Source organism: Bradyrhizobium sp. S3.3.6, from assembly GCF_040546905.1.
In the GTDB taxonomy this organism is placed as follows: Bacteria; Pseudomonadota; Alphaproteobacteria; order Rhizobiales; family Xanthobacteraceae; genus Bradyrhizobium; species Bradyrhizobium cytisi.
In genome coordinates this window covers 110,796-223,428 of sequence record NZ_JBEPOT010000010.1, presented here as the reverse complement: position 1 = coordinate 223,428, position 112,633 = coordinate 110,796, and the positions used below count along the sequence as shown (strand labels likewise).

112 protein-coding genes and 1 tRNA gene (2 of these 113 only partly in view) are annotated in these 112,633 nt (G+C 62.9%); 77 read left to right on the top strand and 36 right to left on the bottom strand.

What is annotated here, in order from left to right:
- The 8 genes from ABID59_RS26615 to ABID59_RS26580 form a co-directional block, all read left to right on the top strand.
- A protein-coding gene (locus ABID59_RS26615; protein WP_354085356.1) for a 6-hydroxynicotinate reductase crosses the window boundary here: on the top strand, positions 1-247 show its 3' portion. It extends 1,211 nt beyond the left edge of the window; the window shows 247 of its 1,458 coding nt (coding positions 1,212-1,458); its start codon lies beyond the left edge, outside the window; it ends in the stop codon at positions 245-247.
- Positions 244-1,140, top strand: a complete 897-nt coding sequence (locus ABID59_RS26610; protein WP_354085355.1) for a UPF0280 family protein — start codon at positions 244-246, stop codon at positions 1,138-1,140. The genes ABID59_RS26615 and ABID59_RS26610 overlap by 4 nt, the downstream gene beginning before the upstream one ends.
- A gap of 15 nt (positions 1,141-1,155) precedes the next feature.
- On the top strand, positions 1,156-1,740 hold the full coding sequence (locus ABID59_RS26605) for an amino acid synthesis family protein (protein ID WP_354085354.1): 585 nt from the start codon (positions 1,156-1,158) through the stop codon (positions 1,738-1,740).
- Positions 1,741-1,817: 77 nt separating this feature from the next.
- A complete protein-coding gene (locus tag ABID59_RS26600) occupies positions 1,818-3,020 on the top strand; it encodes an ABC transporter substrate-binding protein (protein ID WP_354085353.1) in 1,203 nt (400 codons plus the stop codon).
- Positions 3,021-3,196: 176 nt separating this feature from the next.
- Positions 3,197-5,086, top strand: a complete 1,890-nt coding sequence (locus ABID59_RS26595; RefSeq protein WP_354085407.1) for an ABC transporter permease — start codon at positions 3,197-3,199, stop codon at positions 5,084-5,086.
- Complete coding sequence (locus tag ABID59_RS26590; RefSeq protein ID WP_354085352.1) at positions 5,083-5,874, top strand: ABC transporter ATP-binding protein; 792 nt, start codon at positions 5,083-5,085, stop codon at positions 5,872-5,874. Before ABID59_RS26595 ends, ABID59_RS26590 begins: the two co-directional genes overlap by 4 nt.
- Positions 5,871-6,575, top strand: coding sequence for an ABC transporter ATP-binding protein (locus tag ABID59_RS26585; protein ID WP_148771386.1), 705 nt, complete (start codon positions 5,871-5,873; stop codon positions 6,573-6,575). The genes ABID59_RS26590 and ABID59_RS26585 overlap by 4 nt, the downstream gene beginning before the upstream one ends.
- 14 nt (positions 6,576-6,589) lie before the next feature.
- Positions 6,590-7,045: a MarR family winged helix-turn-helix transcriptional regulator gene (locus tag ABID59_RS26580; RefSeq protein ID WP_354033903.1), complete on the top strand. Its 456-nt coding sequence runs from the start codon at positions 6,590-6,592 to the stop codon at positions 7,043-7,045.
- Between the two features lie 119 nt (positions 7,046-7,164).
- On the opposite strand, the gene ABID59_RS26575 is transcribed toward ABID59_RS26580, so the two are convergent.
- On the bottom strand, positions 7,165-8,361 hold the full coding sequence (locus ABID59_RS26575; protein WP_354085351.1) for an amidohydrolase family protein: 1,197 nt from the start codon (positions 8,359-8,361) through the stop codon (positions 7,165-7,167).
- Between the two features lie 160 nt (positions 8,362-8,521).
- Between ABID59_RS26575 and ABID59_RS26570 the strand changes: the two genes are divergently transcribed.
- From ABID59_RS26570 to ABID59_RS26530, 9 genes are all read left to right on the top strand, one after another.
- Positions 8,522-9,295 carry a ferredoxin--NADP reductase gene (locus ABID59_RS26570; protein ID WP_354085350.1) on the top strand — a complete coding sequence of 258 codons (774 nt, stop codon included), beginning with the start codon at positions 8,522-8,524 and terminating at the stop codon, positions 9,293-9,295.
- 106 nt (positions 9,296-9,401) lie between these two features.
- Positions 9,402-9,728: a hypothetical protein gene (locus ABID59_RS26565; protein ID WP_148749361.1), complete on the top strand. Its 327-nt coding sequence runs from the start codon at positions 9,402-9,404 to the stop codon at positions 9,726-9,728.
- A 124-nt stretch (positions 9,729-9,852) separates the two neighbouring features.
- Positions 9,853-11,121: a cytochrome P450 gene (locus ABID59_RS26560; RefSeq protein WP_354085349.1), complete on the top strand. Its 1,269-nt coding sequence runs from the start codon at positions 9,853-9,855 to the stop codon at positions 11,119-11,121.
- Positions 11,122-11,312: 191 nt separating this feature from the next.
- A complete protein-coding gene (locus tag ABID59_RS26555; protein ID WP_354085348.1) occupies positions 11,313-11,723 on the top strand; it encodes a CBS domain-containing protein in 411 nt (136 codons plus the stop codon).
- A 50-nt stretch (positions 11,724-11,773) separates the two neighbouring features.
- The gene (locus ABID59_RS26550; protein ID WP_354085347.1) at positions 11,774-11,959 is read left to right on the top strand and encodes a hypothetical protein; all 186 of its coding nucleotides are present in this window, start codon (positions 11,774-11,776) and stop codon (positions 11,957-11,959) included.
- Between the two features lie 15 nt (positions 11,960-11,974).
- A complete protein-coding gene (locus tag ABID59_RS26545) occupies positions 11,975-12,175 on the top strand; it encodes a hypothetical protein (RefSeq protein ID WP_354085346.1) in 201 nt (66 codons plus the stop codon).
- 3 nt (positions 12,176-12,178) lie between these two features.
- Positions 12,179-12,406 carry a hypothetical protein gene (locus tag ABID59_RS26540; RefSeq protein WP_148749366.1) on the top strand — a complete coding sequence of 76 codons (228 nt, stop codon included), beginning with the start codon at positions 12,179-12,181 and terminating at the stop codon, positions 12,404-12,406.
- An 18-nt stretch (positions 12,407-12,424) separates the two neighbouring features.
- Positions 12,425-12,688 (top strand): hypothetical protein, encoded by a 264-nt coding sequence (locus tag ABID59_RS26535; RefSeq protein WP_148749475.1) that lies wholly within the window; start codon positions 12,425-12,427, stop codon positions 12,686-12,688.
- A 34-nt stretch (positions 12,689-12,722) separates the two neighbouring features.
- Positions 12,723-12,977 carry a hypothetical protein gene (locus ABID59_RS26530; RefSeq protein WP_354085345.1) on the top strand — a complete coding sequence of 85 codons (255 nt, stop codon included), beginning with the start codon at positions 12,723-12,725 and terminating at the stop codon, positions 12,975-12,977.
- Between the two features lie 41 nt (positions 12,978-13,018).
- On the opposite strand, the gene ABID59_RS26525 is transcribed toward ABID59_RS26530, so the two are convergent.
- The 3 genes from ABID59_RS26525 to ABID59_RS26515 form a co-directional block, all read right to left on the bottom strand.
- On the bottom strand, positions 13,019-14,269 hold the full coding sequence (locus ABID59_RS26525; RefSeq protein WP_354033919.1) for a DUF763 domain-containing protein: 1,251 nt from the start codon (positions 14,267-14,269) through the stop codon (positions 13,019-13,021).
- Between the two features lie 163 nt (positions 14,270-14,432).
- Positions 14,433-15,227 (bottom strand): ABC transporter substrate-binding protein, encoded by a 795-nt coding sequence (locus ABID59_RS26520; RefSeq protein ID WP_354085344.1) that lies wholly within the window; start codon positions 15,225-15,227, stop codon positions 14,433-14,435.
- Positions 15,228-15,237: 10 nt separating this feature from the next.
- Entirely contained in the window at positions 15,238-16,221 is a 984-nt protein-coding gene (locus ABID59_RS26515; protein ID WP_354033922.1) for a tripartite tricarboxylate transporter substrate binding protein, read from the bottom strand.
- Between the two features lie 115 nt (positions 16,222-16,336).
- Between ABID59_RS26515 and ABID59_RS26510 the strand changes: the two genes are divergently transcribed.
- The 8 genes from ABID59_RS26510 (at position 16,337) to ABID59_RS26475 (ending at position 23,534) form a co-directional block, all read left to right on the top strand.
- Positions 16,337-17,047, top strand: coding sequence for a TetR/AcrR family transcriptional regulator (locus ABID59_RS26510; RefSeq protein ID WP_354085343.1), 711 nt, complete (start codon positions 16,337-16,339; stop codon positions 17,045-17,047).
- A 74-nt stretch (positions 17,048-17,121) separates the two neighbouring features.
- Positions 17,122-18,081, top strand: coding sequence for an amidohydrolase family protein (locus ABID59_RS26505; protein WP_354085342.1), 960 nt, complete (start codon positions 17,122-17,124; stop codon positions 18,079-18,081).
- Positions 18,081-18,965, top strand: coding sequence for an amidohydrolase family protein (locus tag ABID59_RS26500; protein WP_354085341.1), 885 nt, complete (start codon positions 18,081-18,083; stop codon positions 18,963-18,965). Before ABID59_RS26505 ends, ABID59_RS26500 begins: the two co-directional genes overlap by 1 nt.
- On the top strand, positions 18,962-20,263 hold the full coding sequence (dctA, locus tag ABID59_RS26495) for a C4-dicarboxylate transporter DctA (RefSeq protein ID WP_354033927.1): 1,302 nt from the start codon (positions 18,962-18,964) through the stop codon (positions 20,261-20,263). Before ABID59_RS26500 ends, dctA begins: the two co-directional genes overlap by 4 nt.
- Before the next feature lie 66 nt (positions 20,264-20,329).
- A complete protein-coding gene (locus ABID59_RS26490) occupies positions 20,330-21,043 on the top strand; it encodes a PIG-L deacetylase family protein (protein WP_354033929.1) in 714 nt (237 codons plus the stop codon).
- Complete coding sequence (locus ABID59_RS26485; RefSeq protein WP_354085340.1) at positions 21,040-21,723, top strand: 4-carboxy-4-hydroxy-2-oxoadipate aldolase/oxaloacetate decarboxylase; 684 nt, start codon at positions 21,040-21,042, stop codon at positions 21,721-21,723. Before ABID59_RS26490 ends, ABID59_RS26485 begins: the two co-directional genes overlap by 4 nt.
- Before the next feature lie 27 nt (positions 21,724-21,750).
- Complete coding sequence (locus ABID59_RS26480) at positions 21,751-22,620, top strand: substrate-binding domain-containing protein (protein WP_354085339.1); 870 nt, start codon at positions 21,751-21,753, stop codon at positions 22,618-22,620.
- Positions 22,617-23,534: a DUF1932 domain-containing protein gene (locus ABID59_RS26475; RefSeq protein WP_354085406.1), complete on the top strand. Its 918-nt coding sequence runs from the start codon at positions 22,617-22,619 to the stop codon at positions 23,532-23,534. The genes ABID59_RS26480 and ABID59_RS26475 overlap by 4 nt, the downstream gene beginning before the upstream one ends.
- 16 nt (positions 23,535-23,550) lie before the next feature.
- Here the strand turns inward: ABID59_RS26475 and ABID59_RS26470 are convergent, their stop codons facing one another.
- The 3 genes from ABID59_RS26470 to ABID59_RS26460 all read right to left on the bottom strand — a co-directional run bounded on the left by ABID59_RS26470 (position 23,551) and on the right by ABID59_RS26460 (position 26,508).
- The gene (locus ABID59_RS26470) at positions 23,551-23,868 is read right to left on the bottom strand and encodes a hypothetical protein (RefSeq protein WP_148749378.1); all 318 of its coding nucleotides are present in this window, start codon (positions 23,866-23,868) and stop codon (positions 23,551-23,553) included.
- A 152-nt stretch (positions 23,869-24,020) separates the two neighbouring features.
- Positions 24,021-25,226 carry an amidohydrolase family protein gene (locus ABID59_RS26465; RefSeq protein WP_354085338.1) on the bottom strand — a complete coding sequence of 402 codons (1,206 nt, stop codon included), beginning with the start codon at positions 25,224-25,226 and terminating at the stop codon, positions 24,021-24,023.
- Positions 25,227-25,272: 46 nt separating this feature from the next.
- Complete coding sequence (locus ABID59_RS26460; protein ID WP_354085337.1) at positions 25,273-26,508, bottom strand: amidohydrolase family protein; 1,236 nt, start codon at positions 26,506-26,508, stop codon at positions 25,273-25,275.
- A 236-nt stretch (positions 26,509-26,744) separates the two neighbouring features.
- On the opposite strand from ABID59_RS26460, the gene ABID59_RS26455 reads away from it, so the two are divergent.
- From ABID59_RS26455 to ABID59_RS26445, 3 genes are read left to right on the top strand one after another with little or no spacing between them, the layout of a single operon-like run.
- Positions 26,745-28,796, top strand: a complete 2,052-nt coding sequence (locus ABID59_RS26455; protein WP_354085336.1) for an FUSC family protein — start codon at positions 26,745-26,747, stop codon at positions 28,794-28,796.
- The gene (locus ABID59_RS26450) at positions 28,793-28,999 is read left to right on the top strand and encodes a DUF1656 domain-containing protein (protein WP_354085335.1); all 207 of its coding nucleotides are present in this window, start codon (positions 28,793-28,795) and stop codon (positions 28,997-28,999) included. Before ABID59_RS26455 ends, ABID59_RS26450 begins: the two co-directional genes overlap by 4 nt.
- On the top strand, positions 28,996-29,862 hold the full coding sequence (locus tag ABID59_RS26445) for an efflux RND transporter periplasmic adaptor subunit (RefSeq protein ID WP_354085334.1): 867 nt from the start codon (positions 28,996-28,998) through the stop codon (positions 29,860-29,862). The genes ABID59_RS26450 and ABID59_RS26445 overlap by 4 nt, the downstream gene beginning before the upstream one ends.
- A 27-nt stretch (positions 29,863-29,889) precedes the next feature.
- Here ABID59_RS26445 and ABID59_RS26440 read toward each other — a convergent pair whose 3' ends face one another.
- Both ABID59_RS26440 and ABID59_RS26435 read right to left on the bottom strand, forming a co-directional pair.
- Positions 29,890-31,008: a glycoside hydrolase family 172 protein gene (locus tag ABID59_RS26440; RefSeq protein ID WP_354085333.1), complete on the bottom strand. Its 1,119-nt coding sequence runs from the start codon at positions 31,006-31,008 to the stop codon at positions 29,890-29,892.
- Positions 31,009-31,101: 93 nt separating this feature from the next.
- Complete coding sequence (locus tag ABID59_RS26435) at positions 31,102-32,727, bottom strand: long-chain fatty acid--CoA ligase (protein WP_354085332.1); 1,626 nt, start codon at positions 32,725-32,727, stop codon at positions 31,102-31,104.
- 225 nt (positions 32,728-32,952) lie between these two features.
- Between ABID59_RS26435 and ABID59_RS26430 the strand changes: the two genes are divergently transcribed.
- The 11 genes from ABID59_RS26430 (at position 32,953) to ABID59_RS26380 (ending at position 41,915) form a co-directional block, all read left to right on the top strand.
- Complete coding sequence (locus ABID59_RS26430; RefSeq protein ID WP_354085331.1) at positions 32,953-34,845, top strand: flavin-containing monooxygenase; 1,893 nt, start codon at positions 32,953-32,955, stop codon at positions 34,843-34,845.
- A 141-nt stretch (positions 34,846-34,986) separates the two neighbouring features.
- Complete coding sequence (locus ABID59_RS26425; RefSeq protein WP_354085330.1) at positions 34,987-35,805, top strand: lytic murein transglycosylase; 819 nt, start codon at positions 34,987-34,989, stop codon at positions 35,803-35,805.
- 111 nt (positions 35,806-35,916) lie between these two features.
- The gene (locus ABID59_RS26420) at positions 35,917-36,138 is read left to right on the top strand and encodes a hypothetical protein (protein ID WP_148749388.1); all 222 of its coding nucleotides are present in this window, start codon (positions 35,917-35,919) and stop codon (positions 36,136-36,138) included.
- 12 nt (positions 36,139-36,150) lie between these two features.
- Positions 36,151-36,573, top strand: a complete 423-nt coding sequence (locus ABID59_RS26415; protein ID WP_354033948.1) for a hypothetical protein — start codon at positions 36,151-36,153, stop codon at positions 36,571-36,573.
- Positions 36,574-36,964: 391 nt separating this feature from the next.
- On the top strand, positions 36,965-37,411 hold the full coding sequence (locus ABID59_RS26410) for a MaoC family dehydratase (RefSeq protein ID WP_354085329.1): 447 nt from the start codon (positions 36,965-36,967) through the stop codon (positions 37,409-37,411).
- 101 nt (positions 37,412-37,512) lie between these two features.
- Complete coding sequence (locus ABID59_RS26405) at positions 37,513-38,010, top strand: hypothetical protein (protein WP_148749391.1); 498 nt, start codon at positions 37,513-37,515, stop codon at positions 38,008-38,010.
- A gap of 162 nt (positions 38,011-38,172) precedes the next feature.
- Positions 38,173-39,291 (top strand): helix-turn-helix transcriptional regulator, encoded by a 1,119-nt coding sequence (locus ABID59_RS26400; RefSeq protein ID WP_354085328.1) that lies wholly within the window; start codon positions 38,173-38,175, stop codon positions 39,289-39,291.
- Positions 39,292-39,401: 110 nt separating this feature from the next.
- The gene (locus ABID59_RS26395; RefSeq protein WP_354085327.1) at positions 39,402-40,523 is read left to right on the top strand and encodes a helix-turn-helix transcriptional regulator; all 1,122 of its coding nucleotides are present in this window, start codon (positions 39,402-39,404) and stop codon (positions 40,521-40,523) included.
- Between the two features lie 219 nt (positions 40,524-40,742).
- Positions 40,743-41,000 carry a hypothetical protein gene (locus tag ABID59_RS26390; RefSeq protein ID WP_354033951.1) on the top strand — a complete coding sequence of 86 codons (258 nt, stop codon included), beginning with the start codon at positions 40,743-40,745 and terminating at the stop codon, positions 40,998-41,000.
- A complete protein-coding gene (locus tag ABID59_RS26385) occupies positions 40,939-41,172 on the top strand; it encodes a hypothetical protein (protein WP_148749394.1) in 234 nt (77 codons plus the stop codon). Before ABID59_RS26390 ends, ABID59_RS26385 begins: the two co-directional genes overlap by 62 nt.
- Before the next feature lie 14 nt (positions 41,173-41,186).
- A complete protein-coding gene (locus tag ABID59_RS26380) occupies positions 41,187-41,915 on the top strand; it encodes a sulfite exporter TauE/SafE family protein (RefSeq protein ID WP_354085326.1) in 729 nt (242 codons plus the stop codon).
- Here the strand turns inward: ABID59_RS26380 and ABID59_RS26375 are convergent.
- Together ABID59_RS26375 and ABID59_RS26370 are read right to left on the bottom strand one after the other, a co-directional pair.
- Positions 41,912-45,112 carry an efflux RND transporter permease subunit gene (locus ABID59_RS26375; protein WP_354085325.1) on the bottom strand — a complete coding sequence of 1,067 codons (3,201 nt, stop codon included), beginning with the start codon at positions 45,110-45,112 and terminating at the stop codon, positions 41,912-41,914. The two genes, ABID59_RS26380 and ABID59_RS26375, sit on opposite strands and share 4 nt — an antisense overlap.
- Positions 45,113-45,296: 184 nt before the next feature.
- Positions 45,297-46,538, bottom strand: coding sequence for an efflux RND transporter periplasmic adaptor subunit (locus tag ABID59_RS26370; protein WP_354085324.1), 1,242 nt, complete (start codon positions 46,536-46,538; stop codon positions 45,297-45,299).
- Between the two features lie 201 nt (positions 46,539-46,739).
- Between ABID59_RS26370 and ABID59_RS26365 the strand changes: the two genes are divergently transcribed.
- Together ABID59_RS26365 and rnz are read left to right on the top strand one after the other, a co-directional pair.
- Positions 46,740-47,342 (top strand): TetR/AcrR family transcriptional regulator, encoded by a 603-nt coding sequence (locus ABID59_RS26365; protein WP_354033957.1) that lies wholly within the window; start codon positions 46,740-46,742, stop codon positions 47,340-47,342.
- A gap of 46 nt (positions 47,343-47,388) precedes the next feature.
- Positions 47,389-48,294 carry a ribonuclease Z gene (rnz, locus tag ABID59_RS26360; protein WP_354085323.1) on the top strand — a complete coding sequence of 302 codons (906 nt, stop codon included), beginning with the start codon at positions 47,389-47,391 and terminating at the stop codon, positions 48,292-48,294.
- 16 nt (positions 48,295-48,310) lie between these two features.
- Here rnz and ABID59_RS26355 read toward each other — a convergent pair whose 3' ends face one another.
- A complete protein-coding gene (locus ABID59_RS26355; RefSeq protein ID WP_354085322.1) occupies positions 48,311-49,159 on the bottom strand; it encodes an IclR family transcriptional regulator in 849 nt (282 codons plus the stop codon).
- 139 nt (positions 49,160-49,298) lie between these two features.
- Between ABID59_RS26355 and ABID59_RS26350 the strand changes: the two genes are divergently transcribed.
- The 7 genes from ABID59_RS26350 to ABID59_RS26320 all read left to right on the top strand — a co-directional run bounded on the left by ABID59_RS26350 (position 49,299) and on the right by ABID59_RS26320 (position 55,241).
- Entirely contained in the window at positions 49,299-50,219 is a 921-nt protein-coding gene (locus ABID59_RS26350; protein WP_354085405.1) for a dihydrodipicolinate synthase family protein, read from the top strand.
- 27 nt (positions 50,220-50,246) lie between these two features.
- Positions 50,247-51,386 carry a four-carbon acid sugar kinase family protein gene (locus ABID59_RS26345; RefSeq protein WP_354085321.1) on the top strand — a complete coding sequence of 380 codons (1,140 nt, stop codon included), beginning with the start codon at positions 50,247-50,249 and terminating at the stop codon, positions 51,384-51,386.
- Positions 51,383-52,420: a 4-hydroxythreonine-4-phosphate dehydrogenase PdxA gene (pdxA, locus tag ABID59_RS26340; protein ID WP_354085320.1), complete on the top strand. Its 1,038-nt coding sequence runs from the start codon at positions 51,383-51,385 to the stop codon at positions 52,418-52,420. Before ABID59_RS26345 ends, pdxA begins: the two co-directional genes overlap by 4 nt.
- A 13-nt stretch (positions 52,421-52,433) precedes the next feature.
- Complete coding sequence (locus tag ABID59_RS26335; RefSeq protein WP_354085319.1) at positions 52,434-53,564, top strand: iron-containing alcohol dehydrogenase; 1,131 nt, start codon at positions 52,434-52,436, stop codon at positions 53,562-53,564.
- 66 nt (positions 53,565-53,630) lie between these two features.
- A complete protein-coding gene (locus ABID59_RS26330; RefSeq protein WP_148749403.1) occupies positions 53,631-54,602 on the top strand; it encodes a Bug family tripartite tricarboxylate transporter substrate binding protein in 972 nt (323 codons plus the stop codon).
- Between the two features lie 179 nt (positions 54,603-54,781).
- Positions 54,782-54,855: transfer RNA gene (locus tag ABID59_RS26325), tRNA-Gln, on the top strand.
- Between the two features lie 113 nt (positions 54,856-54,968).
- A complete protein-coding gene (locus tag ABID59_RS26320) occupies positions 54,969-55,241 on the top strand; it encodes a hypothetical protein (protein ID WP_354085318.1) in 273 nt (90 codons plus the stop codon).
- Positions 55,242-56,216: 975 nt separating this feature from the next.
- On the opposite strand, the gene ABID59_RS26315 is transcribed toward ABID59_RS26320, so the two are convergent.
- From ABID59_RS26315 to ABID59_RS26290, 6 genes are all read right to left on the bottom strand, one after another.
- On the bottom strand, positions 56,217-56,780 hold the full coding sequence (locus ABID59_RS26315; RefSeq protein WP_354085317.1) for a M48 family metalloprotease: 564 nt from the start codon (positions 56,778-56,780) through the stop codon (positions 56,217-56,219).
- Between the two features lie 169 nt (positions 56,781-56,949).
- Entirely contained in the window at positions 56,950-57,849 is a 900-nt protein-coding gene (locus ABID59_RS26310; protein ID WP_354085316.1) for a peptidoglycan-binding domain-containing protein, read from the bottom strand.
- A 285-nt stretch (positions 57,850-58,134) separates the two neighbouring features.
- The gene (locus tag ABID59_RS26305; protein ID WP_354085315.1) at positions 58,135-59,304 is read right to left on the bottom strand and encodes a hypothetical protein; all 1,170 of its coding nucleotides are present in this window, start codon (positions 59,302-59,304) and stop codon (positions 58,135-58,137) included.
- A 242-nt stretch (positions 59,305-59,546) separates the two neighbouring features.
- Positions 59,547-60,173: a hypothetical protein gene (locus ABID59_RS26300; RefSeq protein ID WP_354085314.1), complete on the bottom strand. Its 627-nt coding sequence runs from the start codon at positions 60,171-60,173 to the stop codon at positions 59,547-59,549.
- Positions 60,174-60,472: 299 nt separating this feature from the next.
- Positions 60,473-60,868: a hypothetical protein gene (locus ABID59_RS26295; RefSeq protein WP_354085313.1), complete on the bottom strand. Its 396-nt coding sequence runs from the start codon at positions 60,866-60,868 to the stop codon at positions 60,473-60,475.
- 493 nt (positions 60,869-61,361) lie between these two features.
- Positions 61,362-62,120, bottom strand: coding sequence for a recombinase family protein (locus ABID59_RS26290; protein WP_354085312.1), 759 nt, complete (start codon positions 62,118-62,120; stop codon positions 61,362-61,364).
- A gap of 806 nt (positions 62,121-62,926) precedes the next feature.
- On the opposite strand from ABID59_RS26290, the gene ABID59_RS26285 reads away from it, so the two are divergent.
- Entirely contained in the window at positions 62,927-63,133 is a 207-nt protein-coding gene (locus ABID59_RS26285) for a hypothetical protein (protein WP_354085311.1), read from the top strand.
- 4 nt (positions 63,134-63,137) lie between these two features.
- A complete protein-coding gene (locus ABID59_RS26280) occupies positions 63,138-63,701 on the top strand; it encodes a transcriptional regulator (RefSeq protein WP_354085310.1) in 564 nt (187 codons plus the stop codon).
- Positions 63,702-63,960: 259 nt separating this feature from the next.
- On the opposite strand, the gene ABID59_RS26275 is transcribed toward ABID59_RS26280, so the two are convergent.
- The 4 genes from ABID59_RS26275 to ABID59_RS26260 form a co-directional block, all read right to left on the bottom strand.
- Entirely contained in the window at positions 63,961-64,575 is a 615-nt protein-coding gene (locus tag ABID59_RS26275; protein ID WP_354085309.1) for a hypothetical protein, read from the bottom strand.
- Between the two features lie 67 nt (positions 64,576-64,642).
- A complete protein-coding gene (locus ABID59_RS26270; protein WP_354085308.1) occupies positions 64,643-65,341 on the bottom strand; it encodes a primase 1D-like protein in 699 nt (232 codons plus the stop codon).
- Complete coding sequence (locus ABID59_RS26265) at positions 65,338-67,254, bottom strand: patatin-like phospholipase family protein (RefSeq protein ID WP_354085307.1); 1,917 nt, start codon at positions 67,252-67,254, stop codon at positions 65,338-65,340. The genes ABID59_RS26270 and ABID59_RS26265 overlap by 4 nt, the downstream gene beginning before the upstream one ends.
- A 157-nt stretch (positions 67,255-67,411) precedes the next feature.
- A complete protein-coding gene (locus tag ABID59_RS26260; protein ID WP_354085306.1) occupies positions 67,412-68,797 on the bottom strand; it encodes a site-specific integrase in 1,386 nt (461 codons plus the stop codon).
- A gap of 277 nt (positions 68,798-69,074) precedes the next feature.
- Here ABID59_RS26260 and ABID59_RS26255 point away from each other — a divergent pair, with 277 nt between their 5' ends.
- The 6 genes from ABID59_RS26255 to ABID59_RS26230 all read left to right on the top strand — a co-directional run bounded on the left by ABID59_RS26255 (position 69,075) and on the right by ABID59_RS26230 (position 74,493).
- Positions 69,075-69,440: a DUF1428 domain-containing protein gene (locus ABID59_RS26255; RefSeq protein ID WP_354085305.1), complete on the top strand. Its 366-nt coding sequence runs from the start codon at positions 69,075-69,077 to the stop codon at positions 69,438-69,440.
- Positions 69,441-69,836: 396 nt separating this feature from the next.
- Positions 69,837-71,090, top strand: coding sequence for an ABC transporter substrate-binding protein (locus tag ABID59_RS26250; protein WP_354085304.1), 1,254 nt, complete (start codon positions 69,837-69,839; stop codon positions 71,088-71,090).
- 67 nt (positions 71,091-71,157) lie between these two features.
- On the top strand, positions 71,158-72,021 hold the full coding sequence (locus tag ABID59_RS26245) for a branched-chain amino acid ABC transporter permease (RefSeq protein WP_354085303.1): 864 nt from the start codon (positions 71,158-71,160) through the stop codon (positions 72,019-72,021).
- Between the two features lie 27 nt (positions 72,022-72,048).
- A complete protein-coding gene (locus ABID59_RS26240; RefSeq protein WP_354085302.1) occupies positions 72,049-73,020 on the top strand; it encodes a branched-chain amino acid ABC transporter permease in 972 nt (323 codons plus the stop codon).
- Complete coding sequence (locus ABID59_RS26235; RefSeq protein WP_354085301.1) at positions 73,010-73,777, top strand: ABC transporter ATP-binding protein; 768 nt, start codon at positions 73,010-73,012, stop codon at positions 73,775-73,777. The genes ABID59_RS26240 and ABID59_RS26235 overlap by 11 nt, the downstream gene beginning before the upstream one ends.
- Positions 73,774-74,493, top strand: coding sequence for an ABC transporter ATP-binding protein (locus ABID59_RS26230; protein WP_354033974.1), 720 nt, complete (start codon positions 73,774-73,776; stop codon positions 74,491-74,493). Before ABID59_RS26235 ends, ABID59_RS26230 begins: the two co-directional genes overlap by 4 nt.
- A 45-nt stretch (positions 74,494-74,538) precedes the next feature.
- On the opposite strand, the gene ABID59_RS26225 is transcribed toward ABID59_RS26230, so the two are convergent.
- The 3 genes from ABID59_RS26225 to ABID59_RS26215 form a co-directional block, all read right to left on the bottom strand.
- Positions 74,539-75,111 carry an invasion associated locus B family protein gene (locus ABID59_RS26225; protein WP_354085300.1) on the bottom strand — a complete coding sequence of 191 codons (573 nt, stop codon included), beginning with the start codon at positions 75,109-75,111 and terminating at the stop codon, positions 74,539-74,541.
- A gap of 64 nt (positions 75,112-75,175) precedes the next feature.
- On the bottom strand, positions 75,176-78,313 hold the full coding sequence (locus ABID59_RS26220) for a multidrug efflux RND transporter permease subunit (RefSeq protein ID WP_354085299.1): 3,138 nt from the start codon (positions 78,311-78,313) through the stop codon (positions 75,176-75,178).
- Positions 78,310-79,485, bottom strand: a complete 1,176-nt coding sequence (locus tag ABID59_RS26215) for an efflux RND transporter periplasmic adaptor subunit (RefSeq protein ID WP_148749411.1) — start codon at positions 79,483-79,485, stop codon at positions 78,310-78,312. Before ABID59_RS26215 ends, ABID59_RS26220 begins: the two co-directional genes overlap by 4 nt.
- A 400-nt stretch (positions 79,486-79,885) precedes the next feature.
- Between ABID59_RS26215 and ABID59_RS26210 the strand changes: the two genes are divergently transcribed.
- The 7 genes from ABID59_RS26210 (at position 79,886) to ABID59_RS26180 (ending at position 88,623) form a co-directional block, all read left to right on the top strand.
- Positions 79,886-80,125, top strand: coding sequence for a hypothetical protein (locus ABID59_RS26210; protein ID WP_148749412.1), 240 nt, complete (start codon positions 79,886-79,888; stop codon positions 80,123-80,125).
- Positions 80,126-80,359: 234 nt separating this feature from the next.
- Entirely contained in the window at positions 80,360-82,768 is a 2,409-nt protein-coding gene (locus ABID59_RS26205; RefSeq protein WP_354085298.1) for a TonB-dependent receptor, read from the top strand.
- A gap of 312 nt (positions 82,769-83,080) precedes the next feature.
- A complete protein-coding gene (locus ABID59_RS26200; RefSeq protein WP_354085297.1) occupies positions 83,081-85,645 on the top strand; it encodes a TonB-dependent receptor in 2,565 nt (854 codons plus the stop codon).
- Positions 85,646-85,665: 20 nt separating this feature from the next.
- On the top strand, positions 85,666-86,355 hold the full coding sequence (locus ABID59_RS26195) for a Fe2+-dependent dioxygenase (RefSeq protein ID WP_354085296.1): 690 nt from the start codon (positions 85,666-85,668) through the stop codon (positions 86,353-86,355).
- Positions 86,352-87,356 carry a tonB-system energizer ExbB gene (gene exbB / locus ABID59_RS26190; protein ID WP_354085295.1) on the top strand — a complete coding sequence of 335 codons (1,005 nt, stop codon included), beginning with the start codon at positions 86,352-86,354 and terminating at the stop codon, positions 87,354-87,356. Before ABID59_RS26195 ends, exbB begins: the two co-directional genes overlap by 4 nt.
- A gap of 3 nt (positions 87,357-87,359) precedes the next feature.
- Positions 87,360-87,821, top strand: a complete 462-nt coding sequence (gene exbD / locus ABID59_RS26185; protein WP_354033984.1) for a TonB system transport protein ExbD — start codon at positions 87,360-87,362, stop codon at positions 87,819-87,821.
- 10 nt (positions 87,822-87,831) lie between these two features.
- Complete coding sequence (locus tag ABID59_RS26180; RefSeq protein WP_148749417.1) at positions 87,832-88,623, top strand: TonB family protein; 792 nt, start codon at positions 87,832-87,834, stop codon at positions 88,621-88,623.
- A gap of 99 nt (positions 88,624-88,722) precedes the next feature.
- Here the strand turns inward: ABID59_RS26180 and ABID59_RS26175 are convergent, their stop codons facing one another.
- The 8 genes from ABID59_RS26175 to gntR form a co-directional block, all read right to left on the bottom strand.
- Complete coding sequence (locus ABID59_RS26175) at positions 88,723-89,145, bottom strand: hypothetical protein (protein ID WP_354085404.1); 423 nt, start codon at positions 89,143-89,145, stop codon at positions 88,723-88,725.
- 107 nt (positions 89,146-89,252) lie between these two features.
- Positions 89,253-89,933, bottom strand: coding sequence for a site-2 protease family protein (locus ABID59_RS26170; RefSeq protein ID WP_148749418.1), 681 nt, complete (start codon positions 89,931-89,933; stop codon positions 89,253-89,255).
- 181 nt (positions 89,934-90,114) lie between these two features.
- Positions 90,115-90,507 carry a GFA family protein gene (locus ABID59_RS26165; RefSeq protein WP_148749419.1) on the bottom strand — a complete coding sequence of 131 codons (393 nt, stop codon included), beginning with the start codon at positions 90,505-90,507 and terminating at the stop codon, positions 90,115-90,117.
- 3 nt (positions 90,508-90,510) lie between these two features.
- Entirely contained in the window at positions 90,511-91,668 is a 1,158-nt protein-coding gene (locus tag ABID59_RS26160) for a serine hydrolase domain-containing protein (protein WP_354085294.1), read from the bottom strand.
- 28 nt (positions 91,669-91,696) lie between these two features.
- Positions 91,697-92,443 (bottom strand): SDR family NAD(P)-dependent oxidoreductase, encoded by a 747-nt coding sequence (locus tag ABID59_RS26155; RefSeq protein ID WP_354085293.1) that lies wholly within the window; start codon positions 92,441-92,443, stop codon positions 91,697-91,699.
- 21 nt (positions 92,444-92,464) lie between these two features.
- Positions 92,465-93,196, bottom strand: a complete 732-nt coding sequence (locus tag ABID59_RS26150; protein WP_354085292.1) for an SDR family oxidoreductase — start codon at positions 93,194-93,196, stop codon at positions 92,465-92,467.
- A 165-nt stretch (positions 93,197-93,361) separates the two neighbouring features.
- Positions 93,362-95,191, bottom strand: a complete 1,830-nt coding sequence (locus ABID59_RS26145; RefSeq protein WP_148749423.1) for an IlvD/Edd family dehydratase — start codon at positions 95,189-95,191, stop codon at positions 93,362-93,364.
- Between the two features lie 127 nt (positions 95,192-95,318).
- On the bottom strand, positions 95,319-96,416 hold the full coding sequence (gntR, locus tag ABID59_RS26140) for an HTH-type transcriptional regulator GntR (protein ID WP_187434636.1): 1,098 nt from the start codon (positions 96,414-96,416) through the stop codon (positions 95,319-95,321).
- A gap of 205 nt (positions 96,417-96,621) precedes the next feature.
- Here gntR and ABID59_RS26135 point away from each other — a divergent pair, with 205 nt between their 5' ends.
- From ABID59_RS26135 to ABID59_RS26085, 11 genes are all read left to right on the top strand, one after another.
- On the top strand, positions 96,622-97,683 hold the full coding sequence (locus ABID59_RS26135; RefSeq protein ID WP_354085291.1) for an ABC transporter ATP-binding protein: 1,062 nt from the start codon (positions 96,622-96,624) through the stop codon (positions 97,681-97,683).
- A 56-nt stretch (positions 97,684-97,739) separates the two neighbouring features.
- Positions 97,740-99,053, top strand: a complete 1,314-nt coding sequence (locus ABID59_RS26130; RefSeq protein WP_354085290.1) for an ABC transporter substrate-binding protein — start codon at positions 97,740-97,742, stop codon at positions 99,051-99,053.
- 68 nt (positions 99,054-99,121) lie between these two features.
- Positions 99,122-100,069 carry a carbohydrate ABC transporter permease gene (locus tag ABID59_RS26125; protein ID WP_148749426.1) on the top strand — a complete coding sequence of 316 codons (948 nt, stop codon included), beginning with the start codon at positions 99,122-99,124 and terminating at the stop codon, positions 100,067-100,069.
- A gap of 2 nt (positions 100,070-100,071) precedes the next feature.
- The gene (locus ABID59_RS26120; protein ID WP_148749427.1) at positions 100,072-100,947 is read left to right on the top strand and encodes a carbohydrate ABC transporter permease; all 876 of its coding nucleotides are present in this window, start codon (positions 100,072-100,074) and stop codon (positions 100,945-100,947) included.
- An 89-nt stretch (positions 100,948-101,036) separates the two neighbouring features.
- Complete coding sequence (denD, locus tag ABID59_RS26115) at positions 101,037-102,023, top strand: D-erythronate dehydrogenase (protein WP_354085289.1); 987 nt, start codon at positions 101,037-101,039, stop codon at positions 102,021-102,023.
- A gap of 30 nt (positions 102,024-102,053) precedes the next feature.
- A complete protein-coding gene (locus ABID59_RS26110; protein WP_354085288.1) occupies positions 102,054-103,019 on the top strand; it encodes a sugar kinase in 966 nt (321 codons plus the stop codon).
- Positions 103,020-103,032: 13 nt separating this feature from the next.
- Entirely contained in the window at positions 103,033-103,683 is a 651-nt protein-coding gene (eda, locus tag ABID59_RS26105; RefSeq protein ID WP_354033998.1) for a bifunctional 4-hydroxy-2-oxoglutarate aldolase/2-dehydro-3-deoxy-phosphogluconate aldolase, read from the top strand.
- Between the two features lie 60 nt (positions 103,684-103,743).
- Positions 103,744-104,913, top strand: coding sequence for an acetyl-CoA acetyltransferase (locus tag ABID59_RS26100; RefSeq protein WP_354085287.1), 1,170 nt, complete (start codon positions 103,744-103,746; stop codon positions 104,911-104,913).
- A 127-nt stretch (positions 104,914-105,040) separates the two neighbouring features.
- On the top strand, positions 105,041-105,244 hold the full coding sequence (locus ABID59_RS26095; RefSeq protein ID WP_354085286.1) for a hypothetical protein: 204 nt from the start codon (positions 105,041-105,043) through the stop codon (positions 105,242-105,244).
- Between the two features lie 574 nt (positions 105,245-105,818).
- Positions 105,819-106,346: a carboxymuconolactone decarboxylase family protein gene (locus ABID59_RS26090; protein ID WP_354085285.1), complete on the top strand. Its 528-nt coding sequence runs from the start codon at positions 105,819-105,821 to the stop codon at positions 106,344-106,346.
- A 28-nt stretch (positions 106,347-106,374) separates the two neighbouring features.
- Positions 106,375-106,677, top strand: coding sequence for a nucleoside triphosphate pyrophosphohydrolase family protein (locus tag ABID59_RS26085; protein WP_187434639.1), 303 nt, complete (start codon positions 106,375-106,377; stop codon positions 106,675-106,677).
- Positions 106,678-106,684: 7 nt separating this feature from the next.
- On the opposite strand, the gene glsA is transcribed toward ABID59_RS26085, so the two are convergent.
- Both glsA and ABID59_RS26075 read right to left on the bottom strand, forming a co-directional pair.
- Entirely contained in the window at positions 106,685-108,529 is a 1,845-nt protein-coding gene (gene glsA / locus ABID59_RS26080) for a glutaminase A (protein ID WP_354085284.1), read from the bottom strand.
- 146 nt (positions 108,530-108,675) lie between these two features.
- Entirely contained in the window at positions 108,676-108,897 is a 222-nt protein-coding gene (locus tag ABID59_RS26075; protein ID WP_354085283.1) for a biotin/lipoyl-containing protein, read from the bottom strand.
- Between the two features lie 94 nt (positions 108,898-108,991).
- Between ABID59_RS26075 and ABID59_RS26070 the strand changes: the two genes are divergently transcribed.
- Both ABID59_RS26070 and ABID59_RS26065 read left to right on the top strand, forming a co-directional pair.
- Complete coding sequence (locus tag ABID59_RS26070) at positions 108,992-109,966, top strand: IclR family transcriptional regulator (RefSeq protein WP_354085282.1); 975 nt, start codon at positions 108,992-108,994, stop codon at positions 109,964-109,966.
- A complete protein-coding gene (locus ABID59_RS26065) occupies positions 109,896-111,455 on the top strand; it encodes an acyl-CoA carboxylase subunit beta (protein WP_354085281.1) in 1,560 nt (519 codons plus the stop codon). The genes ABID59_RS26070 and ABID59_RS26065 overlap by 71 nt, the downstream gene beginning before the upstream one ends.
- A 491-nt stretch (positions 111,456-111,946) precedes the next feature.
- On the opposite strand, the gene ABID59_RS26060 is transcribed toward ABID59_RS26065, so the two are convergent.
- Positions 111,947-112,222 carry a DUF3303 domain-containing protein gene (locus ABID59_RS26060; protein ID WP_018319867.1) on the bottom strand — a complete coding sequence of 92 codons (276 nt, stop codon included), beginning with the start codon at positions 112,220-112,222 and terminating at the stop codon, positions 111,947-111,949.
- A gap of 379 nt (positions 112,223-112,601) precedes the next feature.
- Between ABID59_RS26060 and ABID59_RS26055 the strand changes: the two genes are divergently transcribed.
- Positions 112,602-112,633, top strand: partial view of a hypothetical protein gene (locus tag ABID59_RS26055; protein ID WP_187434642.1) — the start only. 505 nt of this gene lie beyond the right edge of the window; only the first 32 of its 537 coding nucleotides appear in the window; it begins with the start codon at positions 112,602-112,604; its stop codon lies off the right edge, out of view.

The following is a 112,633-nucleotide window of genomic DNA, read 5'->3' as shown; positions in this document are numbered from 1 at the left end:
GGCGGTCTATGTCTGGCCGGGCGGCGGCATCACCTACATGGTCGATGTGACGCAAATGCCGTCAGGCGCGTTCGGCTATGTGCCGACGCCGGCGGTGGTGGCGCCGATCGAGTTCACGATGAAATTGACCGACTATGCCGCGCTCGGCGGGCACATGGACTATGTGAAGCCGCTGTCCGAGGTGAGGGGCGGTGAGGATGTCCGTCAGCTGGCCTGGCAGAACCCGATCCCGGGACGGCGGGCATGACACGGCTCCCGCAAATCGCATTGCTGTCTGATGGCCGGCGGCTGCATTTGCAGGATGGACCGATTGATCTGATCGTCGAAGCGAGGGGGCGCGAGCACGAGGTGCGCGCGGCTTATGAGGCCGCAGTGCGCCGCCTCACCGGTCTGCTCGACGAGCTCTGTGCGGAATTGCCGGAACTGAGGGCTGGCGCCGAGAAGCTGACCTCGCTGAAGGGCGTGGTGGCGCGTCGGATGCACGCCGCTGTCGCGCCTCATGCCGCCGATTGTTTCATCACGCCGATGGCTGCGGTGGCAGGCAGCGTGGCCGAAGAGATTCTCGGCGCGATGCTGGACGCTGCGTCGCTCGACCGGGTCTACGTCAACAATGGCGGCGATATCGCGCTGCATCTCGGGCGGGGCGAGCATTTTTCGGTCGGGCTGATGGATCGGCCGGACCGCGACGGGGTGATGCGCACCATCAGGGTTGATGCGGATGATCCGGTGCGCGGTATCGCGACCAGCGGCCGCCACGGCCGCAGCTTTTCACTCGGCATCGCCGATGCGGTGACGGTGCTGGCGGCGACGGCGTCGCAAGCCGACGCGGCTGCGACGGTTATCGCAAATGCCGTCGATCTGCCGGGGCACCCCGCCATCGTCCGGCAACCCGCAAACGAGCTTCAGCCCGACAGCGATCTCGGTGCGCGTCTCGTTAGCCGTGCGGTCGGTGAATTGTCGCAGAGCGAGATCGTAACCGCGCTCGAATCTGGCGCGGAATGTGCACGGCAGTTATTCGATCGCGGACTGATCGAGGGTGCCGTGCTGCGGCTTTGTGGTGATATGCTTGTCATCGGAACCAGGGATATAGAAGAGCAGCGACCGCGTCCGCTTGCGCTGGAGAACGCGGACTGTGCCTGAACAGGGAAGCGAAGCATGAGCGCGATCATCCGCAAGATCGTCACCGTCGTCGAAGAGACGCAGATGGAGATGGGCCGCCAGGTTTCGCCGCCGACCCGGCGCGCCGCGGCGATTGCCGTGATCGAAAATCCCTTTGCCGGAAAATATGTCGAGGACCTGTCGCCGCTGATCGCGATCGGCGAGGAGCTCGGCGAGCTCCTGGCGAAACGCGCGGTCGCCGCACTCGGCATCGATGGTGCGAACGCGCAGAGCTACGGCAAGGCCGCGGCTGTCGGCGAAAACGGCGAGCTGGAGCACGCCGCCGCGATTCTCCACCCCAAGATGGGCGCGCCGGTGCGCAAAGTGCTGAGCAAGGGCGCGGCGCTGATTCCGTCGTCGAAGAAGCGCAGCGGTCCCGGCACGACGCTCGATATTCCGCTCGGCCACAAGGATGCGGCCTTCGTGCGCAGTCATTTCGACGGCATGGAAGTGCAGATCAACGACGCGCCGCGCGCCAACGAGATCATGGTCGCGGTCGCCGTCACCGACAGCGGCCGTCCGCTGCCGCGCGTCGGCGGGCTGACCGTTGCGGAGATCAAGGGCGAAGACGGTTTGAAATGAGGACGGTTCGGAGTGGCGGGCACAGCTTCTCCGGCATGATCGTGGTCGAGAGATAAAGTTCAAAACTGGAGGTTGGGATGCGAGCAACAAATTATTTCGTCGGCGCGGCCTTTGCGCTTCTGGCTGCCGGCATGGGTCATTCGGCCCTGGCGCAGGACATCAAGATCGGCGAAATCAACAGCTACTCGCTGCTGCCGTCCTTCACCGAGCCCTATCGCAAGGGCTGGCAGCTCGCCGTCGAAGAGATCAACGCGGCCGGCGGCATCAACGGCAAGAAGCTTGTCGTCATCTCCAAGGACGACGGCGGCAAGCCGGCCGATGCGCAGACCGCGGCCAACGAGCTCGTCTCCAGCGAGGGCGTCGCGATGCTGACGGGCACGTTCCTGTCAAACATCGGCCTCGCGGTCAGCGACTTCGCCAACCAGAAGAAGGTGTTCTTCCTCGCGGCCGAGCCGCTGACGGACGCCGTGACCTGGGCAAAGGGCAACAAGTACACCTTCCGCCTGCGTCCCTCCAACTACATGCAGGCCGCGATGCTGGTGGAAGCCGCCAGCAAGCTGCCGGCCAAGCGCTGGGCGACGATCGCGCCGAACTACGAATACGGCCAGTCGGCGGTGGCGGTGTTTAAGAAGCTGATGTCGGAGAAGCGCCCCGATATCCAGTGGGTCGACGAGCAGTGGCCGCCGCAGGGCAAGATCGACGCCGGCCCGGTGGTGCAGGCGGTGGCGCAGGCCAATCCGGAAGCCATCCTCAACGTCACTTTCGGCCCCGACCTCGTCAAGCTCGTCCGTGAAGGCAACACCCGCGGGCTCTTCAAGGGACGCGAGGTCGTGTCGTTCCTGACCGGCGAGCCCGAATATCTCGACCCGCTGAAGGAGGAGACGCCCGAGGGCTGGATCGTCACCGGCTATCCTTGGTACTCGATCAAGACGCCCGAGCATGACGCGTTCCTGAAGGCCTACCAGACCAAGTACAACGACTATCCGCGCCTCGGCTCGATCGTGGGCTACCAGACCATCAAGGCGGCTGCCGCCATCCTGGCCAAGGCCGGCTCGACCGATACCGACAAGATGATCGCAGCGGCCGAAGGTCTTTCGATGCCGTCGCCGTTCGGTGAGATCATCTTCCGCAAGATCGACCACCAGTCGACCCTCGGCGCCTTCGTCGGCAAGACCGCGCAGAAGGACGGCAAGGGCGTGATGGTCGACTTCTCCTACAAGAAGGGCTCGGACTATCTGCCTGGTGATGCCGAAGTCGAGAAGCTGCGGCCGAAGGATTGATCCCCCTTCTCCCTCGCCCCGCTTGCGGGGAGAGGGTCGGGGTGAGGGGGAGCCTCCGCGAGGGAGGTGACCGTCGAGTTCGCGGAGACTCCCCCTCACCCGAATTTGCGCGTTGCGCAAATTCGACCTCTCCCCGCAAGCGGGGAGAGGTGATGCAACACCAACCCGGACCGCCGATGGCCTTTTATGTCGTACAGTTTCTGACCGGTCTCGCCAGCGCAGCGTCGCTGTTCCTGGTGGCCTCGGGCCTGTCGATCATTTTTGGCGTGACGCGGATCGTGAATTTCGCGCATGGCGCCTTTTACATGATCGGCGCCTACATCGCTTTCACGCTGACCGAGCGCTTCTCAGGCGCGTTCGGCTTCTGGGGCGGCGTGCTCGTGGCGGCGCTCGCCGTGGCGCTGATCGGCGTCCTCGTCGAGATGGTGCTGCTCCGGCGGATCTATCATGCGCCCGAACTGTTCCAGCTCCTCGGTACCTTTGGCCTGACCCTGATGGTCGAGGATCTCGTGGTGCTGATCTGGGGCCCCGACGATCTCGTCGGCCGCCGCGCGCCGGGCTTCAAGGGCGCGGTCGATTTCTTCGGCCAGAACATCCCGAGCTATGATCTGTTCCTGATCGCGCTCGGGCCGGTCGTGCTCGGCATCCTCTGGCTGCTGTTCCAGCGCACGCGCTGGGGCGTGCTGGTGCGCGCGGCGACGCAGGACCGCGACATGGTCGCAGCGCTCGGCGTCAACCAGAAATGGCTGTTCACCTCAGTGTTCGCGGTCGGCGTCTTCCTGGCTGCGTTGGGCGGCGCCCTCCAGATCCCGCGCGATGCCGTGCATCACGCCATGGATTTACGCATCATCGTCGAGGTCTTCGTCGTGGTCGTGATCGGTGGGCTCGGCAGCATCATCGGCGCCTTCGTTGCGGCCGTGCTCGTGTCCGAGCTGAACGCCTTCGGCATCCTCATCTTCCCGAAGATCTCGATCATCCTGGTCTTCCTGGTGATGGCGGTGGTGCTGATCGTCCGTCCGTGGGGCCTGTTCGGCAAGCCGGAGGCGGCTGCGCGCAAGACGCCGGGTCTCACCGTCAATCCCTGGCGGCCGCTGACGTCGAACGAGCGGTTGGCGGCGCTCGCAGCCCTCGTCATCGCGGCGACGTTGCCGCTGTTCGCCGGCAATTACGCACTCACCGTCGGCTCCGAGATCGCGATCTTCGTGATCTTCGCCGTCAGCCTGCACTTCCTGATGTCGGTCGGCGGGCTTGCGTCGTTTGGCCATGCGGCCTATTTCGGCCTCGGCGCCTATGGCGTCGCCTTCCTCGCCAAGATGGCGGGGCTGCCGATGATCGTCTGTCTCTTGCTCGGACCGCTGCTCGGCTGCATGGGCGCCGCGGTATTCGGCTTCTTCGCGGTGCAGCTCTCCGGCGTCTATTTCGCCATGCTGACACTCGCCTTTGCACAGATCGTGTGGTCGATCGCGTTCCAGTGGGTGAGTGTGACCGGCGGCGACAACGGTATTTTGAGCATCTGGCCGGAGAAATGGGCGGCGAGCCCGTCGCATTTCTACTGGCTGGCACTCGGTGTCGCGGCGCTCGTGACCATTGCGCTCCGGATCGCGGTGTTCTCGCCGTTCGGCTATGCGCTCCGCGCCACGCGCGACTCGGTGCTGCGCAGCGAGGCGGTCGGCATCAACGCCAAGCGCATCCAGTGGACCGCGTTCGTGATTGCGGGCACCACCGCCGGCATCGGCGGCGCGCTGTTCGCCTACCTCAAGGGCAGCGTCTTCCCGGATAATCTCGGCATCTCGCTCTCGGTCGATGCGCTGGTCATGGTGCTGCTCGGCGGCGTCGAGACGGTGTCGGGCGGGGTGATCGGCGCCATCGTCTACAAGGCGCTGAACATCTGGCTGGTGAGCCAGACCGATCTGTCAAAACTGGTGCTCGGCGGCTTCATTGTGCTGATCGTCGTCGTCTTCCCCAAGGGCATTGTCGGCATGCTGGAGCTGCTGGCGCAGCGGCGCAGGAAGTCATCGCCGCCGGGATCTTCCCTGTTGGCCAAGCCGATCGAGTCCACCGAATGAGCGCCGCACCCCCACTTCTCGCGGTCGAAGGCCTGACCAAATCCTACGGCGGCATCCACGCCGTGCGCGGCGTCTCGTTCTCTCTGCGTGCCGGCGAAATTCTGGCGTTGATCGGCCCGAACGGTGCGGGCAAGAGCACCTGCTTCGATATGCTCAACGGCCAGAACAAGCCTGATACCGGCCATGTCCGCCTGCTCGGCGAGGAAACCACCGGCAAGAGGCCGCGCGAGATCTGGCGCATGGGCGTTGGACGCACCTTCCAGATCACGGCCACTTTCGCCACCATGACCGTACGCGAGAACGTCCAGGTCGCGCTGATCTCGCACAGCAAGCAGCTGTTCAATCTCTGGGGCTCGGCGCCGAATCTCGATCGCGGCGAGGCCGGACGGCTGCTCGAGCTCGTCGGCATGAGTGGTTACGCGGATCGACCCTGCGGCGAGCTTGCCTATGGTGACCTCAAGCGGCTCGAGCTCGCGGTCGCGCTCGCCAACCAGCCGAAACTGCTCTTGATGGACGAGCCGACCGCCGGCATGGCGCCGCGCGAGCGCGTCGAGCTGATGCGGCTCACGGCTCAAATCGCGGGGGAAAAATCGATCGGCGTGCTCTTCACCGAGCACGACATGGACGTGGTGTTCGAGCATGCCGACCGCATCATCGTGCTGAATCGAGGGACGTTGATCGCCGAAGGCTCGCCGGCCGAGGTGCGGGGCAATCCGCAAGTGCAGGCGATCTATCTCGGCGAGGGCCTGCTTTACGAGAGCGGGCATCGCGAGGGAGCTTCCGCATGAAGCTCACGGTGCAGGATCTCAACAGCCATTACGGCCCGGCGCATATCCTGTTCGACATCGGTTTCGAGGTCGGCGAGGGCGAGGTGGTGGCGCTGCTCGGGCGCAACGGCGCCGGCAAGTCGACCACGTTCCGCTCGATCGTCGGCCTCGTCGCGCAACGAACCGGCCGAATCACGTTCGAGGGCAAGGACGTCTCGGCACGCCCGACGCATGAGATCGTGCGCGAAGGCCTCGGCTATGTGCCGGAAGAGCGGCGCATCTTCACCGATCTGACGGTGGAAGAGAATCTCGAAGTCGGTCGCCAGCCGAAGCGCCCGAATGCGCCGTACTGGACCCGCGAAAAGCTGTTCACGCTGTTTCCGAATCTCGGCGAGATGAAGGGGCGTCCCGGTGGCCGCATGAGCGGTGGCGAGCAGCAGATGCTGACGATCGCACGCACGCTGATGGGCAATCCGTCGCTGGTGCTGCTGGACGAGCCCTCGGAAGGCCTGTCGCCGAAAATCGTGGAGCAGATGGTCGATGCCATCCTGACCATGAAGAAGGAGGGCGTCAGCATCGTCGTCTCCGAGCAGAATTTGCACTTTGCGCGGTTGATTTCCGATCGCGCCTATATCATCGAGCGCGGCCGCATCTGCTTTGGCGGGACCATGGCCGAGCTCGATGCGCGTCCGGATATCCGCGACGCGCATCTGTCGTTGTGAGAGGCGGGGAGCGGATGGCGAGAAGCGTTACGGCAAAGAAGAGCCTGAAGCAGGGCAAGCCGCCTTACGTGCTCGACGAACAGGTCGGCTTCATCCTGCGCCAGGTCTGGCAGCGCCACAGCTCGATTTTCTCCCGCGACATCGGCACCAATCTGACGCCGACGCAATGGGCGGCGCTGTCAAAGCTCGCCGAGACCGGGCCGTGCTCGCAGAACCAGCTCGGACGGCTCACGGCGATGGACGTCGCGACCATCAAGGGCGTGATCGATCGCCTCACGGTCCGCGGCTTGACCGAGACGAGCCAGGATCCCGAGGATGGGCGGCGCCTGCTTGTGAGCCTGACGCGCGCCGGTCAGCAGCTTGCGGAAAAGCTAGCGCCGAATGCGATTGCGATCACCCGCGAGACGCTGGCGCCGCTGGACGCGAAAGAGCGCGAGCTGCTGATGGGGCTTCTCAATAAGCTGAGGTGAAGCCAGTCTCGTAGGGTGGGCAAAGGCGCAAAGCGCCGTGCCCACCATCCTTCATCGCTTTGCAGGCGCGGTGGTGGGCACGCTTCGCTTTGCCCACCCTACTGCACCGTCTCGCCAGCCTACTTCGCCACCACCTCCGGCACTCTCCCCGCCGGCGGCGTGTTGCGGCTGCGTTGCGTGCGCACGATGCCATCGATGATGGTCATGCCGATGCCGGGGAGGTCGCCGAGCTGGACGCTCTCCAGAATGGTCTTGCCGGGCGAGTGCTGCGCCTTGTCCATGATGACGAAATCGGCGGAGCGGCCGACCTCGATCAGGCCGCAATCGAGCTGCCGCATCCGCGCGGTGTTGCCGGTGGCCAGGCAAAACGCGATCTCGGCCGGCAGATCGCCGAGCGAGGACAGCATCGAGACCATGCGTAGAATGCCGAGCGGCTGCACGCCGGAGCCGGCCGGCGCGTCGGTGCCGAGGACGACGCGATGCAGATCGCCCATCTCGCGCGCAATGCGCAGCGTGAATAGCGCCGAGCGCTCGTTGCCGTTGTGCACGAGCTCGAGGCCGCGCTTGCAGCCTTCACAGATGCAGCGGATCTGATCGTCGGGGAGTGCGGTGTGGCCGCCGTTGATATGGCCGACCACGTCGGTGTCGGCCTCCAGCACCACGTCCTTGTCGATCAGGCCGGAGCCGGGGATCGAGGGGCCGCCGGTGTGGATGGTGCTCTGGATGCCGTATTTGCGCGCCCAGCCAACCATCTTTCGCGCGGTCGGACCGTCCTTGACGCCGCCAAGGCCAACTTCGCCGAGCAGCTTGACGCCGGCCGCGGCCAGCTCCTTGAAATCCTCCTCGACCATCTCGCATTCGATCACGGGGGCACCGGCGTGAACCTTCACGCCGCCGGGCCGCAGATTCCAGAATGCGCGCTGGGCGAAGATCGCCATCGCCTTCAGCCCGACGACGTCGCGCGGGCGACCGGGCATGTGAACCTCGCCGGCGGAAATCATCGTGGTGACGCCGCCATGCAGGTTGCTGTCGATCCAGCCGATCTGGTTCTGCCGCGGCGTCCAGTCGCCCGCGACGGGGTGGACGTGGCTGTCAATCAGGCCCGGCGCCACCGTGGTGCCGTTGGCCTCGACGATGGTGGTCGCATCGTCCGTGTTGAGGTCCTTGAAACGGCCGATCGCGGTGATCTTGCCGTTCTCGGCGACGATGGTGTCGCCGTCCAGGATCGGCTTTTCCATCGCGCCGGACAGGATCAGGCCGATATTTCGGATCACGAGCTTCGAGGGTCCGGTGGCCTGGGGTGCGTCATGCGCCATGGAAGGGGCTCCTTATTCCTAACTGCAACGCTTTCGATCTTGGGCAGCCTTGACCGCGGGATCAAGTCGGATTATTCATTTGTGTACGAATGATTGTGTACTAATGACGCATAGCTGACCGGCCTCGAAAAACCGCATTGGAAGCGACAGGGAAGGTGAGATGAGCAATTTCAATCAGGAAAGCGTTTTGAGCGTCCATCACTGGACCGACACGCTGTTCTCCTTCAAGACCACCCGCAGCCCGACCTTCCGTTTCCGCAACGGCGAGTTCACCATGATCGGGCTCAAGGTCGGCGAGAAGCCGCTGCTGCGGGCCTACAGCGTCGCCAGCGCCAATTACGAGGACACCCTCGAATTCTTCTCGATCAAGGTGGTGGACGGCCCGCTGACCTCGCGGCTCCAGCACTTGAAGGAAGGCGACGAGATCATCGTCAGCCGCAAGGCGACCGGCACGCTTGTCATCGACAATCTCGAAGAGGGCCGCAATCTCTATCTCATCGGCACAGGCACGGGTCTTGCGCCGTTCCTTAGCGTGATCAAGGATCCCGAGACCTACGAGCGGTTCGAGAAGGTCGTGCTGCTGCACGGCTGCCGCCACGTCAAGGAGCTCGCCTATGGCGAGATGATCACCGAGCACCTGCCGAAGGACGAGATGCTCGGCGAGTACATCCAGAACCAGCTTATCTACTACCCGACCGTGACGCGCGATCCCTTCCGCAACCGCGGCCGCATCACCGATCTTATCACCTCGGGCAAGCTGTTTGCCGATATCGGCCTGCCGGGGCTTGAGGCCGCCCATGACCGCGTCATGATCTGCGGCAGCCCGGCGCTGGTCGCCGACACCCGCATGCTGCTCGGCGAGCGCGGATTCGCCGAAGGTAACCACGGTGAGCCGGCCCAGTTCGTGGTCGAAAAGGCCTTCGCTGAGCGCTAGACGCGGAAGTTTCGCGCAATAAGACCGCATTTTCGCCGCCGCACGGGCGTTGCGGCGCCGATTCGGCGCGCGATACACTGTGGGAGCGAATCAGCGGAGTTCCCACATGGTTGCGGACAGCGACAGCAACATCGCCTGGCACCGGGTTCAGTTGAAGAAGAACCGCGCCGAGCTGAAGGCGCTCGAAACCGCGCGCTTCATGATGGGCGAGATCGCGTCCTCGAAGCGCGATGGCCAAACCCAGAAGTCGATCGCCGACCTCAAGCGCAAGATCGCGCAATCCGAACGCGCCATTGCCGACCACGACAAGCGCACGCGCCGTCCGCTCGGCACTGACGTGCAAAGCCTGAGCAATGGCAGCTGGAGCCATTGGGACGCCTATACCAACCAGCAGCAGCGCAAGGCCGGGCCGCGCTCGCCGGGGCGTGGTTAGTCCCGCTGCCCAAAAAGCCGGTTCCCGCCCTTGCGCCTGCGGCGTCGCTCACCATCTCGTTGACGCGCCACCAACCAGTTCGGTGATCCCATGTTCGGTGATCCCATATTCGTTCGGTGATCCCATGACACCGCGACTCGATTTCACCAGCGAGGCCTTCTTTCGCGATCCGCCCAAGGCCATCGCGGCCCTGCGGGCGTCCGGCCCTGTCGTCGCGACGCGCTTTCCGCTTGTCGGCGACGTCTGGATCACCACAACCCACGATGCGACCGCGCAGGTGCTGAAGGACAGCACGATCTTCACGCTGCGCAAGGAAGATGGCGACGTTGCCGGCTTGCGCTGGTGGATGCCGGGGCTGGTCAGGACCATCGCCAACAACATGCTGACGATGGACGAGCCGGATCACACACGGCTGCGCAGCATCGTGGACGAAGCCTTTCGCCGCCGCGCCATCGTTGCGATGGAGCCACGCATCCGTGCCATCGCGGATGGCCTGGCCGATGAGCTGTTTGCGAACGGCAGCCCTGCCGATCTCGTTCAGAGCTATGCGCGCATCCTGCCGCTCTCGGTGATCTCCGAGCTGCTCGGTCTGCCGATGGCCGATCGCCCGCGCTTCATCGCCTGGGCCAATGCGATGTCCTCGCTGACGAACGTCGTCAGCTTCTTTCGTCTGCTGCTCGCGTTCCGCAAGATGCGCTTCTATCTCGAACAGCAATTGCAGATCGCGCGCGAGCGGGGCGGCGAGGGCCTGATTGCCGAGCTGGTCCAGGTCGAGCGCGAGGGCGGTGAGATCACGCCGGACGAAATGGTCTCGATGGTGTTCCTGCTGCTCGCGGCGGGCTCGGAGACCACCACGCATCTCATCAGCGGCTCGGTTTACGAGCTGCTTAGGAATCTAGGATTGCGTGACTGGCTGGAAGAGGACTGGAGCCGCGTCGGGCTCGCGGTTGAGGAATTTTTGCGTTTCGTCTCGCCGGTGCAGTTTTCAAAACCGCGCTATGTGCGGCGGGACGTTGAGCTGGAAGGCGTCCGCCTGAGCAAAGGCGATCGCGTCATGGTCATGCTCGCGGCGGCGAACATGGACCCGGCGGTGCACGACAAGCCGGCGCGGCTCGATCTCGAACGCAAGCCCAACCGCCACATGTCCTTCGGCACGGGAATCCATTTCTGCCTCGGCCATCAGCTTGCGCGGATCGAGGCGGCTTGCGCGCTGGAGGCACTGTTCGTGCGATGGCCGAAATTGGGTCTGGCCGTCGATCCCGCGCAGGTCCGCTGGCGCAGGCGTCCGGGCCTTCGTGCCATTGCGCGACTTCCTGTCGCGGCAGACGGCCGCGGAACGCATGTGGCTGCCGCGCAAATGGTGCCTGAGCGTTCCCTCGCGCAAGCGGACTGACCCGAGTCTTTCGAGAAACCGCCAGACTGGCCAGTTCCACCGGTCGAGCGCGGAACCTGCGTACGACGATACAGGATTCGTCGGAGCCAAAGCGAACGTCGCACCAGGCCTGGAAACCTTCTGTACAACGGCCGCGTTATCCATGGAGCTCGCAAGATCATAGAGGTGCAATCATGCAAGTTCGGGAAATCATGACGCCGTCGGTGCATATTGCAGATCCCAACATGACCATCCGCGAAGCCGCACGTTGGATGCGGGCCGACAACGTCGGCGCGCTTCCGGTCGGCGAAAACGGTCGTCTGGTCGGCATGATCACAGATAGAGACATAGTCATGCGTGCGGTCGCTGAGGAGCGATCAGCCGGCAACACCTCGGTTCGTGAGGTGATGTCGGAGGGCGTTTGCTATTGCTTCGAGGACGACGACGTGGAAGGCGCCTCGCAACAGATGGCGACACATCAGGTCCGACGCCTGCCGGTGCTCAACCGGCAAAAGCGTCTGGTTGGCGTCGTCGCGCTGGCCGACATCAGCAGGACTGATGACGAATGCGCGCAGGATGCGTTGAAGGACATTTCCGCGCCCACCGACATGGCGCGACTTTGAAACCAGTGCGCGAAATCAGTTTCGCCGCACCATTTTCGCAAGAGGCCGACATGACCAGCAAAATGCCACCAGTGCCAAATGCCAATCAAAGCCGAAAGGGAACCGGGGACGACAAACGGACGCCCCCAGACCAGGTGCCGCTCGGTCAGCAGCGCGTGCAGAATCCGAACCAGCAGGGTCAGCAGGGCAACATCAAGCAGAACACGACCAATCAGGGCTACCAGCAGGACCGCTAAGGAGGCTGCATTCCCATGTCGACATCCACCAAGACACCAAACACCATTCGTCAGGGCGGGCCCGGCGCTTCGCACGAGAACGCGAAGGCGCCGCTAGAGATTAAGAAACCACCGGCGGACGACCCGCACCGGCAGCACAGCCGGGTGTCGGGCGGCGGCGGTGAGCATGATTCCCATCACCGGCATGATTCCGCCGGCAAGGGAGGAGGCAGGTGATCCATGAGCAGCAAGCAACCGAAACTGTACACTCCAACCAGCAAGGACATGCGCGAAAATCCCCTAATCGGTGGATCGAAGGGAACGAACATGGCCGGTACTTCGCCTGACGATCTGGAAGACGCGATGGGCGAGAACACGATCGAAGGCGACGTCGAGAATGATGTCACCATTGGCGGTGGTATCGACAAGGACGTCGCGCGCAGTGGCTCACCACGTAGAGGCCGGTGAGAGGAATTGGAGATCGAGATGCAAGGCAAGAAAACCCATGAACAACAGGTCCGCATCCTCGAGCGCAAGACCGATGCACCCGATCGGCGCCAGCTCGAGCAGGCCATTGGCCACAATCCGGAGGACACGAGGGTTCATCGTCCCAGACCGGAGGCGCGGCATAGCGAGTTTGCGGTGAGTCGCGGCGGCCTCAACCAGGAGAGCGATCACAACAAGCACAACAATCCGGGGCAGAGCGGCCATAAGCCGCCCAAGCCTTCACCGCAGCAGCAGAAACACTGAGCTTCGGGGGCGAGCATTTCAAGAGGGTAAGCCGATGCCAGGTGGACGTGGCAGCAAGACGCATTTCAGAGCGGGCATGCATGGCAAGGGCGACGGTACCGGTGCCCTCGCCGATATAGCGAAGGACAAGATCGGCGACAACGAGGTCCTGTCCAATCGCGACAAGGCGCAGCATTCCGACATCAGAGGCATGGATAGCAAATTCATCCAGACCGAGCAGTATCAGGATCACGCAGCCAATCGCCTTGGACATGACCTTGGACATGACGAGGAGCCTACGAACGATTGATCCACGTGGAGAAGCGTCCTCCCGTCCAACTGCGGACCCGATCACCCGGTCCGCTTTTTTGGTGTGGCGAGGTCGCGCTCCCAGCCGAATACTGAACGACCATCGAGCTCAGGCGAAGCCGCGCGCTCGCCGGCGATGAAGGCCTCAACCGACGGCCCCTGCGCGGTGCGCTCGAGCCGCCGCGCTTGGTCGTCGAGGCGCTTGATCGCCTGCATCTCCTCCTCGCGCCCGAGCTTGGCGTTTTCGATCGCGCCCTTCAGCACGCGGATGGTCTCGTCATAGACCTTGATCGGGACGGGGTAGGGATGCCGGTCCTTGCCGCCATGAGCGAGCGAGAAGCGCGCCGGGTCCTTGAAGCGATAGGGTGCGCCGTGCACGACTTCCGCGACCATCGCCAGCGACCGCACGGTGCGCGCGCCGACACCCGGCGTCAGCAACAGCTCGGGGAAGTCGACCGGGCCGCGCTCGGCGGCAGCTGCCAGCGTGCCATGCAGGCGGCGCGCGAACACGTCCTTCGGCCTGACATCATGGTGCGCGGGCATGATCAGATGCGGCAGCATCGCCTGCGCCGGCTCGGGCTGAGTCCCGGTGAGCCGCTCGAACTCCTTGAGAATGCGATCGGGGCCGAGGTCGGTCAGCAGCTCGAGCTGCGCATGGCGCGAGACGTCGGCGCGATGGTCGGTGAGATTGACGATCTCGCCTTGCTGCGGGCCGTCGATCGCGCTGTGCGGGGCCTCGACGAAACTCTTCAGCGCTTCCGAGTGCCAATGATAACGCCGGGCCTGGCGTTTGTCGCCGTTCATTCCCTGCTGCACGACGGTCCACTTGCCGTCGGCTGTGACGAAGAAGCCGTGGAGATAGAGATCAAAGCCGTCCTGCACGGCGGCGCTGTCGACTTTCGCCACCAGCCGGCTGGCGCGCGTGAGCTTTGCGCCGTCGAAGCCGATGCGGTCGCCGAGCTGCATCAGCTCGTCCGGTGTCTTGCGCGAATGCTGGCCGCGACCGCCGCAGACATAGATGCCGAGCTCGTCCTGAAGCGGGCCGAGCCCGCGCTTCAGTGCACCGATCACGGAGGTGGTTATCCCTGAGGAGTGCCAGTCCATCCCCATCACGGCGCCGAACGACTGGAACCAGAACGGATGCGACAGCCGCTGCAGGAATGCATCGCGGCCGTAATGATGCACCACCGCCTGCGTGACAATCGCGCCGAGCGAGGCCATGCGGCTCGCCAGCCATGGCGGAACCCGCCCGGTGTGGAGGGGAAGATCGGCGCTGCCGGTTCGTCTGGTCATGAGTGGCCCAAGCTAGCCCAGTTCGGCGACGGTTGCATCAGGGGAATGCTGTTGCATGGGACGGGGAAGCGGAGCGAGCTGGACAGCGTTGAGCGGGCTATCCGCGACGAGATGCCGGAAGCCCTGCTGCGCGAACGCGCGCAATTGAGCGGTGCGGTCCTGCCTATTGAGCCTTCGTCGCGCGGCGTAAGCCCGCCTGCTGCTGGATCGTATCCAAGGCGCCGGACGACTGCTCCTCTGCGACGAAGCTGTTGAGCAGCGGGAGCGCGCTCTCACGTCCCTTGGGGATCGCGATGGCCATGTGCTCGGCGCCCCAATTGCCGTCGAGGATCTTTGCGCCCGGCATCTGGTCGGACATCTCGAATAGCGTCGGCTTGTTGGTGGCGTAGAGATCGATCTCGCCGCGGCCGAACATGGCGATGGCGATCTTGACGCTCTCGGCAGGAACGATGGTTGCGTTCTTGAACTTTGCCGGCAACGTCCGCTCGGAGGTCGAGCCCTTGGTGACGCCGATCTTCACGCCCGGCTTGTCGATATCCTCGATCTTGCCGATCGGGGAATTCACTGGAACGAGATAGCCGAGCTCGATCGCCAGCACGGGCTGGCTGAAGCTGACCTCGTTGGCGCGGGCCGGGGTGGCGTTGGTCACGGTGAAATCGACCTGGCCGTCGTGGATCGCGGTGACGATGTCGGCGACACGCTGGAACCTGACATAGTCGATGGGAACGCCGAGCCGGTTCGCCAGCTCTCCGCCGAGATCGTAGGCGAGGCCGTGCGGCTTGCCGGCTGCATCTGTGACCATCGAGGTCGGGCTGCCCGGATAGATGCCGACGCGCAACGTGCCGCTCGGCGCCAGCAGTTTTGCTTCCCCGTCGGCGTGCGCGAGCGCGCCGAACATGCTGACGACTGCGATTGCGAGCACGGCGCCGCGTGCAACGTGCCCAGAAGAAGTCCTCATGTGAATGGTCTCACTGCGCGCGGATGTCGGCAGCCTTCAGCACCGGTTCCCATTTGGTCGTCTCGGCATGCATGTAGGCATCGAAATCCTTGGCGGAGGAGCCGACCGGGGCCGCGCCGATCTTGCCGAGCGTCGCCAGCACATTCGGATCCTGCAGCGCCGCCTTCAGGTCGGTCTCGAGTTTTGCGACGATCTCCGGCGGCATTTTTGCCGGTCCAAGCACGCCCCACCAGACCGAGACATCGTAGCCGGGGACGCCGGACTCGGCGACGGTCGGGACATCAGGTAGCGCCTTGGAGCGCTCGGCCGAGGTCACCGCGAGCGCGCGCACCGGGCCGCCGCCTTCGAGCTGGCCGATCGCTTCCGCGAGCGGATTGATGCTGAGCGGAATCTCGCCCGCGATCACGGCGGTCAGCGCCGGCGCCCCGCCCTTGTAGGGGATCGCGACGATCTTGGTGCCGGACATGTATTTCAGAAGCTCGCCGGCGAGATGCGCCGAGGTCCCGTTGCCGGACATGCCGTAGGAGAGCTTGTCCGGCTCCTTCCTGGCCGCGGCCAGAAGATCGCCGAGCGTCTTGTAGGGGCTGTCCTTGGCCACCACGATCGCAAGCGGCGAGGAGGCGACTTCACTGATCGCGGTAAAGTCCTTGAACGTGTCATAGGGCACGCTCGGATAGATGAACTGGTTCAGCGGATGGCCGCTGGCAACCAGGATCAGCGTGTAGCCATCGGGCGCGGCCTGTGTCAGCGCCTGCGAGGCGACGATGCCGCCGGCGCCGGGGCGGTTGTCGATCACGGGCTGCTGGCCCCAGGCTTTTGCGAGTGCCTGGCCGAGCGTCCGCGCCAGCACGTCGACCGCGCCGCCGGCGGCGTAGGGCACGAGAATGTGGACCGGCTTGCTCGGATAATTGTCGGCGGCTTGCGCGAAGCCGCCTGCGAGCAGCAGACCGGCACCGAGCATCACGGCGCCGACCTTCTTGTTCAACCCCAGCATATTCAGCACTCCTTGGGGCATTCGCGTCCGTGCGGTGGTGTTCCGAGCCGCTTCCGGACGTTGCCCGTGGTTTTTGTTGACGAGACCTGATCTTTTGTACGATAGTACAAATCACATGGTACGCAAGCCCACCAACAAGGAAACGGCCCGCAAGCCGAACATGCGCGAGGCGATCCTCGCCGCGGCCGAGGAGCTGTTCGCCACCAACGGCTTCAACGCCGTCTCGGTGCGCGACATCGCACAGGCGGCCGGGGCCAATCCCGGCAGCGTGACCTATCATTTCAAGACCAAGGACGGCCTGCTGCTGGAGATCTACCGGCGCCATTGCGGGCCGATGAATTTGCGCCGCTCGGAGCTGCTCGCCGCCGCCAAGCGCGTGCGCGATCTCCAGGATCGGCTGGAAGCGGTGGTGCGGGCCTATGTGGTGCCGGCTTTCACCTCGGGCAGCGATCTCGCCGGAGGTGGCGCGCGCTTCACGCGGCTGCGCGCCGTGATGTCGGCGGAAGGCAACGAGGTCGCGCGAAAAATCATCGCGCAGACCTTTGACGACACCAGCCACGCTTTTATCGATGCGATCCACGACAGCCTGCCGCACATTCCGCGCACCGACATCGTCTGGCGCAGCCACTTCCTGCTCGGCGCACTCTATTACTCGCTGGTGACGCCGGACCGGGTCTCGCGCCTGTCGCGGGGCGAGGCCGACGGCAATGATCCCGCCAATGCCATCGAGCAACTGGTGCAGGCCACCGTCGCCGCCTTTCAGGCGCCGGCGCTCGACCAGGCCGTACCCGCGAAGCGACGGCCGGTCGTCAGCAGCAAGACTTGAAAGAAACCGCCCGAGGGGAGGCGCGTAACAGCGCTTCCGCTTGCAAGCGGACATGTGATGGGGTGTTTGAGGAAATGAACAGGCGGGAGTGCTTGCATCTCTTGACCGGACTGGCCGGCGCCGCGCTCGCGAGCCAAGCGCGTGCGCAAGGGGCCGAGCCCAAAGCGATGCCGACGATTGATCCGCCGGATCCAAATCCCAAGACGCCGTCGTTCAAGCTGCCACCGAAATCCTGCGACAGCCACACCCACATCTTCGGGCCGGCGTCCCGTTATCCCTTCTCGGAGAAGCGTCCCTACAACACCGCCGACGCGCCGCTGGAGATGTTCCGCAGTGTGCACGAGAAGATCGGCGTCGAGCGCTGCGTGATCGTCAATGCCACGGTCCACGGCACCGACAATCGCGTCGTCACCGATGCGATCGCGCAGAGCGAGGGCGCCTACAAGGGCATCGCCAATGTCAGCGACGAGATGACCGGGAAGGAGCTGGCGGCGCTCGACAAGGGCGGCATCTGCGGCTGCCGCTTCGCCTTCCTCAAGCGCCTCGGTGGCGTGGGCGACATGAACAAGTTCCAGCGCATCGTGCATCGGGTCGCCGAGCTCGGCTGGCACATCGACGTCTATTTCGAGCCCGGCACGATCGCCGAATTCGCGCCGATCCTGACCGCGCTGCCGACGCCTTACGTGATCGATCACATGGGCACGGTCCAGGCCGCGAAAGGTCTCGACGATCCCGGCTTCACTGCGCTGCTCGACCTCCAGAAGAGGGACGAGAAGTGCTGGGTCAAGATCACCGGCCTCGAGCGGGCCTCCGCCGCCGGCAAGCCGTTCCACGACGCGGTGCCGTTCGCGAAGGCGCTGATCGACAACGCGCCCGGGCGCGTCATCTGGGGCACCGACTGGCCGCACCCCAACGTCAAGGTGATGCCGAATGACGGCGATCTTGTCGATTTGATCCCGCTCTGCGCGCCCGGCAAGGCGATCCAGCAGAAGTTGCTGGTCGACAATCCCGCCCGCCTCTTCAAGTTCAGCTGATGAATATGATGTACACGCCGACCATCCCGCCGCCCGATCCAAACACGCGCACGCCGAAGTTCAGGCTGCCAAAGCTGTCCTGCGATGCGCATTGCCACATCTTCGGGCCCAGCGCGAAATATCCTTATGCGCCGGATCGTTCCTACACGCCGCCGGATGCTCCGCTCGAGGACTTCAAGGTCCTGCACGCCAAGCTCGGTGTGGAGCGCGCGGTCATCGTCAACGCCAGCGTGCATGGCATCGACAACACGGTGGCGCTCGACGCCATCGCGCAGAGTAACGGCGCCTATCGCGCGGTCGCCAATATCGACGACACCATCACCGAGCGTGGGCTTCGCACTCTGCACGAGGGCGGCTTTCGTGGCTGCCGTTTCAATTTCGTCCGCCATCTCGGCGGCGTCCCTGACAAGAGTGTGTTCAACCGCATCATCGCGATGGTCGCGGCGCTCGGCTGGCACGTCGATCTGCATTTCGATGCGATCGACCTGCCCGAATATGCGGACATGCTGACAAGGCTGCCGCTGAGCTACACCATTGACCATATGGGGCGGGTGAAGGCCTCCGAGGGGCTCGACCAGCTTCCGTTCAAGATCTTGATCGAGCTGATGCAGCGTGACGAAAAGTGCTGGGTCAAGATCTGCGGCTCGGAACGGGTGTCCTCCGCCGGCCCGCCATTCACCGATGCCGTGCCGTTCGCGCGCAAGATCGTCGAGACGGCGCCCGACCGCATCATCTGGGGCACGGACTGGCCACATCCCAACGTCAAGGTGATGCCGAATGATGGCGACCTCGTCGATCTGATCCCGCTATTCGCGCCGGAGCCGGAGCTTCAGCAGAAGATCCTGGTCGATAATCCCGCGCGGCTGTTTGGATTCGACGAATGACGGCGATGGCGGTCGACAAGCCGCGCGCCCGTGCCTGGTGGAAGGAGCTCTGGATCCAGGTGCTCATTGCCATGGCGGCCGGCATCGCGCTTGGGATCGTCAGTCCCGAGGCGGGCGCGAAGATGCAGCCGCTCGGGGACGCCTTCATCAAGGCGATCCGGATGCTGATTGCGCCGATCATCTTCTGCACCGTCGTCCATGGCATCGCGCATATGGCCGACATGGCGCGGGTCGGGCGGGTGGCGGTGAAGGCCATCATCTATTTCGAGGTCATGACCACGATCGCGCTGATCATCGGTCTCATCGCGGTGAATGTGCTCAAGCCCGGCGCCGGCATGAACATCGATCCCGCCAGCATCAATGCCAGCGCGGTCGAGCCTTACGTCAAGCAGACCGCCGTGATCGGCTTCGTGCCGTTCCTGATGAATATCGTGCCTGCGACGTTCATCGGCGCCTTTGCCGAGGGAAACATCCTCCAGGTCCTGTTCATTTCGGTGCTGTGCGGCTTCGCGCTGGTGCAGCTCGGCGAGCGCGCCGCACCCCTGGTCAATTTGATCGACATCTCCGCCAGGATGGTGTTTGCCGTGGTCGGCTTCGTGATGTGGGCAGCTCCAATCGGCGCGTTTGGCGCGATCGCCTTTACCGTCGGCAAGTTCGGCGTCGGCTCGCTGGCCTCGCTCGGCAAGCTGCTGGGCGGGTTCTATCTCACCTGCGTGATCTTCATCATCGTGGCGCTCGGCCCGGTGGCGCGGCTCTGTGGCTTCTCGCTGCTGAAGCTGATCCGCTACATCTGGGAAGAGCTATTGATTTGCATCGCCACGACGTCGTCCGAGACGGTGCTGCCGCGGATGCTGACCAAGCTGGAGAAAGCCGGCTGCGAGAAGAGCGTGGTTGGGCTCGTGATCCCAACCGGTTATTCATTCAATCTCGACGGCACTTGTCTCTACCTTGCTGCCGCTTCCGTGTTCCTGGCGCAGGCGACCAACACCCCGTTGGGGCTCGCCGAGCAGATCGAGCTGCTGCTGATCCTGCTCGTGACCTCCAAGGGCGCGGCGGGCATCGCGGGCGCGGCCTTTGTCGTGCTGGCGGCGACGCTGTCCGCCACCGGCTCCATCCCGGTGACGAGCGTCGCGCTGGTGCTCGGCATCCATCGCCTGATGTCGCAAGGGCTGACGCCGACCAATCTGATCGGGAACGCGGTGGCGACCATCGCGATTGCCAAATGGGAAGGGGCACTCGATCGCGAGCGCCTGAAGCGCGTGCTCGACGGCGAGGAACCTGCGGCTGCCGCGGCCTGATGAAATTGCTGCCGGGATGACGCAACCAGCCTATGATGTTGACGAACGAAAGAGGGGAGTAGTCCCATGAAAACAGGTCTCGTGATCACCGCCCATCCCGGCGATTTCGTCTGGCGCGCCGGTGGCGCCATCGCGCTGCATGCGAAGAAGGGCTATCGCATGAAGATCGTCTGCATGTCCTTCGGCGAGCGCGGCGAGAGCCAGTTCGCCTGGAAGGAAAAGGGCGCGACGCTGGAATCGGTCAAGGCGGGCCGCAAGGACGAGGCGGAGCGGGCGGCAAAGCTGCTCGGCGCGGAGATCGAGTTCTTCGATTGCGGCGACTATCCGCTGAAGCTGACCGAGGCGCATTTCGACCGCATGGTCGACATCTACCGCGAGCTCAATCCGAGCTTCGTGCTGACGCACGCGCTGGAAGACCCCTACAATTTCGACCATCCGAACGCGGCGCACTTCGCGCAGGAGACCCGTGTGGTCGCGCAGGCCATGGGTCACAAGCCGGGCGCTCAGTACCAATATTCGGCGCCGCCGGTGTTTCTGTTCGAACCGCACCAGCCCGAGCAGTGCAACTACAAGCCGGACCTGCTTCTGAAGATCGACGAGGTCTGGAAGGAAAAGTACGAGGCGTTCCAGATCCTCGCCGCGCAAAAGCATCTGTGGGGGTATTACGAGCGCGTCGCGCTCAACCGCGGCATCCAGGGTAGCCGCAACACCGGCATTCCCATGACCTATGGCGAGTCTTATCAGCGCCTGTTCCCGACGGTTGCGGAGGTGCTGGCATGAAGCCGGTCGTCGTTCGCAACATCAAGCGTGCCGATCCCGCTGGCATGGCGGAATATGGCGTCTCGACCGTGCACGAGGCCTATGGTCGCATCGGCCTGATGAAACCGTACTTGCGGCCGGTCTGGGCGGGCGCGTCGATCGCCGGTCCCGCCGTCACCGTGCTGGCGCAGCCAGGCGACAACTGGATGATCCATGTCGCCGTCGAGCAGTGCAGGAAGGGCGACATCCTCGTCGTCGGCTGCACCACCGACAATACCGACGGGATGTTCGGCGAGCTGCTGGCGACTTCGCTTCAGGCACGCGGTGTGCAGGGATTGATCATCGATGCCGGCTGCCGCGACGTCAAAGCGCTGCATGAGATGAGTTTTCCGGTATGGTCGCGCGCGGTCTCGGCCAAGGGCACGGTCAAGGCCACGCTCGGCTCGGTCAACGTCCCCGTGGTCTGCGCCGGCGTCAACGTTGATCCCGGCGACGTCGTCGTCGCCGATGACGACGGCGTCGTGGTGGTGCCGAAGCGCTATGCCACCGAGGTCGCCGAGAAGGCGAAGAAGCGCAATGCCGACGAGGACGGCAAGCGCAAGCGCCTTGCCTCGGGCGAGCTGGGCCTCGACATGTACAGCATGCGCGAGGCGCTGGCGAAGGCCGGGCTCGTCTACGTCGACAATCCAGAGGACGTCTAAGCGGGATAAAAGAAGCGGAGCGCACCGATGGACCGTCTCAAGCTGAAGGCTGTGCTCGGCAGTCACCCCCATGTCCAGGCGATGAAGCGCGGCGAGCTCCGCTCCGAGCTGTTCGACCTCGATTTCATCGAGTACACGCCGACCAACGCGGCTTTCAGGCCGATGGTGCGCGAGCAGGCGTTTGACGTCTGCGAGATGGCGATCGTCACCTATCTGATGGCAAAAGCGCACGGCAAGCCGCTGGTGCTGCTGCCCGCGACCATGATGGGCCGCTTCCAGCATTCCTATGCGCTGTACAATCCCGCGCGTGGGATGCTGGGGCCATCCGATCTCGAAGGCAAGCGCGTCGGTATCCGCTCCTTCACGACGACGACGGGAGCCTGGATCAGGGGCATCCTCGCCAACGACTATGGCGTCAATCTCGACAGGATCCGCTGGGTGACGTTCGAGGATCCGCATGTCGCCGAATATGTCGACACCACCGAGCGCGCGCCGAAAGACAAGAAGGCTCTGGAGATGCTGCTTGACGGCGAGGTCGACGCTGTCCTCGGCGAGACGCCGAACGACCCAAAGCTGAAGCCGCTATTTCCCGATCCGGCTGCGGAGGCCGCGAGATGGTATGCGCGTCGCGGCGTCGTGCCGGTCAATCATCTCGTGGTCGTGACCGAGAGCCTCGCGAAATCGCGCCCTGACGTGGTCGCGGGCGTCTATGATCTGCTCAAGCGGAACAAGGCGCAGGTAGGATCGCCAGCGACGCCCGACTTCGTTCCGTTCGGGATCGAGGCGAACAGAAAACCGTTGCAGCTGATCGTCGACTACGCATTCCAGCAGGGGCTGATCACGCGCCGCTATGCAGTCGAGGAGCTCTTCGACGCGACGACACGAGGGTTGAACTGATGTCGGATCCGAGGCGATGGCAGATCGGGCTGGTTGGCTACGGCGAGGTCGGCAGGATTCTTGCTGAGGATTTGCGCCAACAGGACATCAGGGTCGCCGCCTATGACATCAAGCTCGGAGACGAGCAGGGCGCATCGCTGAAAGAGCACGCGACGAAATTCGGCGTGGCGCTCGCCGCCTCTCACGCCGAGCTGACGGCGAAATCCGATTTCATCATCTCCGCCGTCACCGCGAGCCAGGCGGTGCCAGTGGCAAAAGCCTGCGCGGGTGCGATCAACCAGGGCACCTGGTTCCTCGATTTCAACTCGGCCTCGCCGGGCGCCAAGCAGCGTGCGGCGGCGCTGATCGATGGCGCCGCGGGCCGCTATGTCGAGGGTGCCGTGATGACCTCGGTGCCGCCTTATCGGATCAAGGTGCCGCTGCTGCTGGGCGGTCCCGGCGCGAAGGAGCTCGAGCCGCTGCTGAATACGATCGGCTTTGCGGCGAAGGTCGCGAGCGACAAGCTCGGTGTATCTTCAGCCGTGAAGATGTGCCGCAGCATCATGATCAAGGGCCTCGAGGCCATGGTCATCGAGAGTTTTACGACCGCGCGGGCCTATGGCGTCGAGGACGCGGTGCTGGCTTCGCTGACGGAAACCTTTCCCGCGATCGATTGGGAAAAGCAGGGCGCTTATTTCTTCCAGCGCGCGATCGAGCACGGCCGCCGCCGTGCCGAAGAGGTGCGCGAGGTCGCAGAGACCGTGCGCGAGGCGGGGCTGACGCCGTGGTCGGCGCAGGGTACGGCCGAGCGTCAGGCCTGGGTGGCCGATCTCGCCGACGAGGGCCTGTTCGGCACGAAGGGAACGAAGGAATTTGCGCGTAGCGCGGATTGGCGCACCGAGGCGGATCGCATTCTAGCGAAGATCAAGCGTTAGAGCCGAACGCACCCGCTTAGCTCGGGATACTGCCGCAGTCGCGATAGCCCGAGATCTCGTCGCGGGCGGCCTCGATCAAGTCGATGAGGCGCGTGGCTTCGCCGACGACGTCCTTGGTGCGCTCGGTCCTGAATTCGGTCAGGATCATGCGAATGCACTTGTCGGCGGTGTCGAGCGTCCGCAGCGCGCGAGCCGTGTCGTCCTGCGTTTGGATCGCCGAGATGTCGAGGCCCGACAGGACCTCACCAATGCCATTAAGCCGCTTGACGGCGGTTTCGGCGGGCGTGCTGGCCCGAAGGGACTGGTAATCAATGCTGCTGAATGCGCTGAACATATCCAAACTTCAGTAAACGCAGATGGTCAGTGCAAGGTCTTAGTAAGACGACCGGACCCTTCCCGCAACGCGTGGGGGCTACGGACCGGGATTCTACCGGACTCAGCCACCGCCCAGATCGGCGGTAAAATCGGATGGAAACGATCGGGGGATTAGCTGCGTTTTCCGACTATTTTACCGTTCGACGCAACAAGCTTGCCCTCCTTGTACACGGAGCGACCCTGCGGCACCGCCACCACAGCCTCGGGAACATGTTCCGCATTCAGCGTGACGAAATCGGCTTTGGCGCCGACGCGCAGGCCGTAGCCGTCGAGCCGCAGCGCTTTCGCGCCGGCTTCGGTGACAACATCGAACGCGACACGCAATTCCTCGTCGATGTTGAAGCCCGAGCGATAGCCGAGCGTCGTCGCCCGGCGCAGCATGTCGCCGTCGCCATAGGGCCACCAGGAATCGCGGATGTTGTCGTTGCCGCTGAACACGGTTACGCCGGCTTTGCGCAGCGCCAGGATAGGCGGGAAGGCGCGGGCGCCCGGTGCATTCGTCATGATCGCGACGCCGGAGCGGGCGAGGGTGTCGGCGACTGTCTTGAGCTGATCTGCGGAAATATCGCCGAGCCCGTAAGCGTGGCTGATGGCGACATGACCTTCCATGCCGAGCGCACGCGTGCGCGCTGCGATCTGCTCGATCTCGAATGCGCCCAGCGTGCCCATATCGTGCAGGTGAATGTCAACGTCGATGCCGTGCTTGTTGGCGACGCCAAACACCACATCCAGATGCTTCTCGACATCGCGATCGAAGCTCGCGGGATCGAGCCCACCGACGAGGTTCGCGCCGAGGCCGATGGCTTCGTGGAGCAATTGCGGCGTGCCCAGGCTTGCCAAAATGCCGCTCTGGGGAAAGGCGACGAGCTGGATGTCGATCAGGCCGCGATAGTCCTCGCGAACGCGCAAGATCGTCTCCAGCGACTTCAGGCCGACCGAGCCGTCGACCATGACGTGGCTGCGCATCTGCGTGCTGCCGTGGCCGATGCAGAGGTCGAGCTGGTTGCGCGCCCGCACGTCCATCGGCGCAGCCTCGGCCATATTCCGGGCCTGGAAAGCCACGCGCTCATGCACGTTGAATCCATCAGTGCATGGCTTGTGCGGACGCCAGGCGTCGCCATAGAAGCTGGTGTCGAGATGGATGTGGCCTTCGACGAAGCCGGGAACGACGAGGGCGTTGCCGAGGTCGATCGTCTCGGCACCGCCGGTGGGCGTGTCAGCCGGCATGATCGCGGCGATACGCCCGTCCTTGACCGCGATGTGATGGCGAGCCCCGCCGTCGAAACGGGCGTTGAGGAAGATCTTGTCGAAGGCCATCCGGTTGCTCCGTTGCTCGATTTGTCGTTGTGCGAGCGGTTCAGCCTTACGGCTTGAGCAGTGTCGCTCGCTTCCGCTCAAAGGTCTGCCGCCCGCTCTTGAACCCCATCAAGACATCCGGCAGCTCGGCGATGGCGAAGCGGCTGTCCTGCGTGTCGAGTACGACGAGATCGGCGGGCTTGCCGACCGCGATCCCGTAGTCTGTGAGGTTCATCAACCGCGCCGGCAGTTCGGTGACGAGATCGAGGCAGATGTCGAAGTCGCCGACGGCGGCGTGAGCGACGTTGGCGTAAAAGTTCGCCATTCGCAGCAGCGAGGCATCGCCGAACGGCGTGAAGGGATTGAGCACGTTGTTGGTCGCGACCGAGCAGACGATGCCGTCGCCGGCGAGCTTGTGCGCAAGCGTCAGTCCGCGCGGCGCGTTGTGGGTGGCCTCGCGTCCCATCAGGTAGAGATCGGTCGCGGGTAGCACGGTGACGGCGACGCCGGCCTTCGCCAATTGCGCGATGGCCATTCTCAGCCGGTCCGGCGGCAAGGCCGAGAGTTTTGTGGCATGCCCGATCGCGACGCGACCGCTGTAGTTGCGCTGTTCGGTCTGTCGGCAGACCTCGTCGAGATGCGACCAGGAGGGATCGAGATCGAAGTCGAGATGGAGATCGACGTCGAGGTCGAATTGCTGGGCGAGGTCGAAGATGCGCGCGAGATGGGCGTTTGGGTCGGTGTCCGTATAGGGGCAGCCGCCGATCGCCTCGGCGCCGTCGCGCAAGGCCTGGACCAGCAGCTCCTCGGCTCCGGGATCGTTGGTCAGACCCTCCTGCGGAAAGACGCAGAGCGCAAGATCGATCGCCCAGGCATAATCGCGCTTGAGGGCCTTGACCGCCTCGAAGCTGCGCAAGCCGATGCGCGGGTCAACCTCGACATGGGTGCGCATCCGCGTCGTGCCGTGGACGATGGCGCGCTCGAGCACTTTTGCGCCGCGGGCATAGACGTCGTCGACGCCGAAATCTCGCTTCATCGCCGAGACGGCACGGATGGCATCACCGAGCGTCCCGTGGATGTGCCCGCAACGCTCGAGCAGGCAGGCCTTGTCGAGATGGATGTGGGTGTCGACGAAGCCAGGCAGAGCCAGCCGTCCGCCGAGATCGACCTCCGCCGCCTCGCAGGCCAGTTTTGGTTCGATCGCGGCGATTCGTCCGCTCTTTACGCCGATATCGACGGGCGTAGGGGATGATCGCAACAGGGCGTTGCGGAAGATCAGGTCGAGGGCGGTCTGGACGGTCATCAGGGGAATCTTGCTGGAGAACTTATAGCGGTCGGCGAGCTGCGGTGGGCAGCAATGTAGCGGGGGACATGACGAAAATATATGCGTTCCCGGACCCCCCGGCGCACATCGAGAGCTGTGATGGCTGATCGACGCAGGCCGGTCTGGCGGAAGGCGTGCGCCTGGGCTATCAACCGTTCGATTGGCATGGATGCGCAACCCGCAGCGGCCGGTCGCGACCAAGAGGCGAAATAGCCATGCGGGCAGATGAGCCGTACCTGGTCCGCCACGCGGACCTCATTTTTGCTTTGAAGACGTTTGCCGCGTCGATGCTGGCGTTGGTCATTGCGCTCGCGATGGATCTGCCGCGGCCGTATTGGGCGATGGCGACCGTCTACATCACCTCGCAGCCGCTCGCGGGCGCGACCAGCTCAAAGGCCTTCTTCCGCGTGATGGGCACGCTGGTCGGCGCGACCATGACGGTGGCGCTGGTGCCGAACCTCATCAATGCGCCCGAACTGTTGTGCCTCGCCATCGCGCTCTGGGTCGGGCTGTGCCTGTATCTCTCGCTGCTCGACGGCACGCCGCGCAGCTACGTCTTCATGCTGGCGGGGTATACCGTCGCGCTGATCGGCTTTCCCTCGGTGTCCGAGCCCGGCGCGATTTTCGACACCGCGGTGGCAAGGCTCGAGGAAATCTCGCTCGGCATCATCTGCGCCAGCCTGGTCTCGACCATCGTGTTTCCCCGCAGCGTCGCGCCGGCGGTCGCCGGCCGTGTCGACAGCTGGCTCCTGGATGCGCGCCGCCTCAGTCAGGTCGTGCTGCTGCGTGAGGGCACCAGCGAAACCCGCCGCGGAAAGCGCCTCAAGCTCGCGACCGATATCGTCGAAATCGACACCCTCTCCGCCCACCTGGCCTATGACCGGCTGACCGATCGCAATGCGGTGACCGGCCTCGGCGAAATCCGGCTGCGCATGCTGATGCTGCTGCCTGTGATCGCCTCACTGGAGGACCGGCTGGCTGCGTTGGGGGAGGAGGCTCTGCGCCGGCAGCCGGAGCTGAAGCGATTGCTGGAGGATATCGCGCAATGGATCGTCAGCGACGTGAGCGCGCGGCAACCGGCCGAGCGGATCCGCGCTATGATCGCGGAGCGGCAGGCGGTGCTCGACGACAGCGCGTCCTGGGAGCGGATCATTATCACGAGCCTGCTGTCACGACTGCGCGACCTCGTCGATCTCTCCCGCGACTGCCGCGAGCTGACCAAGGCGATCGCCGGGAACCGGAACGTCTCGACCCTCGATCTGGCCTTCCATTCCGAAGCCGGCGCCGCGCCCGTGCGCCACAGGGATCGCGGGCTCGCGCTGTGGTCGGCGGCCGGTGCGGCCGTGGCGATCCTGATCTGCTGCGCGTTCTGGATCGGCACGGGCTGGCCCGATGGCGCCTCGGCGCCAATGATGGCGGCGGTGGCCTGCTCGTTCTTCGCAGCCCAGGACGAGCCGGCGCGCTTCATCCGCAGCTTCGGCCTGTGGTCGCTGGTCGCCATCGTGGTCGTTGCGATCTATCTGTTCGCGCTGGTGCCCGCGATCTCCCATATCGAGGTGCTGGTCGTCGCGCTGGCGCCGACCTTCCTGCTCTATGGCTTCCTGATCGCGCGGCCGGCAACGGCGGGCACCGGCATGGCGCTCGCGGCCAACACCGCGACGCTGCTTGCGCTGCAATCGACCTATATCGCGGATTTCGCCTCCTACGCCAATTCCGCCGTCGCGTTCTTCGTCGGCGTCCTGATCGCCGAGCTGGTGACGCGGATTGCGCGCGGGGTGGGCGCGGAGTGGATCGCCAATCGCCTGGTGCTGTCGAGCTGGATCACGATCGCGGTCGCCGCCGAACGGCGTGGCAAACGCGATCGCGCGGAGTTCGCGGGCCTCATGCTGCACCGGCTCGGGCTTCTGGTGCAGCGCATCGCCTTCCTGTCGGAGAGCGACCGGCGCGACGCTGACAGTCTCGTGCAGCTCCGCATCGGCATCAATATCATCGATCTGCGCCGTGCGCGCTACGGGCTTGCGGCATCGACCATCTCCGTTATCGACGACATGCTCGACCAGCTCGCCATTGCCTGCCGCAGCTATGCGGGCGGGGGAATGCCGCGCGAGCTCCTGACCAGTGTCGATCGGGCTTTGGCCCAGGCGGTGAAGGATCCCAATGACAGCGCGCGCGAAGATGCGCTGATCGGCCTTGTCGGTATCAGGCGCGGCCTGTTCCCGGACGCACCGGCCTATCGGCGGCGCGCGGATGCGAGTGTGGCGGCATGAGATATGTGATCGACATCTACGGCGTGGTCGTGCCGGCGCTCTTGCTCTGGATCATCGTCGCCTATGTGCTGAGCGCGCTTCTGCGCCGGCTGATGCAGCGCTTCGACCTCTACCGGCTGGTCTGGCACCGCGCACTGTTCGATTTCGCGATTTTCGTCTGCCTTCTCGGCGGCGTCGTCTATCTCTCGGAGTATCTCTCATGAAGGGGAATTTCGCCTGGATTGCCCGGCTCGCGGTCACCGTCTTCGTGGTCGTGGCGGCGCTCGGCGTGGGCCGCGAACTGTGGGTCTATTATATGGAGTCGCCGTGGACGCGTGACGGCCGTGTGCGGGCCGACGTCGTGCAGGTCGCACCGGATGTCTCCGGCTTCGTCACCGAGGTTCTGGTCAAGGACAACCAGAAGGTCCATCGTGGCGACGTGCTGTTCAAGATCGACCGCGAACGGTTCGCGCTGGCGCTGCGGCAGGCCGATGCGTCGGTCGCCGGGCATCAGGCCACGCTGGATCAGGCCAATGCCGATCTGAAGCGCTACAGCACGCTGACAACCGATGCCGTCTCGCAGCAGAAGCAGGAGCAGGTGCTTGCGACCCAGCTGCAGGCCAAGGCGGCCTTCGATGCGGCGGTTGCCGACCGCGCGGTCGCCCAGCTCAATCTCGATCGCAGCGAGGTCCGGGCTTCCGTCAACGGCGTGATCACCAACATGGATCTGCGGCCCGGCGCTTACGTCACGGCCGGCAAGGGCGTGATGGCGCTGGTCGACAGCGATACGCTGCATGTGGAGGGCTATTTCGAAGAGACAAAGCTCGCGCGCATCCGCACCGGCGACAGGGCGCAGGTCCGCCTGATGGGTGAGAAGGTCACACTATCAGGCCATGTCGAGAGCATCGCCGCCGGCATCGAGGACCGCGACCGTGCCGAAGGTGCAAGCCTGCTCGCCAACGTCAACCCGACCTTCAGCTGGGTGCGGCTCGCCCAGCGGGTGCCCGTGCGCATCAGGCTCGATCCAGTGCCCGACGGGCTGTCGCTGGTCGCCGGGCGATCAGCGACGGTGGAAGTGTTGAACTAAGCGCATGCTCCCCCTAAAGGTGTCGGGCTAGTCGATCTCGAGATATTCCGGGCCGGCCAGTTCAGGGAACGGCGCTGCCGGCAGGGTCTGGTACCAGAACGCCACGGACGCGATGTCGTCCTGCAGCGGGAGATATTTTGCCTCCTTGAGGCCCGTACGCCAGCCCAGCGCCTGGATGGTGACGCGAAGGTCGCTTTGGAAGCGAACGGGATCGGGGATGTGCCAGCGGTACATGCCGAAGCGCTGCTGCGATTTGTAGATGCCGTCGGGGCGGATCACCTGCGGCAGGCCGGCATAGGGCGTGGTGAATTCCTGATAGCGCGATTGCTGTACGAGGCCGCGGCCGGAATGCGCCACGTAGGGATCGAAATTATACGCGCCGCAGAAATAATCCTCGGTGCCGGTGCCGCAGATGGTAGGGAATTCGCCGTCGCCGTCGATGAAGAACTTGATCTCGCCTTCGCCCCACCAGCCGTTGTTGTTGACGCCCCAGGCCATGTAGGTGCCGACATACTGGCCGCGCCCGCTGACGCCATCGAGGATGGTGTAAACGTCCTTGTAGGGCAGCGGATTGGTGCGGCGGAATTGCGCATGGAAATAAGCGCAGTCCTCGGGCACGTCGGTCAGCGCAAAGTTGATCTGGTAGTAGACCGTCAGCGCTTCCTCGCTGCGGTTCTCCATCGTGAAGCGCGCGCGCTTGCGGAACGGCATTTCCCAGTAGCAGTTGAACCCACGTCCGGGATTGACGCAGACGGCGAGCGACGACACCTGCGCAAACTCCTCCCATCCGCAGGCGAAGAAATCGCCGGCCGGGCATTCGACGCTCGGCAGCTCCTGACCATCCCAGTAGACCCGCAGGATCGAATGGCGCAGACGTCCGCGCGCCAGCGTCATCCAGATCTGCTGGATCGCGCCCTGGCCTTCGATGTTTGCGAGCGTGAATGTCGCGCCGGGCTCGATCACGACATAGGGCGAGACCTTCCAGCCTTGCCCTAGATCGCGGGCCTGCGACGCCGCAGGCCCGTCGACGGACATGCCGCCCTTGCCCTTCTCACCGGTGAAGTTCTCGGGGCTGATCGAACGCGTCTGCGCATTCGATAGGAGGGACAGATTGCCGAGATGCAGGCCCAATCCGGAAAACGCCATAATATCCTCGATGAGGGGTTCGCGATGCCACGGATATATCGCCCCCGAATCTACCAAAAGATGAAGATGATCGCGCAATGAGAGGGGCCAAACCTACCCGACACGGTACGCCCTGAACTTCTCGCGTAGCGCCGATTTGAGCACCTTGCCGGTGCCGGTCATCGGGAATTCATCGAGGAATTCGACCGCATCCGGCATCCACCAGCTCGCGATCTTGGGACGCATGTGGTCGAGCAGGGTCTTGCCGTCGACGGTCGCGCCCTTCTTGCGGACGACCAGGAGCAGGGGGCGCTCCTGCCATTTTTCGTGTGCAATGGCGACCACGGCGGCCTGCAGCACGTCGGGATGGGACAGGGCGATGTCCTCGAGCTGGATCGAGGAGATCCATTCGCCGCCCGACTTGATCACGTCCTTGGAGCGATCGGTGAGCGTCACATGGCCGTGTTGGTCGATCACGGCCATGTCGCCGGTGATCAGCCAGCCGTCGCGATCGAGGCCTTCGTCGAGCTTCATGTAGCCGGAGGCGACCCAGGGGCCGCGGGCGCGCAGATGGCCGACAGTCTTGCCGTCACGAGGCAGCTCGCTGCCGCCGTCGTCGACGATACGCAAGGTCGTGCCGAAACAGGCGCGGCCCGAGACCTGGCGGCGATCGAATTTTTCCGCTTCGCTGAGATGCTCCGAGCCCGGCCTCAATCCCGGCATCGAGCAGCCCAGCGCTTCCGTCATGCCCCAGGCCTGAATGTAATCGACGTGGTAGTCGCGCTTGAGTTTCTCGACCATGGCGCGGGGCGGCGCCGAGCCCGATGACAGCGTCGCGCGCAGGGTCGTGAATGTGTTGCCGGTGCGGCCGAGCCAGTCGAGCAGGATCAGCCAGAAGCTCGGCACGCCGGCCGACAGCGTCACCTTCTCGCCCTCCAGCAGCTCATAGAGCTTGTCGGGCTCGTAATTGCGGCCGGGCAGCACCAGCTTCGAGCCGGTATAGGGCGCGGTGAACGGCATGTTCCAGCCGTTGCCGTGAAACAGCGGCGCCATCGGCATCATCACCTCGCGCACGCCTTCGAGATGCCCGGGAATGAAGTCGAAGTTGCAGCACGTCATGGTCTGGAGGACCGCGGCGCGGTGCGAATAGATGACGCCTTTGGGATTCCCCGTCGTGCCCGACGTGTAGCAGATGGTGGAGGCGGATTTCTCGTCGAACTCTGGCCAGGCGAAACCGGCGTCGCTCTCCTTGTCCAGGAGTTCCTCATAGCAATGCATGTTCGCAAGATTCGTCTCCGGCATGCGTTCGCGCGAGGACATGATCACGTAGGCTTCAACCGTCTTCAGCTGCGGTGCGATCGCCTCGACGATCGGCAGCGTGGCGCGGTCGACGAAGAGGATGCGGTCTTCGGCGTGGTTGATGATGTAGACCAGCTGTTCGGGGAACAGTCGCGGATTGACGGTGTGCAGCACATAGCCCATGCCGGGCGCCGCGTAGAACATCTCGAAATGACGATGCGTATTCCAGGCCAGTGTCCCGACACGATCGCCTTGCCTCATGCCGAGCCGCTCGAGCGCCAGTGCCATGCGCTTGATGCGCGGGTGCGCCTGCGCATAGGTGTAGCGATGGATGTCGCCTTCGATCTCGCGCGCGACGATCTCCGCCTCGCCGTGATAATCGGCAGCATACTGGATCAGGCCACTGATCAGCAGCGGCATGTCCATCATCAATCCCTGCATTGTCCCCTCCGAAAGCCATGTCGTTTCCAAAATCATGACGTTTCTAGAATCATGACGCTTCTAAAAGCATGTCGTTGCATGACGCATTCGCGCTTGCGTTCAAGGGTAGCGGAACGCCACGCGGCGTACAGGCGAAAAATGGCGGATGTGATTGCACGCGTCACTTTTTCAGGGCTAACTGGTGGGCACTGCAGGCCGAAGCTGCGCCCGCCGTGGAGGAGATCGATGTCAGCGGAAAGACACAAGACCGGCGCAGCCGGCACACCTACCATCGACATTCAGGCCCTGCGTGCGCGCTATCGTGACGAGCGCGACCTGCGTCTTCGCTCCGAAGGCAAGGCGCAGTATGTCGAGATGGCCGCAGGCTTTGCCCGCTATCTCGACGATCCCTGGGCCGATGCCGGATTTGCCCGCGAGCCCGTCAGCGAAGAAACCGAGGTCGTCATCGTCGGCGGCGGCTTCGGCGGCTTGCTGTGTGGTGCGCGTCTGCGCGCGGCCGGCATCACTGATTTCCGCATCGTGGAAAAGGCCGCCGATTTCGGTGGCACCTGGTACTGGAATCGCTATCCCGGCGCGGCCTGCGACACCGAGAGCTACATCTATCTGCCGCTGCTGGAAGAGACCGGCTACATGCCGGTGCGCAAATATGCGCGTGCGCCGGAGATCTACGAACACTCGCGCCGCATCGGCCGTCACTTCGGCCTCTACGAACGCGCGCTGTTCCAGACCGTCATCTCACGCATGGCGTGGCAGGAGCGCGAGGGACGCTGGCTGGTCGAGACCGATCGCCGCGATCGCATCCGCGCACGCTTTGTGATCCTGGCCGGAGGTCCGTTGAGCCGGCCGAAGCTGCCGGGCATTCCCGGCATCGAAAGCTTCAAAGGCCACAGCTTCCATACCAGCCGGTGGGACTATTCCTACACTGGCGGCAGCGCCGAGGGAGGTCTCGACGGTCTTGCCGACAAGCGCGTCGGCATCATCGGCACCGGTGCGACCGCCGTCCAATGCGTACCGCATCTCGGCCGCTCGGCGAAAGAGCTCTACGTCTTCCAGCGCACGCCATCGGCGATCGGCGTGCGCGACGACCGGCCGACGGATCATGCCTGGGCGGAAAGCTTGAAGCCCGGCTGGCAGCGCGATCGGATGGACAATTTCACCGCTGTGATTTCGGGTGAGCCGTTCGAGCAGGATCTGGTGCAGGACGGCTGGACCGGCCTGCTCGGCGAGATCTTGCTGGCGCCGCGTCGTCAGCCGCATAAGGTCGCCTCGATGGAGGAGGCGCTGAAAGTGATCGAGCAGGCCGACTATCGCAAGATGGAGGAGATCCGGGCCCGCGTCGACGCCGTGGTCAAGGACGACGCGACCGCAGCGGCGCTCAAGCCCTGGTACAAGGCGTTCTGCAAGCGGCCGTGCTTTCACGACGAGTATCTCGACACGTTCAATCGTCCTAACGTGCATCTCGTCGATACCGGGGGCAGGGGCGTCGAGCGCATCACCGAAAATGCGGTCGTTGCCGATGGCAAGGCCTACGAGCTCGACTGTCTGATCTATGCCAGCGGCTTTGAGGTCGGCACCGACTATGCGCGCCGCATGGGTTTTGAGGTCTATGGCCGCGACGGCGTCAGCCTGTCCGAGCGCTGGCGCGATGGCGTCAAGACGATGCACGGCTTCTACAGCCGCGGCTTCCCGAACTGCTTCCTGATCGTGACGGTGCAGGCCGGCCAGAGCGCCAACTTTCCGCACATCATCGACGAGCAATCGCAGCACATCGCCTATGTCATCGATCAGGCGCGCAAGCGCGGTGCACGGACATTGGAGCCGGCGCTTGCGGCCGAGAATGCCTGGGTCGACGAAGTCGTGAAGGCTGCGGTCGGCCGCCAGACCTACCTCGCCGAATGCACGCCCGGCTACTACAACAACGAAGGCGTGTTCGATCCGATCGCGGCGCGCAACAGCCAGTATTGGCGCGGGCCGATGGCGTTCCTGCGGTTGCTCGCCAAATGGCGGAAGGAGGGCAGCCTGGATGGATTGGAATTGACCTATGGAGCGGACGCGGAGACCGACGGGCACCAAGGCATCATGGTGGATTTCCTGCTCGGGACCGATGGCGGCCGCTAAGCGTTTGATCCATGTCAAGCGCAATGCTTGCATTGATTGCATCAGTCGGGGGCTTGAGCACGCGCCGCTGACGTAGGATCATGCCCGCGCGCGAGCCGGTCGCGCAAAATCGAGAGCAAAATCGAGAGAAGGGAAAGCGCAATGACCAAGGGCAGGACCGTTGCGACGGCGATGATCGGCGCGGCCGCGCTGCTGCTGTCCCTGATCTCCGGTGCCCACGCCGCGCAATGCGGCAACGGGCCCGGCGGTTTCGAGGCCTGGAAGCGCGAGTTGAGCGCGGAGGCGCAGGGTAAGGGCATCGGCCAGACTGCGATCTCGGCGCTGATGCAGACCAATTATGCCAGCGCAACCATTGGCGCCGATCGCAGCCAGCACAGCTTTTCGCTGTCGCTCGAACAGTTTCTGGCCAAGCGCGGCGCCACCACCATCGTGGCACGCGGCCGGTCGCTGAAGCAGTCGCAGGCGGCGATGTTCGCCTCGATCGAGCAGCGCTACGGCGTGCCTCCGGGGCCGTTGATCGCGATCTGGGGCATGGAGACCGGGTTCGGCAGCCAGCGCGGCAACCAGAACATGCTCTCGTCGATAGCGACACTCGCCTATGACTGCCGCCGTCCCGAATTCTTTACCGAGCAGCTCTATGCGGCGCTGAAGCTGGTCGACCGTGGCATGCTGTCGGGGGCAACCCGCGGCTCCATGCATGGCGAGGTCGGCCAGACCCAGTTCATGCCCAAGAACATCCTGGCCTATGGTACCGGCAATCTCGACGTTGCTGCCAACGCGCTGAGCTCGACTGCGAACTTCCTCAAAGCCAATGGCTGGCGTGCGGGAGCCGGTTACCAGCCAGGCGAGCCGAATTTCGCCGCGATCCAGGCGTGGAATGCGGCAGGGGTCTACCAGAAGGCCATCGCGCTGATGGGCCGGCAGATCGACGGGGGCGGCGGCGCGGCGGCGGCGCGCTGAGGCGCTCCGCAAGGCGTGACCTGCTTGTCAGAGAAAGTTGTTGCTTTCGGGAACCGACGGCACGAGGTTTGCTTAGATTAAGTTCAGGGCTGGGCATGAGGAGAACTCAACATGGCTACCCAGATCGTGATGGACCAGACCGGCGATAGACGCCACGAGTTTGATCCTGAAAATGCCGAAGCGTTGGCGAGGGCCGAACAACGCTTTCGGGAGCTGACCGGCGCAGGCTTTACCGCCGCGTACCGGACCGGGCCTGGCGAAGTTACGCGTATCAAATCGTTCGACCCGACCGCGCAGGAAACACTGTTCTATCCCCGCCTGGTCGGCGGTTGATCTGAACGGCCCATGGTCGCGGTCCTCAGGCTTCGTGCGCCCGCGCGAGCGCGTCTGCACGCGCTCCGCGAGCTCTACCGGCGCTTCTTTGGCGAGAACACGCCCGAGGCGCGCGGTCGCCGGCTTTTGTCCGAATGGCTGTCCGAAGAGCAGCGCGCACAATTCGAGCAGCACCGGCATTTCGACGTCATCGGTTGCGACAGCGGCAAGCGCTATCGCATTCACTACGGCACCGCCGCCAACGTCCACGAGGTCGACAATGCGGGAAATGCAACGATGGGGTGGTGCTTCGTCCCGTCAGGCTTCCTCGTGCCGGGCGACGTGATGCTGGCGCAGAAGATCGCGCTCGAGACGGACGAGAAGGGGGCCTTGGCACTCGCCAACCGGTTTCCACCGGCAACGCATTCCGAGCACTTCTACCGGCGGCCGTTCTAGCGGGCGGGCGCCGGGACCGCTGGTCAGAGGTGCGTGGTGCGATAGGCATCCAGCGCATGCGCCGCGAAGACGCCGATGCTGCAAAGGGCGAGGAGTGCTGAGATCAGCTCGATCATAGCTCGTCCTCCCCAAGCGGCTGGGCGACGAGGTGCTGGCAGCAGGCATATTCGTAAATCAGGTCGAGGAAGAATTGCATGACGCACGTCCCTGTATGATCTTGACAACCAGTTAACCGGCTATCTGTTTCAGGCGTGTTTCGTCGATTTGGGAAAGGGGTTTCGCGGGGAACCGCGGGCTGGTCTATGAGCGGTCAAAAACGCTATATTCCACTGCCGATCCATCCCTTGGTCGTGTGTCTCGCGCGCGTCGCATCACATTTCGAGGCAAAATCATGGCACAGGTCGCCTGGTTCGACGATCTCACCGTCGGCATGCGTTTCAAATCTCCCGAGGTCGAGGTCACCGAGGCCGACATCAAGCGCTTTGCCGCCGAGTTTGATCCGCAGCCGATGTATCTCGACCACGAGGCCGCCAAGGCGACCTTGTTCAACGGGCTGGCTGCGTCGGGATGGCACACGGCGGCGATCGCCATGAACCTCGCGATCCAGACCCGTCCCTTCGGTCCGCACCCGCTGATTGGCGCCGGCGTCGACGGGCTGCGCTGGACCATTCCGGTGCGGCCGAATGACCGCCTGCATCTGGTCGGCGAGGTCATGAGCCTGACGCCTTCGAAGTCGAAGCCGCAGGGCATTGCGCTGGTGAAATGGACGATGTTCAACCAGAACGGCGAGGAGGTTTATACCTTCACCCCGATCGCGATCGTGCCGCGGCGCGCCTAGCTAGGGCGGGTCGCCTTTCACCATTGGCTGGACCGGGCCAGCCCTTGCGGCCTGCCGGGAGAGGTGGTCAGCTTGCTCCGGGGAAAACGCTGGAGGCTGACATGAAGCCAATCCTTCTTGCCGCTGTGCTGCTGGCCGGCGCCTTGAGTGCCGGGCCTGCGGTGGCGCAACAATCCAAAGTCGGTGACTGGACCATCGAAAAGCGCAGCCAGGACACCCATTGCAACGCCAGCCGCGGCTACAAGGACAAGGACGACGAGAACCGCGACTATGTCATCGTCATCACCTATTCCGACAAGGCCATCGTGATCGTGATGATCTACGACGGCTGGGAGTGGGACAAGCTCGGCGAGATCCTGAAGGCCGACGTCGGTACCGATGATGCCGACATCATGTCGAAGGCGAAGTGGGAGGTCATGGACAAGACCACCGTGCGCGGCATCTTCGAGTTCGATCAGTCCATCATGGACCGCCTGTCGAAAGCCAAGCGTCTCACGCTCGATTTCGAGGACGATGACGACGACAGCATCGAGATGCAGATTCCGCGCGCCGGCGAGGCGCTCGCCGCGCTGAAATTCTGCGAGGAGAACCGGAAATAAAGTGCCGGGCGCCTGAGGCGCAGCAGGGCGCCGGCGAGCTAAAGGCCAACGTCCATGCTGGTGTGATCACGTTCCAGCGCACCATACTCCGATCGGATGATGAGGGTCTGCTCCTGTTGTGGTATCGTGCCCGACATTGTTCATCCAAAGCTATTCAACGCCATGCACAGACCGCGGAAACTGCCCGATCTGGTCGAGTCCATTTACGATGCCGGTCTCGATCCCTCGCTGTGGAACGACGTCGTCGTGGGCATCCGCGATTTCGTCGGTGGGCAGGCCTGCGGGCTGTTTTCCAAAGATTCGATCAGCAAGTTCGGCGTCACGCATTATTATTGCGGGGCCGATCCGCACTACATCCAGCTCTATTCGGAGACCCATTCCAAGTTCGACCCGTTGACGATCCTGCCGCCACACGGCCAGATCGTAAGCATCCCCGATCTCGTCAATTTCGACGAATATCGCCGCGGGCGCTTCTACCAGGAATGGATGCGGCCGCAGGGTTCTCACGATGCCGCCAATGTCGTGCTCGAGAAGTCGAACGCGAACTGCCCGGTGATGATGACGGTGCTGTCGGGCCGGCGCATGGTCGACGCCGGGATGAAGCACCGGATGTCGCTGATCGTGCCGCACGCCAGCCGCGCGCTGCTCGTCAACCGCGCCATCAGCGCGAAGCTGACGCTGGCCACAGCGCTCGCGGATGTCCTGGACAATCTGTCATCGGGTATCTTCCTGCTCGATTCCAGCTGCCACGTAGTCCACGCCAATGCGAGCGGCTACGCGCTGCTCGAGGCTGACGACGTGGTCCGCATCGTTGCCGGCCAGCTCCTGACCAGCGGCACCGAGGCCAATCAGACGCTGCGCGAGGCTTTTGCGGCCCGCGGCGATGCTGCCTCGCTTCTCGCAGGCGGGCACGCGATTCCGCTGCTTTCGCACAAGGGCGAACGCTACGTTGCGCATATCCTGCCGCTGTCGTCGGTGCTGCGGAACGGCAGCGAGCGGTCGTCCGATGCCGTCGGCGCGCTGCTGCTGTGCAAGGTCACGCTGGGCGGGCAGTCCTACGGCGAGCTGATTGCGCGGACCTTCGATCTGACGCCGGCGGAACTGCGGGTGTTCCTGTCGATCGTCGAGGTCGGCGGCGTTCCGGAGACCTCCATCGCGCTCGGCATCGCGGAGACGACGGTGAAGACACATCTGCATCGCGTGTTCGCCAAGACGGGCACCGCGCGCCAGGCGGATCTCGTCAAGCTTGCGGCCGGATTCTCCAATCCACTCGTCAACTAGCTGGTCAATTGGCGCGAAACCGTTGAACCTATCGGTGTCTCGGCCGACTCCATAGAAAAGCCAGAGGGCATCAACGTCTTAAATCCTCGCGCCGGACTATTGACCTTTCAATGCAGCTGACCGCAAAACACTCCGAGCTGATCGAGAGCATCTACGACGCCGGACTCAATCCTGAGTTGTGGTCCGATGTTGTCGTCATGCTCAACGGATTCTTCGGCAGCCGAGCCTGCGGCCTGATTTCAAAAGACAAGATCAGCAAGTCCGGATCGACGCACTATTATTGCGGGGTCGATCCGCACTTCATCCAGCTCTATGCCGACGAATATTCGCAGCATGACCCGCTCACCAGGCTGCCGCGCTACGGCAAGGTCCGCAACATCCCGGATCTCGTGAATTTCGACAAATATCGCCGCGGGCGCTTCTATCAGGAATGGCTGCGTCCTCAGGGATGTGCCGACGTCGCGAATGTGGTGCTGGAACAGGCGATCTCGCCGTGCCCGATGCTGATGACGGTGATCCCGGGCAGGGAGATGCTGGACGCGAAGATGCGTGCGCGCATGCAGCTCGTCGTTCCCCATGCAAGCCGCGCCTTGATGATCAACCGGACAATCGAGCGGAAGCAGCAGAAGGCAATCGCGCTTGCCGATGTCGTCGATCGATTGAGTGCCGGCGTGATCCTGCTCGATGCCGCCTGCAACATCGTCCACAGCAATCCGGCCGCCGACCTCATCCTGGACGAGGACGACGTCTTGCGGTCCGTCAACGGCCGCCTGCTGGCGAGATCGCCCGACGCGAATGCAGCGCTACGCAACGTCTTTCGTGACGAAGCGGAGGTGGTCGCAGCCGCGGCAGCGGACCGTAACATTTTGCTGACATCAAGCGGTGGGTCGCATCACGTCGCCCATGTGATCGCGCTGCCCTCGCTGCTGCGAGAGGGGAGCGCAGGGCGCGCCTGTGGCGCCATCGGCGCCCTGTTCGTCTGGAAGGCGAAGCTCGACGCGCGCTCTTGCGCCGGGCTGATCGACCGCACGTTCGAGCTCACGCCTGCGGAACTCAGGGTCCTACAGTCGATCGTCGACGTCGGCGGCGTGCCGGAGACGGCCGGCGCGCTCGGGATCGCAGAGACGACGGTGAAGACGCATCTGCATCGCGTGTTCGCCAAGACCGGTACGAGCCGCCAGGCCGACCTCGTCAAGCTCGCGGCAGGTTTCTCCAACCCGCTGATCCACTGACGCTCGTCAGCGCTGAATAAAGCATCAGCGCCGCGCCTGCAATTTCATCATCAGAATGTTATCGCGCGTCATTCGTTTGGGTGACGCGATTTGCTGCGTTCTCTCCTACGAGAGATCACACGACTTGTTGTTCGCCGCGTTCGATTCTTGTGTGAAGCAACTCACAGCGGCTGGAAGTGAATTCCATCAATTTCGCTTTCAGGTTGAGAGGAGACCGTCATGCGAACAACGGCACGGAGCCTGGTTTGGAAGTTCCACGACGTTTTCGATCGCATGATCGCAACGCTGCATCAGCAGCGTGCGATCGAGGCGCGGCGCGTATTGCAGCGCTATCGCCACCTGCTGGAAACGCAGCACGAAACATCGCGTTTGAATGAAGCCAATTTTTTCTGCAGTGAAGAGGAATTTTCAGAAAATGCCCATCAATCTGATGCGCGCGAGCGCGGAGCCAGCCACCCCAGTCTCGCGCGCGCGTAACGGCAACGTTGTCGCGATAGCGCTCACCGCCGCGCTCGTCACCCTTCAGCTGGCCGGCCTCATCATGCTGGAACGATCGCACGCGCATGCCATGCGGGTGTCGTTTCCTCGCGAGCCTGTAAGTTGTGCAGAAGGCGCCGCCGCACCGGTCACGCAGATTCCCTATGATTGATTGGAGGGCAGACTGTGGCTGACATCACGACACTGCTGCTCCTCAGCGCCGCCGTGTTCGCCGGAGCCTTCGTCTCGGGGCTCTCGGGCTTCGCATTCTCCGCCGTCGCGGGTGCGATCCTGCTGCGGGTGTTTCAGCCGCTGGAGGCCGTACCGTTGATGATGGCGTGCAGTATCGGCGTGCAGGCGACCAATCTGTGGGCGCTTCGGCGCAGCATCCGCTGGGAGGGAAGCCTGTTCCTGATCATCGGCGGGTTGATCGGCGTTCCCATTGCGGTCTCGCTGTTGCAGTCGACCGACACACATCTGCTTCGGCGCGGCTTTGGTGTCGTCGTAGCACTCTATGCCGCCTATATGCTGCTGCGGCCGACGCTGGTGACGGCGAGTGAAGCCGTCGGCCGTCACTGGGTTGCGCTGATCGGATTCGGAGGCGGGCTGGTCGGGGGCCTCACGGCGATGCCAGGCGCGATTCCGACGATCTGGTGCGACATGCGCGGCATGCCCAAGAGCGAGCAGCGCGGCCTCGTGCAGCCGTTCATCGCCGCGATGCAGCTGTTTGCGATCATCCTGCTGGTCGGACACCAGGACCTGTCGTCAAAGGTTTTCGTCGATCTCGCGGTCAGCCTGCCGGCGCTGTTCGCGGGATCCGCGCTCGGTGTGATCGCCTTTCACCGGGTCAACGAGACGGTCTTTCGCAAGACCGTGCTCGTTTTGTTGCTGATATCGGGGATTTCCCTGATCTAGTGGCCAGCCTCATGGCCAAGACCCTGGACAGGTGCCACAGTGGAGCCGCTGCCGTGATGCACCAGCGGCTTCATGCCGGTGACAGTCCGCAGCAGCACATAGAACACCGGGGTCAGGAACAGGCCGAACACGGTGACGCCGATCATGCCCGAGAACACCGCGACGCCCATGGCGCGCCGCATCTCCGAGCCGGCGCCGGTCGAGAGCACCAGCGGCAGCACGCCCATGATGAAGGCCATTGACGTCATCAGGATCGGACGTAACCGCAGCCGGCTCGCCTCGATCGCGGCCCGGATGGGCGTGCGACCTGCGAACTCGAGCTCGCGCGCGAATTCGACGATTAGGATCGCGTTTTTGGCGGAGAGGCCGACGAGCACGATCAAGCCGATCTGGGTGAAGACGTTGTTGTCGCCCTTGGAGATCCAGACGCCGAACATCGCAGCGAGCAGACCCATCGGCACGATCATGATGATCGAGAGCGGCAGGGTCAGGCTCTCATAGAGCGCCGCCAGCACCAGGAACACCAGCAGGATCGCCAGCGGAAACACCCAGAGGCCGGAATTGCCGGCGATGAACTCCTGATAGGTCAGATCGGTCCACTCGAAGGCAAAGCCGGGCGGCAGCGTCTCCGCCGCGATCCGCGTCGCTGCTTCCTGTGCCTGGCCGGACGAGAAGCCGGGCGCTGCGGCCGCGTTGATGTCGGAGGACAGGAAGCCGTTATAGCGGATCGCGCGTTCCGGCCCCGCGCTCTGGCGGATCGTGAGCAGCGCCGACAACGGCACCATGTCGCCCGAGGACGAACGCACCTTCAGCTGCCTGATGTCGTCGGCGCGGGCGCGGAACGGCGCATCGGCCTGGACATAGACGGAGTAGGTGCGGCCAAACTTGTTGAAGTCGTTGACGTAGTAGGAGCCCAGATAAATCTGGAGCGTGTTGAACACTTCCGTGACGGGGACGCCAAGCTGGAGCGCCTTGGTGCGGTCGATGTCGGCGAACAGCTGGGGCACGTTGACCTGGAAGCTCGAGAACACACCGGCGATCTCCGGCGCTTTCTGCATCGCCGCCATGAATGCCTTGGTCGCCTCGTTCAGCGCTTCATAGCCGAGGCCGGCACGGTCCTCAATCTGGAGCTTGAAGCCGCCGATGGTGCCGAGGCCGTTAACCGGCGGCGGCGGGAACATGGCGATGAAGGCTTCCTGGATGCCCGAGTATTTCTTGTTGAGATCGGCCGCGATGGCATTGCCGCTCAATGCCGGGCCCTTGCGCTCGTCAAAAGGCTTTAGCGTCGAGAACACGATGCCGGCGTTGGACGAGTTGGTGAAGCCGGCGATCGACAGGCCCGGAAAGGCGACTGAACTCTCGACACCCGGCTGGGTCAGCGCGATGTCGCTCATCTTGCGGATCACCTCTTCGGTGCGATCGAGCGCTGCACCGTCAGGCAGCCGCGAGAAGCCGACCAGATATTGCTTGTCCTGGCCCGGCACGAAGCCACTCGGCACCTGCTGGAACAGCAAGGCGGTTGCGCCGACCAGGACCACATAGAGCCCCATCACTGCGGCCTTGCCTGAGATCACCTTGGTGACGGTGCCGCTATAGTTCTCCGAGGAGCGCGTAAACGCCTTGTTGAAGCCGCGAAAGAACCAGCCGAGCGCTTTTTCGAGAATGATCGTCAGGCGGTCCTTCGGCTCGTTGTGGCCCTTGAGCAGCAGGGCGGAGAGGGCCGGCGACAGTGTCAGCGAGTTGACGGCCGAGATCACCGTCGAAATCGCGATCGTCAGCGCAAACTGCTTGTAGAACTGCCCGGTGAGGCCGGAGATGAAGGCCAGCGGCACGAACACGGCGATCAGCACCATCGCGATCGCGATGATCGGGCCGGAGACCTCACGCATCGCTTGATAGGTGGCATCGCGCGGCGACAGCCCGCCCTCGATGTTGCGCTCGACGTTCTCGACCACGACGATGGCGTCGTCCACGACGATGCCGATCGCGAGCACCAGCCCGAACAAGCTGAGCGCATTGATGGAGAAGCCGAACACGTGCATCACCGCGAAGGTGCCGACGATCGATACTGGCACGGCCAGCAGCGGAATGATCGAGGCGCGCCAGGTCTGCAGGAACAGGATCACGACCAGCACCACCAGCGCGATCGCTTCCAGCAGCGTGTGGATCACGGCCTCGATCGAGGAACGCACGAACTGGGTGGGGTCGTAGACGATCTGGTAGGACACGCCTTCGGGCATGTTCTTCTTGATCTCGGCCATGGTGGCGCGGACGTGGTCGGAAATCTCCAGCGCATTGGAGCCCGGCGCCTGGAAGATCGGGATCGCGACCGCCTGCTTGTTGTCGAGCAGCGAGCGTAAGCCGTACTCGGACGCGCCGAGCTCGATGCGGGCAACGTCACGCAAGCGCACGACTTCGCCGCGCGAGCCGGTCTTGACCACGATGTCGCCGAACTGCTCCTCGTTCGCAAGGCGGCCTTCCGCATTGACGGACATTTGCAGGTCGATGCCCCTGACGTTGGGGGAGGAGCCGACCACGCCGGCTGCAGCCTCGACGTTCTGCGCCTGGATTGCCTTGACGATGTCGCTTGCGGTCAGCCCATGCTCGGCGGCTTTTTGCGGATCGACCCAGACCCGCATCGAATAGTCGCCGGCGCCGTAGAGCTGGACGTCACCGACGCCGTCGATCCGCGCCAGCCGGTCCTTGACGTTGAGCACCGCGTAGTTACGCAAATACGTCATGTCGTAGCGGTTGTTCGGCGACAACAGATGCACGACCATGGTGAGGTCGGGCGACGACTTCTTGGTGATGATGCCGAGTTGACGCACCACCGCCGGCAGGCGCGGCTCGGCCTGCTGCACGCGGTTCTGCACCAGCTGCGTCGCCTTGTCGGGATCGGTGCCGAGCCGGAACGTCACCGTCAGCGTCATGGCGCCGTCGGTGGTCGCCTGGCTCGACATGTACAGCATGCCTTCGACGCCGTTGATCTGCTCCTCGATCGGCGTGGCCACGGTTTCCGCGATCACCTTTGGATTGGCGCCGGGATAGGTCGCGCGCACCAGCACCGATGGCGGCACTACGTCGGGATATTCCGAGATCGGCATCGCGAACAGCGAGATCAGGCCTGCGAGGAAGATCAGGACCGAAAGGACGCCTGCAAAAATCGGACGATCAATGAAGAACTTCGAGAGATTCATGGTTTTGCCCCTGGGCAACATTCTGCGGTTCTCCGACAGCTCTGCCGTCATTCCGGGCGTGGGCGAAGCCCGCGAACCCGGAATCCAGAGGCGAAGTGATCGGAGTCTCGTAACTGCCGGATTCTCAGGTGCGCAATTGCGCACCCTAGTTCGTGCTATGCGCGCACCGGAATGACGGAGAACACTAGCGTTGCACCACGTCCTGGTTGCTGTGGTTAGAGGCCTGCTGCCCGCGCGCGCCCATTGTCGCCACCTCGGTCTTGAGGAGAGCGCCGGGACGCACGCGCTGCAGGCCGTTGACGACGATGCGATCGCCGGTCTTCAAGCCCGTTGTCACGATGCGCAGTCCGTCGACCGAGCCGCCAAGCGTGATCGACCGGTAGGCCGCACGGCTGTCGTCGCCAACCGCCATCACGAACTTCTTGTCCTGGTCGGTGCCGATCGCGCGCTCGTCGATCATGACCAGCGACTGCTGCTTCGGCTGGCCCATGCGCACGCGGGCGAACTGGCCGGGGATGAGACGCCCGTCTTCGTTCTGGAACACGGCGCGGACACGGATGGTGCCGCTCTGGCCGTTGACCTGGTTGTCAATCAGCTGGATATGGCCCTTGGCCGAGAGGCCGCCGGAGGTCGCCATCTCGACAGGGATCTGATCGAGATTGCCGCGCTTGCCGGAGGCATCGGCGATCGAGTTCAACGCCCGCAGCACAACCTCTTCATCCGCATCGAACGAGGCGTAGATCGGATTGACCGAGACTAGCGACGTCAGGACCGGGGAGGCGGTGCCGGCGGCGACGAGATTGCCGACGGTGATCTCGAACTTGCCGACGCGGCCGTCCACGGGCGCGCGCACCTCGGTGTAGTCGAGATTGAGCTTGGCGGTCTGAAGCGTCGCTTCGGCCGCCTTCACATTGGCAATGGCTTCGCGATTGGCGTTGTCGCGCTGGTCGTAGTCGCGCCGCGTGACGACAGCGTTGCCGACCAGCTGTGCGCCGCGCTCGAGCTCGCTCTGGGTGAAGACCACGCGCGCCTTCGCGGCCTCGAGCTGGGCGTTGGCCTTGTCGACCTCGGCCTCGTAAGGCGCCGGATCGATCTTGAACAGGACGTCACCGGCCTTCACCAGCGCGCCCTCGGTAAAATTGGTCGACAGGATCGCGCCGGCAACGCGCGGCCGAAGCTCGACGCGGTTGATGGCCTCGAGCCGGCCCGAGAAATCGTCCCACAGCACGGTCTGCCGCGGCTCGATCATCGCGACAGTCACGGGGACGGCTTGCTCGGTGGCGGCGGCCGTTGCGGTCGCTTGTGCTGCATGAAAGTAATGGCCGGTCGCGATCGAGCCGGCTGCGGCGAGGGCGCCCACGATGGCAACGCCGCCAACAAGACGGCGGAGGCGGCCGGGGCGAGAGGTATTTTCGGACGGGGGCATTTGCGCGCTCCAGATATGTAGTGTTCACTACAGATGTGGAGCTGGATATCGCAGCGCAAGATACTTATGTACCATTCACTAAGAAAATTGTAGCCCCTTACCGCAAGATTGGGAAGACGGAAGAGAAAATAAAGCGAGAACAAATAGATAGGATCAGGCGTTAGGTTCAGGGACGACGCCGATACCGAGGAGAGCAGGCACATGGGCATGGGACGCCCCCGCGAATTCGACGCCGAAGTGGCGTTGGATCAGGCGATGGAAGTGTTTTGGCGCCATGGCTATGAGGGCGCCACGATTGCCCAGCTCACGGAGGCCATGGGTATCAACCCGCCTAGCCTCTATGCCTGCTTCGGCAACAAGGAAGGCCTGCTCAAGGCCGCGCTCGACCGCTACACCAAATTGCGCAACGTCTGGATGGACGGGGTCGTCGCGGCGCCGACCGCCCGAGACGTCGCCGAGCGGATGCTGACGGGCATCGCCGAGAAGCAGACCGATCCCGCCAATCCGCCCGGCTGTCTCCTGGTGCAAGGCGGCATTGCCTGCGGCACCGGCTCCGAGAACGTCCCGTTCGAGCTCGCTGCCCGCCGCGCCCAGAACGAAGACCAGCTCCGCGACCGTTTTGTGCGCGCCAAGGCCGAAGGCGATCTCAAGCCGACGTCGGATCCAGCGGCACTCGCGCGATATGTGTCGGCCGTGTCGGTCGGCATGGGCGTGATGGCATCTTCGGGCTCCGACCGCGAGGCGCTGCGGCAGGTCGCGACCGTGGCGGTGCAGGCGGTTGAGGCGCAGTCGGAGCGCAGGTAAGGCTCCCAAAGGGGATCAGCCCTGCGACCTCGCACAAGGGTAGGCAATGTTCGCCCTGACATTTCTCGGGACCTCGGCCAGCGTTCCATCCGCAGAGCGCAACCATCCGGCGCTTCTGCTGGAGGCCGCGGGCCAGCGCATGCTGATCGATTGCGGCGAGGGCACGCAGCGACAGTTGCTGCGAAGCGGCGCCGGCTTCCGGCGGCTCGATCGCATTCTGCTGACGCACGGGCATCTCGACCACGTGCTCGGCATCCCCGGTCTGTTCTCGACATTGGGGCTGCGGCACACCTCCGACGTGATGACCATCCATGGCGGGCTAGGCACGCTCGATATCGTCATCCGCATGCTCGCAGGCCTGTGGGGCGAGGGCCGGGCGCCGATCGCAATAGAGTTCGCGCCGCTCTCTGAAGGGCATGTCGTCGACGCCGGCGACTTCACCATCAACTGTTTTCCGGTCCGTCATCGCGACACCGACAGTTTCGGCTTCGTTTTTCAAAGCCCTGCGCGCCGCCATCTCTTGTCCGATCGCCTCTCTGCGCTCGGTGTGCCCGATGGTCCCATGCGCGGCGAGCTTGCCGCGGGTCGGCCGATCATGATCGAAGGTGGCCGGACGATCGATCCGGAGGATGTCCTGGGTCCGCCGAGTGGCGGCAACAAGCTGGTCGTGATCGGCGACACCGAGGCCACCGAGGGGCTATCAAGACATGCCGCGGATGCGGACCTGCTGGTGATCGAGGCGACGTTCCTGGATCGGGATGCGCCGACCGCGCGGGACTACGGCCATCTCACCGCTGCGGAGGCGGCTCGGTTCGCGGCTGCGAGCAATGTTCGGCAGCTCGTGCTGACCCATCTGTCAGGCCGCTATGAGGACGGAGAGATCCTGGCCGAGGCGGCAAAGATCTTTCCGAACGTCAGGATTGCCGCAGACTTCGATCGTATCGCTGTTTAGGCAGTGCGTTGCGCGCTCAGCTCAACAGGCCCGACTTGATCGTGATATCCTGCACCGTGCTCGTCAGCCGCATCAGCTTCGGCAGCGCCTGATCGCGAAAGGTCGGCATGTCCATGCGCATCGCATCCACGGTGACGCTCAGTCCGGCAATCACAAAACCCTGCGCGTCCAGGATTGGCATCGCCAGCGTGCGCAGGCCATAGGCGTTCTCGCCGTCGGAGACGGCATAGCCCTTCTTCTTCACCTGATCGAGCCGGGCGAGCAGGGCGTCGAGATCGGTCAGCGTTCGCTCCGACAGCTTGACGCGGGGCCGTGACTCCAGCCGCTCGATCTGCTCGTTGCGCTGAAGATGCGCCAGCATGGCATGTCCGAGCGCGGCGCTATAGGCGGGGATGCGCGTGCCCGGCCGACGATCCATCTTGTGGCGGTCGAGGCCGGCGCCGACACGCGCGAGATAGATCACATCGCCACCATCGAGGATGCCGAGCGAGGCCGCATCGCCGACCTCGGGCACGAGGTCGCGCAGCAAGGGCTCGACGATGGTGCGCAACGATCCGTGCGACAGCACGGTGTAGCCGAGATCGAGGCAGGCAAGGCCGAGACGGAACCGGCGGCTCTGCGGCACCGCCTGGAGATAACCGAGTTCGATCAGGGTCTGGATCAGCCGGAACGCCGTTCCGCGGTCGAGATCGGCGCGAGCGGCAACTTCACTCAGCGTCAGCTCGAACGCCTCGCTGGTGAAGCTCTTGAGCACGGCAAAGGCTTTGCCTACGGACGCGACATGATTCTTGGGATTTTTATTCTCGGGATTTTTCGGTGTAGCTTCCGGTGCGGGTTTCGCCGCCTTCTTTTCGACCTTGGCCATGCCCGTACGCCCTGCGATGACAGCCACAGCCCTTGACGCGGCGGCAGCCTGATCTTACCAACGGGTCAGATTATAACAAATGTTCGCATTCCGAACAACATCGATCTGACGATCGGAGGAAGCTTTGTCGACATCATCGCTGCACCCCCAGTCCTTGCACCCACATGGCGTGTTCTCCGCCGCGTTGACGCCGCTCGACGCCGAGCTCGCGCCCGATCATGCGCGCTTTGTCGCGCATTGCCGCTACCTGCTGGACGAAGGCTGTGATGCCATCGCGATGCTCGGCACCACGGGGGAGGCGAACTCCTTCTCGGTCTCCGAGCGCACCACGCTGCTGGAGGCCGTGATCGCCGGCGGCATCAAGCCGAAACAGCTGCTGCCGGGCACCGGCGTCGCCGCGTTCACCGAGACTATCGCGTTGACGCGCCATGCGCTGTCGGTCGGCGTCGATACCGTGGTGATGCTGCCGCCGTTCTACTACAAGAACGTCAGCGATGACGGCGTCTATGCCGCCTATAGCGAGATCATCCAGCGCATCGGCGACAAGCGCCTCAGGATCGTGCTCTATCATATCCCGCAGATGTCGATGCAGCCGATCTCGCACGCGCTGATCGAGCGGCTGCGAGCGGCCTATCCGTCGACCATCGCCGGCATCAAGGATTCCTCGGGCGACTTCGCCAACATGACCGCGATGGTCGATCGGTTCCCGGGCTTTTCGGTGCTGACCGGCGCCGACCCGCTGCTGCTCCCGCTGCTGCGCAAGGGCGGCGCGGGCTGCATCACCGCGACCTCGAACCTCGTCGCGCGCGATCTCGCCTATGTCTTCAAGCATTTCCGCGACAGCGACGACGACGCAAGCCTTGCGGCTGCACGGGCGCGCATCGTGAACGCGCGTGAGCTGGTCTCGCGCTTCGCGCAGATGCCCTCCCTGAAGGCGCTGATGGCCGAGCGCACCGGTCACGCCGGCTGGCAGCGCCTGCGGCCGCCGCTGGAGACCTTGCCGGCAGCTCAATTGAAAGAGCTGCTCGCGAATGCCGCGGCATTCGCGACGGCCGCTTAAGGCGGGCGCGAGCGGCGAGGCGATCCGATGTCCGAGTCTTTCCAGGACGCGCTGACCGGGCTCGCCGCCATCCGCCTGCTTGCCGACGACCTGACCGGCGCGCTCGACACCGCGGCGGAGTTCGTCGGCCTGTGCGGACCGTTCGACGTCATCTGGGAGGATACGCCCGCGGCGTCAGGCTCCCCGAGCCTCGCGATCGACAGCGGCACCCGCGAACGTTCGAAAGCCGAAAGCGTCGCGATCGTCGCCCGGCTGGCGCCGCTGCTTCGCGACGGCACGATTGCCTACAAGAAGGTCGATAGCCTGCTCCGTGGCGCCTGGGCGGCCGAGCTCGGCGCCTGCCTGAGCACTGGTCACTGGGCGTCATGCGTGGTCGCGCCTGCCTTCGACTATCAGGGACGCCGCACCGTCGATGCCCAGCAATATGCGCGCATGATGGACGGCGACTGGCATCGCGTCGGCGACAATCTGCTGGACCAGTTGAGACAGGATGGCATCGAGGCGCAGCGCGGCAGCGCCGACACGCTGGCGCAAGGCGGCGTTCAGGTCTTCGATGCTGGAACCGACCTCGATCTCGATCGCGTCGTCGAGCTGGCGCGGCGGATGCCCGGGCCGGTGCTGTGGTGCGGAAGCGGCGGGCTGGCCGGTGCACTCGCGCGTGGCCACCGCGCAGATGCACTTTCGAAATTCAAGCGGCCGGTGCTGGGCCTGTTCGGCTCGGACCAAGCCGCCACCGCATCCCAGCTGGATGCATGTGGCGACGCTGCTGTTGCGCTCGCCGAAGGTGACGGCAGTGCGCTCGTTCAGCGCAAGCTGGCCGAGCGAGGCGTGGCGTTGGTGAAATTCTCGCTTGCCGAAGGATTGTCGCGCGCCGATGCCGCGCAACGGATCGCGCGCGAGCTGACGGCGCTGGTCGCGGAGCTCGATCCGCCTGGAACCCTGATCGTTGCTGGCGGAGAGACGCTGAAGGCCGTATGCCTTGCACTCGGCGCGCACGCGCTGCAGGCGACAGGGCGGATCGTGCCGGGCTTGCCGCGCTCGACGCTGCAAGGCGGCCGCTGGGCCGGCGTCGATGTGATCTCGAAATCCGGAGCGTTCGGCGGGCGCGATCTCTGGCGCGATCTGCTCCGGGACAATCATTTGCTCAATATGGGGAGCCCGACATGACCTCTCGTCATCTTGCCATCACCATGGGCGATCCCGCCGGGATCGGGCCGGAGATCATCATCAAGGCCTGTGTGGGATTGAAGGATCGGATCGCGAGTGGCGATCTGCGTCTGCTGATCATCGGCAGCGGCGCTGCGCTGGACGGCGCGAAGGCCGCGCTCGGTGCCAATGTTGCGATCCCGCAAGTCACGGCCGACGATCGCGGCTGGCCCAACCTCTGCTACCTGCAAGCCGACGCCGAGGGCGACCCGATCAGGCCAGGTGTGCTCAGCGCCGATGGCGGCCGCTTTGCCTACAAGGCGATCGAGCAGGGCGTGCGCCTGACGCAGGCGGGCCGGACCGGAGCCATCGTCACGGCGCCGCTCAACAAGGAAGCTCTCAACAAGGCCGGCTATCACTTTCCGGGGCACACCGAGATGCTGGCGCATCTCACCGGCGTGCGCGGCTCGGTGATGCTGCTGGCCCACGGCAACATGCGCGTCAGCCATGTTTCGACCCATGTGGCGCTGGAGGACGTGCCGAAGCGTCTGACACCGGAGCGGCTGCGCATGGTGATCGATCTCACCAATGATGCGCTGCTGCGGCTCGGCATCGCCAGGCCCAAGATCGCAGTCGCTGCGCTCAATCCGCATGCCGGCGAGGGCGGCCTGTTCGGCCGGCAGGATATCGACGTCTCCGCGCCGACGATTGCGAAAGCGGTCGCCGACGGCCTCGACGTCGTCGGTCCCGTGCCCGGCGACACCATCTTCGTCAAGCTGCGCGCCGGCCAGTACGATGCGGTGGTCGCGATGTATCACGACCAGGGGCACATCCCGGTCAAGCTGCTCGGCTTCCAGGTCGATCCCGCCACCGGTCGCTGGCAGGAGCTCTCCGGCGTCAACATCACGCTGGGCCTGCCGATCATCCGCACCTCCGTCGACCACGGCACTGCCTTCGACATTGCCGGCAAGGGCATCGCCAACGAGCACAGCCTGATCGAAGCCATCGACTATGCCGAGCGTCTCGCCGCCGGCGCCGCCGCTTCCAGGTCCTGAGATCGAGCCCACCATGACCAACGCCTTCACGCCCATCGAAATTCTCCGCCCCACCATCCTGGAGTTCGGCAACGGCACGATCACTGCAGCAGCGCGCTTCGCCGAGCGGATCGGTGCCAAGCGGCCGATGGTGGTCTCCGATCCCTTCAATGCGCGTCGCGTCGACACGCTGGCCCTGCCGGGCGCAGTCAAAGTGTTCGGCGACGTCAAGCCCGAGCCGGACCTGCCCAATCTCGAGAAGGCGGTCGCGATGGCGCGCGACGTCAAGCCCGATCTCGTCGTCGGCTTCGGCGGCGGCAGCGCAATGGATATCGCCAAGCTGGTCGCCGTGCTCTGCACCAGTGATGTCGCCTTTGCCGACATCGTCGGGCCGGAGAAGGTCGCCGGCCGCAGCGTCGCGCTGATGCAGATTCCGACCACCTCCGGTACCGGCAGCGAGGCGGGTACCCGCGCGCTGGTCACCGATCCCGTCAGCCAGAATAAGCAGGCGGTGCAGAGCCGCTTCATGCTGGCCGATATCGCCATCGTCGATCCTGACATGACGATGACCGTGCCAAAGGAGATCACTGCAGCCACCGGCGTCGATGCGCTGGCGCACTGCGTCGAAGCCTATACCAGCCGCAAGGCGCATCCGACGATCGATCTCTATGCGCTCGAAGGCGCGCGGCTGGTCGGGCGCTATCTCAAGCGCGCGGTGGCCGACGGCGGCGATCGCGAGGCGCGCGCCGGTCTGTCGCTGGCCTCGCTGTATGGCGGCTATTGCCTGGGGCCGGTGAACACCACCGCCGGACACGCCGTGGCCTATCCGCTCGGCACACGGCATCACATTGCCCACGGTCTCGCCTGTGCCGTGATCTTCCCGCACACGCTGGCGTTCAACATGCCGGCGGTCGAGGCGAAGACGGTCGCGGTGCTTGGAGCGCTCGGTCTGCCGGAGCAGAACGATCCCAAGCTTGCGTTCGATGCGACCTATGCGTTCTGCAAAAATCTCGGCGTCGAGATGCGGCTGTCGGCGCTCGGCGTGCCCAGGAATGATCTCGGTGTGATGGCCGACGAGGCGCACGCCATTCGCCGGCTGCTCGACAACAATCCGCGCGATCTGAGCCGGGATGCGATCCTGAGCATGTACGAGGTCGGGTTCTAGCTAGCTATCTCCGCCGCGCGCCCGCGGCAACTCAACAACAATACTGTAAAAGGTGAGGAAACTTCGATGAGATCGATGTGGCTTGGTCTTGCTTCGGCAATTCTGCTGGCGATGTCCCCGGCGAGTGCGCAGGACGGCTATCCGTCCAAGCAGGTGAGCGTGATCGTGCCCTTTGCCGCCGGCGGCACCGCGGACATCTTTGCGCGCATGGTGTCGAACCATCTGCAGATGAAGCTAGGCAAGCCGTTCGTGGTTGAGAATGTCGGCGGCGCCGGCTCGATCCTTGGCGTGACGCGGCTGGCAAAGTCGGCCCCCGACGGCATCACACTCGGGCTTGCCAGCACGTCGGCGCTCGCGATCAATCCGTCGTTGTACGGGCCGAAGCTCAGTTATCAGCCGGACAGGGACCTGGCGCCGGTCGCCCAGATCAGCGTCGTGCCCAACGTGCTCGTCATCAACCCCAGCAAGATCGCGGCGCGGACCGTGCCGGAGCTGATCGCCTATCTGAAGGCGAACCCGGACAAGGTCTCGTTCGGCTCGGCCGGCGTCGGCACCTCGCAGCATCTCGCCGGCGAGCTGTTTCAGCAGATGACCGGCACCAGGATGGTGCACGTGCCCTACAAGGGCTCGAGCCAGATGCTGACCGACCTGTTGAGCGGCCAGATCGATCTCGCCTTCGACAACGTGCCGCTGCTGCTGCCGCAGGTGAAGACCGGTCAGCTCGCGATGCTTGCCACCGCAACGCCGAAGCGCGCCGCCTTCGATCCGGAAGTGCCGGCCGTGGCCGAATTCCTCCCCGGCTTCGAAGCGGTCGCCTGGCACGGCTTCTTCGTTCCGGCCAGCACGCCAAAGCCGATCGTCGAAAAGCTCTCGGCCGAGATCCGCGCCTACATGCAGCAGCCGGAGACGGTGCAGAAGATGGCCGAGCTCGGCGCCACCGCAGTTGCCGTCGATTCCGAGCCGTTCGCGGCCTATATCGCCTCCGAGACGGAGCGGTGGAAGAAGGTGATCGAGGCTGCGAATATCAAGGTGGAGTAGGGGGCGGGGCGCGTGCTTGAAGCTGTGGCGGCTGCGCTTGATCCGTTTACAGCCGCGCTTGCCAGCCTAGGGCTGAGCAGGTAGAAGGCTGCCACGCCTGAGCCGCGATTTGCGCCAAACGCGCTTCCGGCCGCAGTCGGACAAATCGGTAAGACCTTGAATTTGTTCGGCTATTCCGTTGGGGAATGGTGTAACGGTAGCACAACAGACTCTGACTCTGTTTGTCTTGGTTCGAATCCAGGTTCCCCAGCCATCCCTCGCGGCATGGCGTAACCTCTTCAAATCGTTGAAGTTGCTCAGGCTGGGTGCCCGCTGTACCCCAACGCCGCCCCTAACGCTTGCCCCTAACGGATGTCTGAATTTTCAATGTCCGATGCAGACCGCGATTCCGAACGCCTCGCTGATATCTTGCAAAGTGGCGAGCTACCTGACCTTGCGGAGTTCGCGCGTCTCTTAGGCTTAGGAGACGAGTATTTGCCACCGAAGAAAGAACCACCCCACAAACCCGCGATGCAGACATTGGAGCGGCTTCGTGCCGACCTTCGCGGGCGCATCTTCGTTAACAAGGCCGAGGGGGAAGTCCTGTGGCAAAAGTTGCAGCAGGTTGAGGCCGTCCTGAAAATGCTCGACCGGACCTAAAGCGCCCGGAATCTGCCGCGTGATTAAAGGCGCATCCCGAATCTGACGCACCTACTGGGATTCGGAAGACGCTGAAACCAGAATCCAGGCATTCGCCTGTCCAGGCCAAAATAGATAGGTGCGTCCAGTTGTTGCTTTGATCACCTTATTTTCCTTTCCGTCGTGGTACGAGACTAAAACCGTCTCGCCGCATTTTACACACGAAAAGTCCGTCGACTGCTTAGGCTCAATCGATAGGGTTTGCCATGCAGACTGCCCGTTCCAGTAAGAAAACACTAACGTATAGGGGCCGGGATTTCTTATGCGAATTTCACCCGATTTAGGTGGCGAATTCAAAAGGACAGACGGAGGAGCTATCTGAGCTATCCCCCCTTCCCGAGGACCGATAGGCGTCCTTGGTGTCGCAGAATCCCCCGCTGCGGCCGGCGCCCCCAGGCTTATTGCGATAAAAACGCCAACCGGAATCGCCGCGCGGACTATCATGCTGCGCTCCTTATTTCTTCGGTATTCGGACGCTTTGCTGGTGACTGGGAAGCAGTGTTTTGTTGAGAGTCACTCGGAATAGGAGCAGCCGCAGATTGCGCAAAACGACCTAGCATGTACCCAATGATAGTTCCGAACAGTCCAAAAGCGGGTGCAATCTGTTCGTTGCTGTAGCCAACTGTCACCAAGATGAGAGTTCCGGTAATTACGGTAAGTATGATTACTGGGCGGGCAATGTCATCGGGCCGAGCATTCGGTACTTTTCGCAGTGAAAAAATAAGTGCACCTATAATCGCGAGACCAAGAACACCGATCAAGCAGGTAAGCCAAAACTCGTAAGGCGTCTTTGACGAAAAAAATCCCGCCAGAGTGGCTCCCGAGCTAAGAGGATTCTGAAGTACCGGCGGAGGAGGCACGGATTCCTCGCAGGCGCCTGACGAAATCCAGCAACTCGACATCGCTATGGCCAAAGTGAGCTGAGCTGAATGCTTTCTATAATCCACGCACATAGGACGCACCCTCTCGCGCTGAATCCTGAAACGGTTTCCCACTCAACGACAGCGTATATCCTTTATCCAATGCCGCGCATCGCTGACCTGGAGATCCATGATCATCCGGTGAGGCGTTCTCGTAAGCGCCCAAGTCAATGAATGCTCTCAGTACATCGCGCATAGCGCCTGGATCAGATCCCATTTTCTTAGCCAAATAGTATCCGGCGAGAACGTCTGCATGAAGCTCACGCAAACGTTCCGTCGGACCGCTCAAGCGAGCATAATATTGATCGGTCGAGAAAAACTGAAATATGTGACCGCACTCGTGCGCCAACACACAGGCTACGGTGATGCCTCCTTGGCTCGGCTTGAGAAGCTCATGAACCAACCTGATTCCGATTAAAACAGTCCCGTTTGTTCCATTGACGATAGTCTCAGGCGTGGCTCCGGCGTTCTTGGCGTTGACAAACTTGAATCCAGGATCGACCGGAATCACCGTAACGATGCGCTTCAATTCTATTATCAGCGCTCTATCAAAGGCCGGATCGCCCGATTTTGATGTCATGTCACTATAATCGGGCGCAGAACTTCCGGAAATGCAAGCGACGCGGCTGCCGTCGATTGCATAGGAAGCTGTTTGGCTCGACGCGAGGGCCGCTATCGAGCCGACGATCAAGGCGCGTCGCGAGCATGAAACACACATAGCGACATCTCTCGATGTTAAGCCTCAAATACTACCTAAACGCGGCAACCGGAGCCGGGGTCATAGCAGCTGGACAATCGCCAAGTCCCTTGTAGCAATCTAAAACGCTGACTGCGGATCTATTCGCCTGAATTACAACAGGAGGTGGGTTCACAACGGTAGGCGGAGCGCTGCCAACCGTTGCATTCGACGACGCGTCATTCTTTCGATCGGTGTTAGACCTAAAACTAGAAAGCATTGCGGGAGGAATTGCTTGGTACTCGGCAGGCCGATCCTTGCTCATCCAAATCGAAAATCCGCGTATCTCGGACGGTTGGTTAGGCGGCGCTACAACATCGGCGCGGACATAAACAGCGGCTTTCCCCTCGAATGCAGCAATCACGAACCAACTATTTTCGAAGCGCTGATATGAAACTTTCCTGTTATTGACTGTGAGGAATCTGTCGAAGAGATCTTTAAGCGACACCTCGGTCCCAAACCGCAGTGTCTCAACAAGGAGTCCATTGCTTCTGCTGTACCACTGGTTACCCCACTTCGTTTCCACTGGTCCCTGCACGAGACCCAAGGGGATGCCGACTGATACTCCCGCGTCATTGTCTGTAAACTGCCTAAACCCAGCTTGAGTCCGACGAGCGCGACCGTCGCGCAGAAGTTGATCCTCTTCCGCTGAAGTCAGTTGACCTGTTACCGGATGTCCAATGCGAGCTTGGAATTTCCCGATAGCCCCAAGCGTGCCTTCACCGGCTTTTCCGTCAACAAGACCTTCGTAGTCGGTCGTCCAAATCAGGGCTTCTTGTTGCTTTCGGACTTGGGAAACAGTTTGTGATTGCGCAAATGCCGATCCGGCGTAGAGCGTCGCAATCGTTGCGGTGATCAGTATGGCGCTGGCAGCATTCTGGATGCTGGATACAGTTCGTCCGCACGTACTCATATCTTCCTCCGGAAGAAGCGCGTCCGACGTTAGCACCCGCAAAGGTAGTGCTCGCTCCGCGGCGGGAAATATGAACTGGTTCACACTACGACGAAAAAATCATAAAGGGCTCCTCATAAGGGGCCTGGATGGCGGGCGTGGAGATGGTGGTGGTGATTCATCACCCACCCTCGAAGGCAGCCCATGTGGGAGAGAACTCAGAGGTATCCCTATATACCCCCTACGTCTCCCCCCTCTATCACTCCTCCATTAGCGGAGGCGTAAGAAGATAAGTAATGGAAATCACTACCAAAATGTCGTCGAAACAATCGCGCACGGAGAGCCGGTCCCTCGCTTGAAAACTGCCTGCATCGCCCTTGCTGCGGTGTCGGCCTTGGATTTCGCGACCAGAACAGCATCGTGGAGTGGCAACGCGGTGACCCCGGCTTGGGCCAGATAAGTTGTGACCTCGATGAGCATGTCGCTCTCAATGCGCATCAACTGAAATCCCAGGCCTGCACCGAACAAATGCTTGATGGCCGCGTGCCTCGCTGCAAGCATCTCAATGGCCGTTCGCAGTTTTGTGCCGGTCGGAAAATGCTGACGGGTATCTTCGGGCCAATTCCTCAGCGGCCCATCCGAGAACAGCATCGCGTTCATGAGCTTTTTCCAACCATCTCGGCTGGTGCCATCTCCGGCTACATCATAGATGTCGCCTTCGGGCTGCGTCTCGCCTGACCGCACGTAGGCAAGGCGTGGATAGAGCTGCCGATAATCGACGTTCGCGATGCGCTCGCCTTCAATCCGGATGCGGTCTCGCTCGGCTCTCTCGATCGACATCCAAAAGCCACCCGCGAGGCGACCGCCATGCTGCCATGTGCCATTGTTGAAGATGCGCCGAAGCGAACGGCGGTAGGGCGCAATGATATGTCCGTCTTTCCCTAACGAGAGGCTGGTGTTTTGGCACGTGACCTCGATGTCCGCCTCACGCAGGAATTTGTTTAGGCGTTGGACTTGATTCGCAAACTTGCGAGATTGGGCGGTCTCCCGGAACGTGATAGCGGCCGCGTGACCCGCTTCGTCCTTTCCTTCCTTTAGGATGATCAATACAGGATCATCAATCTGATGGATGGCGCGCCAATCGGGCGGGGCTAGGGGCAGATGCTGGGCGAGGTCAGCTGTTGGTCCGATAAGCGACGGCATTTTCGACTTGGCGGAGATCCTGTAGCCACGGCGCGCTTCCACGATGAGGCCCAGCGATGCCATCAGGCCGATGGCCGTCAAGAAATGCTGACCATACACAGGGTTCGCCCTGGCGTTACCTTGCCACAAAAAGGCGTGTGAGCGAGGCACGGCAAGCTTGGCATCGCTGCCGGTGGCCTTCAGCAGAATCAGATTGCAAGCTAGTGCTTCCACGGCGGCATAGAAGTTGTTGCGGTCGGAGTCCTTCCGCGCTCGCTTACGAAGGCCGCTCACGGTCTCGTGCTCTAGCAGCGTGTTCGCTAGTCGGTCTACTGCGCTCAGAAGCCCGTTGCTCTTCGCGCGAAGCTGAGGGTCAAACCACATAGGCCTGGGTCGAGGAATCATTGTGGGAGCAGCCTGCCTATCGTCTGTGTTCAAAGTGACCGGCTTCGACCTTCAACATGTGCGTACCGTTCAAGTGCGACCAGATCTCTCGATAATGATGCTGCATTTGAAAAGCCGAGCTGAGTAGTTAGTCAGCCAGCAGCACAAGCCGAATGCCGCCCATAGCGCTTCTTATGCGCCAAGACGCCCGCGAGGTGCTTCTCGATGACCCACTCGCAGGGCTCTTCAAGCATCCGACCCATCAGGCGGAGCACTCGACCCGATGATCGCGGATAGGCGCGGCGCCGGCTCCGGTGCTCGCGACCTTGATCGTCATAGATCACCCAACCTGTGCCGCTGGCCAAACGGTGGATTGCCTTTGAGCACTGAACAGTGCGGAATTCCCTAGTCCGGTGCCCCTTCTCATCGGCCAGCGCAGTCACGGCCAGGACGATTGAGACGATGCGTTCCGGCTTGACCTTGGCGATCCGTAGTCGCGCCAGGGCAATCCTAGCCCGCTTGACGGCCGCAAGGCCCTTCAGCCTGGTTGCTATCTCGACCGGCCCAGCTTCGTCTAAGGCAGACTGCACAGCGGTTATCGCTACGGTGATAAACTTGTCATGGGCAGCTCGAAGGCTGACGTAAGCGGCCGCGGCTGACAGATATGGCTTCAGCTCGGCGGCAGTGTAGGTGTTGAGCCAATAGCTGCCGTGGCGTGCCTTGTGTTCAGTGTGACGACGACAGTGGTGCGGCGCCAATCCTTGCTTGGCAGCCTTCATGGTCGGCCGTCCGCAGCCCGGGATGGCGCACGTACTCGCAGCGTTAAGAGGGCCGCGTTGGATGCGATCTTTCAACAACTGCCTGCTTCGCAGCCGAGAAACTGCAGCCGATTTACCTCCAAGCAAGGTTGCTACTCCTCTTCGTCGCTGCACCACGACAGATGCGCTCTACAACGGAATATCGTGCGACGTCAGCAATCCCGGCCCTAGGCCCCATCGGGTGCGGTGCACCTCGCGTCGAAGTTCGATTCTTGCAGTTCGAACCCCGGCCGGAATGCCAACTAACTAGAAGCGATGGCTTAGGCCTGTGCTTCCGGATCGATCGAATGGCGCGGCCCCGTAAGCCCCAAGCTTTCACGCTGAGCCATCAACTCAGCACGCCGCCTCGCAAACACGTTTCGTTTGCCCGTCCGTAGAAGCGGCACGACGAGGTTCTCGATCATGGCAAAGTTTCTGCCACGAAACGTCAAGGTGTACTGGGGCTGCACCGAGTCGCCCGAAGGTTTTCGTGGTCCGGTCGGCGAACCCTCGTAGCGAGCGGCCCGACATATGGCCACCAGCTTGTCTAAGTATGGCGTCTTGAATTTTAGAATAAGAGTCGGCGTCTTATTCTTGCTGACAACTTCAACCGAACCGAGATTGTCAACGGTGCCTACAAGCCAGTGAATATCTTCCGTCGTCATGTTCGACAGCATTTCAGTCTCCTTCTGTCCGTGGCCGCAATGTTGCGAACCATAAGCAACGACGTAGTTGCTCTCGTACACAGCGGCAACACCGGAAAAAATAAAAAGTCGATAAAACACTATGAAATAAGGGATATAGGGGTCCTGCTACCCCCAAAGGGGTGCAAGAAGAAGATGTCGCTAGATCAATTCCTAGATGACCTGAAGTGCCTCCTAGGACGAGAGCCATCTCTAGCAAGACAGGTACAATACGAAGTCGGGATGAGGCATCATGTCGATCGTAGTGCGTGGCGCACTCTCCGCGGGCACGTGACCACCACACCCACCCCCCTGCGAAGAGGCGAGCTGAGACGTCAGTGATCACGAGGAGGGCCCCGCCATCCCTGGGGCCACCCCACCATGTCAGGCTAGGGGATGTAGAAGGGACCGCAGTCCGGTCGGGGGACCAGAGCCCGGTCTCCGCAGTGGCAGGCCCCTTCGATCGGTCAATCATGTGGTAAAGGGGCTACGTGTTTTGCTGCTCCATGGCGGTCAAGCGGCGTCGCAAATTGATGACCGCCTTGGCGTCCCATTGACAACCGCGAGGCGACAACACACCCCTTTCATTGAAAGCCACTGCGATGGCCCGGGAAGATTTAGCCCCAGTTTCGATCACAGCATGCAGGGTGCTGCTGAGCCGCTTCGCTGTTTCATCAGCTCTCGTCTTCAGGGCCGATACCGCCGCGCGGTTGCCCAAGTTCTTAAGGTGCGCCGCTCCGTTCGGGTTGCCTAGCCGCTTAACCGAAGGGCGCCCCCTTTGGCCGACTTTCGCGACCCGATCTCGGGCCACCGCAAGAGCCGCCCGAGTACGCTCGGCCGTCATCTCCCGTTCGTGCTCGGCTACCGCGGCGAGGATGGTGATCGTAAGCCGGTTTGCATTTGGCAAGTCACAAGCGATGAACTCGATGCCGGCCTTTTCGAGCCCGGTGAGGAAGTGTACGTCTCGTGACAGCCGATCCAGCTTTGCGATGATCAACGTCGCTCTCGCGTTTCGCGCATGATCGAAGCTCCGCAGCAGTTCTGGGCGCTCGTCCCGCTTGCCGCTTTCGACCTCGACGTATTCGGCCAAGAGAGTGTCGGCGGCTCCCACCCTCACAAGGTACTCTCTGACCGCCCGCCGTTGCGCTTCGATGCCGAGTCCGTGTAGCCCCTGGGATTCGCGCGACACGCGCAAATAAGAGATGTAGCGCGTCACCTTCTGCTGTTTATCACCGCTTTTTGCCATGCGATCCTCACTGTTTGGAGAATACGCTAACGAACGTTTGGCAATTGGCCATGAGTCAAAACGACTCACTGGAGCCGCTCATGTCGAACAAGAACAGGACCTCAGCCTCGGGAAATTTCAGCCAAGTCGCGCCCCAGAGCGGGCACCTTCTGGCGGACCGGCACGGGGGATATGACTATGCCGCCGCTACTAGACACCATAGTCGACGAGCGTTGACATCACTGTTAGTGACGCAGGAAGCTCCACCGAATCGAGATGAATGCGGCTTATTGACTCTCGTGCACCGGCCTTCGATCGAGCATCCGCACGCATCGCGATTGGCAGATGACTAGGGCTGCGCTCTTTACTTTGAACGGAGATCTCAGCTTTCCGACCGGGTACACGGGGGAACCGGCGAGTAGTTGTCACATGGTCACTTCTGAGATGCGGGACCCTTTCCGCAATATTGGCCGGGCTTCTGGTTGCTCCCGCGTCTTCAGATCTTGGCGGGGCGTTTGATAACTCATCAGCCGCAGGCGGGGCGAAGCCATAACAGGCTCTCAGCCAACTGGCGCCACTAAGGCTCCAACAGCTATCCCGAGTGTCATGTAGACCCCATACCTCAGCTGGCTCATGGACGCGTTCCGTTTTGCCCATGGGGTCGTGATTTGTGATTCGGCGTCAAGCCTGCGAGGTCAAGGAAAATCGACGTTTTTGTTCTTTTCCCTCAACCGCAATGTTTCATCGGTGGATAGGACTCTCGAGCTTGCGCTTCGGTGAATCCGAGGATGATAGATGGTCTCCGTCTAAAAAACGGAGTGATTCGAATGAAGCAATTGCTGAGACGCTGGTGGGACGGGGAGTATGTGCCGCCGCGCAATGACCCCAACGGTTTGGTTTTCATCCTGCAGGGGGCTTACAAAAGGCACTGGACTTCGAAGGCCGCACACGTTGTGGCCGAGTTTTGGCTGAAGTACTGGCAGTGGTGTATGGGCTTCGGCCTCGCAATTATTGGCCTTATCTGGAGACATTGAGTTCGTGACGGAAGCGGAAAAGGAGCGCCGGCTTGACGCTGTCAGGCGCGTGAGAAAAAGGGTTCTCGCGCTCGAAGAAAAGTATCCCCACCTCCTTGGATTTGGGGAATTTCTCGACGACTTCAACAAGGAAACTGAGCGTGGTGCCGCGTTAGCCGCAGCAGCTTTTATCGATGACCTTCTGCAGCAGATATTGGCGGCGTTTCTTGTCAACAAAGCGTCGGCCAACAAATTGCTCTCGGGGTCTAACGCGCCCCTGTCGTCCTTCTCTGCTCGAATCGCGGCCGTCCGAGCCCTTGGCTTGCTGTCGGAAACTGAGTGCCAAGAATGCGAGTTGATAAGAAAGGTCAGGAATGAATTCGCCCACCAGGTCAAGATGTCGTTTGACGATAAAAAGATCCAGGGCTTTTGTTCGTCTTTGACCTATCGAGCAAAGCCCTATGCTGATGTGACGGTAAGCACGCGGGGCGCATTTACGACGGCCGCTATCGCGCTCATCGTTAACCTGACTAACCGTCCAAACCATGTAGCTCGCCAAAAGCTCACCGCGAGAGAGTGGCCACGGTAGGGGTTCGATGCCCCGCTGGATGCGGGAGGAAATGAAAGAGTTGTCGCTTAAAAGCCCAAACGCCTTGATTGGCAAACGATGAAATGGCCCCGGTGCTGCATTGTGCTCGACCCCAATTCCATACGCGTAGCATGCGGGGTTATTGAGGGGTTCGGCGTAACCTGGATTAGCGGTTGGAAAGATGGCCAGAGGTGCGTCTGGATTGACGACGAGGTGACACTGACAAAGTTCACTATGACGTTTGGTTACGCCGCGGAAATCATCGATCAGAAGTAGCAGGCATTTCTTCCACATGCTCGATGAAGGTCAGGCCGCCTTCGCCGTGGTCCATGGCTTGGAAAACGGTCAGCCCCGAGTTCTCGAACATCACCCTCCAAGCCGTCTCCAGGTCCTCGTAGGCCGCAAGGACGGTGTCAGGGGTGCAGGTTTTCTCCCATTCGGGGCCTATGTCATAGCGCTTCCCGTCCAGCTCTCCGATCTCGGCTTCAACGATCTTGTCCATCTCGAAGGTCTGCGGCTTGGCGTGTGCGAACACGTCCCGCAGCTCTTTCATTGCTTTCATGCTGCTGAACGGTCTCACCGACCAGTCGGGCGCCAGCTTCAGCGCCGAAAACACCTGCTTGATCTTGTCATTGATGGCCTGGCGCTCGTGCCATGGTTTGATCAGCTCGGCTCCGAAGAAATTGAGGTAGGCTTCAAAGGCGAACGCGATCATGGTGGAGCACGCCATGCAATCAAAGAATAGTGCATCGCGCGTATTCGACGCCAGCTTGTCCTTGATGATGTTCTGAAAATAGAAGGCCGCACTGTCGAGACCGTTGTGCGGACGAACATGCCGGGTCTCCTGAACCCGCGCTTTTATTCTCTTCGCCATTCTCGCCCCCATTTGCGTTGCCAAGCCAACTTGGCCGTCTTCGGCGCCTAGCCGTAAAGATTGCCCCTTAAACCTGCGCAAAGATCGTTGGGTAGCCTGTGTAAGTCTTTCCAGGCGATATCCTTAGGCCACATGCCCGCTCAATCAACTGATGGGCGATCCACGCCCGATCTATTACGGGGCAGTACAGCAGAGATTTTGACAAGAACTGGACCAGTTCATCCTCACTCATCAGCTGCGCACCGTAGAAGTGATACGATTGCCCAGAGTGGGCGAGATACCCCTTGATCTCCAATGCTTCGGCTATTTGCCGGACAAGCAAGTCATTGTGAGCTGACTCTCTACAGTGGAAGTCAAGCATTGGGATGTGTCGCTTTACTCCATCCGAACATCGCACCCTCGATGAGAGGGCGAGGGTCGTGCCGCGGGCTAGGGAGTCAACGAGCGCAACGAGCCCTTCGACGGTGACCCTTTCTCTCGGCATCAGCTCTAAGGTGTCGCTTTGTCGATTGTGCCTTTTCGCGAGAGTGAGTAGCGTGGGAGCTGCTACATCCCTAACGCTGATCAGTTGTAGGATGCACTCCCAGAAGGGTAGGCATGTGCTTGCTCTCAAATCCAATGCATCCGCTACCAAGGTCCGCTCGTCTTCGCTGAGCTCAGCGTTCTCTTGGATTGGTGGCGAGGCCATTGGTTTGAATAGATAGATCGCGTCTACAAGCGAATTGCGCGAGACCAGTTCACATACAAGATCCAGCGCAGTCATCATGGGTTGAGGCTATCCAGGGGGTGCATGGTCCGTTCGATATGGCGAAAGTGGGAATAGTCAAAGCTCTCGTATCTCTTATTGATTGCGAGCAGTCTGCCAGTGACGCGCACTTTGTTGAAATCAAGTGTGCGGCTCGGCAAACGGTCCGTCACACCTCTCACCACCAAGCAGACAAATGATGCAATCCCAGCGTCACGACAATAGGTCGCTCTCGTTGATCCTTCTATCAGAATGTATTTCCCATCGAGTTCTTCGACAACCGGAGGCGTAACTATAGAGGATTTCCCGTTTCCGAAATCGACAACCGCCGGCTCGAATAACGGGAGTCCAAAACGGTGATAGAGGTCAACAAGGCTACGAATTTGATTGTACTTATACTCCCGAGTGAATCGTGATGTAGCGACAAGGTCGCGGACCGGAACTTGTTCGAGCGTAATCGTTACATGGTGTTTTTCGTACTGCCGGATGGTTTTTAGCCGAGCGATCAGGGCCTCGGATGGAGTCGAGCGGAGCGTGGGTCGGAATGTTTGCGCGTCTTTACTCGTGCTGATCTGGTTTTCTAGCTGGTGAAGTACTGCTTGAATTACCGATGCGTCCAGAAAACCCTCATACAAAACAGAGTCGACGTCCACTTTTGATTGTTTTTGCACGCCAACAAGAGCGCGAAGGTGCGCAGCATCTTTTGGGACAATTACGGTTGCCCTGCACGGCACGGAACTCGCGCCGGGAAGAATGCAGACATTGACGCCAAGCGCTCGAAGGAGGTTCCGGCGATAGGGGCCATCCTTACTTGTCTCGCCATTTTCCGGAAGAATCGCATCGACGCGGACTCCGCGGGCTCTCCAACAGAGGATCGTAGGGAATAGTTTGTATACCCAGTCGGTGTCATGTTCGGATATGACTATACGATCGAGCGAATCTTCGAGGCTTTCGGTCACACGCGCGTAAAATTCATCGACGTCAAGGCATGCTGTCTCGCGGAGCCCGCTGGCGCGAATGTGCATCCTCTCGTTATCGAAGAATTTGCTCGTCGCTTCTGAGCCGTTTGCAACTAGGGTGGTCACAGCGTCAGGCGTGAGTTTCGCAAAGTCGGTCGCTCGAATTTCGCCTGTGTTGATCGAGATGACGTAAACGCTTGATTGGAGGCCCAACTGGAGCTGCTGGCCTCCATCGACCAACGTGCTAGCGAGCTGCGACAAGAAGTATGATGTGCTCCATGCGGCGGTTTCGGGCTCATTTCCGACTAGCGAGAAAGCCAGAATTTTACTTGCGAGTGTCCGCTCGGAGTTGGTTCGGTCCGCAAAGACGTACGCCGGTAGATTGCTCAACAGTCCGCCATCAACGTGCCGACGATCAACGGGCTGAAAGAATATCGGAATTGAACACGATGCTCTAACCGCATCTGAAACCAGTGCTTCCGGTGTCGAATGCTGGCTCCACACTTTCGCCTCCGACCTTACGATATCGGTCGAGACGATGTATGTTGGGAAGGGTAGCGACTTGAATTGGATCGGCTTTCGCTCAGACGGAAGTAATTCCGATAAGAGGCCCTCAAACCACACTTTAATGGCTTCTGAGGAGTAGAGGCCCTGATCATAATATATGTCGGCATACTGCGGCTTCGCGTAGCCCACAAGGTTGCCCGGCAGACTGCGTTTCGCGTTCCGCTCGGGCGGTTGCAAAAACGTCAGAAAGTCCAGTTTTGCAAGTTTCTCTCGTACATATCGTGGAGTCGCTCCAGCGCCTATCAGAGCAGCAATGATCGATCCCGCGGATGTTCCGGCAACCTCGCTGAAGCTGACGCCACGATTAACCGCTTCCTCGAATGCGCCAGCAAATGCCGCGGCCCGACAGCCTCCGCCTTGAAATACGCCTAAGCAGCTCTTGAAGTACGCCGTCTTTTCTGTCCCCATGTCCTTCCACGGCCCCGATTCAAACAACCCTTGCGGGAATTTGATGTGGATTTGCTCGGATGTCTAGCCGGGGAGAGTCATTCCTTATGAGGTAGCTAGGCCTGTGTTTCGCGCCGCGCCACGCGATCGGTGCCGAATATCCCAATCCGAAGGGCTATTAGCTCGGAAGCTTTACGGACTCGACGCAGGACCGCTTTAGCCGTTTTAACTGAGCATTGGAGTAGAGCCCAAATGTGATCCCGATCTCGCTCTCGTGGCCCATGATGTCAGCCACGACATTTTCTCGGTGTCCCGCATCTTCAGCCTTCGTTGCAAACCAGCGCCTGAAGCTATGGAAGTTGACTTTTGATCGCCGGGCGCCCGGCCTCTTGTCATGCACGCCAAGCTTCTTGCGGTAGTACGTAAACCGCTTGGAGAGGGCCATGGTCCGGTTGCCGTCCCAACCGGTGTCCTGAAATTCGGGAAACAGATAGGCCGCCGCATCGCGTTTGCCCACGAGTTGCGCGATCATCGGCCGCAGCGCCGAATGGATCGGAATGGTGCGAACTCCGGCCGCCGACTTGCTGCGAATGACGCTGAACGTGTCGTCGCGGCAATCACGGACGCGGAGCTGCCCGATCTCATCGAGGCGCATTCCCGAAAGGGCTGAAATCCTCATGGTGTTGGCCATGTCGGTGTCTGCCGGGCCCGCAAGAAGGATGCGAACCTCATCATCCGTGAACGGCCGCTCAGGCCCCATCGGGCCGTCCGGGGCAATCCTATGTGCCTTGGCCTTGGGGAGCGACTTGCGCATCCAAGGATTCGACTTCACGCCGAAGCTCTTCTCTAGCCACGTCCAGTATTGCCGTAGGGCGGATAGCTTCTTGTTGGCCGTCTTGAAGTGCACGCCAGCCTCGACGAACGCCTCATCACGGAAATCGGCGGCAACCCGATCGGTCGTGGTCTCGATGAAGAAGCCTTGGCTCGCCTTCGTGCACCAGTCCTTGAACTGCGCAAGCGCTGTACGGGCGTCAGCCTTGGTGCGCTCGCTATAGGTCGAGGCCGCAAGCCACCGTTCAACGTAGAGGTCGGCGGGAGTGACCTTTGCGGACGCCAACTGAACGAAGTCGGTGGCCTGCTTGGCGGCCGCCCGGGGTTCTGCAAAAGGCTCGTAGTCGTCGCGGGTCCCGCCAGCTGCCAGATCGATTTCTTCGGCCCGGTCCGTGATCTGGTACATGAGGTCATTGCGCCGCGCGGCATCGGCCCGGACGAATTCCTCCCGGAGAGCCATGGCTTCCAAGAGAAGCGGGTCTTGATCCTCGGGTCCGGGCGTACGGTGTTTGGCGATCTCGGACTTCAAATCCGCAACGGCGTTCCAGCGAGCTATACGGGCCACCCGGAGGTCCGCAGTCTCTAGGGACTTCAGGAGCCGCTTCTTGCCGAGAGCCCGCCGTAGCGTCCTAGGGACCTCAGCGACGGCATACCAAGTCGTTCCTTCGCCCCGGGGCTGGGTCAGGTACCGCCGATCGCCGCCACCTTTTTCCGCTCGCAAAATAACGTTCACTTAACCTGCCCCTAACGGTGCCCCCAACGGGTCGCCCCCAACGCAGGCATTGATATAGGGCCGTTTTCGCAGGATTTCCAGGCCTTCTGAAGTGTTGGCGTAGGGTCCAGGTTCCCCAGCCAATTCCAGGCGCTCCCACAAAGTCTGAATTGCCTCTGATCCGATGACCCGCGGCGGCGCGGCTCGCGACGGTTTGCCTCATCCCGACATTGCCAGCGCCGGTCGGATCGGGGCACATCCGATCGTCCTTGGGACGTATAACCCAAGGAGATCCGTGATGCCCTATGTCGATGGTTTCGTGCTGGCCGTGGCGAAGGACAAGATCGAGGCCTACAAGGCGCTGGCCCGAACGGCTTGCGCGGTGTGGATGGAGCACGGTGCGCTCGACTACGTCGAATGTATCGGTGACGACGTGCCTTACGGCCAGCTCACGTCCTTTCCCCGCGCGGTGATGGCAACGCAGGATGAGATCGTCGTGTTCTCGTGGATCGTCTACCGCGATCGCGCAAGCCGCGATGCCGTCAACGCCAAGGTGATGGCCGATCCGCGGCTCAAGGCCGCCGACATGCCGTTCGACGGCAAGCGCATGATCTACGGCGGCTTCACGACGTTGCTTCAGGCGTTGGCCGAGCGTGCTTCGTAGGGTGGTTAGCCTTGCGGCCGCGCGAAGCTCAGTCCGCTGGCGTAACCCACCTCTTTCGTGTCCGCGGAAATAGACGTGGTGGGTTACGCCGAGCAGTTCGCGCTTCGCGCAATCCGCGGGGCTAACCCACCTTACAGATCTGCGCAGCCGCGAGGCAGCGATGATAGTCACTCCGGTCGTTATCCCTGCACCGAACGACGCCAGATCGAGTGCGGGAAGCAGCGTGCGTGATCGCTGCTCCCTCGTCCAGCATCGTCGCAATTCGTTTCACCTTGCCGGTGTCCGGCTGGCATGCCATCCTCTCGTCGCCAGGTATAAATCAAACGGAAGCGGGGCGCCTCGCCCACGCTTTCCAAAAAATCTTGGTTGGGGAAACCCTTTGGGAGGTCTGATCTCATGACATTGAAGCATGTCACGGGGCTGCTTTGCGCGGCCGCGATGTCCCTTGCGTTCGCGGCCGGCGCGCGCGCCGAGGACAAGGTGGTCAAGATCGGCGTGATCATGCCGATGTCCGGCGGCACCGCCTCGATCGGCGCGCACGCCAAGGCGGCGCTCGAAGTCGCCATGGACATCGTCAACAACGCCCATCCCGAGCTTGGCAATTTGCCGCTGGCGAAGAACGCAGGCCTTGCCGGCCTCGGCGGCGCCAGGATAGAGGCGGTCTTCGCCGACAACCAGGGCAACCCGGCGACGGGGCAGAACCAGGCGCTGCGCCTGATCACGGAAGACAAGGTCGCGGCCGTGTTCGGCTCGTATCAGTCCGGAGTGACGCTGACATCGAGCGCCATCGCCGAGAAATACGGCATTCCCTTCCTGAATTCGGAATCGGTCGCCGCCAATCTCACCGAGCGCGGTTTCAAATGGTTCTTCCGCACCACGCCGATTGCGACGGACTTCGCCAAGATCTACACCGACTTCCTCGCCGACATGAAGGCGACCGGCGCCAAGACCGACGCGATCGCGCTGGTCCATGACAACACCGAATACGGCACCTCGGTCGCCAACACGATCAGCGCCGCCTTTAAGGAGAAGGGACAACCGGTCGCGCTCGACGTCGCCTATCCCGTCAATGCGACCGATTTGCAGGGGCAGGTGCTCCAGCTCAAGGATAAGAAGCCCGACGTGATCATCATGATCAGCTACACGTCGGATGCGATCCTGTTCGCCAAGACCATGCAGTCGCTCGACTACAAGCCGGCGATCCTGCTTGCTGACGATGCCGGTTATTCCGACCCCTCCTTCATCAAGGCGGTCGGCAAGATCTCGCAAGGCGTGTTCAACCGCTCGTCCTGGGTCGTCGGACCGCCGGGCTCGGTGTCGGCCGTCATCGCCGACATGTACAAGAAGAAGAGCGGTGAGGAGATGGATGACACGGTTGCCCGCCAGATGCAGGGCTTCTTCGTGCTGGCCGACGCCATCGACTGCGCCGGCTCGACCGACCCGGCAAAAGTCCAGGCCGCTCTGAAGGCGACGGACCTGAAGGCCGACCAGCTCATGATCGGCTACAAGGGCGTCAAGTTCGACGACAAGGGCCAGAACATCCTGGCGTCCGGCGCCATCATCCAGCTTCAGGACGGCGAGAACTACGTCTCGGTGTGGCCGAAGGCGAATGCGGAAAAGCCGCCGGCGCTGCCCTACAAGGGCTGGTGAGATTTTTTAAAGGCGGGGCCGCGCGCCCCGTCTGTCCTAATATGATCTGATCAGAGCAACGCGGCTGATGTCCTTTGTCCTCGTGCAGGTGATTGTCGGCGGCCTTCTGCTTGGCGCTGTCTATGCCCTGTTTTCCTCCGGCCTCACGCTGGTGTGGGGCATGATGAACATCGTCAATTTCGCGCATGGCGATTTCGTCATGCTCGGCATGTATGTCGCCTACGTAGTTTATACGTTGATGGGTGGCGGGCCGATCCTCGGTGCGCCGCTGGCAACGCTCGTTCTCGCAACCGTCGGCGTCGTCGTCTACTTCGCCCTGATCCGCGACATCATGAAGGGGCCGATGCTGGCGCAGATTCTCGGCACCTTTGGGCTCGCGCTCCTGCTGCGCTATTCCGTGTTCTGGTGGTTCGGCGCCAATTTCTTGTCGATGCCGCAGAACATCGTCGGCGGCACCTATGCGTTTGCAGGCCTGCGCATCGAGGCCTCGCGGCTGTTGGCCGGCGTGGTCGCGCTGCTGGTGACGCTCGGCCTGCATCTGTTGCTGACGCGCACCTCGCTCGGCTCGAAAATGCTGGCGGTGGCGGAGGATCAGACTGCGGCGCAGCTGATGGGGATCAGGCCCGACGCCATGCAGGCGATCGCCTGGGCGATCGCGGCCGGCGCCACGGGGCTTGCCGGCGCGCTGATCGCGAATTTCTTCTACATCGTGCCGACGGTCGGCGAGACGCTCGGCATCGTCGCCTTCGTCACGGTCTCGCTCGGCGGTTTTGGCAGCGTGCCCGGTGCGCTGGTCGCGGGCCTGCTGATCGGTGTTATTGAATCGCTCTCAGGCTATCTGATCGGTGCGGTCTACAAGGACATCATCGTCTATGTCATGTTCCTGCTCTTCCTCTGGTTCAGGCCGCAAGGCCTGATGGGCAAGACCTGATGGAGAAGACCTGATGGGGAAGATGTGATGCGGCGCCTGATCTGGCTCTCGGTCGTCGCAGCGATTGCGATCGCCTATCCGTTGCTGTTGTCCTCGCCGTTCCAGCAGCGCCTCGGTGCGCTGGTGCTGCTCTACGCGATCGCAGCGTCGGCCTGGAACATCGTCGGCGGCTATGCCGGCCAGGTCTCGGTCGGCCATGTCGTGTTCTTCGGCTGCGGGGCCTATGCCGCGATGGGGTCCTACGCCAAGTTCGGCCTGTCGCCGCTGTTTGGTATTCCCGGCGGCATCGTGATTGCGGTGGGGCTCGCCGCGATCATCGGCGTGCCGACGCTGCGGCTGTCGGGGCACTACTTCAGCATGGCGACGATCGCAGTCGCCGAGACGATGCGGTTGATCGTCACCAACACCGACTGGCTGGGTGCGGCGGTCGGCCTCTCGGGCCCGACCGTACCGCGCAACATCTTCGATCTCTCGTTCCTGTCGTCGCTGCCGTATTACTATCTCTTCCTCGTCATCCTCGCGGTTACGCTGTTCATTACCTGGTGGATGACCAACAGCCGGATGGGCTTTTACCTGCGCGCGATCAAGGATTCTGAGCGCGCCGCGCGCTCGCTCGGCGCCCCCGCGAGCCGCACCAAGCTTTACGCCTACATGCTGAGCGCCGCGTTCACCAGCGTCGCCGGCGCGCTCTATGCGATGATGTTCGGCTTTGTCGACCCCGAGTCAGGCCTCGGCATCCTGATCTCGGTGAAAATCCTGATCATGGCGGCGCTGGGCGGGGCAGGGCTGCTGTTCGGACCATTGGTGGGTGCGGCGATCCTGGTGCCGCTGGAGGAGATCTCCAATAGCTGGCTCGGCAGCAGGGGCGCAGGCCTCACCTTCGTGCTCTATGGCGCGATCATCGTGCTGATCGCGCGATTCCAGCCCGGTGGTCTGCTCAGCCTGTTCACGCGGCGCAGGAAACCAACATCCGACACGGGAGCAAGCCATGCTCCTTGAGGCGCGCGGCATCACAAAAGCGTTCGGCAGCTTCAAGGCGGTGGACGATGCCTCTGTGACATTGGAGCAGGGCGATATTCTCGGCCTGATCGGCCCGAACGGCGCGGGCAAATCCACCTTCTTCAATTGCCTGACCGGCGATCTCAAGACTACCTCCGGCCGCGTGCTGTACGAGGGACGTGATATCACCGATGTCACGCCGGAGCTGCGGGCCGGGCTCGGGCTTGCCCGCACCTTCCAGGTGCCGCAGACCTTTGAAGGCATGACCGTGCTCGAGAACGTCATGATCGGTGCGTTCCTGCGCACCGCGCATCGCCAGGAGGCCGAGACCAAGGCGCGCGCCGTGCTGGAGCGCGTCGGCATGAGCCGGCTTGCGGATGCGCCGGCGCGTTCGCTCGGCACGCCCGGCCGCAAGCGTCTGGAGATCGCCCGCGCGCTCGCGACCGAGCCAAAAGTGTTGCTGCTCGACGAGGCCATGGCCGGCCTCAACGCGCATGAGGTGAAGCTCGCGATCGATCTCGTCCGCGATATCCACCGTTCCGGCATCACACTTGTCATCGTCGAGCACATCATGGAAGTGATCATGTCGTTGGCCAGCCGCGTCATGGTGTTTCACCAGGGCAAGGAGATCGCCCGCGGTAGCCCACGTGAGGTCACCTCGAACCCGGCTGTGATCGAGGCCTATCTCGGCAAGCGCGCGGCGAAGGCCGCCGCCGGCCACACGCCGATCGAACTGATGGGCGGGCCGGACCTATGAGCGGACCGTTGCTCAGGATCGAGCGTCTCGAGGTGCGCTACGGCGACTTGATTGGTGTCTCCGACGTCTCGCTGGAGGTGCCCGAGGGCAGCGTCGTCGCGCTGCTCGGCTCCAATGGCGGCGGCAAGACCACGACGCTGAATGCGATCGCCGGCCTCATCCCCGTGCATTCAGGAACGATCAGCTTTCGCGGCGAGGACATCGCCGGCCAGAAGGCCTTCACGATCGTGCGCAAGGGGCTGGCGTTGTCGCCGGAGGGCTGGCGGCTGTTCGTGCAGCAGAGCGTCGAGAACAATCTCATGCTCGGCGCAACGCCGCTGCACGACAAATCGCGTCAGGCCACGCTGCTTGAGCGCGTCTACGAGATCTTCCCGCGGCTGAAGGAACGCCGCAACCAGCGCGCCGGCACCATGTCCGGCGGCGAGCGGCAGATGCTCGCGGTCGGCCGCGCGCTGATGAGCGATCCGAAGCTCCTGATGCTGGACGAGCCCTCGCTCGGCCTCGCGCCGGCGGTGGTCGAGTCCATGTACGAAACGTTTGGCCGCCTGCATCGCGAAGGCCTGACCATCCTGCTCGCCGAGCAGTCGATCGAGCTCGCGCTGGAAGTGTCGGACTTCGCGACCGTGCTCCAGGTCGGCAAGAGCGTGCTGTCCGGCACCGCGGCAGCCTTGGCCGAGGATCCGCAGGTGCAGAAGGCCTATCTCGGGGTCGGGTGACCGATCTCGGCTTGAGCTGGTCAGTGTTCGAGAGCGAGACGCCCGCTACTTGATCTTGTCGTAGGCCGTCGCGAAATCGCCGAGCGGCATCGGGATTGCGATGGTCTCCTTGGCCATGTTCTGGAAGGAAACCTTCAATTGCTTGCCCGACTTCAGGCTTGCAAGCAGATCCGGCGCGATCGGCGTCGAGGCGTAGCAGCCGCGGTTCTCGCAGGTCTGGATCGGGAGATCGACCGTCTTGCCCTCGTCGACCTGAAGCTTGGCGCCGACCGGCAGGTTGAGGCCGAGCGGCAGCTGGAGCAGGGCGACCGGCGTACGGGTGTCGGGCGCGATGCGGATGTTGATCAGGACAATAGTCTGGCCGGTCTTGGTCAGGACCGCGTTCTGCTCGATCGCGCATTCGAGGGGAGCATCGCGGCTCGCGCTGGTGCAGCGCGCGATCCAGCCGGGCTGCGCCGGAGCGCCTTCGGCCTGCTGCGGCTGGGTCGGTGCGGGCGCGGGCTGCGTGGCAGGCGCCGCGGGAGCTGCGTTCTTCTTGGCGCCCTGCTGGGCATACGTAACACCCGTCGACAGCAGAACGGCGGCGGCGAGAACGACAAGTCTGGATTGCATGGGCATGGCGAGACCGCGTTGGCGTGAACCGAGGGGCTCGCTGTAGCGTCGCGGGAGCCGCGGCGCAAGCTTACTCGGCGGCTTCCTTCACGGTGCCGTGCTCCGAGCTCTCGTGTCCTTCGCCCTCGGCGGAGCGGCCCGAGAACAGGTTCGAGAACTTGTCGAGATAGAGGTAGACCACCGGCGTGGTGAACAGCGTCAGCGCCTGGCTGACGATCAGGCCGCCGACCATGGCGTAGCCGAGCGGCTGGCGGATCTCGGCGCCGGTGCCGTGGCCGAGCATCAGCGGCACGCCGCCGAGAAGTGCTGCCATCGTGGTCATCATGATCGGACGGAAGCGCAGCAGCGCGGCTTGGCGGATCGATTCCTCTGGCGTCTTCCCGTCGCGTTCGGCAGCGATGGCGAAGTCGACCATCATGATGCCGTTCTTCTTCACGATGCCGATCAGCAGGATGATGCCGATCAGCGCGATCAGGCTGAAGTCGAAGCCGGCGGCCATCAGGATCAGGAGCGCGCCGACGCCGGCCGAGGGCAGGGTCGATAGAATCGTGATCGGATGGATGTAGCTCTCGTAGAGGATGCCGAGGATCAGGTAGACCACGACCAGCGCCGCGAGGATCAGCAGGGGCACCGTGCCGAGCGACTGCTGGAACGCCTGCGCCGTACCCTGGAAGCTCGAGTTCAGCGTCGCCGGCGCGCCGAGATCGGCCATCGCCTTCTGCACCGCCTCGGTGGCCTGGCCGAGCGCCACGCCTTGCGCGAGGTTGAAGCTGATCGTGATCGCCGGGAACTGACCCTGATGGCTGATCGAGAGCGAACGGACCGGGTCGGTGGTCCAGGTCGCGAACGTTGACAGCGGCACCTGATCGCCGGTCAGCGGCGATTTCAGATAGAGCTTGTTAAGTGAATCGAGGTTGCCCTGCATCTCCGGCAGAATTTCCAGGATCACGTGATAGCTGTTCAGCTGGGTGAAATACTGCGTGACCTGGCGCTGGCCGAAGGCGTCGTAGAGCGTGTCGTCGATCAGCTGCGGCTGGATGCCGTAGCGCGATGCGGTGTCGCGGTTGATCTTGAGCTGGACCGTGGTGCCCTGGGTCTGCTGGTCGGTCGCGACGTCGCGCAGCTCCGGCAGCGTCTGCATCTTCGCGAGAATCTTGGGCGCCCACAAATTGAGCTCGCCGAGGTCGGCGTCCTGCAAGGTGAACTCAAACTGCGTGCGGGTCGGGCGGCCGCCGAGCCGGACGTCCTGGGCCGCCTGCATATAAAGGCGGGCGCCGGCGACCTTCTCGAGCTGGGGACGCAGCCGCGCGATGATCTGCTGCGCCGACGCCTGGCGTTCGTTGCGCGGCTTCAGGGTGATGAACATGTTGCCGTTGTTGCCGGCCCGGCCGCTGCCGCCGATGTTCATCGCCGTGGTCGCGACATCGGGATCGGCCAGCACGATCTTGCCGAGCTCGACCTGCCGCCGCTGCATCTCGGCAAACGAGATGTCCTGGGAGGCTTCGGAGGTCGCGGTGATCAGGCCGACGTCCTGCTGCGGGAAGAAGCCCTTTGGAATCAGGACGAACAGATAGACCGACAGCGCCAGGGTGGCGAAGAAGATGACGAGCGTGGTACGGCGCCAGGCGAGAGCGCGGTCGAGTCCGTATTCATAGCCGCGCAGCATCGCGTCGAACGCGCGCTCGCTCCACTGATAAAACTTGCCATGGGTCACTTCGCCATGTGAGCGCAGGAAGCGCGAGGCCATCATCGGCGTCAAGGTCAGCGACACGAACATCGAGACGAAGATGGTCATCGCCAGCACGACGGCGAACTCGCGGAACAGGCGTCCGATGATGCCGCCCATCAGCAGCAGCGGGATCAGCACCGCGACCAGCGAGACACTGATCGACACGATGGTGAAGCCGATTTCCTTGGAGCCTCTGAAGGCGGCGGCGAGCGGCTTTTCGCCTTCCTCGATGTAGCGCGTGATGTTCTCGAGCATCACGATGGCGTCGTCGACGACGAATCCGACCGCGATCGTGAGCGCCATCAGCGACAGGTTGTCGAGCGAATAGCCGAATACCCACATCAAGGCGCAGGCGCCTAGAAGCGCCAGTGGCACCGTGATGGCGGGGATGACGGTTGCCCAGAAACTGCGCAGGAAGACGAAGATCACCATCACCACGAGAAAAATGGTCAGCAGCAGCGTAAACTGGACGTCCTCGACGGCGGCGCGGATCGTCGTGGTGCGGTCGCTGATCAGCTCGATCTTGATCGCGGGTGGGATTGCAGCAACGAGCCGAGGCAGGGTGGCCTTGATCCTGTCGACGGTCTCGATGACGTTGGCGCCGGGCTGCTTGAACACCACCAGGAACACGCCGCGTTTGCCGTTGGCCCAGGCTGCCTGCTTGGCATCCTCGGCGCCGGTGACAGCCTGGCCGATGTCCTTGATGCGCAAGGGGCCGCCGTTGCGGTAGGCGATGATGACGTCGTTCCAATCCTTGGACTGCAACAATTGGTCGTTGGCATAGATCGTGTAGGCGCGCTTGTCGCCGTCGATATTGCCCTTGGGGCTGTCGACCGTGGTGATCGCGATCGCGCTGCGCACGTCCTCCAGGGACAGGCCCTTGGCCACGAGTTTCGCCGGGTCGACCTGCACGCGAACCGATGGCTTCTGCTGGCCGCCGATGAACACCTGCGCGACGCCGGAGATCTGGCTGATCTGCTGGGCGAGCTGGGCGTCAATCGAATCGCTGACAGTGGTCAGCGGCAGCGTGTCCGACGTCGCCGACAGCAGCAGGATCGGCGAGTCCGCCGGGTTCACCTTGCGATAGGTCGGCGGCGAGGGCAGGTTCTTCGGCAGCTGGCCGCTGGCGGCGTTGATGGCGCCCTGCACGTCGTTGGCGGCGCCGTCGATGCTGCGGTTGAGGTCGAACTGGATGGTGATCGAGGCAGTGCCCAGATAGCTCGTCGAGGTCATCTGCGCGATGCCGGGAATCTGGGCGAACTGGCGCTCCAGCGGCTGCGCAACCGACGAAGCCATCGTCTCCGGGCTGCCGCCCGGCAGGTTGGCCGTAATCTGGATGGTCGGGAAGTCCACCTGCGGCAGCGGGGCGACCGGCAGCAGGGGATAGGCCACGAGACCGACAAAAAGAATGCCGGCCATCAGCAGCGATGTGCCGATGGGATAACGGATGAAAGGTGCCGAAATCCCGCCTTCGGTCATTCCTGCTGAACCTTGCTTTTCTGAACCGGATCCGAACTCGCCACGGCCGTCGACACGAGACTTCCGGGCTGCACTTTGTATTGACCGCCGGTGATGACTTGTTGACCTGGGCTCAATCCTTCCTCGACGACCGAACGTCCGTCGATGGCGTAGTTGACCTTGATCTTGCGAGCCTCGGCCTTGTTGTCCTGGCCGACGGTATAGGCGTAGAGGCCGTTGGTGGAATGCAGCACCGCGTCGTCGGGGACGATGGTCGCATCCTTCAGGGTCCGCACCAGCAGGCGTGTCGACACCGATTGTCCCGGCCACAGCGTGTGTTCCTTGTTGGCGAACACCGCCTTGAGCCGAATAGTCCCGCTGGTCGTATCGACCTGGTTGTTGATGACGGCGAGCTTACCCTCGGCCAGCGTCTTCTTGCCGTCGGTGGTGAACGCAATCACCTTGAGCTCGCCGGACTTCTGGCCTTCGCTGATATAAGGCAGCTGGTCTTCGGGCGCTGTGAAGATCACCGTGATCGGCTCGACCTGGGCGATGGTGACGACGCCGGTCTGGGTCGAGGCGTTGACGATGTTGCCGATATCGACCTGGCGCAGGCCGGCGACGCCGGTGATCGGCGACTTGACCTGGGTGTAGTCGAGCTGGGTCTGGGCGTTGGCGATCGCGGCTTCGTCGGCGGCGATCTGGGCGGTGAGCTGGGCAACGGTGGAGCGTTGCGTATCGGTTTGCTGCCGCGTCGCGAATTCACCGAGCTTGGTGTAGCGCTGCAGATCGAGATTGGCGTTGGCGAGATTGGCCTCGTCCTGCGCCTTCTTGGCCTTGGCCTGATCGAAGGCGGCCTGGAACGGGCGCGGATCGATCTCGACCAGGAGATCGCCTTGCTTGACCATTTGGCCCTCGGTGAAGGCAATCTTGTCGATCTGGCCGTCCACCCGGGTCCGGACTTGTACGGTGTTGAAGCCCTGCACCGTGCCGAGGCCGGTGAGGTAGACCGGGAAGTCGGCCTTCTGGACCGGCGCAACGCTGACGGGCACGGCGGGGGCCCGCGGCGGACCCTTCTGCGCGGTCTGGGCTTTCGCGGCCTCAGACGCCGAGAAGCGCTGCCAACCGTAATAGCCGCCTCCGGCCACAGCTGCGATGATGACAATCCACAGGATCGGCCGTGACTTTTTCATATCTATTCGTATCGGCTTGTATGCCCAAAGGAACGAAATGCGACGCCAGCAAACGGGTTCCCGGCGCCTGCTGTATAATACACGCCAAGTTCCAGTGTAAACAGCACTATCGGTTGAGAATCCTAAACAATTGGAAAGCTTTGCACCCCTTAGGCAGACGGGTGACGCCGCGGTGTGCAGTGCTGCATTTTCCCGCTGTAAGCCGGCAAAGTGCAAAAGCTGGGCAGTGCTCGCGGACCGCGTGAGTGGTCACTCATGCGCGTGGCGTTGCACGCGGCAGGACGCATCTTCAATGTTTCGGAGTAATCGCAATTAGGACGGTTCTAAACCGGCCGTGTGCCGTTTCGGTTGTCAGGAAAATCAGTGTCGTTCATATCGGGCCGCACAAAGGAAGCATATGATGGACGAGCTGAACGGCAAGCTGATCGCGTGTCAGATTCTGATCACGGGGTTGATCGCACGCGTCGCCAATGAGCAGCGCGATCCCTTGCGCTTCCTCACCGACTTCCGAGACGAGATCAAAGCCGTCGTCAAAGGCGTCAATATCGCCGGCATGGACAATTCGGATCGCGTGCGCGCGACCGCGCAGCGCACCGTCGACGAATTGTTCTCGCTTATGAAGCCGCCGAGCAGCGACTGACGGCTGCGCAAAATGACGCGCGAAGACAATCGCGGCTGTGTCTGGCTGCTTCAATGTGTCGCGCGACATTTCGGTTATTTCAGATTCGCAATTTTAGAATCGATTTGAACTAGAGCGATTCAAGTGGTCGCGCGCGCCTGCTCGCATTGACCTGATTTTTCGTGATGGATAGCACCACCTCGTCGTTCGTCGCGCATGTTGCGTATCGACGAACTTTAAATGGGGTGTGTTGGAATGGGGCTCGCGGTGGCTCCGCGATCGTTGCGTGCGATCGCGGCAAGAAATTCATTTGAACTCGATGGCAATTCCGGCAAGGCGGTGTCGGCCGTTGCCGGCCTGATTGCGGTAGCGTCGGTGTCGAGCGGCGCGCAGGCGCAGCAGTCGAGCTTGCCGCCGGTGAATGTCGATGCGCCGGTCGAGCGTTCGCGTCCGGCGGCCTCGAAGCCGACGCCGGAGCAGGTCCGTGCGCGCAACGCGCTTCGCCGCGCCGCGCAGCGCCAGCAGGCGCAGCAGCAGGCTGCCGCCGCCGCACCGGCGCCAGCCGGCGCCGTCGATCGCAATCCCTATGCCGATCCGGCTGCGCCCTACAAGGTCGACCACGTCCAGGCCTCCGGCAAGTTTCCCGAGCCGATGCTGAACACGCCGAAGACGATCACGGTGCTCAGCAAGGAGGTGCTGGAGGACAAGAACGCCACGACGCTGAAGGAGATCGGGCGCTCGACCGCTGGTGTGACGCTGGGATCTGGCGAGGGCGGCAACGCCTTCGGCGACCGCTTCTTCATCCGCGGCTTCGATGCGCGCAACGACGTCTTCATCGACGGTATCCGCGATCCCGCCGTGTCGATCCGCGAGAACTTCTTCACCGAGCAGATCGAGATTTTGCGCGGACCGGCATCGTCCTATGCGGGCCGCGGCACCGCCGGCGGCGCCATCAACATCGTGACCAAGCAGGCCGGCGACGTCAACTTCAAGCGGATGGATACCGAGTTCGGGACCGACAGGACCAAGCGCGTCACGCTCGACGTCAACCAGGTCGTCGATCCCTCGTTCTCGGTGCGCACCGGCGGCCTGTTCCAGGACGCCAATGTCGCCGGCCGCAACTACGTGACTGACGATCGCTGGGGCACCTTCCTGTCGACCAAGTATACCCCGACCAACGACATTAAGATCACGACGAACTACGTCCACACCGATCTCAGCGGCCTGCCCGATTTCGGCGTGCCCTATTACAAGCAGGGCAACGTGCCGGTGACGTCAGCCGGCATTCCGCGCGGGACCTGGTACGGCTTTCTCAACCGCGACTTCCAGACCGCGCGGCAGGATTTCGGCACTGCGACCGCGGAGTACAAGGTCAACGACGCCATCACACTGAGCAGCAAGGTGCGCGGCGAGCATTCGCTGCTCAACTATATCGGCACGCTGCCGCAGAACCCGGTGACGACCAACATCAATCCGCTGCTCTGGACCACGACGGCGAGTGCGCAGAGCCGCTACCAGACCGTGGATGTGTGGGCCAACCAGAACGAGGCCACGTTCAAGCTCGACACCGGCGGGGTCAAGCACACGGCGGTGTTGGGCGTCGAATACACCAACGAGAACATCTCGATCGACCGTTATTCGGGCCTCGCATCGGAGCTGGCCGGCGCCGGCTTCACGAGCAACGGGGCTCTCCCGGGGATCAATCTCTACTCACCCCAGTCCACTTATGTCGGTGGCTTCGGTACGCCGTCGCTGACGGGCAATCCGACACGCTATGGCGTCAACACCAGCAGCGTCTACGTCATGGACACCGCGAACTGGCAGGACACCATCATCGTCAATGGCGGCATCCGCTATGACGGCTACAGCATGAGCTCGTCCACCAACGCGGCCTATCTGAAAATGAACTCCGATCTGGTCAACTACAACGTCGGCCTAGTCTACAAGCCGACGTCGATCGGCAGCATCTATGCGGCCTATGCGACCTCGGCCAATCCGTTCGGGTCGGAGCTTGACGCGACCGCCACCGATTACGGCGGCGTTCCCGCCAACACGACCGTTCTGCTGGGACCCGAGCGCAACAAGGCGGCCGAGGTTGGCACCAAGTGGGAGCTCGCCGATCGTCACCTGCTGGTCAGCGCGGCGCTGTTCCAGACCACGAAGGACAACGCGCGCGAGACCAACGCCGCGGGTTTGCTGACCTCGAATGCGGCCTACCGCATCCAGGGCATCGATATCGAGGCCGAGGGCAAGATCACCGATCGCTGGAGCATCTTCGGTGGCCTGGTGCTGATGCAGTCCAAGGTGACGCAGAGCAACATCGCCTCCAATCTCGGCCTGCAACTCGCCAACGTCGCGCACCAGTCGTTCAGCATGCTGACCAAGTACAAGTTCGACGGCGATTGGGAAGTCGGCGGACAGGCCGTGTACCGCTCCAAGGTCTATGGCGGCACGTTCGCGGCCAACACCGGCAACGAGCTGCCGAGCTACTGGCGCTTCGACGCGTTCGTCGAGAAGAAGATCGACAAGAACTGGACCATGAAGTTCTACGCGCAGAACCTCACCAACAAGCTCTACTACGACACGCTCTATCGCAGCGCCGTGCCGTTCGTCGCGGTCGCGCCGGGGCGGGCGTTCTATCTGATCACGACGGCCAAGTTCTGATGAAGTTCTGATGAAGTTCTGATTGCGCCGATCCAAACCCGGGGTGCCTGCTACGGCAGGTATCCCTCTGCTTCCGTTACCCATTGCGATGCGCGAGAGCCGGCATTGCCGGGTCATACACCGGCTCCAGTTTAGAACGCCTACAAACTCGAATTTAGAACGGTTCAAGCTTGAGTTTAGAATCGTTTTGATCTGGATCGATTCAAGGTTGCTGCTGCCGTGACTTCGTTGACCCCCTTTGCCCCGCTCGTTACCACCAGTGTGTCGCATTGTCGCAATGCGACACACTGCAGAAATGGAATGGGGCGTAGGATGGGTATGGCGAGGTTTCCGCGGTCGTTGCGTTCGACCGCGGTACGGGGATCATTTGGCGGCAATTTCGATGCCGCGGCAGGCAAGACCGTTTCCACCGTTGCGAGTCTGATTGCGGTCGCGTCCGTCTCGACCGGCGCGCAGGCTCAGCAGTCAACTCTGCCGCCCGTGAACGTCGACGCGCCGAAAGAGCGGCTGCGCTCCACCGCCGCGAAGCCGACGCCCGAGCAGGTCCGCGCCCGCAACGCACTGCGCCGTGCCGCACAGCGTCAGCAGGCTGCAACCGCACCGGTCGCCAACCCGAGCCCTGGTGCTCCCGACCGCAATCCCTATGCGGATCCCGCCGCGCCATACAAGGTCGATCACATGCAGGCCTCCGGAAAATTTCCGGAGAAGCTGGTCGATACGCCGCGATCGGTGACGGTGCTGTCGAAGGAGGTGCTCGAGGACAAGGGCGCCACGTCGTTGAAGCAGGCGATCCTGAGCACCGCTGGCGTCACGCTCGGCACCGGCGAGGGCGGGAATGCCTTCGGTGACCGCTTCTTCATTCGCGGCTTCGACGCGCGCAACGACATCTTCATCGACGGCATGCGCGATGCCGGTGTCAGCGTGCGAGAGAACTTCTTTACCGAGCAGGTCGAGATCCTGCGCGGCCCGGCGTCGTCTTTCGCCGGCCGCGGCACCGCCGGTGGCGCGATCAACATCGTCACCAAGCAGGCGACGACGGAGAAGAGCTTCTACAACATGGACACCACGTTTGGCACCGACCAAACCAAGCGTGTCACGCTGGACGTCAACCAGGTCGTCGATCCCTCATTCGCAATTCGCGCCGTCGGCCTGTTTCAGGATGCCAAGGTCGCGGGCCGGGACAGGGTTACCGATAACCGCGACGGTGCTTTCGTTGCCACCACCTGGAAGCCGACCGATGCGATCAAGATTACGAGCAACTACATCCACACAGAATTGACCGGTATTCCGGATTTTGGCGTGCCGTACTATCGGCCGAGCACGTCGTCGACCGCCGGTGGTCCGTTCCCGGACTTTGGCGTCAACCGCAACAATTTCTACGGCTTCGTCAATCGCGACTTCTACAGAACCGGCCAGGATATCGGCACGATTAACGCCGAGGTCCAGATCACGCCCGACCTGATGCTCAGCAACAAGATCCGGGAGTCGCATTCGACGCAGAATTATATCGGTACGCTTCCGGAGTCGCCGACGCTCGCCGTTGGGGCTCCGTTCACGGCCTATACGGTCTCTGCCAACCCGCAAAGCCGCTACCAGGCCACCGACGTGTTCGCCAATCAGACCGAAGCGACCTACAAGTTCAACGATGTCGCCGGCTTCAAGCACACCCTGCTTGCCGGTATCGAATATGACAGAGAACGGTCGTCGATTGATACCTACACGGGCCTTGGCTCCGAGATCACGACCGGGACGACACCATTCACCGGCATCGGATCGACGTCCGGCGTCAGCGTCTTTTATCCGCAAGCCACAGACAATCCGTTCCCGATCCCGGGAGGCCTCACAGGCAAGCCAACCAAGATCGGCATCGATACGACGAGCGGATACGTCGTGGATTCCGCCAACTACCGCGATTTGCTGATCCTCAACGGTGGTTTTCGCTACGACGACTACAACATCAAGACATCCGGATACTCGACGACCGGCGCCCCCGGTCAGCAATCGGCTGAGTTCCTGATCCCGAGCTTCAATCTCGGGCTCACGCTGAAGCCTTTGCCGAACGGTAGCGTCTATGTGGCCTATGCCACGTCTTCGAATCCTGTCGGCGCCGAGTTCGACGGCACCAGCACGGCCTATGGCGGCATCAACCCCACTTTGGCTGGCGGTAACGCTCAGATCTTCGGGCCGGAGAAGAACAAGGCGATCGAGCTCGGTACGAAATGGGAGCTGTTCGACCATCACTTGCTGGTGACGGCGGCGCTGTTCCAGACCAAGAAGGAAAATGCGCGCGAAGCACAAAACATCACGGCTGCGACACCGGTGGCCAAAATACCGGCCGGCTGTTCCTATTCGCCGCCAGCCGGAGTGACGAGCGTATCCTGCATCACGGCCGGTGCCGCCTATCGTATCCGCGGTATCGATCTCGGCATGGGCGGCAACATCACCGACAGATGGAGCGTGACCGCCGGCCTCGTGTTGATGCAGTCGGAGGTGACCAAGTCGCTGGCGCCGTCGCCCAATCTCGCGCTTTATCCGACGAATGTCGGGCGCCCGCTCGCCAACATCGCGCATCAGTCGTTCAGCTTGCTCTCGAAATACCAGGTCAACGATATCTGGGAGCTGGGCGGGCAGGCGGTGTACCGTTCGAAAATCTATGGCGGCACCTTGCTCGCGGCCAATCAAGGTACGTCGATCCCGAGCTATTGGCGATTTGACGCGTTCGCAGAGGCGAAGATCAACAAGAACTGGCAGTTGAAGTTGGCCGTGAACAACATCTTCGACAAGCGCTACTACGACGCGCTGTACCAGAGCGCTGCGCCCTTCGTGCTGGAAGCACCGGGACGCGCCGCTTATCTGACGATCTCGGCGCGCTACTGATGGAGAGATGACGAGGTGCCATGCTGACATGCATAGAAGGCGTCCTGAGCAAGGAAGATGTGGCGGAGTTCCGCCGCGTCATGGACGCCTGTGAATGGGAAGACGGCCGCTCCACCGCGGGCGCGCAGTCAGCCATGGTCAAGCGCAACGAGCAACTGCCGCCCGATAGCGAAGTCGCGCGAAAACTCGGCCATCGCATCATCTCGGCGCTGACGGCGAACCCGCGGTTTCTGGCCGCCGCGATCCCGCTCCAGATCTTTCCGCCGCTGTTCAACCGCTATGCGGCGGACAGCGGCCACCATTTCGGCCTGCATGTCGACAACGCGATCCGCGGCGACCGGCTGACCGGCCTTCGCATCCGCACGGATCTCTCGGTCACCCTGTTCCTCAGCGAGCCCGAGGATTACGACGGTGGCGAACTTGTGATCGAGGACTCCTACGGCTCGCACGAAGTCAAGTTGCCAGCCGGGGACTGCGTGCTCTATCCCTCGACCAGCCTGCATCTGGTCACGCCGGTGACCAGGGGGGCGCGGGTTGCGTCTTTCTTCTGGGTTCAGAGCATGATACGGGAAGATCAAGCCCGCAGCATGATCTTTGACCTCGACACCGCCATTCAGGCGCTGGTGGCTCGGCTCGGGCGTGACGATCCCGAAACGGTCAAATTGACGGGTATCTATCACAACCTCATTCGCATCTGGGCCGAAGTATGAAGATCACATCTTTCCAAGCAAGCCTCGCTGCAGCCGTGTTGCTGGCGGCCACCTGGCTCCTTGCTCCAGTTTCTGCCCAGACACAAACCCAGCCGGCCGCGCCGGCTCGGCCCGCGGCACCTGTGACGGCTCAGCCGGCTCCGGCTGCTCCCGCCGTCGCGGCGCAGCCCAGTGCGATTGCGGCGCCCGCGCCGTCGACCGCCGCCCCCGCGCTGGTTAGACCTGCAGCCGCCGCGCCCAGCGCGACCGAGGCTGCCGTGACCCCGGCATCCGACACGGGTGGCACTGCGAAGGCCAGCATCGTGCCGGCGATGAAGGAACTGTCGCCCTGGGTGATGTTCATGTCGGCGGACATCATCGTGAAGGGGGTGATGATCGGGCTTGCCTTCGCCTCGCTCGTGACCTGGACGGTGTTTATCGCGAAGTCGATCGAGCTGTCGGTCGCGTCCGCCAAGCTCCGTTCGGCGTTGAAGAAGGTCGCGGAGGTGCGCTCGCTTGCGGAAGCCCAGATGGCGCTCGGCAGCAAGGAGGGCATCCTGCCGTCGTTCCTGACGGCCGCGCTGCGTGAGGCGCGGATGTCGGCCGGCCTGTCCAGCGATACCGGCATCAAGGAGCGCGCGGCCTCGAGCTTCGCCGAGATCGTGCGCGCGGAGCAGCGGCGCATCCGCATCGGAATGGGCTTCCTCGCCACCATCGGTTCGACATCGCCCTTCGTCGGCCTGTTCGGCACCGTGTGGGGCATCATGAACAGCTTCATCGGCATCTCGAAGTCGCAGACCACCAACCTCGCGGTGGTCGCGCCGGGCATCGCCGAGGCGCTGCTCGCCACCGCCATCGGCCTTGTCGCGGCGATCCCCGCCGTCATCATCTACAATCACTTCTCGCGCGTGACGAAGAGCTATCTCGAGCTCGTCAGCCGCGCCTCGGGTGCTGCGGCCCGGCTGTTGTCGCGCGATCTCGACCGCAGCCACGGCAGCGCGCATTCGCGCGCGGCGGAGTAGGCCATGGCAGTCTCGCTCACCGACAACGATGACGACGACGATTTCGCGGAAACGCATGAGATCAACGTCACGCCGTTCATCGACGTCATCCTGGTGCTGCTGATCATCTTCATGGTCGCTGCACCTCTGTCGACGGTCGATCTGCCGATCGACCTGCCGACCTCGAGCGCGACGCCACAGAAGAAGCCGGACAAGCCGACTTATGTCAGCATCAAGCCCGATCTGACGCTCGCGATCGGAGAAAATACGGTCAAGCGGACCGATTTGGTCAGCTCGCTCGACGGGATCGCCGACATGAGCAAGGACAAATACGTGTTCCTCCGCGCCGACAAGGCCGTGCCTTACGGCGAGTTGATGGGCGTCATGGAAATCCTGCGGTCCGGCGGCTATTCTCGGATCAAGCTGGTGGCGCTCGAAGCACCTCCTGCGGCGGCTGGGCCGGCGCAGGGGGCGGTCCAACCCTGATGGCAGCGCGATGTCCGACCCTGTGATCGAGGCGAAACCATCGCGGCGGCTCTGGATTCTGGCCGCGATTGCCGCGATCGGCCTGCATCTCGGCGGGGCCGCGCTGGCCCTCGCCAACCTTCGTGCCGACGACGGTGACGACGGCCTCGGCGCCAACGGCGCCGAATATGCCGTCGAGATGACCTCGCCGAAGCTCCCGGAGACGGATCTGCCGCCTGGCCCGGACAGCGAAGCCTCGCAGTTCCAGCCGCAACAGATGCAGCAGCAGGCCGAGGTGAAAGAGACTGATCTGCCGAAGGAAATACCTCAGGAAGCCGAAGACCCGGACCGCCTCGTCACCGAAAACGACTCCAAGAAGCCGGTCGAGGACACCACCAAGGTGGCCAAGGTCGAAACCCAGGCGGTCGAGGAGATGCCGAACGCGCAGGAATCGGCGAGGCAGGCCCTGAACGAAGACGCGCGCGAGGATGAGAAGGCGGCCGCCCCACACCAGGGCATCGGCAAGGATATTCGCAAGCTGACGGCCGAGTGGGGCAAGCGGATCAGCGCCTATTTCGAGCTTCACAAGCGCTATCCCAAGGACAAGAGCAAGACGACGACGGTCAAGCTCAGCCTGGTCCTGAACCGCCGCGGCAATGTCGTTTCCGTCGACGTGGCCGAGTCCTCAGGCGATCCGGCCTTCGACAGCGAGGCCATCTCGATGGTGCGCCGCTCGGATCCCGTGCCGGTCCCACCGGCCGACCTCACGGACGATCAATTCGCCTTCAGCCTGCCGGTGAATTTCAAGAAGCCGCCGAAATAAGCGGCCAGAGCATGACCCGGAAAAGTGCGAAGCGGTTTTCCGAAAAGATCATGCTTAAACAATAGGCTAAAGCGCGATGACGTCATCGCGCTTTAGCCGTCAGCGCCAGTAGAACTTGATCGAGACGTAGACCGCGACAAGGCAGGCAAAGATCAGCGCCACCGGGAGCGGGCGCTTCTCGGTTCCACCAAACATCGTCGCCCCGAACCTGGCGGCCTTCTTTGGCTTGGGGGCCGGGCGCCGGAAGGCGGTAACATTGTCCGCCACCGGCTCAGCCGGCCGACTGCGGACATCGGGCGGGTTCCCGGCGCCGCCCATCTCCAGATAATAGGATTTGTAGACCTCGGCGATGGTGGCCTCTGCTGCTTCGCCCTCGCTCATCCGCTGCAAGAGCTTCTTGTAGCCGTCGAGGAAGCCCTGTGCGTCCTCGGGCAGAGCCGACAACCCATTCAGCTTGGCCATCATCTTCCAGGTGGCGAAATCGGCGCGGGCACGGGTGTCGGCGCGTCGCGCGATCAGCATATCGGCAGCTTTGACCAAGTTGGCCTCTAGCCCTTCGGCTTTGTCTTCAAGTGCAGGATCAAGTGCAGAGTCTTGAAGTGCAGGATCTTTGAACTGTACCGCTTCAACTACGCATTGCCGGTCAGCAAGAGAACAGCTTGAATCACATAACCGGTCAACGTTCGCAGTATTGCTGAAATAACATCAAGATTTAGACCGAACTGGGAACCCGCCAGCGGCAACAGGATCAAGAGCGCAATCAGGATCATCATGCCGAACGGCTCGAGCCGCGACAGGGGCAGGGCGAGCGGCCGCGGCAACAGCCCGACCGCAACCCGTCCGCCGTCGAGCGGCGGGATCGGCATCATGTTGAAGACCGCCAGCACGGCGTTGATCAGCAGCGCATTCTTGAGGTTGTCGAAGATCCATTGCGCCGAACCGGCCGGAGCCCAGGGCAGCGCATGGAGGGCGAGGCCTGCTGCGAGCGCCAGCAGGATGTTGGTGACGGGGCCGGCCAGGGCGACCCAGACCATGTCGAGCCTGGGATTCTTGAGATTGCGATAATTCACCGGGACCGGCTTGGCGTAGCCGAACAGGAAGGGCGAATGCGCAAACAGCAGCATCGCCGGCAGGATCAGCGTGCCGAACGGGTCGATGTGGCGGAGCGGGTTGAAGCTGACGCGGCCGAGCTGAAAGGCGGTGTTGTCGCCAAGACGATGCGCGACGAAACCGTGCGCGGCTTCATGGAAGGTGATGGCGAGCACCAGCGGCAGCACCCACACCGAGAGGTCATAGTAGGAAATGTTCACGTCGCATCTCGCCCGATTTTGCCTGTCGCCTTGCAGGCGACCTGGCCAAACTGGCGGTGCAGCAACGCTTCACCTCAACATAGGGTGGCCGGTTCCGAAATGCCACGCTGCAAATGATCGGTCGGGCCCGGCAGCCTTGGCGCCGAGGCTTGTCTTGGCGCGGAGCCTGCCGCCGGAGGGGCTACGTCGGGATCGTCCCCATATATTGGATTATACTTTCCTCGAGCGTGACCCAGCCGATCTTCTCGCTGACCCAGATATGCTCGGTCGGTGTGAAGGCGTTGCGGTCGTCAAACGTCGCGAGCGCCACGCCCGCCAGCGTACCGTTGCGGCGCCAGGAGAACAGACGCGTGCCGCATGTCTTGCAGAACACGCGGTCGATATTCTCCGACGACGCATAGCGGCCGGTGTCGCCCTCGACGGTCAGCGCTTTCTGGTCGAACTGGGCGCGGGCGAAGTAGGGCGAGCCCATCGCCTTCTGGCACATGCGACAATGGCAGATGCGCACGTTCAGCGGCTCGCCCTCCGCCTTGAACCGCACCGCGCCGCACAGGCATCCACCTTCCCGGATCATGGTTCAGGCCACCCGCCAATCGCTGACCTGGCGGGCCATGTTCCAATTGAGCTCATCGAGTTCGTCATCCATCCTGGTGTTCGGCCGGCTCACATTGGTGAAGGCGGCCCAGCAGAAGCCGCCATGGGTTCTGACCGCAATGGTGCTGGTACCGGGCAGGCTGCCATTGTGCCACCAGTTTCCTGACTTGTTGATGCAAAAGCCCTTCGCGTAGTCCGCACTGTAGCTCGGCGCCGTGGTCATGACCTCGATGCTGCGCGGCCGCAGGATGTTCGCAGGCCGGGCATAGCCGTCGACGTGCATCAGGAATTGCACGAGGTTCGTCGGCGTCGCGATCCAGCCGCCATGGGAATCCATCCGCCGGACATTCATCTCGTAGGGACTTTCGACCTTGCAGTAATAGGCGACCTCGCCGGGCTGGCGCTGATCGCGGGTGTTGCCGGCGATCGTCATGTCGGTGACGCCGCAGCGCCCGAGCACCTCGGTGCGGACGTGTTCGGCGTAGTGCTGGCCGGTGAGCTTCTCGATGACGCGGCCCAGCACGCAATAGCCAAAATTGGAGTAGGCGTAGTGCTGCCCCGGCGGACGGTCCAGCGGCCGGTTCGCCAGCGTCCACGTCATCAGCTGCGCATGGTCCATGTGCGGATGCGTGAACGTGGGATCGCGGTTGTCGTTGGTCCAGCCGCCGCCGGTATGCGTCAGGAGATGCTCGAGCGTGATCTGGTCAATGCCGGGCGAGTAGGGCGGCGCGCCGTAGTCGGTGCCGAGCAGCGCGCCGGGGCCGAACACGCGGTCGGTGAGCTTGACGCGATTCTCCTCGATCAGCCTGAACAGCGTGACCGAGGTGATCATCTTGCTGACGCTTGCGATGCGAAACAGATGCTGCGGCGTCGCTGCTTCATTCTGCTCGCGATCGGCAACGCCGAAGGCGACCTGATGGACGATCGCACCCGCATAGCCGATCGCGAAGGAGAGCCCCGGCACCTCGAATTTGTCCATGAAGGTCTGCGCCAGCCGGCTCATCGCCGTGCGCTCGGCCGGCGAGGGCGGGCGGATGCTCGGCGGGTTGGGCGCGAGCTGTGCCAGCGCAGCTCGCGAAAACAAAGGCAGCGCGCCTGCGCCCGCTGCGAGCTTCACAAAATCCCGACGTCCTAGATCCATGGTCCGCCCCCCTCGGGCGGCCAGTGCTTCAGTAGGTCGCCCGTCCCCCGGAAATATCAAAGACCGCGCCGGTGGAGAAGGCACAATCTTCGGATGCAAGCCACGCGGCCATCGCGGCGAGCTCTTCCACCAGGACGAAGCGCGCTTTGGGGATTTTCGCCAGCATGAAATCGATATGCTGCTGCGTCATCTGGTCGAAGATCGCGGTTTTCGCCGCCGCCGGCGTCACCGCATTCACGAGAATGTCATGGGCGGCGAGCTCCTTGCCGAGCGACTTCGTCAGCGCGATCAGTCCGGCCTTGGACGCCGAATAGTGCGAGGCGTTCGGATTGCCTTCCTTGCCGGCGATCGAGGCGATGTTCACGATCCGCCCGTATTTCTGCTTGAGCATCACAGGCACGATGGCCTTGCAGACGATGAAGGGGCCGTCGAGGTTGATGCGCAGCACCTTGCGCCATTCCTCGAGATCGGTCTCCCAGACCGGCTTGTTGACGCCGGCGATGCCGGCATTGTTGACGAGGATGTCGATCTTGCCGAAGGCGGCAAGCGTCGCGTCGCGCGCCTGATCGACGCCGGCGGTGTCGGTGACGTCGACCTTGAAGACACGGGCGTTGTCGCCGATCTCCTTCGCCGTCTTCTCGGCCAGCGCGGCGTCGAAATCCCAGATCGCGACCCTGGCGCCGGAAGCTACGAAGCGCTCGGCGATCGCGCGGCCAAAACCCTGCGCACCGCCGGTGACGACAGCGACGCGGCCGTTGAGATCAATCTTGTTCATGAGATGTGATCCCCGGAGTGATCAGAGCATATAGCCGCCGTCGACGACGAGGTCGACGCCGGTGGTGAAGGCGCTTTCGTCACTGCCGAGATAGACCGCCATGGACGCGATCTCGTCGGCGGTGCCGAGCCGGCCCATCTTCTGGCGGGAGACGAACATCTCTTTGCCCTGCGGCCCCTGGGCTGCGGCGCGATCAAGCATCGACGGCGTCTCGACAGTGCCGGGGCAGATCGCGTTGCAGCGGATGCCCTTGGTGATGAAGTCGAGCGCGACAGCGCGGGTCAGCAGCGACACCGCTGCTTTCGACGAGCTGTAGACGTAGCGGTTCGCCGGCGGTCGCAATGCCGCGCAGGACGAGATGTTGACGATGCTGCCGCCACCGCCCGCGAGCATCCCGGGCAGGAATGCCTTGATGGTCCGGTGCATCGACTTGACGTTGAGGTCGAACGAGAAATCAAAATCCTCTTCCGAGCACTCCAGGATGGTGCCGTGATGCACGAAGCCGGCTGCATTGAGCAGGATGTCGATCTTGCCGATCCGCTTGGCGAAGGCGTTGACGTCGGCGGTGTTGCGCACGTCGAGCTTTGCGGTCTCGGCGATGCCTTCCTTGGTCAGGCCCGCGATGCCGGCCTCGTTGATGTCGGTGGCGATGACGGTTGCGCCTTCACGCGCGAATGCGAGGGCGCATGCGCGCCCGATGCCTGCGGCTGCAGCCGTGATGACGGCGCGCTTACCCTTGAGGCGGTCTGCCATGTTATTCTCCCTTGTGTTCATTCGAATGCCAACCCCACCTCATTGCGAGGAGCCCGCGACAAAATTGCAAGGCAATTTTGCGCTGGTGCGACGAAGCAATCCAGGACTGTCTCCGCGGAGATATCTCTGGATTGCTTCGCTTCGCTCGCAATGACGGTGTGGCTGCTAGTGATTATCCCGCGCCACACCGAAGGTGCCGGCGACGTTCTGGTAGCGTGTGGCGATCTCCACGCAGGCGCCGGTGGCGTGCTGGCCAACCGTGTTGCGATAGAGCTCCTGCCACGGCGTCTGGTTCGCCGGATGCTTGAAGCCGCCATTGGCCTTCAGCTCGGCGTGGCGCTTCTTCAGCTCGTCGTCCGAGATCAGGATATTGGCGCTGCCCTTGTTGAGGTCGATGCGGACCTTGTCGCCGGTCTTGAGGATCGCGAGCCCGCCGTTGGCGGCCGCTTCCGGTGAGGCATTGAGGATCGACGGCGAGCCCGAGGTGCCCGACTGGCGGCCGTCGCCGATGCAGGGCAGGGAGTGGATGCCGCGCTTGATCAGGGCGGCCGGCGGCTGCATGTTTACGACCTCGGCGCCGCCAGGATAGCCGATCGGGCCGGTGCCGCGGATGAACAGCACGCAGCGCTCGTCGATGTCGAGCGAGGCATCGTCGATCCGCGCGTGATAATCCTCCGGGCCCTCGAACACGATGGCGCGGCCCTCGAAGGCGTTGAGATCCCCGGGGCTGCTCAAGTAGCGGTCGCGGAATTCCTTGGAGATCACAGAGGTCTTCATGATCGCGGAATCGAACAGATTGCCCCTCAGCACCAGGAAGCCCGCATCCTTCACCAGCGGCTTGTCATAGGCCCGGATCACGTCGTTATCGGGCTTGGGCGCATCCTTGCAGTTCTCGCCGATGCCGCGGCCGTTCACCGTGACCGCGTCCTCATGGATGCGCTTGTGCTTCATCAATTCGCGCACCACGGCCGGCACGCCGCCGGCGCGGTGGAATTCCTCGCCGAGATAGAAGCCGGCCGGCTGCATGTTGACCAGCAGCGGCACGTCGTGGCCGAATTTCTGCCAGTCGTCGATCGACAGCTCTACGCCGATGTGGCGGGCCAGCGCATTGATGTGGATCGGCGCGTTGGTCGAGCCGCCGATCGCCGAGTTGATGACAATGCAGTTCTCGAACGCCTTGCGGGTCAGGATGTCCGACGGCTTGAGGTCTTCCCAGACCATCTCGACGGCGCGCTTGCCGGTCTCGTAGGCGATCTGGCCGCGCTCGCGGTAGGGGGCGGGGATGGCCGCGCAGCCCGGCAGCGAGAAGCCGAGCGCTTCGGCGAGCCCGTTCATGGTCGACGCCGTGCCCATGGTGTTGCAATGGCCGACCGAGGGCGCCGAGGACGCCACGATCTCCATGAACTCTTCATAATCGATCTCGCCGGCGGCAAGCCGCTCGCGCGACTTCCAGACGATGGTGCCGGAGCCGGTGCGCTCGCCGGCATGCCAGCCGTTGAGCATCGGGCCGCCCGACAGCACGATCGCGGGTAGGTTCACGGTCGCCGCCGCCATCATGCAGGCCGGGGTGGTCTTGTCGCAGCCGGTGGTCAGCACCACGCCGTCGAGCGGATAGCCGTAGAGGATCTCGACCAGGCCGAGATAGGCGAGGTTGCGGTCGAGCGCCGCGGTCGGGCGCTTGCCGGTCTCCTGGATCGGGTGGGTCGGGAATTCCATCGCAATGCCGCCGGCCTCGCGGATGCCTTCGCGGACACGGTGGGCCAGCTCGATATGATGCCGGTTGCAGGGGGAGAGGTCGTTGCCGGTCTGGGCGATGCCGATGATCGGCTTGCCGGACTGCAGCTCTGAGCGGGTGAGGCCGTAGTTCAGATAGCGCTCCATGTAGAGCGCCGTCATCCCCGGATTATGCGGGTTGTTGAACCATTCCTGCGAGCGAAGGTGGCGGCGGGTGCCGTTACCGGCGGGCGCATGCCCATTGGTTGGCTTTTTTGTCATTGGTTTCTCCTTCAATGCAAACGCGCGGACCGACGTCCGGGATGTCGATCGATGCGATGCCCGGCAGCGCGAGCATGTAATGACGGCCCGCCTGCTGGCGAACGTTTCCTCACAAATGCGATACTACTCATGGGTCGTTGGTAACGCTATCATTTTGTATGACTGGCGCCCATTCCGCCGCGCGCGGGCCGGCTGCGGGTCGCTGCGTCTGCGAGCTCTGCCGCTCGATCACGGTAAAGCCGAGATCGAGCACGGGCTCTTGGGGACGCTTGCCTTCGATCGCCTCGATCAGCATCGCGGCAGCGGCGCTGCCCATTTCGTAACGGTTGGTCCGCACACTCGTCAGCGTCGGCACCGAGGAGGCCATGAATTCGAGGTCGTTGAAGCCGACGATCGCGATCTGCTCGGGGACCGCGATCTCCCGGCGCCGGCATTCGAAGAGCACGCCGAGCGCGAGGTCGTCATTGGCGCAGAACACCGAGTCGATGCCGGACTCGCGCGCGAGCAGATCGGCGAACAGCGCGCCGCCCAGCGTCACCGAGGTCGGCGTCGCCGTCGTCACGATCAGTCTTTGGTCGAACAGGCCGGCGTCCTTCATGGCCGCGACATAGCCGTCGAGCCGGCGCTGCACCCGCGGATCCATGCGTGCGCCGACGAAGCCGACCTTGCGGTGGCCCTGCGCGAACAAATGAGCAATCGCCGCGCGCGCTGCATCATAATGGGAAAAGCCGATCATCATGTCGACCGGGTTGGGCCCGATCTCCATGATCTGCACGATCGGGCAGTCGGCCGCCTCCAGCATCGCGCGCGATTCCGTGGTCTGGTCGATGCCTGTGACGATCAGTCCCGCCGGCTTCTGCGCCAGAAACAGGCGCAACAGCTTCTCCTCCTGGAGAATGGAGTAGCGTGTGTTGGACAATTGGATCGAGTAGGGGCTGCCTTCGAAAGCGTCATAGATGCCGCGCAGCACGTCGGAGAACACGTTGTTGGTCAGTGACGGAATCAAGACACCAATCACCTCGGTGCGCTGCGAGGCCAGCGCGCGTGCCGCCAGGTTGGGAACATAGCCGAGCTCCTGGGCGGCGCTTTCGACCCGCGTCCGCTTGGCGACCGACAGCGCCTCGGGATTGCGGAAGAAACGGGAGGCGGTAATCGGGCTGACGCCGGCGAGCTCGGCGACTTCTGCCAGCCGAATCTTACCGGACTTGGTGCGCTTTCGACCCATTTGTTGCTCTTAACACAGCCACTCCCGCAAACAAAGGATCGTTGACAGCGCTACCAGCAACGACTAACCAAAGACAAATTGCCAAAGCCGCACAAACTGCTGACAATGTCGCCTGTTAAGAAGGGCTTCGGGTCGGCGAAGTTCAGAAAAAACAAGACGGTGGCGGCGCCACAGTTGCGTCGTCTAAGTCGGAGGAGGGAGCTAGATGTCGTCTGTGCAAATCCGCGACGTGCGGAAATCGTTCGGCAATTTTGAAGTCCTGCACGGCGTCTCGATTCCGATCGAGGACGGCCAGTTCGTCGTTCTGGTTGGCCCCTCCGGCTGCGGCAAGTCGACGCTTCTGCGCATGCTCGCAGGCCTCGAGAACATCACCTCCGGCACCATCTCGATCGGCGACCGCGTCGTCAACAATGTCCAGCCCAAGGAGCGGGACATTGCGATGGTGTTCCAGAACTACGCGCTTTATCCGCACATGACGGTTGGCGAAAACATGGGCTTCTCGCTGAAGCTGCGCAATGCCGGCTCCGACGAGATCAACAAGCGCGTCAAGCGCGCCGCCGAAATCCTCGCGCTGACACCATTGCTCGAGCGCTACCCGCGCCAGCTCTCCGGCGGCCAGCGCCAGCGCGTCGCCATGGGCCGCGCCATCGTGCGCGATCCCCAGGTCTTCCTGTTCGACGAGCCCTTGTCGAACCTCGACGCCAAGCTGCGCGTCGCCATGCGCACCGAGATCAAGGAGCTGCACCAGCGGCTCAAGACCACGACCGTCTACGTCACCCACGACCAGATCGAGGCCATGACCATGGCCGACAAGATCGTCGTGATGCATGACGGTATCGTCGAGCAGATGGGCACGCCGCTCGAGCTCTATGACAAGCCGGAAAACCAGTTCGTCGCCGGCTTCATCGGCTCGCCCGCGATGAACTTCCTGAAGGGGCATGTCCGCGTCAATGGCGTGGCGACCTTCGAGGGGCCGAACGGCGTCAAGCTGCCGCTCAGGAACGCCCCGGCCGGCTCGGATGGCAAGCCTGTGGTCTATGGCGTCCGTCCCGAGCATTTCACCATCGCCGATGACGGTGCCGACGCCGAGATCGTCGTGGTCGAGCCGACCGGCTCGGAGACGCAGGTGTTTGCGAAGGTCGGTGGCGAGCAGGTCGTCGCAGTTTTCCGCGAGCGTCACCAGTTCAACCCGGGCGACAAGGTCAAGCTGAAGCCCGATCCGACTTTGGTGCATCTGTTCGACGAGGCGACGGGCAAGCGCATGTAGCGGCGTTTCGTGACGTAAGACGGCCAAATACAAATATAAAATTCAGGGAGAGAACGATGAGCCATTTCGACAGGCGTAGTGTGCTTAAAGCCAGCCTGGGCGGCGCAGCTTTGCTCGCTGGCCCAGGGATCGTCCCGGTGCGTGCTGCGGAGTGGGCCAACACGCCGGAGCCGAATGCCTCCATTCGCGTGCTGCGCTGGAAGCAGTTCATCCAGGCCGAGTTCGACAAGTTCGCCGAGCAGACCAAGAAGTTCTCCGAGAAGACCGGCGTCAAGGTGAAGCTCGAGGCCGAGAGCTGGGAAGACATCCGGCCGAAGGCCGCGGTTGCCGCCAATGTCGGCGCGGGCCCCGATCTCATCGTCGGTACGCTCGACGATCCCTTCAAATTCCCCGAGAAGCTGATCGACATGACTGACATTGCCGATTATCTCGGCAAGCAGTATGGCGGCTGGTATCCCGTTGCCGAGCGCTACGGCAAGAAGGGCAACAGCTGGATCGCCATTCCGCAAGGCGCGACCGGCGGCTGCCTGAACTACCGCATCAGTCACGTGAAGGCCGCGGGCTTCGACGAATTTCCCAAGGACACCGACGGTTTCCTCAAGCTGTGCCAGGCCCTGAAGAAGAACAACACGCCGGCCGGCTTCGCGCTCGGCCATGCCACGGGCGACGCCAACGGCTGGTGCCAGTGGGCGCTGTGGGCGTTCGGCGGCAAGGTCGTCAACGACAAGAACGAGGTCGTGATCGACTCGCCGGAGACGATCGCCGCGATCGAATACGTCAAGCAGCTCTATGCGACGTTCATTCCGGGCGTGCTGTCGTGGAACGACTCGAACAACAACAAGGCGTTCCTGAACGGCGAGCTCAGTCTCACCCTGAACGGCATCTCGATCTGGACCGTCGGCAAGAACTCCACCGATCCCAAGCAGCAGGAGATCGCCAAGGACATGAACCACGCGCCGATGCCGATCGGGCCCGTGGGCGTGTCGACCGAGCAGCAGAACGTCCTGGTCTACTACGGCTACAAGCACTCGAAGTATCCGAAGGCGGTCAAGGAATTCATCAAGTTCATGATGGACAAGGAGAACTACGACGCGTGGGAGGTTGCCTCCAACGGCTACGTCTCGCCGCCGCTCCCGGCCTATAACGACAACCCGGTCTGGACCTCCGATCCCAAGATCACGCCGTATCGCGACTGCCTGAAGCGTTGCCGCGACAACGGCTATGCCGGCGATCTCGGCTACGCCTCGGCCGCCGTCATGGGCGACTTCGTCGTGGTCGACATGTTCGCGGAGGCCGCCTCCGGACAGGCCACGCCGAAGGAAGCAGCCGCTCGCGCCGCCGAGCGTGCCAAGCGCTACTACCAGGTCTGATCAGCCACAGCCGGCGGCGTCCAGTTCGCTGGGCGCCGCCGTCGTCGTTTCCGTGAGGGGAGTCCGACATGGCAGTTATGGCCGAGCCCGTCGCCGCGCAGGTCAAGCGCAGCAGCCTGTGGTCCAGAGCATTCGAAAGCCGAAACTTTCTCGGCGCGATGTTCATGGTGCCGGCAATCGCCATTCTCATTCTGTTTCTGGCTTATCCTCTGTTGCTGGGGTTGTGGCTCGGCATGACGGATACCAAGATCGGGGGCGTCGGCCGTTACATCGGCTTCGCAAACTTCGTCTCGCTGGCAAAGGACTCCGTGTTCTGGCTGTCGGTGTTCAACACGATTTTCTACACGGTGGCCGCCAGCGTCGTGAAATTCGCGATCGGCCTTTACCTGGCGCTGCTGCTCAATGAGCGGCTGCCGTTCAAGTCGATGATCCGGGCGATCGTGCTGTTGCCCTTCGTGGTGCCGACGGTGCTCTCGGCGATCGCGTTCTGGTGGATCTATGACAGCCAGTTCTCGATTATTTCCTGGGTGCTGATCAAGGCCGGCCTGATCACGCACTACATCGACTTCCTCGGCGATCCCTGGAATGCGCGCTGGTCGGTGGTCGTGGCCAATATCTGGCGCGGCGTGCCCTTCGTGGCGATCACGCTGCTCGCGGGATTGCAGACCATCTCGCCCTCGCTCTATGAGGCCGCCAATCTCGACGGCGCCACCAATCTGCAGCGCTTCCGACACATCACGCTGCCGATGCTCTCGCCGATCATCGCGGTCGTGATGACGTTCTCTGTGTTGATGACCTTCACCGACTTCCAGCTGATCTACACCATCACCCGCGGCGGGCCGATCAACGCCACGCACCTGATGGCGACGCTGTCGTTCCAGCGCGCCATCACCGGCGGTAATCTCGGCGAGGGCGCGGCGATCTCGAACGCAATGATCCCGTTCCTGGTCGCGGCGATCCTGTTGAGCTTCTTCGGGCTTCAGCGCTCCCGCTGGCAGCAGGGCGGAAGGGACTGACCATGAGCACAGCGGACGACCAAAGCGTCGGAATGGACTACCTGGAAAGTTTTCCGCGGAAGTTTCTCCGCGTCTACCTTCCGCTCGGCCTGATCATGGTCTTCCTGCTGTTCCCGTTCTACTGGATGACGGTCGCGACCTTCAAGCCGGATGCGGAGATGTACGACTACGAGAAGTACAATCCGTTCTGGATTTTGCATCCGACGTTCGAGCACATCACAAAACTGTTCTTCGAGACCGACTATCCGCTGTGGATGTGGAACACCATCATCGTCTCGGTGTCCTCGACCTTCATCTCGCTGTTCGCCAGCGTCTGCGCGGCCTATGCGATCGAGCGTCTGCGCTACAAGGGCTCGCGCTATGTCGGCCTGGCGATCTTCCTCGGCTATCTCGTCCCGCCCTCGATCCTGTTCATTCCGCTGGCCGCGATCGTGTTCCAGCTCGGCTTGTTCGACGGCAATCTGGCGCTGATCCTGACCTATCCGACCTTCCTGATCCCGTTCTGCACCTGGCTCCTGATGGGCTATTTCCGCACCATTCCCTACGAGCTTGAGGAATGCGCGCTGATCGACGGGGCGACGCGGCTCCAGATCCTGACCAAGATCACGCTGCCGCTGTCGCTGCCGGGGGTGATCTCGGCGGGCATCTTCGCCTTCACACTGTCCTGGAACGAGTTCATCTACGCGCTGACCTTCATCTCCTCGTCGGAAAACAAGACGATTCCCGTCGGGGCCATCACCGAGCTCGTCAATGGCGACGTCTACCATTGGGGTGCCCTGATGGCGGCGGCCCTGACCGGCTCGGTCCCCGTAGTTATCCTTTATTCCTTCTTCGTAGAGTACTATGTGTCGGCGATGACCGGCGCCGTGAAGGAATGATCGCGGGGCCCGCCTGAGAACGCGCCAAGAACGTCTCAAAAGGGACTTTCAGGAGCGGCGCGTTCCGGCCAATAAGAAGGAGTAGGCTCTTGCACATTCTGGTTCTGGGCGCTGCCGGCATGGTCGGCCGCAAATTGTGTGAACGGCTGTTGCGCGACGGCCGGCTCGGCAAGAGCGACATCACCAAGCTGACCATGCACGACGTGGTCGAGCCCAAGAAGCCGGAGAAGGCCGGTTTCTCCGTCGAGACCGTCTCGGGCGACTTCGCCGTCCCGGGTGCTGCCGAAAAGCTGATCGCCGGCCGCCCCGACGTGATCTTCCATCTCGCTGCGATCGTCTCTGGCGAGGCCGAGCTCGATTTCGACAAGGGCTACCGCATCAATCTCGACGGCACGCGGATGCTGCTGGATGCCGTCCGCCTCGTCGGTGGCGGCTACAAGCCGCGTGTGGTGTTCACGTCCTCGATCGCGGTGTTCGGTGCGCCGTTTCCGGATGCGATCGGCGACGAGTTCTTCCACACGCCGCTGCTCAGCTACGGCACCCAGAAAGCGATCGGCGAGCTGCTGCTTGCGGATTATTCGCGCCGTGGCTTCCTCGACGGCATCGGCATTCGCCTGCCGACCATCTGCATCCGTCCCGGCCTACCCAACAAAGCGGCTTCGGGCTTCTTCTCCAACATTCTGCGCGAGCCGCTCGCCGGCAAGGAAGCGGTCCTCCCGGTGTCCGAGGACGTCCGCCACTGGCACGCCACGCCGCGCTCGGCGGTCGGCTTCCTGCTTCACGCCGGCACCATGGACCTCGCCAAGGTCGGTCCGCGGCGCAACCTGACCATGCCGGGCTTCTCGGCCACGGTCGGTGAGCAGATCGCCGCGCTCAGGCGGGTTGCCGGCGACAAGGTCGCGGCGCGCATCAAGCATGAGCTCGATCCGTTCATCGCAGGCATTGTCGGCGGCTGGCCGCGCAATTTCGAGGCGAATCGGGCGCGCGAGCTCGGCTTCACCACCGAAGAGAAGAGCTTCGACGATATCATCCGCATTCACATCGACGACGAGCTCGGCGGCAATTTCGTTGCCTGATCGTTGGAGATGAACAGCCTGGATATGACGATGGCGAGCGTTGCTTGCATCGGTGAATGCATGGTCGAGCTCCGGCAGGCCCAAGGTGGGCAAGCCGGGCAGGGCGGTGGCCTGTTCTCGCGCGGCTTCGGCGGCGACACCCTCAACACGGCGGTGTATCTGGCGCGGCTCGAGGTCAAGGTCGACTATCTCACCGCGCTCGGCGACGATGGCATGAGCGAGGAGATGATCGCGGCCTGGAATGCCGAGGGCGTCGGCACGCGCCGCGTGGTGCGGCTGCCGGGCAAGCTGCCGGGCCTCTACATGATCCAGCTCGATGCCAATGGCGAGCGTCAGTTCTTCCACTGGCGCGACAGTGCAGCGGCGCGCCAGCTGATGAGCCTGCCGGAGACCGACGAGCTCCTGAACTCGCTGATGAGCTATGACATCGTCTATCTCTCCGCGATCACGCTCTCGATCTACGAGGCGGCCGGACGCGATCGCCTGTTCGCGGCGATCAAGCGCGCCCGGCTGCTCGGCACCCGTTTGGTGTTCGACACCAATTTTCGCGCGCGCGGCTGGCCGGACCGCGACGTCGCGCGCGAGGTGTTCGCCGCGGCGTTTGCAGCCGCCGATATCGTGCTGACCTCGACCGAGGATCTGCTCGCGCTCTATCCCGGCGAGAGCCCCGAGCAATTGATGGCGCGCATCCCCACGCCCGAGCTGGTGTTCCGGCTCGCCGAGCCTGTCAGCCTGCTGCGCTTTCCCGGCGGGACCAGCGAGGTCCGCGCCGAACCAATGACCAAGCCCGTGGTCGACACCACAGCGGCCGGCGACAGCTTTGCTGCGGCCTATATCGCGGCTCGCCTCGCCGGTTCCGAACCTGTCGAGGCCGCCCAGGCCGGGCATCGCCTCGCCAGCCTCGTGATCTGCTATCCTGGTGCCATCATTCCGGGCTATGCCATGCCGCCGAAGAAGCGGCACCGGCCCGCGACCACGCGTCAAGCGACCAAGTAAAACGAAAGCCAAGATGACCACCGCTGCCCAACAGAACCACCTCGTCGCGCTGTTCAAGACCGCGACCGTCATTCCCGTCCTCACCATCGAGCGTATCCAGGATGCCGTGCCGCTGGCGCGTGCGCTGGTGGCCGGTGGCGTCCGCACGCTAGAGGTGACCCTGCGCACCCCCGTCGCGATCGAGGCAGCAAGGGCGATGATGGCCGAAGTGCCCGAGGCGGTCGTCGGCATCGGCACGATTCTCAATCCGGCCGACTTCACCCGTGTCGAGAAGCTCGGCGTCGCGTTCGGCATCAGCCCGGGCCTGACACCCGATCTGCTGAAGGCCGCCACCGATAGCTCCTTGCCGTTTGCGCCGGGCATTGCCACGGCGTCCGAACTGATGATGGCGTTGTCCTACGGCTTCGACGTCGCAAAATTCTTCCCGGCCGAGCAGGCCGGCGGCATCAAGGGCCTCCGCGCGCTCGGCGGACCATTCCCGAATGTGCGGTTCTGCCCGACCGGCGGGGTCGGCGAGGCCAATGCGGCGAGCTGGCTCGCCGAACCCAATGTGGTTGCGGTCGGCGGTTCCTGGCTGTGCCCGACGGCGGAGATCAGGGCCGGGAACTGGGCCGGCATAACTGCCATCTGCCAGCGCACCCTCCAGGCCCTTAAACCTGCGTGAAGTCTTGCCGTCCCTGGGCTAAGACTTAGCTCAGCAAGAGACCGCCAGGGAGAAAAGACCATGACCGCCAGCATCGTCGGGTGGGCGCATACGCCGTTCGGCAAGTTCGACACCGAAACCGTCGAAAGCCTCGTCACCCGCGTCGCCAACGAGGCGATGGCCGATGCCGGCATTTCGGCCGCCGATGTCGACGAGATCGTGCTCGGCCATTTCAACGCCGGCTTCTCGGCGCAGGATTTTACCGCCTCGCTGGTGCTCCAGGCCGACCCGAAGCTGCGCTTCAAGCCGGCGACCCGCGTCGAGAACGCCTGCGCCACCGGCTCCGCGGCCGTGCACCAGGGCCTGCGCGCGATCGCCGCAGGGGCCGCCAAGATCGTGCTGGTCGTCGGCGTCGAGCAGATGACCCGCACCCCGGGTCCGGAGATCGGCAAGAACCTGCTCAAGGCGTCGTACCTGCCTGAGGACGGCGATACCGTCGGCGGTTTCGCCGGCGTGTTCGGCAAGATCGCCAGCTCCTATTTCCAGAAATACGGCGACCAGTCGGATGCGCTGGCGCTGATCGCGGCCAAGAACCACAAGAACGGCGTTGCCAATCCCTTCGCCCAGATGCGCAAGGATTTTGGCTTCGAGTTCTGCCGCGCCGAGAGCGAGAAGAATCCGTATGTCGCGGGCCCGTTGAAGCGCACCGACTGCTCGCTGGTCTCCGACGGCGCGGCCGCGCTGGTGCTGGCCGATGCCGAGACCGCCAAGGGCATGGGCAAGTCGATCGGCTTCCGAGCCACCGCGCACGCGCAGGACTTCCTGCCGATGTCCAAGCGCGACATCCTTCAGTTCGAGGGCTGCACCATCGCCTGGCAGCGCGCGCTGGAGCAGGCGGGCGTTGCGCTCACCGATCTCTCCTTCGTCGAGACCCATGACTGCTTCACCGTCGCCGAGCTGATCGAGTACGAAGCGATGGGCCTGACGCCGAAGGGGCAGGGCGCCCGCGCCATCAAGGAAGGCTGGACGCTCAAGGACGGCAAGCTGCCGGTCAATCCGTCCGGCGGGTTGAAGGCCAAGGGCCATCCGATCGGCGCCACCGGCGTCTCTATGCATGTGATGACCGCGATGCAGCTCGCAGGGCAAGCGCCCGAGGGCATGCAGCTCAAGAACGCAAAGCTCGGTGGCATCTTCAACATGGGCGGCGCCGCCGTCGCCAACTACGTCTCCGTCCTGGAGCCGCTGAAGTAGGTCTCGTCGGGTGGGCAATGGCGCGTGCGCGCCGTGCCCGCCTTTTTCTCGCGCTAGATCATGGTGGGCACGCTGCGCTTTTGCCCACCCTACCTACCGCTCCTGATTGATTTGCAGGGGATGTATTATGAGCAATAGCTACGAAGATTCGCTTCCTCTCGACGCCCTCAACGAGCGCATCGCGATCCTCGAGGACAATATCCGCCAGCTGATCGAGCAGGCCGCGGCCGCCTCGGGCGAGCAGAACGAGTCGCGGATCGCCGACCGCATCAGCCAGCAGAACGACGAGCTCGACCGTCTCATCAAGATCCGCGACTCCCGCAAGAAATAGCGGACGCATCGTGCATGCGGCCATACCGCGGCCGCCCTTGCGCGCGCGAAAGCTGGTCCCGTTCTTTGAAGAAGACGTAGTGGGATTCCGTCATTCGGGGGCGGTCCCAAGAAAAACAACTTGGGACCGAGCCTGGAACGGGTATTCTGGGCCTGGCTTGTGCGAAGGCCACCCCGGAATGACGAAAACTCTCACACGCTAGCTCAACGCCCGTAGAACAAGATGCTGGCGATGACCAGCATCGCCGTCACCGCCAGCATATGCGCGAGCGCACCCGAGGCCGCCCCCTTGGTGGCTTCCTTCATGCCAATTTCTCCCTAGACTTGGGCGTGACTCGTCGTTGCGTGGTGAGCGCAAGGACGGCCAGTTTATTTTACTCGGAACACCCCACTTCGCGTATTCGCCGCGATCAAGTCCCCACGTGGCGAATATCGACTGTACCAAGGTCGATCAGCAATGCGGCGGCATTTTGACTCGATGTTGTTGCTCCTGCGTCGCTGCGCGAATACAATTTTTCGGGAACTTGCCCCGACAACGACAATAAGCATCAAAGGCTCAAGGAAAAAATTCCACCATGGCCCGCATCGACTACAGCGATCCGTCCAAGGCATCCGACCGCACCCGCGAAATCCTCGACAAGAACCGTAATGCCAACATCTTCCGCATGATGTCGCATTCGCCGAGCTATTTTGAGCAGTACTGCCGCCTCGGCGGCGCCATCCGCCACAAGGGCGAGCTCGATCCGATCGTGCGCGAGCTCGCGATTACGCGCACCGGCATTTTGTGCGAGGCGCCGTACGAAATCATCGCGCACAAGCGCATCGGCAAGAACGTCGGCGTCACCGACGCGCAGAACGAGGCACTGGACAACTGGCAGGTCGCTGACTGTTTCGACGAGACGCAGCGCGCCGCGCTCGCCTTCACCGACGAGATCGTGAAGCTGAAGAAGCCGACGGATGCGACCTTCAAGGCGATTGCGGCAAAACTGACGCCGGCAGCGCTCGTCGAGCTGCAGCTCTCGGTCGGCTTCTACATCATGACGTCAAAGTTCCTGGAGACATTCGAGATCGATCTCCAGCCCGTCACCGAAGTGGTGGGCTGAACCAAGGCTTGGCTTGCGAGGGATGATCATGACTATCGATGAATATGCGGCTTGGGCCGCAACCATTGCCAAGGTCGATGAGCATCCCTCGAACGAGCGGCTGTCCTATCTCGGGCTCGGCCTCGCCGGTGAAGCGGGCGAGGTGGCCGACCACATCAAGAAGCTGCTGCGCGACGACTGGCTCGACAAGGCGGGTCTCGTCGACGAGCTCGGCGATGTCATCTACTACTGGGCCTGCCTGTGCGCTGCGACCGGCCAGCAGCCATCCGAATTGCTCAAGGCCAGCGCAGCCAAGATCAAGCGGCGGCTCAGCGAGGCGGCGAGCCGGTAGGCTCAGCTCACGTCGACGTCAGGATGTCGACCTTGGTGTTGGCGACGATCAGGCGATCGGCCAGGAGCTGCGCCAGATTGCGCATGATGCGCTCGGAGGCGCGCGGGTGCTGCCTGCGAAAACGCTCGAAATCCTTCAGCGGCACTTCGAAGGCGGTCGCGGCCATGTCCGCGAACACATCGGCTGAGCGGGCGGTCTCGATCAGCGCCATCTCGCCAAAGGCCATGCCCGCGGTCAGCGTCGCGAGCCTGACGCCGTCGGGCAGGGTGACATGCACCGCGCCGCTGCGCAGGAAGAACAGAGCGTCCGCAGGATCGCCTGTCGTGAGGATCTTTGCGCCGGACTGATAGGTCCGGATCGTGCAGATCGAGGCGAGGTCCGTCAGCTCTTCCGCACTCAGGCCGTCGAGCAGCGGCTGTTCGGACAGCTCGGTGGTCTCGTGAAAATCGATCGAGCCGCCATAGCGGTAGACGATCTGGTCTTCCGCCCATTCGATCGCGGTATCGAGCAGATAGAAGTCGCGGACGTTCTTCAGCTCCGCAGTCCATTCCCGCAGCGTATTCCACTCCTTCGACGCGCGCCTGATGCCGGATATCACCACCGTGACGTTGAGCGCGGCGAGATCCTCGAAGGCCTCCGCGATCAGCCGCGCGCCGGCCCGCGTGGTGGCGGTCACACGGTGTAGGTCGAAGATCACGAATTGCGGCCGCGGCCGCTCCGCCAGCCGGCGCGAGACGTAGTCGACCGCCGACAGCGACAGCGTGCCCACCAGCTCGATGACCCGCACCTCCTGCTCGTGCGCGGCCAGGATGTCGCGCTCCTGCTGGCGGCGAACGCGGCGTGACGGGCTCTTGCCGATGTCGTAGTCGGCGATCACCGCGTTGCGGGCGTCGTCGCTACGGTTGAGCATGTGCAGATCGTAATGCGAGGACAGCGCCTCGCAGACCTTGATGCCGCGCACGCTGTTGCCGTGCTTGTCGAGCTTCGGCGAATAGCTGCCGAGCCCGAGGCGGGCGGGGAGCGCCGCCAGAATGCCGCCGCCGACGCCGCTCTTGGCGGGAATCCCGATCCGGTAGATCCACTCGCCGGCATAGTCGTACATGCCCGATGACGTCATCACCGACAGCGAGCGCGAGATCGCGTAAGGCGTCAGCACCTGCTCGCCGGTGACCGGATTGACGCCGCGATTGGCGAGCGTTGCCGCCATCACCGCGATGTCACGCGCGGTGACAAGCACTGCGCATTGCCGGAAATAGACGTCGAGCACGCCGGCGACGTTGTCCGAGATCACCGCATTGGTCTTGAGGAGATAGCCGATGGCGCGATTGCGGTCGCCGGTCTGGCTCTCCGACGTGTACACAGCTTCGTCGACGGCGAGGTCGCGTCCGGCAAAGCGGCTGAGAGCGAGCCGGATCTGCTCGAAAGCCTCAGCGCCCTTGCTGTCGTAGATCAGCCCGGTGCAGGCGATCGCGCCGGCATTGACCATCGGATTGAACGGATGGTTCTCCGCATTGAGCCGGATCGAGTTGAAGGGATCGCCCGAGGGCTCGACGCCGATCGCGCTCTCGACCTTGCCTGCGCCGAGCAAGTCCAGCGCCAGCGCGAACACGAACGGCTTCGACATCGACTGGATGGTGAAGGGCACCCGGCTGTCGCCCACTTCATAGACATGGCCGTCGAGCGTCGCGAGGCTGATGCCAAAATAGGCAGGGTCGGCCTTGCTCAGCTCGGGAATGTAGTCCGCGACATGGCCCGAGGTCTCGGCGGAGAATTCATTGAGGCACGTGTCGAGAAACCGCAGCAGCGGCGGCTTCGAGCGGGTCCAGGCGGAGGCGGGCGGTTGCGCTATCATCGGCTCCCTTGTGCAACGCAATCAGGGCACGCGCAACCCGTCCGGCACCTCGGTCCGCCGTGACGTCCGAACGCAAGACGCCGCGCAGCATCGCGATATGATCTGTTTCAGATTGTCGCGGATGAGAAGCCGCTGGCAGCGCGTGCTCAGCTCGCGACGATCGCGATCGTCTGGCCTTCGGCGACGAGGTCATCGATCTTCACGAGCAGTGATGTGAGCGTGCCTGAAGCGGGCGTGGATACCGGTATCTCCATCTTCATGGCTTCGACGACCACAACGTCATCGCCATCGGCGACGGTTCCTCCAACTTGCACGGGAGTTGCGCAGATGCGGCCGGCGACCTCCGTGATGATCTTAATTTCTGGCATGCCATCGCCTTTTTGTTGTGGTGGCAAAATGCCTGAGGTAGCGTCGTCTGCAAGCGGAATTTAATTCCGCACAGCGGAACAATCGGTAGGGATCATGGGACGACGTTCGGAGCGGTTGAGCAGGCAAGGTGCACTCGCTGGCGATGCCGGTGAAGGTGATGTCATCCAGGTGGTGTCGCGCGCGTTCGACGTGTTGCGATGCTTCGAGGGCCACGATAGCAGGCTCGGCAATCTGGAGATTTCGAATCGCTGCGGCTTGCCGCGCTCGACCGTGTCGCGGCTCACGCACACGCTGACGCGCATGGGGCAGCTGGTCTATCTGCCGCGTGACCAGAAGTATCGTATCGGTCCGAGCGCGGTGGCGATGAGCGCCTCGATGATGAAGGGCGCGCAGCTGCGCAGCATGATCCGCCAGCGGCTGCAGGAAGTCGCCGAGCAATTGCCGGGCACTGTCGGCTTCGTCGTGCCCGATCGCTTCCATCTCGTCTATCTCCAGTTCGCGCGCTCGGCCTCTGCGCTCGGTCTGCACGAGGGCACCGGCAGCCGCATCTCGATGGCCTCGACCGCGGCGGGCGCGGCTTACACCGCGGCCTTGTCGCCGGAAGTCGGCGATGCCTACATCGCCGAGATGGAGCGCGAAGCGCCTGAGGCTGCAAAAATCCTGCGGCCTCGCATCGAGGCCAACCGGCAGTCCCTGCACGAGCGCGGCTACGTCACGGCCTGCGGCCTGTGGAGCCCGCATATCAACGGGCTCGCGGTACCGATCTGGTCGCCGCAGTATCAGACCTTCGTTGTCGTCACCATCGGCCTTCTCTCGGCGATGTACGACGAGCAGCGTCTGCATGCCGAAGTCGCGCCGCCGATGGTCGCGCTCGGCCGTTCGCTCGGCAGCCTGATGGAGGGCGCGGAAGGCGACGTCTTCAACGCGCGCATCCCGCGCAAACCGGTCGCAATGGCCGTGCACAACAATAACAAGCCGATCAATTCGGAGGGAGTGAATGAACTGGAAGCCGGAACTCGACGAGCTCGCCCGGCGCGAAGCCTTCGCGCGGGAGATGGGCGGCGTTGACAAGGTCAAGCGACAGCATGACCAGGGCCGGCTGACTGTTCGGGAACGCATCGACAGACTGGTCGACAAGGGCAGCTTCCACGAGATCGGTGCCGTTTCCGGCATCGGTGAGTACGATCCCAAGGGCGAGCTGAAAACCGTGACGCCGGCGAACTGCGTGTTCGGCCGCGCGCGCGTCGACGGCCGCACATTGGTCGTCGTCGGCGACGATTTCACGGTTCGCGGCGGCTCGGCGGATGCGTCGATCTCGGCAAAGCCCTTGATGGCGGAGGAGATGGCGCACGACTTCCGTCTGCCCATCATCCGCATCATCGAGGGCTCCGGCGGCGGCGGCTCGGTCAAGACCATCGAGACCAAGGGCGCGGCCAACCTGCCGGGTGGCATCGGCGGCACGCGCTGGTATCGCTTCACGACCGAGAATCTGTCGCGCGTGCCGGTGGTCGCGCTCGGCCTCGGCTCGGTTGCGGGCTTAGGCGCCGCGCGTCTGGCCGCAAGCCACTATTCCATCATGACGCGGAAGTCCGCGATGTTCGTCGCGGGTCCGCCGGTGGTGAAGGCGCTGGGGCAGAACCTCTCGAAGGAGGAGCTCGGCGGCGCCGAGATCCAGACCCGCGCCGGTGCGGTCGATCATGCCGTCGACACCGAGGAGGAAGCTTTTGCCTGCGCGCGGCGCTTCCTGTCCTATCTGCCGTCATCGGTCTACGAGCTGCCGCCGACCTTGCCCTGCATCGACAATCCGGAGCGCAGCGAAGAGGCGCTGATGAATGCGGTGCCGCGCAACCGCAAGCAGGTCTACAAGATGCGGCCGATCATCGAGCAGGTGGTCGACAAGGGCTCGTTCTTCGAGGTCGCCAGTAATTTCGGCAAGCCGATCATTGTTGGTCTGGCGCGGCTCGAGGGCAGGGCGGTGATGTTGCTCGCCAGCGACAGCTTCCACTATGGCGGCTCCTGGACGGCGGATGCCTGCCAGAAGGTGGTGCGCTGGGTCGACTTCGCCGAGACCTTCCATCTGCCGATCGTCTATCTCATGGATTGCCCTGGCTTCATGATCGGTCTCGACGCCGAGAAGGCGGCGACGATCCGCCACGGCGTCCGCGCCATGGCCGCGGTCAACCAGACCACCGTGCCCTGGTGCACCGTGATCCTGCGCAACGCCTTCGGCGTCGCCGGCGTGGTGCATCAGCCGGCCGACCGCTTCTCGATCCGCTACGCCTGGCCGTCGGCCTATTGGGGCTCGCTGCCGCTCGAGGGCGGCATCGAAGCCGCCTACCGCGCCGACATCGACGCGGCCGAGGACAAGGCCGCCAAGCTCAACGAGATCCAGGAGCGGCTGAACAAGCTGCGCTCGCCGTTTCGCTCGGCCGAAAAATTCTGGGTCGAGGAGATCATCGACCCGCGCAAGACGCGCTCGCTGCTGTGCGAGTTCGCACGGCTCGCCGAGCCGCTGCGAAAAGCAGGACCGCCGGAGAACATGACGATCCGGCCGTAGGTTTCGTCGGGCCTCAGGAACGATTTTCGGCGCTCCGCATTCAACCCGCATGAGGAACCTGTATTTCGGCATCGGCGCTCTCGCCGGCGCGCTGGTTCTCCTCACGGTTTGGCTGGGCCAGCACGAACGCCAGGCGTCAATCGATCGCCTCGAGCAATGGGAGCTTCCGCGCTCACCTGAGCGCTAGAGCATGATGATCAGGCTCGATGTGGCAACGAGTGAGATGCGCTCCCTCCCTCGCTTGCGGGGGAGGGTTGGGGAGAGGGTGTCTCCACAACGGGACAGTCCCCAAGAGGAAAGAACCCTCACCCGGCGCGCAGGACGATGCTTCGCATCGCCCGGACGCGCCGACCTCTCCCGTAAGCAGGAGAGGTGAACGAGCCCGCCGGTTGATTCGGCCTAAAGCCATTCCGTTTTAGCGACGATGTCACCACTGGCGGGCACGCCACTGCCGCCGGCGTTGGCGGCGGCAGTGATGTGAGTGGTGACGATCAACGCTTGGGTAGCGACGCCATCACTTCGCCCGCGTCTCCGTCTTCGAGGCAGGGTGTGACGGTCAACGGGAGCAGGTCGGACCATTGCGCGAGCCAACGATACATGGCTTTGGGATCACTCGATTCAGAGATCGCAAATCCCTGTCCGTTCATGCCATGCCAGCGCCCCAACATCTTGACGCCTTCGGGTGGTGCGCCGCCAGTTTCTAGAAATCGGGCGACGGCTGCATTGAAGGTGCCTTGGGGTACACTCCAGGTGGTTATGAATTTCATGCGATTCTCCCATAACTGGAATTATTGGATGAATGCCGCGGCTGCGCCGCCTGCGCACGATAGCGCCTGCGTATCGAATAACAAAGGCGGATGAATGGGTGCGTTGGTTTGATCCAGGGCGCGGTTCTCTGACACCGTTGCGATCTTCTGCGTCTGGCGCAAAGCGAGCCTGGCCGCATGTCGCAAAGCGTTGGAAGCGCCAAAGGCAGGCGTTCGTACTCTGCGAGTTAATCATGTCGATCGCAACGTGTAGCTTATGAAAATTGAAGAGCGCGGCGTACAAATACAGCCGGTTTCGGCCGTTCTTTAGGCCCATTTCAGCCAAACTGATATTGGTTTCTCATTGCCCGGGGCAGGTCTTCAATTTCGGAGTCCTGAAATGTTCAAGCAAGTTCTTTCTGCGTGTTTCTT

Bases quoted from the DNA above. Each gene is read 5' to 3' on its own strand.
- ABID59_RS26440 (WP_354085333.1), bottom strand. From the start codon at position 31,008: ATGGCGTTTTCCGGATTGGGCCTGCATCTCGGCAATCTGTCCCTCCTA.
- ABID59_RS26300 (WP_354085314.1), bottom strand. From the start codon at position 60,173: ATGAAGGCTGCCAAGCAAGGATTGGCGCCGCACCACTGTCGTCGTCAC.
- ABID59_RS26240 (WP_354085302.1), top strand. From the start codon at position 72,049: ATGCGGCGCCTGATCTGGCTCTCGGTCGTCGCAGCGATTGCGATCGCC.
- ABID59_RS26220 (WP_354085299.1), bottom strand. From the start codon at position 78,313: ATGACCGAAGGCGGGATTTCGGCACCTTTCATCCGTTATCCCATCGGC.
- ABID59_RS26195 (WP_354085296.1), top strand. From the start codon at position 85,666: ATGCTGACATGCATAGAAGGCGTCCTGAGCAAGGAAGATGTGGCGGAG.
- ABID59_RS26600 (WP_354085353.1), top strand. From the start codon at position 1,818: ATGCGAGCAACAAATTATTTCGTCGGCGCGGCCTTTGCGCTTCTGGCT.
- ABID59_RS26390 (WP_354033951.1), top strand. From the start codon at position 40,743: ATGCGAACAACGGCACGGAGCCTGGTTTGGAAGTTCCACGACGTTTTC.
- rnz (WP_354085323.1), top strand. From the start codon at position 47,389: ATGTTCGCCCTGACATTTCTCGGGACCTCGGCCAGCGTTCCATCCGCA.
- ABID59_RS26275 (WP_354085309.1), bottom strand. From the start codon at position 64,575: ATGGCGAAGAGAATAAAAGCGCGGGTTCAGGAGACCCGGCATGTTCGT.
- eda (WP_354033998.1), top strand. From the start codon at position 103,033: ATGACCACCGCTGCCCAACAGAACCACCTCGTCGCGCTGTTCAAGACC.
- ABID59_RS26430 (WP_354085331.1), top strand. From the start codon at position 32,953: ATGTCAGCGGAAAGACACAAGACCGGCGCAGCCGGCACACCTACCATC.
- ABID59_RS26505 (WP_354085342.1), top strand. From the start codon at position 17,122: ATGAACAGGCGGGAGTGCTTGCATCTCTTGACCGGACTGGCCGGCGCC.
- ABID59_RS26460 (WP_354085337.1), bottom strand. From the start codon at position 26,508: ATGACCGTCCAGACCGCCCTCGACCTGATCTTCCGCAACGCCCTGTTG.
- ABID59_RS26515 (WP_354033922.1), bottom strand. From the start codon at position 16,221: ATGCTGGGGTTGAACAAGAAGGTCGGCGCCGTGATGCTCGGTGCCGGT.
- ABID59_RS26250 (WP_354085304.1), top strand. From the start codon at position 69,837: ATGACATTGAAGCATGTCACGGGGCTGCTTTGCGCGGCCGCGATGTCC.
- gntR (WP_187434636.1), bottom strand. From the start codon at position 96,416: ATGGGTCGAAAGCGCACCAAGTCCGGTAAGATTCGGCTGGCAGAAGTC.
- ABID59_RS26310 (WP_354085316.1), bottom strand. From the start codon at position 57,849: ATGAGTACGTGCGGACGAACTGTATCCAGCATCCAGAATGCTGCCAGC.
- ABID59_RS26585 (WP_148771386.1), top strand. From the start codon at position 5,871: ATGAAGCTCACGGTGCAGGATCTCAACAGCCATTACGGCCCGGCGCAT.
- ABID59_RS26125 (WP_148749426.1), top strand. From the start codon at position 99,122: ATGGCAGTTATGGCCGAGCCCGTCGCCGCGCAGGTCAAGCGCAGCAGC.
- ABID59_RS26130 (WP_354085290.1), top strand. From the start codon at position 97,740: ATGAGCCATTTCGACAGGCGTAGTGTGCTTAAAGCCAGCCTGGGCGGC.
- ABID59_RS26200 (WP_354085297.1), top strand. From the start codon at position 83,081: ATGGGTATGGCGAGGTTTCCGCGGTCGTTGCGTTCGACCGCGGTACGG.
- ABID59_RS26570 (WP_354085350.1), top strand. From the start codon at position 8,522: ATGAGCAATTTCAATCAGGAAAGCGTTTTGAGCGTCCATCACTGGACC.
- ABID59_RS26500 (WP_354085341.1), top strand. From the start codon at position 18,081: ATGAATATGATGTACACGCCGACCATCCCGCCGCCCGATCCAAACACG.
- ABID59_RS26450 (WP_354085335.1), top strand. From the start codon at position 28,793: ATGAGATATGTGATCGACATCTACGGCGTGGTCGTGCCGGCGCTCTTG.
- ABID59_RS26590 (WP_354085352.1), top strand. From the start codon at position 5,083: ATGAGCGCCGCACCCCCACTTCTCGCGGTCGAAGGCCTGACCAAATCC.
- ABID59_RS26330 (WP_148749403.1), top strand. From the start codon at position 53,631: ATGAGATCGATGTGGCTTGGTCTTGCTTCGGCAATTCTGCTGGCGATG.
- ABID59_RS26605 (WP_354085354.1), top strand. From the start codon at position 1,156: ATGAGCGCGATCATCCGCAAGATCGTCACCGTCGTCGAAGAGACGCAG.
- ABID59_RS26490 (WP_354033929.1), top strand. From the start codon at position 20,330: ATGAAAACAGGTCTCGTGATCACCGCCCATCCCGGCGATTTCGTCTGG.
- ABID59_RS26245 (WP_354085303.1), top strand. From the start codon at position 71,158: ATGTCCTTTGTCCTCGTGCAGGTGATTGTCGGCGGCCTTCTGCTTGGC.
- ABID59_RS26295 (WP_354085313.1), bottom strand. From the start codon at position 60,868: ATGCTGTCGAACATGACGACGGAAGATATTCACTGGCTTGTAGGCACC.
- ABID59_RS26485 (WP_354085340.1), top strand. From the start codon at position 21,040: ATGAAGCCGGTCGTCGTTCGCAACATCAAGCGTGCCGATCCCGCTGGC.
- ABID59_RS26385 (WP_148749394.1), top strand. From the start codon at position 40,939: ATGCCCATCAATCTGATGCGCGCGAGCGCGGAGCCAGCCACCCCAGTC.
- ABID59_RS26320 (WP_354085318.1), top strand. From the start codon at position 54,969: ATGTCCGATGCAGACCGCGATTCCGAACGCCTCGCTGATATCTTGCAA.
- ABID59_RS26415 (WP_354033948.1), top strand. From the start codon at position 36,151: ATGGTCGCGGTCCTCAGGCTTCGTGCGCCCGCGCGAGCGCGTCTGCAC.
- ABID59_RS26410 (WP_354085329.1), top strand. From the start codon at position 36,965: ATGGCACAGGTCGCCTGGTTCGACGATCTCACCGTCGGCATGCGTTTC.
- ABID59_RS26425 (WP_354085330.1), top strand. From the start codon at position 34,987: ATGACCAAGGGCAGGACCGTTGCGACGGCGATGATCGGCGCGGCCGCG.
- ABID59_RS26355 (WP_354085322.1), bottom strand. From the start codon at position 49,159: ATGGCCAAGGTCGAAAAGAAGGCGGCGAAACCCGCACCGGAAGCTACA.
- ABID59_RS26135 (WP_354085291.1), top strand. From the start codon at position 96,622: ATGTCGTCTGTGCAAATCCGCGACGTGCGGAAATCGTTCGGCAATTTT.
- ABID59_RS26100 (WP_354085287.1), top strand. From the start codon at position 103,744: ATGACCGCCAGCATCGTCGGGTGGGCGCATACGCCGTTCGGCAAGTTC.
- ABID59_RS26165 (WP_148749419.1), bottom strand. From the start codon at position 90,507: ATGATCCGGGAAGGTGGATGCCTGTGCGGCGCGGTGCGGTTCAAGGCG.
- ABID59_RS26575 (WP_354085351.1), bottom strand. From the start codon at position 8,361: ATGGCGCATGACGCACCCCAGGCCACCGGACCCTCGAAGCTCGTGATC.
- ABID59_RS26235 (WP_354085301.1), top strand. From the start codon at position 73,010: ATGCTCCTTGAGGCGCGCGGCATCACAAAAGCGTTCGGCAGCTTCAAG.
- ABID59_RS26550 (WP_354085347.1), top strand. From the start codon at position 11,774: ATGACCAGCAAAATGCCACCAGTGCCAAATGCCAATCAAAGCCGAAAG.
- ABID59_RS26265 (WP_354085307.1), bottom strand. From the start codon at position 67,254: ATGGGGACAGAAAAGACGGCGTACTTCAAGAGCTGCTTAGGCGTATTT.
- ABID59_RS26405 (WP_148749391.1), top strand. From the start codon at position 37,513: ATGAAGCCAATCCTTCTTGCCGCTGTGCTGCTGGCCGGCGCCTTGAGT.
- ABID59_RS26285 (WP_354085311.1), top strand. From the start codon at position 62,927: ATGAAGCAATTGCTGAGACGCTGGTGGGACGGGGAGTATGTGCCGCCG.
- ABID59_RS26370 (WP_354085324.1), bottom strand. From the start codon at position 46,538: ATGCCCCCGTCCGAAAATACCTCTCGCCCCGGCCGCCTCCGCCGTCTT.
- ABID59_RS26085 (WP_187434639.1), top strand. From the start codon at position 106,375: ATGACTATCGATGAATATGCGGCTTGGGCCGCAACCATTGCCAAGGTC.
- glsA (WP_354085284.1), bottom strand. From the start codon at position 108,529: ATGATAGCGCAACCGCCCGCCTCCGCCTGGACCCGCTCGAAGCCGCCG.
- ABID59_RS26065 (WP_354085281.1), top strand. From the start codon at position 109,896: ATGAACTGGAAGCCGGAACTCGACGAGCTCGCCCGGCGCGAAGCCTTC.
- ABID59_RS26365 (WP_354033957.1), top strand. From the start codon at position 46,740: ATGGGCATGGGACGCCCCCGCGAATTCGACGCCGAAGTGGCGTTGGAT.
- ABID59_RS26435 (WP_354085332.1), bottom strand. From the start codon at position 32,727: ATGCAGGGATTGATGATGGACATGCCGCTGCTGATCAGTGGCCTGATC.
- ABID59_RS26535 (WP_148749475.1), top strand. From the start codon at position 12,425: ATGCAAGGCAAGAAAACCCATGAACAACAGGTCCGCATCCTCGAGCGC.
- ABID59_RS26215 (WP_148749411.1), bottom strand. From the start codon at position 79,485: ATGAAAAAGTCACGGCCGATCCTGTGGATTGTCATCATCGCAGCTGTG.
- ABID59_RS26160 (WP_354085294.1), bottom strand. From the start codon at position 91,668: ATGGATCTAGGACGTCGGGATTTTGTGAAGCTCGCAGCGGGCGCAGGC.
- ABID59_RS26465 (WP_354085338.1), bottom strand. From the start codon at position 25,226: ATGGCCTTCGACAAGATCTTCCTCAACGCCCGTTTCGACGGCGGGGCT.
- ABID59_RS26290 (WP_354085312.1), bottom strand. From the start codon at position 62,120: ATGGCAAAAAGCGGTGATAAACAGCAGAAGGTGACGCGCTACATCTCT.
- ABID59_RS26120 (WP_148749427.1), top strand. From the start codon at position 100,072: ATGAGCACAGCGGACGACCAAAGCGTCGGAATGGACTACCTGGAAAGT.
- ABID59_RS26510 (WP_354085343.1), top strand. From the start codon at position 16,337: ATGGTACGCAAGCCCACCAACAAGGAAACGGCCCGCAAGCCGAACATG.
- ABID59_RS26530 (WP_354085345.1), top strand. From the start codon at position 12,723: ATGCCAGGTGGACGTGGCAGCAAGACGCATTTCAGAGCGGGCATGCAT.
- ABID59_RS26270 (WP_354085308.1), bottom strand. From the start codon at position 65,341: ATGATGACTGCGCTGGATCTTGTATGTGAACTGGTCTCGCGCAATTCG.
- exbB (WP_354085295.1), top strand. From the start codon at position 86,352: ATGAAGATCACATCTTTCCAAGCAAGCCTCGCTGCAGCCGTGTTGCTG.
- ABID59_RS26595 (WP_354085407.1), top strand. From the start codon at position 3,197: ATGGCCTTTTATGTCGTACAGTTTCTGACCGGTCTCGCCAGCGCAGCG.
- ABID59_RS26525 (WP_354033919.1), bottom strand. From the start codon at position 14,269: ATGACCAGACGAACCGGCAGCGCCGATCTTCCCCTCCACACCGGGCGG.
- ABID59_RS26520 (WP_354085344.1), bottom strand. From the start codon at position 15,227: ATGAGGACTTCTTCTGGGCACGTTGCACGCGGCGCCGTGCTCGCAATC.
- ABID59_RS26395 (WP_354085327.1), top strand. From the start codon at position 39,402: ATGCAGCTGACCGCAAAACACTCCGAGCTGATCGAGAGCATCTACGAC.
- ABID59_RS26255 (WP_354085305.1), top strand. From the start codon at position 69,075: ATGCCCTATGTCGATGGTTTCGTGCTGGCCGTGGCGAAGGACAAGATC.
- ABID59_RS26110 (WP_354085288.1), top strand. From the start codon at position 102,054: ATGGCGAGCGTTGCTTGCATCGGTGAATGCATGGTCGAGCTCCGGCAG.
- ABID59_RS26315 (WP_354085317.1), bottom strand. From the start codon at position 56,780: ATGACATCAAAATCGGGCGATCCGGCCTTTGATAGAGCGCTGATAATA.
- ABID59_RS26335 (WP_354085319.1), top strand. From the start codon at position 52,434: ATGACCAACGCCTTCACGCCCATCGAAATTCTCCGCCCCACCATCCTG.
- ABID59_RS26565 (WP_148749361.1), top strand. From the start codon at position 9,402: ATGGTTGCGGACAGCGACAGCAACATCGCCTGGCACCGGGTTCAGTTG.
- ABID59_RS26095 (WP_354085286.1), top strand. From the start codon at position 105,041: ATGAGCAATAGCTACGAAGATTCGCTTCCTCTCGACGCCCTCAACGAG.
- ABID59_RS26210 (WP_148749412.1), top strand. From the start codon at position 79,886: ATGGACGAGCTGAACGGCAAGCTGATCGCGTGTCAGATTCTGATCACG.
- ABID59_RS26345 (WP_354085321.1), top strand. From the start codon at position 50,247: ATGTCCGAGTCTTTCCAGGACGCGCTGACCGGGCTCGCCGCCATCCGC.
- ABID59_RS26545 (WP_354085346.1), top strand. From the start codon at position 11,975: ATGTCGACATCCACCAAGACACCAAACACCATTCGTCAGGGCGGGCCC.
- ABID59_RS26225 (WP_354085300.1), bottom strand. From the start codon at position 75,111: ATGCCCATGCAATCCAGACTTGTCGTTCTCGCCGCCGCCGTTCTGCTG.
- ABID59_RS26375 (WP_354085325.1), bottom strand. From the start codon at position 45,112: ATGAATCTCTCGAAGTTCTTCATTGATCGTCCGATTTTTGCAGGCGTC.
- exbD (WP_354033984.1), top strand. From the start codon at position 87,360: ATGGCAGTCTCGCTCACCGACAACGATGACGACGACGATTTCGCGGAA.
- ABID59_RS26090 (WP_354085285.1), top strand. From the start codon at position 105,819: ATGGCCCGCATCGACTACAGCGATCCGTCCAAGGCATCCGACCGCACC.
- ABID59_RS26070 (WP_354085282.1), top strand. From the start codon at position 108,992: ATGGGACGACGTTCGGAGCGGTTGAGCAGGCAAGGTGCACTCGCTGGC.
- ABID59_RS26400 (WP_354085328.1), top strand. From the start codon at position 38,173: ATGCACAGACCGCGGAAACTGCCCGATCTGGTCGAGTCCATTTACGAT.
- ABID59_RS26555 (WP_354085348.1), top strand. From the start codon at position 11,313: ATGACGCCGTCGGTGCATATTGCAGATCCCAACATGACCATCCGCGAA.
- dctA (WP_354033927.1), top strand. From the start codon at position 18,962: ATGACGGCGATGGCGGTCGACAAGCCGCGCGCCCGTGCCTGGTGGAAG.
- ABID59_RS26480 (WP_354085339.1), top strand. From the start codon at position 21,751: ATGGACCGTCTCAAGCTGAAGGCTGTGCTCGGCAGTCACCCCCATGTC.
- ABID59_RS26560 (WP_354085349.1), top strand. From the start codon at position 9,853: ATGACACCGCGACTCGATTTCACCAGCGAGGCCTTCTTTCGCGATCCG.
- ABID59_RS26155 (WP_354085293.1), bottom strand. From the start codon at position 92,443: ATGAACAAGATTGATCTCAACGGCCGCGTCGCTGTCGTCACCGGCGGT.
- ABID59_RS26230 (WP_354033974.1), top strand. From the start codon at position 73,774: ATGAGCGGACCGTTGCTCAGGATCGAGCGTCTCGAGGTGCGCTACGGC.
- ABID59_RS26540 (WP_148749366.1), top strand. From the start codon at position 12,179: ATGAGCAGCAAGCAACCGAAACTGTACACTCCAACCAGCAAGGACATG.
- ABID59_RS26470 (WP_148749378.1), bottom strand. From the start codon at position 23,868: ATGTTCAGCGCATTCAGCAGCATTGATTACCAGTCCCTTCGGGCCAGC.
- ABID59_RS26145 (WP_148749423.1), bottom strand. From the start codon at position 95,191: ATGACAAAAAAGCCAACCAATGGGCATGCGCCCGCCGGTAACGGCACC.
- ABID59_RS26150 (WP_354085292.1), bottom strand. From the start codon at position 93,196: ATGGCAGACCGCCTCAAGGGTAAGCGCGCCGTCATCACGGCTGCAGCC.
- ABID59_RS26420 (WP_148749388.1), top strand. From the start codon at position 35,917: ATGGCTACCCAGATCGTGATGGACCAGACCGGCGATAGACGCCACGAG.
- ABID59_RS26060 (WP_018319867.1), bottom strand. From the start codon at position 112,222: ATGAAATTCATAACCACCTGGAGTGTACCCCAAGGCACCTTCAATGCA.
- ABID59_RS26075 (WP_354085283.1), bottom strand. From the start codon at position 108,897: ATGCCAGAAATTAAGATCATCACGGAGGTCGCCGGCCGCATCTGCGCA.
- ABID59_RS26455 (WP_354085336.1), top strand. From the start codon at position 26,745: ATGCGGGCAGATGAGCCGTACCTGGTCCGCCACGCGGACCTCATTTTT.
- ABID59_RS26610 (WP_354085355.1), top strand. From the start codon at position 244: ATGACACGGCTCCCGCAAATCGCATTGCTGTCTGATGGCCGGCGGCTG.
- ABID59_RS26445 (WP_354085334.1), top strand. From the start codon at position 28,996: ATGAAGGGGAATTTCGCCTGGATTGCCCGGCTCGCGGTCACCGTCTTC.
- ABID59_RS26175 (WP_354085404.1), bottom strand. From the start codon at position 89,145: ATGCTGATCGCGCGACGCGCCGACACCCGTGCCCGCGCCGATTTCGCC.
- pdxA (WP_354085320.1), top strand. From the start codon at position 51,383: ATGACCTCTCGTCATCTTGCCATCACCATGGGCGATCCCGCCGGGATC.
- ABID59_RS26205 (WP_354085298.1), top strand. From the start codon at position 80,360: ATGGGGCTCGCGGTGGCTCCGCGATCGTTGCGTGCGATCGCGGCAAGA.
- ABID59_RS26580 (WP_354033903.1), top strand. From the start codon at position 6,590: ATGGCGAGAAGCGTTACGGCAAAGAAGAGCCTGAAGCAGGGCAAGCCG.
- ABID59_RS26180 (WP_148749417.1), top strand. From the start codon at position 87,832: ATGTCCGACCCTGTGATCGAGGCGAAACCATCGCGGCGGCTCTGGATT.